This window comes from Nocardia sp. NPDC005745 (genome assembly GCF_040630775.1).
Classification (GTDB): domain Bacteria; phylum Actinomycetota; class Actinomycetes; order Mycobacteriales; family Mycobacteriaceae; genus Nocardia.
The window spans coordinates 283,312-395,545 of the sequence record NZ_JBEXYF010000001.1 but is presented as its reverse complement, the minus strand read 5'-3'; the positions used below and the strand labels follow the sequence as shown (position 1 = coordinate 395,545).

The window sequence follows — 112,234 nt, the reverse complement described above, 5'->3', positions numbered from 1 at the left end:
GCCGGTGTCAGCCGCTTCATCGGTCCGCCTTTCCGAACGAGACGCCTGCAAGGCAACCTACCGTCGCCGACTGTCGAAACGCTTGTTACCACTGGTCACAGTAGGTCTGGCCGTCAGGGGGGAGCGGTTCGGCGCACATCGCCGGGTGCCTGCGAGCACATCGGCTACCGGCGGAGGTCGTCGAGGTGCTCGATGCCGCCGGATGCGGAGCGCGCCCGAGGCCGCGCAGTCGCCCACCGAGTTCCGCGGCCGCCACCGTCCAGCGGCGCGGCGCCGGGACCACCGACCCGGTCCGGTGCCGAGGGCTCGGACGGCGTCGCCCTGAGCGCGGGTAACGCAGGCCCGTGGTGATCGTCGCGCCTGCTCGCCGGAACGTGGGCGGGCGGGCGTGCCGGGCGATTGCCGGTGCCGGAGGGCCACGCCGTAGGCTCGAAACTTGTGCCGAACACGTCAGACGCAACGCAAGACCAGCCCACCGGCGACCCGAACTACCTGGTCGGGCTCGATCTGCACGGACGGCGTGTCGTCGTGGTCGGCGGCGGGTCGGTGGCGCAGCGCAGACTGGGACTGCTGATCGCCTCCGGCGCGGACGTCCACGTGGTGAGTCGCGCGGTGACCCCCGCGGTCGAGGGAATGGCCACCTCCGGGCAGATCACCGTCACGCTGCGCGAATACGCCGACGGCGACCTCGACGGCGCCTGGTACGCGATCGCCTGCACCGACGAGCCCGAGACCAACGCGGCGGTGGTCGACGAGGCGACCCGGCGGCGGATCTTCTGCGTCCGCGCCGACACCGCACGGCTCGGCACCGCGGTCACCCCCGCCACCGCGCGCTACGACGGGTTGACCCTCGGCGTGCTGGCGAGCGGGCAGCACCGTCGGTCGGCCGCCGTGCGCAACGCGTTGCTGGAGGCCCTGCAATCCGGTGTGGTGAGTGATGACTCGACCCCGATCGCGCCCGGTGTCGCTCTGGTGGGCGGAGGGCCGGGCGATCCCGACCTGATCACCGTGCGCGGCCGGCGGTTGCTGGCCAGGGCGGATCTGGTCGTCGCCGACCGGCTCGCGCCGCCGGAACTGCTCGCCGAACTCGGGCCCGAGGTCGAGGTGGTCGACGCCGCCAAGATCCCGTACGGACGGGCGATGGCGCAGGAAGCGATCAACAACGCGCTGATCGAAGGCGCGAAAGCGGGCAAGTTCGTAGTGCGGCTCAAGGGCGGCGACCCGTACGTGTTCGGGCGCGGCTACGAAGAGGTGGAGGCCTGTGTGGCCGCCGGGGTTCCGGTCACGGTGGTGCCGGGTGTCACCAGTCCCATCTCGGTGCCCGCCGCCGCGGGCATCCCGGTCACCCATCGCGGTGTCACCCACGAGTTCGTCGTGGTGAGCGGGCACGTCGCGCCGGATCACCCGGATTCGCTGGTGGACTGGCCCGCGCTGGCGCGGCTGCGCGGCACCTTGGTGCTGATGATGGCGGTGGAGCGGATCGAGCAGTTCGCCACCGCGCTGCTGGAGGGCGGGCGACCGGCGGGCACACCCGCCACCGTCATCCAGGAGGGCACGCTGCGCACCCAGCGCGTGCTGCGCGCCGATCTCGGCACGGTGGCCGCCCGGGTGCGCGCCGAAGGCATCCGCCCACCCGCGATCGTGGTGATCGGCCCGACCGCCGGATTCTCCGCCGACTCGATCGTCCCGCACGCCGACTCCGCGGCCGGATAGCGCGTGCGGCCACCGTGGCGATTCGAATCAACCGAGTCGCTGCCTCGCCACCCGCACACCGACCGCCGCCGACCTGGCGCGTACGTGGGTTGGTGGCCGTCCGCAGGAGCACCGGCGATGGCCCATCACCTCGATCCGATACCGCTGGTGGTGCGCGACGACGCCCACCCGCAGGATCGGCGGGGCCGGTGCTCGTCGCGGGTCCGGCCGGATCGGTGGGCGGGCGAAGCGTGGCCCGGCATCAATTACAGTGACTCACTGTGCTTCGGAACCCCGCTGCGACGATGCAGTATCCAGTGACGCAGCGGGCCTTCGGGCTCGCGATCCTAGTCCTGAGCGGATTGCAGCTCATGGTCGTGCTCGACGGCACGGTGGTGATCTTCGCGCTGCCGCGGCTGCAAGAGGAGATGGGGTTGTCCAGCGCGGGTAGCGCGTGGACGGTGACCTCCTACGGACTCACCTTCGCCGGCCTGATGCTGCTCGGCGGCCGGCTCGGCGATGCTTTCGGCCGCAAGCGCATGCTGGTCGTCGGTGTCGCGGTGTTCACCCTGGCCTCGCTGTTGTGCGGGCTCGCGCAGAATCAGGCGATGCTGCTCGCGGCGCGGGCCATCCAGGGTGCGGGCGCCGCGATCGCGGCGCCGACCGCTTTCGCGCTCGTGGCGACGACCTTCGCACCGGGCAAGGCGCGCAACCAGGCGATCGCGATCCTCGGCTCGATGGTCGGCATCGGCTCCGTCGGCGGGCTCGTGGTCGGCGGCGCGCTGACCCAGCTGTCCTGGCGGTGGATCTTCCTGATCAACGTCCCGATCGGCGCGCTGATCATTCTCGGCGCGGCCTACAAACTGGCCGACACCGAACACCACCGCTCGGCCCTGGACCTCCCGGGCGCGGTGCTGGGCACCATCGCCTGCGCGGCGATCGTGTTCGGCGCGACCGAGGGGCCGGAGATCGGCTGGGGACACCCGGCGATCATCGGTTCGCTGATCGCGGGCGTGGTGCTGCTGATCGTCTTCATCGCGCTGGAACGACGGGTGGACGACCCGCTGCTGCCCTGGTCGCTGTTCGACAGCCGCGACCGCGTTGCCACCTTCCTGCTGATCTTCCTCGCCGGTGGGGTGCTGGGCGCGATGACCTTCTTCGTCGCCCAGTTCATGCAGAACGTCATCGGATACGGTCCGCTCAAGGCGGGTGTGGCGGCCATTCCGTTCACCGTCGGCATCGGCGTCGGCGGCGCGGTGGCTTCCAAGGCGGCGCTGTACATCGCGCCGCGCTGGCTGCTGGCGGGCTCAGCGGTGGTGCTCGGCGTCGGCCTGCTGTTCGGTTCGACCCTCGACGGCGAGGTGATGTACTTCGCGACGCTGCTGCCCCTGCTGGTGGTGATCGGCTTCGGCGTCGGCATCGCCATGGTGCTCTCGCCGCTGTGTGTGCTGGTCGGTGTGCCGCCGGCGAATATCGGCCCGCTGGCCGCGGTCGGGCAGATGTTCATGAACCTCGCCACGCCCGTGGCCATCGGCCTGCTCACCCCGATCGCCGCCTCCCGCACCCTGTCGCTCGGCGGCCGCACCGAGAAGGTGGCCGGGATGACTCCCGCGGAGATCGCCGCGCTGGGCGACGGCTACACCCTGGTGCTGTTCGTCTGCGCCCTGATCGCGTTCGCGGCCGGACTGGTCGCCCTGACATTGCGCTTCACTCCGCAGCAACTGGCCATGGCCCAGCACGCCCAGGAGGAAGCACAGCACGTGTGAGCCGCGCCTAGAAGCGGCCGGCCACCCGCCGGGGTGTCACGCGCACGATGACGCGCGGTCCGTCGTTTACCGAGGCCGGGTTGAAATCCGCGTACTTCTGTCCGGTGTACTTCGCCGAGAGTTCGTCGGGCAGTGTCTTGTCCGGGTCCGGGGTGATCGTCGCGGTGCCGCGGATCTCCGCGTAGACGTACGGGTTGTCCGGCGGGTTGATCAGCAGGGTGATGCGCGGGTCGCGGGCGAGGTTCTTGCCCTGCTGACGGTCGGTCGTGGTGGAGAAGAGCAGATCGTCGCCGTCGCGCTTCAGCCAGATCACGGTCAGGTGCGGTTGCCCGTTGGGGCTGATCGTTGCCGCGGTGGCGAAGACCTTCTCTTCGTCCAGGTACTTCTTGAGGGCATCGGAAAGCTCTGCGGTGGAGGTCACGTTCTGAGCGAACACTCCGGCCCGCCACGGCATTCCCGCCGGTTCCTGCGCCGCGTACTCGATGGGCGCCGCCTACTTGTTCTGCGGGAAACCGAGATTCAGCCCGCCGTGGCTGGGATCGAGCCAGCGGGTGGTGACCGCCTTGGTCCGGGTGAAGAACCGCACGCCGTCGGCGCCGTGCGCGTGCGCGTCACCGAACAGCGAGTTCTTCCAGCCGCCGAAGCTGTAGTACGACATGGGGACCGGGATCGGTACGTTGATGCCGACCATCCCGACCTCGACCTCGTTGTGGAAGCGGCGGGCGGCGCCGCCGTCGTTGGTGAACAGGGCGGTGCCGTTGCCGTAGGGATTGGCGTTGATCAGTGCCAGCGCGTCGTCGTAGCTGCCGACGCGCACCACCGACAGCACGGGTCCGAAGATCTCGTCGGTGTAGACGTTCATGTCGGTGGTGACGTGGTCGAGAATCGTCGGCCCGAGCCAGAAGCCCTCGGCCGCGCCGTCGGCCTCGACGCCCCGCCCGTCGAGAACCACGGTGGCCCCGGCGGATTCGCCCGCGGCGATGTACCCGGCGACTCGGTCGCGGTGCGCCCGGGTGACCAGCGGACCCATGTCGGCGCCCCGGGTGCCGTCGCCGGTCCGGATGGTTCCGGCCCGCTCGGCGATCTTGCCGACCAACTCGTCGGCCGCTCCGCCCACCGCGACCACCACGCTGATCGCCATGCACCGCTCGCCCGCCGAGCCGAACCCGGCGTTCACCGCGGCGTCGGCGGCCAGGTCCAGGTCCGCGTCCGGCAGCACCACCATGTGGTTCTTCGCGCCGCCGAGCGCCTGCACCCGCTTGCCCGCGGCGGTGCCGCGCTGGTAGACGTACCGGGCGATCGGCGTAGATCCGACGAAAGAGACCGCCTTGACGCCCGGGTTGTCGAGCAATTCGTCGACCGCGACCTTGTCGCCCTGCAGCACCGTGAAGACGCCCGCAGGCAGTTCGGCTTCGGCCCACAGCCGCGCCAGCCACAGCGACGCGGACGGATCCTTCTCGCTCGGTTTGAGTACCACCGTGTTGCCCGCGGCGATGGCGAGCGGGAAGAACCACATCGGCACCATCGCCGGGAAGTTGAACGGCGAGATGATCGCGACCGGGCCGAGCGGTTGGCGGACGGAGAAGATGTCGACTTTGGTCGAGGCGTTCTCGGTGTAGCCGCCCTGGAGCAGATGCGGTATGCCGCAGGCGAACTCGACGACTTCCAGCCCACGGCTCACCTCGCCGATCGCGTCGGCGAGCACCTTGCCGTGTTCGGCGGTGATCAGCCGGGCCAGCTCCTCTCTGCGCTCGTTCAGCAGCTCACGGAAGCGGAACAGGATCTGCGTGCGCCGGGTCAGCGAGGTGTCCCGCCACGCGGGGAACGCCTTCGCGGCGGAGTCGATCGCCGCGCGGGTGTCGGCGACACCGGCGAGCGCGACCTGCCCGGTCACCGCGCCGGTCGCCGGGTTGGTCACCGGCGCCGTCGCCTCGCTGGTGCCCGCGAAGGCTTTGCCGTCGAGCCAGTGCGCGATGGTCTGCATGTCTCCTCGATTCGCTCGGTGAGCATCGGCGGTGCCGCGGGTTCCACCGCTTACGGTCGTGACATCGCGAGAACGCCGCCTGACCACCACTGTCCGGCATACACCCTTCCCGGTCTTCGGGCGATCGGTGCGGAATTGAGCACATCGAGCTGCCGATCCGTGATCCGACGGCGGGGGGCTGGCAAGCCGTACACGTTCAGGACACCCACCGCTCGCCGCCGCTACGAGACGGCGACGCGGGGCAACCTCGATGCCGAGCGAGTTCACGGCGCTCACCGCCGGACGGCCGGACGAAGTCAGGTGATGATCAGAAGCTCGGTGGGCGAGGCTATCTCGGCGCGCAGCCCGGCCTTGGCCGCCACTCGAGCGACGCCGCGGACGTCGGCCGGTTCGGCTCTGGTGAGCACCAGGGCGCGGGTGAGCAGGCCCTTGTGGTGCTTGTTGAAATGACTCACCACCGTGCGCGACCCGTCCGGGTGCTCGGTGAGCACGTTGGCGGTGATCGCGCCGGGCACCCGGCCCAGCTGCTGGTAGGTGCCCGAGCGCAGGTCGACGACCAGATCGCCCGCGGCCTCGGTGAGCAGCGCGGTGGCCAGTTCGTCGCGCCAGACGGCCGAGAGGGTCGGCAGTCCGGGCAGTTTGGCGCCGCCGGAGAGCCGGTAGGCGGGGATCGGATCGCAGGCGCGGACCGCGCCGAACAGGGCGGAGCCGATGCCGAGGCGCGCATACGCCTTGGCCCGCTGCGCCTTGGTGAACGAGCGGGCGTCGAGGGCGTCGTAGAGGACGCCGGTGTAGCGCTCCAGCGCGGGGCGGGTCGGGGAGGTGCGCAGCGCGGCGTTGCGGGCGATCTCGCCGTCGGCCCCCTTGCCGAGCCCGAGGACGGTCCGGGAGCGTTCGGGGTCCGCCGCCAGCCGCACCACTTCCTCGATCAGCCGTGCGCGCACCGCCGTGAGCTGCGGCATCGCCAGCGAGTCCAGGGTGAGCGGCGCCCCGGCGCCGCCATCGGACTTGGTTTCGGAAGGAGGCAGCAGCACCAGCACGAACGAATACGGTAATGCGCTGGGAACGGCGTCCGGCCAGCGACTACCCTGTGCTTCCGTGATCACCCGCCTCTCCCGCCTGTTCCTGCGAACCCTCCGCGACGATCCCGCCGACGCCGAGGTGCCGAGCCACAAACTCTTGGTCCGTGCCGGCTACGTGCGCCGCGTCGCCCCGGGTGTCTACTCGTGGCTGCCGCTGGGCCTGCGCGTGCTGCGCAAGGTCGAGGACGTGGTGCGCGCGGAGATGGACGCGATCGGCGGCCAGGAGATCTCGCTACCCGCGCTGCTGCCGCGCGAACCGTACGAGACCACCAACCGGTGGACCGAGTACGGCGACGGCCTGTTCCGGCTGCGCGACCGCAAGGGCGCGGACTACCTGCTCGGCCCCACCCACGAGGAGCTCTTCGCGCTCACCGTGAAGGGCGAGTACAGCTCCTACAAGGACCTGCCGGTCACGCTGTACCAGATCCAGACCAAGTACCGCGACGAGGAGCGTCCCCGGGCGGGCATCCTGCGCGGGCGCGAGTTCGTCATGAAGGACTCCTACTCGTTCGACCTGGACGAGGACGGCCTCAAGGCCAGTTACGACGCGCACCGCCAGGCCTACCAGCGCATCTTCGACCGGCTGCGGGTCAAGTACGTGATCGTGGCCGCCACCTCGGGCGCGATGGGCGGCAGCGCGTCGGAGGAATTCCTGGCCGACAGCCCGGTCGGCGAGGACACCTACGTGCGCTGCCCGGAATCCGGCTACGCGGCCAATGTGGAGGCGGTGGTCACGCCCGCTCCCGAGCCGCTGCCGATCGAAGGGCAGCCGGAGGCCGTTGTGCACGACACCCCGGACACTCCGACCATCGCGACGCTGGTGGACTGGGCCAACAGCGCCGGTATCGCCGAGCGCTACGGTCGTCCGGTCACCGCGGCCGACACCTTGAAGAACGTCATGGTCAAGCTGCGTCACCCGGACGGGAAGACCGAAATCCTCGGCATCGGCATTCCCGGTGACCGCGAGGTCGACGACAAGCGCCTCGGCGCCTCGGTCGAACCGGCCGAGGTCGAGCTGCTCACCGAAGCCGACTTCGCCGAGAATCCGTTCCTGGTCAAGGGCTACATCGGCCCGAAGGCGCTGCAGGCCAACGGCGTTCGCTATCTGGTCGATCCGCGGGTCGGCACCGGCACCAGCTGGATCACCGGCGCCGACGAACCGGGAAAGCACGTCGTCGGCTTGGTCGCGGGCCGCGACTTCACGCCCGACGGCACCATCGAGGCCGCCGAGGTCCGCGACGGCGACCCCTCGCCCGACGGCCGGGGCACGCTGGTGGCGGCCCGCGGCATCGAGATCGGCCACATCTTCCAGCTCGGCAACAAGTACACCGACGCGTTCGAGGTGGACGTGCTCGGCGAGAACGGCAAGCCGGTGCGGCTGACCATGGGCTCCTACGGTGTCGGCGTCTCCCGCATGGTGGCGGTGATCGCCGAGCAGCAGCACGACGACAAGGGGCTGCGCTGGCCCGCCGCGGTCGCGCCCTACGACGTGCACGTCGTCATCGCCAACAAGGACGACGCCGCTCGCGCGGGCGCCGAAGAGGTGGTATCCGGCCTGCACGCTCAGGGCCTGGACGTGCTCTTCGACGACCGCACCGCCTCGCCGGGGGTGAAGTTCAAGGACGCCGAACTGCTCGGCATGCCGCTGGTGCTGGTGATCGGCCGCGGCTGGGCCGAGGGCAAGGTCGAACTGCGCGACCGCTTCACCGGCGAGACCGAGGAACTGCCCGCCGCGTCCGCGGTGGACGCGGTGGTGGCCAAAGTCCGCGGCTGACCTGATTTCGAACGGCCTCCGGCGGATTCCCGGGTTCACACGGTCGTCGCAACACTTTCGATACGTGAGGTTGCGGCGACCGTGGCGTTTCCGGAGGGCGCCGTCCGTTCGCTGTCCATACGGGAGGCGATGGAGAAGGCGCTCGCAGCCCGGCGACCGGGCGGCGGTTACTTACGCGACCGTAACCTGAATTCGCTGGTCACAGATCCGCGGACCATGTCCTGACTGCTATTACCCGCTGGTAAGTTAACCGGCATGACAAACACCGACGCGCGGTTGTTCAACCCCGCCAGCTATGACCCGCAGCAGTTCGACGCGGAGACGCGGCGTCTGTTGCGTGCCACCATCGAGTGGTTCGAGGGCCGGGGTAAACAGCGTCTGCTCGCCGACGACGCGAACGCGGTGTGGACGGCCGACTTCCTCGACTTCGTGAAGAAGGAGAAGCTGTTCGCCACCTTCCTGACCCCGGCGGCCTACGCCGACGGCGACCCGAATCGCCGCTGGGACGCCGCCCGCAACGCGGCGCTGTCGGAGATCTTCGGCTTCTACGGTCTGGCGTACTGGTACGCCGAGCAGGTGACCATTCTCGGCCTCGGCCCGATCTGGCAGAGCGACAACGAAGCGGCCAAGAAGCGCGCCGCCGCCGACCTGCTCGCCGGTGAGGTCATGGCGTTCGGTCTGTCCGAGCAGACCCATGGCGCCGACATCTACAACACCGACCTGGTGCTGACCCCGACCGAACCGGGCAGCGCGGACGCCGAGGCGGGCATCCTGTTCCGCGCCAACGGCGAGAAGTACTACATCGGCAACGGCAACGTGGCCAGCATGGTGTCGGTGTTCTCCCGCCGCGCCGATCTCGAGGGCGCCGACGCGTACGTCTGGTTCGCCGCCGACTCCCGGCACGAGAACTACCGCCTGCTCGGCAACGTCGTGCACCAGCAGATGTACGTCAGCACCTTCCGCTTGGAGAACTACCCGGTGCGCGCCGAGGACATCCTGCACACCGGCCCCGAGGCCTTCTCCGCGGCGCTCAACACCGTGAACGTCGGCAAGTTCAACCTCTGCCACGGCGGGATCGGCATGGTCGAGCACTCGTTCTACGAGGCGATCACGCACGCGGGCAATCGCATCCTCTACGGCAACCCGGTCACCGACTTCCCGCACGTGCGGGCGAACTTCGTCGACGCCTACGCGCGCATCCTCGCGATGAAGCTGTTCAGCGACCGCGCCGTCGACTACTTCCGCAGCGCGAGCCTGGAGGACCGCCGGTACCTGCTGTTCAACCCGATGACGAAGTCCAAGGTGACCTCCGAGGGCGAGACCGTCATGACGTTGCTGCTGGATGTGCTGGCCGCCAAGGGGTTCGAGAAGAACACCTACTTCGCCGAGGTGCAGCGGCTGATCAGCACGCTGCCCCGGCTGGAGGGCACGGTGCACGTGAACGTCGGGCAGATCCTGAAGTTCATGCCCAACTACCTGTTCGACCCGCAGGACTACTCGGAGATCGGAACCCGGCAGGACGCGGCCGACGACGCGTTCTTCTGGCGGCAGGGCCCGGCGCGGGGCGCGGGCAAAGTGCGCTTCGCCGACTGGACGCCGATCTACGACAAGCATGCCGACATCCCGAACGTGGGCCGGTTCTACGAGCAGGCGCAGGCACTGCGCACACTGCTGACCACCGCGGCGCCGGACGCCGGGCAGCAGAAGGACCTGGACTTCATGCTGACCGTCGGCCACCTGTTCTCGCTGGTGGTCTACGGCCAGCTGATCCTGGAGCAAGCCGCGATCACCGGCCTGGATCGCGACCTGATCGACCAGATCTTCGACTTCCAGGTCCGCGATTTCAACGCCTACGCGACAGCCCTGTACGGCAAGCCGTCGGCCAGCCCCGCCCAGCAGGGCTGGGCGGCATCGGCGCTGCGGCCGCCGGTCGCCGACCGCCCGCGCTTCGACCGGGTGTGGGCCGAGGTGGCCTCCTACAACGGCGCCTACGAGATGCGGCCGTAGGCCGCGCGTCGAGCCGGCGGCGGCCGGGTACCGCACCTGGCCGCCGTTCGCCGCGAGAACGCCTGCGGCGCTTCGGATCAGGCCTTGCCGGGGAACGCGACGGTGGGCGGGTCGGCGCCGAGGATCGACTGCCACGTCGCCAGCCGGACGGCGGCTTCGGTGAGCGCGTCGACACCGGCGCGCCGGATCGCCATGGACGCGGCCCGTTCGACCACCGACCGCCAGGCGACGGCGGTGTCGGACTCGACCGTGACGGCCAGTCGCGCGGCCGAGATCGGATCGGTGACCGGGAACGGCGCCGTGTAGGCCGCGTCGGGCGGCGGCACCGTCGCGCCGCCCAACGCGAGGGCGTCCACGGTGGTGTCGCGCCGGGCGCGGTGCGCGGCGGTGTGCTCGGCGACCAGCCTGGCGCGCTCGGGTGAGGCGTAGGCGGCGATCACGCCGTAGGCGTACACCGCGCCGTATTCGGCGTTCAACGCGTCGGTGAGGGCCCGGCGTTCGTCTTCGGTCATCTCAGCAGCACCCCCGCCTGCACCGCGCAGGCCGCGCTGATCGAGGCGAGCAAGCCTGCCCGGTAGCCGTCGAGGGCGCGGGCCAGATCGGCCGCCGATTTCCGCGACTCGGCCAGCCGCGCCCGCAGCGTCTCGACGCTCGGCGGGGTGTTGGGCGGCACCGCGCTGCCCGAAGCCACGGCCGACGGGCCGGATTCGCTCGCACGGGTGCGGTGCACCGGCTTGGTGCCGTCGGCGTAAACGCCGATGACGCGGTCGATTTCGGAGCGCAAGGCGTCGGCGTGCGCGGTGCGCTCGGCCGCGATCGCCGTCAACGCGGCGTGGCGGTCGGGTGCGACGGCGATGGCCGCGGTCGCCGCCGCGGCGTCGGCGCGGGCCGCGACCTCCTGTGCGGCAAGGGGATCCGGTTCATGGATCACGTCGTCGCCGGTGCAGCCCGCCGCGGCGCCGAGGGCGAGCACGCCCACCGTCGCACCGCCCGCGAGACGGATCGCGCTGCGACGATCCAGGGCGTCGGCGCGCGGCTCGTGCCGGTCGGAGGGCATGCCGGTAGTGCGCCCGGCACGCGGCGGGGCGGGAAGGCGGATGGGCACGGCACCATCGTGCCAGACTCACGGGGCGCCGCCGGACGAGCGGTGGTCGTGGCGTGCGTACTCCTCGACCACTGGTCCTTTACACTCTCGTGGCGCGTTACGCTAGACCTTTGGTAGAGAATTTTCCCACCGCGTCACAACTGAACCAGGAGCCGCCCCACATGCCGATGCCGACCGAGGAAAGGGTGAGCCAGCTCTTAGCTGGTCTCGTCGAACGCCGAGGATTCGACCTCGAGGGCGTCGAGATCTCGACGGCGGGCACGCGCGTGGACGCGCAGGCTCGGGTGCAGGTGACCGTGGATCGCGACACCTCCGATCTGGACGCGCTCGCGAGTCTCAGCACGGAGCTGTCGGAGCTGCTGGACGACGCGGGGGAGTTCGGCGAGACGCCCTACCTGCTGGAAGTCACCACCCCCGGCATCGATCGCCCGCTGACCGCCGACCGGCACTGGCGGCGGGCGCGCGGCCGGAAGGTGCGCGTCACGCTGCGCGAAGGCGCGCAGCCGCCGGAGCGGTCGGCGACCTTCGAGGCCAGGGTCGGCGCGCTCACCGGTGACTCGGTGGCGCTGGTGCTCGGCGGCAAACGCGACCCGCACCGCGTGACTGTCCCGCTCGCCGACATCGCCACCGCCGTCGTCCAAGTCGAGTTCTCCCCGCCCGGCGCGCGGGAGCTGGAACTCGCCGGCGGAGTCGTTCCGGGGCGGCCCGCTCCGGGCCAGGAAGACACGGTGGCGGTCGACGACGCCGCGCAGCACCCAGGAACACCGAATGCACTGTCCGAATCCGTAACAGCGTCCGATTCGCCGACCGAAGGGATCGTGGAATGAACATCGAAATCGAAGCCCTGCGCGCGATCGTCGCCGACAAGGGGATCTCGATCGAGACCGTGATCTCCGCGATCGAGTCGGCGCTGCTCACCGCGTACCGCCACACCGAGGGCCACCAGCCCAACGCGCGCATCGACATCAACCAGCGGACCGGCGTGGTCCGGGTGATGGCGCGAGAACTGGACGCCGACGGCAACGTGATCTCCGAATGGGACGACACCCCGGAGGGGTTCGGCCGGATCGCGGCGACCACCGCCAGGCAGGTGGTGCTCCAGCGGCTGCGCGACGCCGAGAACGAGAAGTCCTTCGGCGAGTTCTCCACCCACGAGGGCGACATCGTCGGCGGTGTGGTGCAGCGCGACGCGCGCGCCAACGCCCGCGGCACCGTCGTGGTGCGCATCGGCAGCGAGTTGCACGGCACGGAGGGGCTGATCCCGCCCGCCGAGCAGGTGCCCGGCGAGACCTACGAGCACGGCGACCGGATCAAGTGCTACGTGGTCGGGGTCTCCCGTGGTCAGCGCGGACCGCAGATCACGCTGTCGCGCACCCACCCGAATCTGGTGCGGCGCCTGTTCGCGCTGGAGGTGCCGGAGATCGCCGACGGCTCGGTGGAGATCGTGGCCGTCGCGCGCGAGGCGGGCCACCGCTCCAAGATCGCCGTGCGCACCACGGTGCCCGGCGTCAACGCCAAGGGCGCCTGTATCGGGCCGATGGGGCAACGCGTGCGCAACGTGATGAGCGAACTGGCCGGCGAGAAGATCGACATCATCGACTACGCCGAGGATCCCGCGACCTTCGTGGGCAACGCGCTCTCGCCGTCGAAAGTGGTTTCGGTCACAATTGTCGACGCCGAGGCCAGGGCGGCCCGCGTCGTAGTGCCCGATTTCCAGCTTTCCCTGGCGATCGGCAAGGAGGGGCAGAACGCCCGCCTGGCCGCGCGGCTGACCGGCTGGCGCATCGATATCCGCAGCGACGCCGCCCCTGACATGGGCGGATCCGTGCGAACGGAGGCGCATCGGAGTTGACCGGAGCCCCCTCGCGGAGTGCTCGGGATGACATGTTCGTAACTTCCGCGGGGGAGGGGTTCGGCGTTACGGGCGTGGCAGCGGTAGAGTGGTCCAAGGTTCAGTCCGAGCCCTCGGCTCCAATGCCCGACCGCACCACCGAGCAGCACCCGGCGCCCCAGCGCCGAGCCGCTCCGGTACGGACGTGTATCGGGTGCCGGAAGCGCGAACTGGCCGGCGATCTGTTGCGGATCGTGGCTCGGGACCTCGAGGCCGGCGACGGCTCTCAGGTCATCGAGATCGTTCCCGATCCGCGGCGCAGACTTCCCGGACGGGGTGCCTGGCTGCACCCCCTTTCGGCTTGTCTGCGCGCGGCAGAGCGGCGCCGAGCGATCGGCAGAGCACTACGAGTGTCCGGACATCTGGATATCTCAGCCCTGGAGCATTACCTCGAGAACAGGCACGAGCACTCATGAGCACACCGTGAAGTACCAACGATGAACGTCCATCGGAGATAACCCGAGGTCGTGCGGGCCGCCGTCCCCAGAACGGTGGAGCTGCTCGACCTCTCAGTGAGGAGAGCAGTGGCAGGCAAGGCCCGCGTGCACGAGTTGGCTAAAGAACTCGGTGTCACGAGCAAGGAACTACTCGCAACGCTCAAGGAGCAAGGCGAGTTCGTGAAGTCGGCGTCCTCGACGGTGGAAGCTCCCGTCGCGCGCCGGCTGCGTGAGTCGTTCGCGACCAAATCCGCCCCGTCGAACGGCAACAAGTCGGGTGCGCGTCCCGGCCCGTCCGGCCGTCCGGCCCCCAAGCCCGCGGGCGGTGGCCCGCGTCCCGGTCCCCGTCCGTCCACGCCTACGTCGGCGCCGACCGCGCAGGAGACCGTCGTTCCCGCCGCGCGTACCGGCGAATCCCCGGCCGTGAAGCCGGGCCCCGCCGCGCGTCCGGGGCCTGCGCCGTCGCCCAAGCCCCCCGTCCAGGAATCGGTCGCCCCACAGGCCGCCGCGGCCTCCGGCGCGACCGCGAGTTCCGCCCCCGCCCCGGCCGGTCCACGGCCGACGCCGGGCGGCCCGCGTCCCGGGCAGCAGCAGCGTCCCGGCGCCCCCTCCCAGGGCGGTCAGCGCCAGGGTGGCGCCGCGTCCGGTCCGCGTCCGGGGCCGAAGACCCCGCGCGTCGGTAACAACCCCTACTCGTCGGCTCCCGAGCGTCCCGCGCCGCGTCCGGCCCCCGGTCAGGGTGGCCCGCGTCCGGGTCCGGCTCAGGGCGGTCCGCGTCCGGGTCCGGCTCAGGGTGGCCCGCGTCCGGGTCCGGCTCAGGGTGGCCCGCGTCCGGCCCCCGGTCAGGGTGGTCCGCGTCCGGCCCCCGGTCAGGGTGGTCCGCGTCCCGGCGGCCCGCGTCCGAGCCCCGGCTCGATGCCGCCCCGTCCGAATCCCGGCGCGATGCCGTCGCGTGCGGCTCGTCCGGGTGGCGCCGGAGGCCCCGGCGCCGGTCGTCCCGGTCGCCCCGGTGGCGCCGGTGCGGGTCGTCCCGGCGGTGGCGGCGGCGGTGGCGGCTACCGCGGTGGCGGTGGCGGCGCCCCTGGTGCGGGTGCCGGTGCGCCCGGTGCCGGTGGCGGCGCGGCCGGTGGTTTCCGCGGTCGTCCCGGCGGCGGTGGCGGCGGTCGTCCGGGTGGTCCCGGTGGCCGCGGTGGTGCGGCAGGCGCGTTCGGCCGTCCCGGTGGCGCTCCCCGTCGTGGCCGCAAGTCGAAGCGGCAGAAGCGGCAAGAGTACGACTCGATGCAGGCGCCCGCCGTCGGCGGCGTGCGGCTGCCGCGCGGCAACGGCGAGATCATCCGGCTCGCCCGCGGCGCGTCGCTGTCGGACTTCGCGGAGAAGATCGACGCGAACCCGGCCGCGCTGGTCCAGGCCCTGTTCAACCTCGGTGAGATGGTCACCGCGACCCAGTCGGTGAACGACGAGACCCTCGAGCTGCTCGGCGGCGAGATGAACTACGTCGTCCACGTGGTCAGCCCCGAGGACGAGGACCGCGAGCTGCTGGAGTCGTTCGACCTCACCTACGGCGAGGACGAGGGCGGCGAGGAAGACCTCGAACAGCGTCCGCCGGTGGTGACCGTCATGGGTCACGTCGACCACGGTAAAACCCGACTGCTGGACACCATCCGCAAGGCGAACGTCCGCGAGGGCGAGGCCGGTGGCATCACCCAGCACATCGGCGCCTACCAGGTGCTCACCCATCTGGGCGACGAGGACCGGCTCATCACCTTCATCGACACCCCCGGTCACGAGGCGTTCACCGCCATGCGTGCCCGCGGTGCGAAGGCCACCGACATCGCGATCCTGGTGGTCGCCGCCGACGACGGCGTCATGCCGCAGACGGTGGAGGCGATCAACCACGCGCAGGCGGCCGACGTGCCGATCGTGGTGGCGGTCAACAAGATCGACAAGGAAGGCGCGAACCCGCAGAAGGTTCGTCAGCAGCTCACCGAGTACGGCCTGGTCGCCGAGGAATACGGCGGCGAGACCATGTTCGTCGACATCTCCGCCAGGCAGAACATCAACATCGATGCGCTGCTCGAGGCGGTCCTGCTGACCGCGGACGCGGCGCTGGACCTGCGGGCGAACCCGGACATGGACGCGCAGGGTGTGGCCATCGAGGCGCACCTCGACCGCGGTCGGGGCCCGGTGGCGACCGTGCTGATCCAGCGCGGCACCCTGCGGGTCGGCGACTCGATCGTGGCGGGAGACGCCTACGGCCGCGTGCGCCGGATGGTCGACGAGCACGGCGACGACGTCGAGGCGGCATTGCCGTCGCGGCCCGTCCAGGTGGTCGGCTTCACGTCGGTGCCCGGCGCCGGTGACAACCTGCTCGTGGTCGACGAGGACCGGATCGCCCGGCAGATCGCCGACCGGCGCAATGCGCGCAAGCGCAACGCGCTGGCCGCACGCAGCCGCAAGCGGATCAGCCTGGAAGATCTGGATGCCGCGCTGAAGGAGACCAGCGAGCTGAACCTGATCCTCAAGGGCGACAACTCGGGTACGGTCGAGGCTCTCGAGGAGGCGCTGCTCCAGATCCAGGTGGGCGACGAGGTGCGTCTGCGGGTGATCGACCGCGGCGTCGGTGGCGTCACCGAGACCAACGTCAACCTGGCTTCGGCGTCGAACGCGATCATCATCGGATTCAACGTCCGCGCCGAGGGCAAGGCCACCGAGCTGGCCAACCGCGAGGGTGTCGACATCCGGTACTACTCGGTGATCTACCAGGCCATCGACGAGATCGAGAAGGCCCTCAAGGGCATGCTCAAGCCGATCTACGAAGAGGTCGAGCTGGGCCGGGCCGAGATCAGGGCGATCTTCCGTTCGTCGAAGATCGGCAACATCGCCGGTTGCATGGTCACGTCGGGTTCGGTCAAGCGCAACGCCAAGGCGCGCCTACTCCGCGACAACGTGGTGATCGCCGAGACGACGACGATCTCGTCGCTGCGCCGGGAGAAGGACGACGTCACCGAGGTTCGCGAGGGCTTCGAATGCGGTATGACGGTCACCTACTCCGATATCAAGGAAGGCGACATCATCGAGGCCTACGAGCTGCGCGAGAAGCCGCGCGACTGATAGACCGAGACGAATCCGGACGCCGCGCGACGTGCGCGGCGTCCGGCCGGTCTTCCTGACAGGGGAGGGTGTGGGTGTACCTGGGTGCACTGGAGTTCGACCTGCTGCTCGGCGATGTGCATTCACTGAAACAGAAGCGCTCGGTGATCCGGCCGATTCTGGCCGAATTGCAGCGCTTCGGTGTGAGTGCCGCCGAAGGTGGGGAACACGATCTATACCGTCGCTCGCTACTGGGCGTGGCCATGGTCAGCGCAGGCATGGATCACCTGACCGAGGTGCTGGACAAATGTGAACGGCACGTCGCGTCGCGTCCGGAGTTACAGTTGCTGGCGGTGCGCCGCCGGATCTTCGGGCCCGAAGACTGACCGGCGCAGCGACGGCGCGGAGGACGGAGCTCCGGTGGCGACACCGGTCCGCGCTCCGACCGCCATCGAACAGAGTTGATAGTGAGGAGGAAACGGCCATGGTGGACCAAGCCAGGGCACGCCGACTCGCCAAGCGGATCTCCTCGATCGTCGCGACCGCGATCGAATACGAGGTGAAGGACCCGCGGCTGCGTTTCGTGACCATCACCGACGCCAAGGTCACCGGCGATCTCCGGGAGGCGACGGTGTACTACACCGTGATGGGCGAAACCCTCGACGCCGAGCCCGATTACGAAGGTGCGGCGATCGGCCTGGAGAAGGCCAAGGGTGTCCTGCGCTCCAAGGTGGGCGCGGGAACGGGGGTCAAGTTCACCCCGACGCTGGCATTCGTACTGGACACCGTGCCCGACGCGGCACGGCAGATGGAGGAACTGCTCGCCAGGGCGCGGGCCGCGGACGACGAGGTCGCCAAGGTGGCCGCCACGGCCAGGCCCGCGGGTGACGCCGACCCCTACAAGGTCGAACGCGACACCGACGAGTGACATGCGGTAGTCGATGACGACGATGCGGGAAACGGCCGATCTGGATGTGGCCGTGGCGGCGTTGGACGCCGCGCGCTCGGTGACCATCGTCTGCCATGTGCAGCCCGATGCGGACACCGTAGGTAGTGGTCTCGCGCTGGCGCTGGTGCTGCACCGGCGCGGGATCCCGGTGCAGGTGTCCTTCGCCGAACCGGCGGAGTTACCCGGGTCGATGCGCTCGCTGCCCGGCGTGCGGCACCTGGTGGCGCCCGCCGAGGTGCGTGCCGAGGTGGACCTGCTGATCGCGGTCGACTGCGGCAGCGCGACCCGGTTGGGCGCGCTCGTCGACCGATTGCCCGGCGCCGCAACGACGATGGTGATCGATCACCATCGGTCGAACACCTCCTTCGGGGCGATCAACGTGGTCGATCCCAGCGCCGAGTCCACCACGAGCCTCGTCGCGCGGGTGCTCGACGCGTGGGGCGTGCCGATCGACGCGGATGTCGCGCATTGCCTCTATGCCGGTCTGGTCACCGACACCGGCTCGTTCCGGTGGGTGCGGCCGGGTACCCACGAACTCGCGGAACGGCTGCTGGCCACCGGAATCGACGGCGCGGACATCGCTCGCACCTTGATGGACACCCACCCTTTCGGGTGGCTGCCCATGTTGTCGCGGGTGCTGGGCACGGCGCAGCTCGTTCCGGAGGTCCGCGGCGGTGTGGGGCTGGTGTACGCGTTCGTGCGTCGCGACGACATCGACGACGTGCGGTCGGAGGAAGTCGAGAGCGTGATCGACATCGTGCGCACGACCGCCGAAGCCGGAATCGCCGCGGTATTCAAGCAATCCCGCGTCGCGCCGGACCGGTGGACGGTGTCGCTGCGCTCGCGCGACAGCGGATCGTTCGCGGGCGACGGGGTGGACGTCGCGGAGGTGGCGACAGCGCTGGGCGGCGGCGGCCACCGTTTCGCCGCCGGATACACCGCGTACGGCACGCCCGGCGATCTGGTCGGTGCGCTGCTGGCCGCCCTCGGATGAGGCATGGCCGTCGGTAGCGGCGCCGTGCCGGTGCGCCCGTGCGGTGGCTGTGACGTCGTCGGGGGGTCGCCCCGCCCGTCCGGAAGCGCGGGTCGGGCGAGGTCTGCCGCACGCTGCCGTGGTTGTCCGTGGGGCGTGCCGAGGTGGAGCGCGAGCGGAACGACGGTGGTTCCGGGGAGGTGTTCGTGAACGCGCAGGGTTGCGGCGGCGCGGAGATCGGTGACCCGGCTTCGCTCGTAAATGGGACGGAGCCTGCACGGGTGGACCGTGCCGCCGCTGCCGGACCGAAGCGCATTCTCGGCATCGCGTTGCCTACCCTCGGTGTGCTGGTGGCCGAACCGATCTACCTGCTGTTCGATCTGGCCGTGGTCGGCAGGCTCGGGGCGCTCGCGCTGGCCGGTCTGGCCGTCGGCGGGCTGATTCTGGCGCAGACGAGTTCGCAGCTGACCTTCCTGTCCTACGGCACCACCGCGCGCTCGGCGCGTCGGCACGGCGCGGGCGACCACGGGGGAGCCGTCGCCGAAGGTGTGCAGGCCAGCTGGATCGCGGTCGCCGTCGGCGTCGCGATCCTCGTGCTGGTCCAGGCGTTCGCCGTACCGGTGACCAGCGCCATCGCGGGTGGTGGGGAGATCGCGGGAGAAGCGCTGGGCTGGGTGCGGATCGCCCTGTTCGGCGTGCCGCTGATCCTGCTGTCCATGGCCGGGAACGGGTGGATGCGTGGCGTCCAGGAGACGCGCAGGCCGTTGGTCTTCGTGGTCGCCGGACTCGCGGTGTCGGGCGTGCTCTGCCCCGCGCTGGTGCACGGACTGTTCGGCGCGCCGCACCTGGGCCTGCCCGGCTCCGCCGTGGCGAACGTGGCGGGGCAGATCGTCACTGCCGTCCTGTTCCTCGACGCGCTGATCCGCGAACGGGTTCCGCTCGCCCCACATCGGTCGGTCATGCGGGCCCAACTCGTGCTCGGGCGCGACCTCATCGCCCGCAGCTTCGCCTTCCAGGCGTGCTTCGTCTCGGCGGCGGCGGTCGCCGCGCGTTTCGGCGCCGCGTCGGTAGCGGCCCACCAGTTGGTGCTGCAACTGTGGAACTTCCTGGCGCTGGCACTGGACGCGCTGGCCATCGCCGCGCAGACGCTCACCGGCGCCGCTCTCGGCGCGGGTGACGCCACCGGCGCCCGCGGGATCGCGCGGCGCGTGACCCGCTGGTCGGAGATCTTCAGCCTCGCGCTCGCCGCCTGCTTCGCGGCGGGAGCGGTGGCGATTCCCGCGCTGTTCACCGAAGACGCCGAAGTGCTCGAGCGCACCCACGTGGTGTGGTGGTTCTTCGTCGCGCTCATTCCGGTGGCGGGCATCGTCTTCGCCCTCGACGGCGTGCTGCTCGGTGCGGGCGACGCGGCGTATCTGCGTACCACCACACTCGGTGCGGCAATGCTCGGTTTCCTGCCCGCCATCTGGATGTCGCTGGCCTTCGACTGGGGCGTCGCCGGAATCTGGTCCGGTCTCGGGGCGTTCATGCTGTTGCGGCTGATCGCCGTCGCGTGGCGGGTGCTGTCGGGCCGGTGGGCCTCGGTCGGCGCCGAGATGCCGAGGTGACCGACACCCCTCGGCCGGTGCGCGCGAATCCGGACGGATGTGCCAAGGTAGGTGTGGTGATACCCAAGTTGATGGCGGTGAGCGACATTCATGTCGGGCACCAGGGGAATCGGCCGGTCGTTGAGCAGATCAAGGCGGACTCGCCGGAGGACTGGCTCATCGTGGCCGGCGACGTGGGGGAGAAGACCGAGGACATCCGGTGGGCACTGGAGCTGCTGCGCCGCCGGTTCGCCAAGGTGATCTGGGTGCCGGGCAATCACGAGCTGTGGACGACGGCAAAGGACCCGGTGCAGATGTCCGGGGTGGCACGCTACGACTACTTGGTGTCGATGTGCCGTGACCTCGACGTCCTCACGCCGGAGGACCCCTTTCCGGTATGGCGGGGCGCGGGCGCCGAGGAGCACGGCGGTGCGGTCACGCTGGCGCCGATGTTCCTGCTGTACGACTACTCGTTCCTGCCGGAGGGAGCCACCACCAAGGCGGAGGGTCTGGCGATCGCCCGCGAACGCAACGTGGTGGCGACCGACGAATTCCTGCTCTCGCCGGAGCCGTATCTGACCAGGGACGCGTGGTGCCACGCCCGGGTGCAGGTGACCAAGCGCAAGCTCGACGCGCTCGCCCCCGATACCCCGGTCGTCCTGATCAACCACTTCCCCCTGGTCCGGCAGCCGACGGACGTGCTGTTCTACCCCGAGTTCGCGCTGTGGTGCGGCACCGAGCTGACCGCGGACTGGCACACCCGCTACAACGTGGTCTGCTCGGTCTACGGCCACCTGCACATCCCGCGCACCTCGCACTACGACGGCGTCCGGTTCGAGGAGGTCTCGCTGGGCTACCCGCGCGAATGGCAGCGCCGCGGCCTGCCCGAGCGGTTGCTGCGCCAGATCCTGCCGACCCCGCAGTACCCGCCGGGCACGCTGAACAAGTGGGGCGGGCACTTCCAGGTGACTCCCGAGATGGAAGCCGCCGCCGCGGAGATGCGCAGCAAAGCGCAGCAGCGGCGCGGACTGGCATAGTCGCGCCGCACATGGCGCTGCGATCCCGTCCAGTGGGGCTCGACTACGCTCGTCGGTGATGATCGAGAACATTCTGCCCACGGGTGTGGCCTCGGCCGAACTGCTGGCGTACCCGGAGGATCTGCGGCCGCATCCGGCGGAGGAGCATCTCATCGCCAAGTCGGTGGAGAAGCGGCGCCGTGACTTCATCGGCGCGCGGCACTGCGCCCGGCTGGCGCTCACGCAGCTCGGCGAGCCGCCGGTCGCCATCGGCAAAGGCGAGCGCGGCGCTCCGGTCTTTCCGCGCGGGATCGTCGGCAGCCTGACCCACTGTGACGGCTACCAGGCCGCCGCGCTGGGCCACAAGCTGCGGTTCCGTTCCATCGGCATCGACGCCGAGCCGCACGCCACATTGCCGGACGGCGTACTGGACTCGGTCAGCCTGCCGCCGGAACGGGAGTGGCTGAAGACAACCGATTCCGAATTGCACCTGGACCGGTTGCTGTTCTGCGCCAAAGAGGCCACCTACAAGGCGTGGTTCCCGCTGACTCTGCGCTGGCTCGGCTTCGAGGACGCGCACATCACGTTCGAGATCGAGGAAGGCTCTGCCGATTCCGGGCGCGGCAGCTTCCATACCGAACTGTTGGTGCCGGGGCAGACCACCGACGGAGGCACGCCACTGCTCTCGTTCGAGGGCCGTTGGCTGATCACCGACGGGTACATCCTGACCGCGATCGCGCACGCCTGATGGACGGACTCGGCGGGCTGCTCGTCATCGACAAGGCCGGTGGCTGGACCAGCCACGACGTCGTCGCGAAATGCCGGAAGCTGCTGCGCACCAAGAAGATCGGCCACGCGGGCACCCTCGACCCGATGGCGACCGGCCTGCTCGTGCTCGGTGTGGAGCGCGCGACCAAACTGCTCGGCCTGCTCACCCTGACGACCAAGGCGTACACCGCGACCATCCGGCTCGGGCAGGCGACCAGCACCGACGACGCCGAGGGCGAGGTGCTCACGACCACCTCGTCCGTTCACCTCACCGACGACGACATCGCCGCGCGCACAGCCGACCTCACCGGGAACATCGACCAGGTGCCTGCCACCGTGAGCGCGATCAAGGTGAACGGTGAGCGCGCCTATGCCCGTCACCGCGCGGGCGAAGACGTGCAGCTGGCCGCCCGCCCGATCACGGTGTCGCGGTTCGACGTGCTCGCCCGGCGCGATATCGGCGATTTCGCCGACCTGGACGTGGTGGTCGAATGCTCCTCGGGCACCTATGTGCGGGCGCTGGCCCGTGATCTCGGCGCAGCCCTGGGCGTGGGCGGCCACCTGACCGCGCTGCGCCGAACCAGGGTCGGGCCGTTCACCCTCGAGCACGCCCGCGCCCTGGACGAGCTGGCCGCCGCCGCGGAATCGGGCGCGCCGCCGCTGAGCCTCGACATGGACGCCGCGGTCCGCACCGCCTTCCCGCACCGGGACATCGACGATACGCAAGCCGACGACCTGCGCAACGGCCGCTGGCTCGCCCCGGCCGGGCTTTCCGGCGTCTATGCCGCCATCGACCCGGCAGGCCGCGCCATCGCCCTGCTGCGGGAGTCCGGTAATCGCGCGTCCTCGGTGATGGTCGTCCGTCCGGCCAACCTTTGATCCATGCTGGTGGTGCCGACCTGCTCGACCGGGTCGTGGATGCGCCGACCCCCGGCCGCTTGCTCGACGACGTGCAAATGCCCCCTTGCCGATGCCGCAGGATCACACCCTCGTCCGCTGATCCCGTACCAGCTCGGCTCCTGTCCCTGTCGCAGTTCCGGTAAGCCCTGTCGCGCAGAAGATTCCGTACAGTGTGGGGTGGTCGCCGGCGGCGGCCGTGGTCGGTAGTGGCGGCGAAGGTAGCGGGCATGAGTGATGGACCGGTGGACACGTTCGCGTTGTGGGACCGGGACGGGGACGGACTCGTTTCGGTGCAGGACATCACGGCGGGTATCCGGGCGCTCGGTCTGGAGGTGGACGACGCGGCGGTGGAACGGCTGGTCGCGGCCGCCGACACCGACGGCGACTTCCTGGTCTCGCGCGCCGAATTCGACGCCGCGCTGGCGGGCGGGCGCATCGAGGTGACCGACGCCGACGCCGCGTTCAAGGTCTTCGACGTCAACGGCGACGGCCGCATCTCCGTCGAGGAACTCGAATCGCTCATCCGTCACTGCGGCGCGGGCCGGATCGACGAACCGGCGGACGCCTTGCTGGCCGCTGCCGACACCGATGGCGACGGCTATCTCTCGCTGCCGGAATTCCGCGCGCTGCTGGAATTTCTCTCCCGATAGCGACGTGGGAGCCGCGTGGCCGCGCAGCCGGACGTAGGTCCGTCGAACCGGTCCGCGCCGTCTGAGCGAAGGCGCGGCAGCCGGGTCTAGCCGCCGATCTGGTGGCGCAGGCGCTGCACGGCGTCGTCCATGTGCTCCACGAGCAGGGCCCGGGCGCGCGCGGGGTCGGCGGTGCCGATCGCCTCGCGCAGGTCGACGTGTTCCCGGGCCTGTTCCCGCAGATCCGGGTAGGTGGTCTGCAAGGCGCCCAGGCACATTCGCGTCTCGATCAGCAAGGTGCGGGCCGCGCGCACCAGCCGCGGACTGGCGGCGCTCTCCACCAGCGCCTCGTGGAAGGCCTGGTCGGCCTCGGATACCCCCACGGCGTCACCGCGTTCGGCGCAGGCGACCATCTCCTCGACGCTGGGCCCGAGCGCCTCGTAGGCGATCGGGCGGCGGCCGTCGAGGATCAGATCCAGCGCGCCGCCCTCCAGCGCCGTCCTGGCGCGGTAGATGTCGACGACGTCGTCGAGGCTCAGTTCGATGACGAAGATGCCGCGGTGGCGGATGCTGTGCAGCAGGCCCTCGGACACCAAGCGCTGCATCGCCTCGCGCACCGGCCCGCGTGAGACCGCGAATTGCGCGGCCAGGTCGGCTTCGCCGAGCTGCGAGCCGGGCGCGAGACTGCCGCGCATGATCGCCTCGCGGAGCCGATCGGCGATCATCTCCGCGGTCGACTGCCGATTCACCGGCTCGAAATCAACGACGGACATCGATCTGCCTTTCCGCGAACAACGTGCCGAGGCCGGGAACGACCGGCTCGGCGCCGGCCAGCCGCAGACCCGCCCAGATGGTGACCTGATTGGCTGTGAGCACCGGTTTGCCCAGCGTAGCCTCGAGGTCCGGCAGCACCGCCATGGTGTGCATCGCGGTGTCGGGGATGAGCAGGGCCTGCGCACCGGCGTGGTCGTTGTCCGCGGCCAGCCGCAGCACCTGGGCCGGGGTGAGGGTGCCGACCTCGGCGGCGGTGTCGATGCCCGCGCTGGACATCGAGACGACGTCGATCCCCGCCTGGGCGAGGAATTCCACGAACAGCCGGGCGACTTCGTCGGGATAGCTGGCGGCGATGGCGACGGTGCGCAGTCCGAGCGCGTGCACGACGTCGGCGAACGCGATGCTGGTGCTGGTCGCGGGCACGCCCGCGACTTCGGCCAGCGCGCGCACCTGGTCGCGGGCGCCCTCGGGCCCGTGGACGAAACTGCCGGACGTGCAGGCCCACACGATCGCGTCGGGGCGGTGCCGGGCGAGCAAGGAGGCGCCGAGGCGCAGTTTCTCGGGGCTGCCCAGCTCGAGCAGTTCGGGCACGGCGTGCAGATCGGTGCCGTAGATGTGGGCCACCGGAAGGTGCGCGCCGATCGCCGCCGCCGCGAGCGGGTAGTCGTCCTCGGCGGCGTGGTCGGGGTAGATGAAACCGACGGTGGGTGCGTCCATGCGATGTTCTTCCTTCAGAAAACGTTGAGCAGCCACTTGCCGGGACCCATCATCGGCAGCTTCATCCGGCCGAGACAGGCCCACATGGTGAGCTGGTTGGCGGTGAGCACCGGCTTGCCGAGTGCCTTCTCCAGCGGCTCTATCACGTCGTAGGTCGGCAGGTTGGTACAGCTGATGAAGACGGCCTGGGCCTCGGGATCGTCGGCGCCGACGATGCGTTCGGCGATCGTGCGGTAGCTGACCTTCCAGATGCCGCCGCCGAGCCCGAGGTGGTCGGAGCGCACCACCGAACACCCGGCCTCGGCGAGGAATTCGTGCAGCCGGTGGGTCAGGATCTCGTCGTAGGGGGTGAGCACCGAGATCCGGGTGAGGTCCAGATGGCGGATCGCTTCGAGCAACGCGCCCGAGGTGGTGACCGCGTCCTGCGCCCCGGCCCGGCAGATGGTGTCGCGCAGCGACTTCTCGTAGGCGAGGCCTTTGATGAAACTGCCCGACGTGCACAGGTACGCCACGACTTCGGGTTCCACGTGCAGCACGTTGTGCGTGGCCGCGGTGAGATGCGCCGCGTCGGACACCAATTCGGCCATCTCCAGCGAAACCGGGACCGGCTCGTAGGGGGTGCGCGCCAGATGCAGACTCACATCCAGTGGCGCCCAGCGCCAGAGCTCTCGTTCGAGTGCGAGATCGAACGGTGCGATGATCCCGATGCCTCGTTGGGCAACGGGCCCCTCGAGGTCGGGAAAGCTCAGATCCACTACGGCCCCTCTCGCGCTCAGCCGGGACGACCTCCGAACACGATCGGATTGTTGACAATCATACGATGTGATCTTAGTGTGTCAATGTGGAACAGGGCCCGATTGTCGTCGTCCTGCACAGTGACAGTGTGCCCGACGCCGAGCGAATGGACCGAGTAGCAGGCCGTGCCACCATCAGGTACACCGAGGCGCCCGGATTGGCGGACGCCCTGCGCGGAGCGGAGGTCTTGTTCGTCTACGACTTCCGTACGCGGGCGCTGCCCGGCGCCTGGCATGCCGCCGACCGCTTGCGATGGATGCACATGGGCTCGACCGGCGTCGACCCGGCGATGTTTCCCGAATTGCGGGCGAGTGACGTGGTGGTGACCAACACCCGAGGCGTCTTCGACGCCGCGATCGCCGAATACGTGCTCGGCCAGATCCTCGGTTTCGCCAAGGACCTGTCCGGCTCGCTGCTGCTGCAACAGCGGCACGAGTGGCGGCATCGGGAATCCGAACGAGTCGCGGGGGCGACGGCGCTGATCGTCGGCACCGGCTCGATCGGACGCCATATCGCCCGGTTGCTGCGCGCGGTCGGGATGACCGTGCGCGCGGTGGGCAGGCGCGAGCGCGCTGCGGATCCGGATTTCGGCGAGATCGCCACCGATCTGCACGCCGAACTGGCCGGTGCCGATTACGTCGTCGCGATCGCCCCGCTCACCGAGCAGACCAGGAACATGTTCGACGCCGCCGCCTTCACCGCGATGAAACCGCACGCCAGGTTTGTCAACGTCGGCCGTGGGGAACTCGTTGTGACCGACGATCTCGTTGCCGCGCTGCGCACCGGATCGATCGCCGCGGCGGCGCTCGATGTGGTGGACCCCGAGCCGCTCCCCGCCGATCACCCCCTGTGGGAACTGCCGAACGTCCGGATCACCCCGCACAACTCCGGTGATTTCATCGGATGGCGCACCGAGATCGTCGACGCGTTCACCGAGAACTTCGACAACTGGATCGCCGGACGTCCGCTGGACAACGTGGTCGACAAAAGGCTGGGGTACGTGCCCGGCTGAAGGAGCCCATCCATGAGCTACCCCGACAAGAACCAACCCACCGACCCGACCGCCATGACCGCGGTCGAGCTGGTCTCCGCCTACGCGGCGGGCGCGTTGTCGCCCGTGGAGGCGACCGAGGCGATCCTGCGCGCGATCGCCGACCGTGACGGCGCGCTCAACGCCTTCTGTCTCGTCGACCCCGATCGCGCCCTGGTGCAGGCGAAGGATTCCGAGTCCCGCTGGCAGTCCGGTCACGCCCGCGGCCTGCTCGACGGTGTGCCGATCTCGATCAAAGACGTGTTCCTGACCGAGGGCTGGCCCACCCGGCGCGGGTCGACGTCGATCGATCCGGCCGGACCGTGGCCGGTGGACAGCCCGGTGGCCGCGCGGCTGCGCGAAGACGGCATGGTCTTCCTCGGCAAGACCACCACCCCGGAGATCGCCTGGAAGGCGGTCACCGACAGCCCGCTTGCGGGTGTCACCCGCAATCCGGCCGATCCGTCCACCACGGCGGGCGGCTCCTCCGGCGGTAGCGCCGCGGCCGTCGCCGCGGGCATGGGCCCGGTCTCGGTGGGCACGGACGGCGGCGGCAGCGTGCGCATCCCGGCCGCCTTCTGCGGCATCGTCGGGTTCAAGCCCACCTACGGCCGGATTCCGCTGTTCCCGGCCAGCCCGTTCGGTCCGCTGGCGCACGCGGGCCCGATTACGCGCACGGTCGAGGACGCGGCGCTGCTGATGGACATCCTGTCGCTGCCGGATCCGCGCGACCCCACCGCACTGGCTCCCACGCTCACCGCGTTTCGCGCGGAGATGCAGCGCGACGTGCGGGGATTGCGCGTCGCGTACTCGCCGACGCTCGGCTACGCCGAGGTGGACGCCGAGGTCGCCGCGATCGTGGACGCGGCGGTGGCTCGCCTGGCCGAGGCCGAGCTCACGGTCGGCGCCGCCGACCCGGGCTTCGAGGATCCGCGCGAGGCGTTCGAACTGCTGTGGGCGGCCGGCGCGGCCACCATGCTGTCCGGCTTCCCGGAAGGCACGCGCGACCGGGTGGACCCCGGTTTGCGTGCGGTCTGGGAGCGCGGTGAGACCGTCACCGCCGTCGACTATCTCGCCGCGCGCAACGTGGCAGCCGGAATCGGCATCACGATGGGCGCCTTCCACACCGACTACGACGTCCTGATCACCCCGACGGTGCCGATTCCCGCGTTCGAAGCGGGACACGACGTGCCGCCCGGCAGCGGCCTGCGCGGCTGGCCCGAGTGGACCCCGTTCACCTACCCGTTCAATCTCACCCAGCAGCCCGCGATCAGCATCCCGGCGGGCGCCACGCGCGCGGGCCTGCCGGTCGGGCTACAGATCGTCGGTCCGCGTCACTCGGACGATCTGGTCCTGGCGGTGGCCCGCTACGCCGAATTCGTGCTGGCTTCCTGAACGCGAGTGGCCCCGCGGCATGCCGCGGGGCCACTGTATGTGCGAGTCTCAGGCGCGGGCGAAGGCGAGCGTCTCGCCCTGCACGCCGTGCAACCACAACGTGTTGCACGCCGCGGCGATCTCGGCGAGCCCCTCCTCGATGGTGGCGAAGACGTTCCCCGGCACCCACCCGAGGTCGCCGTTGATCAGCAGATTGTTGCGGCCGTAGAACAGTGCCAGATCGGTGGCGCCACGCTCGTGCTCGGCCGCGGAGCCGGGCTCGTAGCCATAGGCGGGATTGCCGATCTCCCACGGCTCGAAATCGAACAGGCAGACGTCGCCGGGGATCGGCGTGACCGTCGGATTCTCCCGATGCGGGGCCGCGTCGATCCGGGGGAGCAGGGTGTACACCTCGTTGCGGGCGTACTTGGCGTGGAAAGCGTCGCCTTCCTGCGGCAGCGCGTTCCACACCGCCGCGCAGGTGCGCGGCGCCTCCTCGTCCAGCAAACGGGCGCGGCAGGTGACCGCCGCCTTGGTGAGCGTGATCGTGATGTAGCGGGCCATGCGGTTGCTTCCTGATCGGTGCCCGGCGGCCGGGCACAACGGACGGATCGTTCGCGAGCTACAACTCGGCGAGCACCTCGGACCAGATCGCCAGAGCGTCCTCGATCTGGGTATCGGTGACGATCAGCGGCGGGATCATTCGCACCACGTTCATGTGCGCGCCGCAGGTCAGCAGTAGCAGGCCCTTGTCCACCGCGGCGCGCTGGGCGGCCGCGGCGGTCGCCGGATCGGGTTCGCCGGTGGCTGTGGTGAACTCGGCGCCCGCGAGCAGTCCGAGACCACGGACGTCACCGATCGCCTTGACGGCGCTGTCGCGCAGACCGCGCAACAGCTGTGCGCCGCGAGCGGCCGCGTTGTCCACCAGCCCTTCGGATTCGATGACGTCGAGCGTGGCGATCGCCGCCGCGCACGCCACCGCGTTCCCGCCGTAGGTGCCACCCTGCGAACCCGGCCACGCCCGCCCCATCAATTCGCGCGAGGCCGCGATGCCGGACAGCGGGAACCCGCTGGCCAGGCCCTTCGCGATGGTGATCACGTCGGGCCGGACGTCGAAGTGCTGGTGGCCGAAGAACTTCCCGGTGCGCCCGAAGCCGGTCTGGATCTCGTCGAAGATCAACAGGATGCCGTGCCGGTCCGCGCGTTCGCGCAGGCCGCGGAAGAACTCGGTGTTACCGGGGACGTAACCGCCTTCACCGAGCACCGGCTCCACGATGAACGCGGCGGTCTCGGCGGGGGAGGTGAGCGTGGCGAACAGATAGTCGAGTTCGCGCAGCGCGAAGGCGGTCGCTTCCCGCTCGCTCCAGCCGTAGCGGTACGCGGTGGGGAACGGCGCGACGTGGACCCCCGGCATGAGCGGGCTGAACCCGGCCGAGAAACGGGTGCCGGAGGTCGTCATGGTCGCGGCGGCCACGGTGCGGCCGTGGAAACCGCCGTGGAAGACGACGACGTTCGGGCGTCCGGTGGCCTGGCGCGCCAGCCGCAGCGCGGCCTCGATCGCCTCGCTGCCAGAGTTGGCGAAGAACAGCGCGTCCAACCCCTCGGGAAGCACCGCGCCGAGCCGTTCGGTGAGTTCCAGCAGCGGCCGATGCAGCACGGTCGTGTACTGGCCGTGGATCAGCGAGGCCACCTGCGCCTGCGCGGCCGCCACCACCTTCGGGTGGCAGTGACCGGTGCTGGTCACGCCGATACCGGCGGTGAAGTCCAGGTATCGGCGCCCGTCGGTGCCGTAGAGATAGCACCCCGCGCCGTGGTCGACGGTCACCGGAGTGGCCTGTTTCAGGATGGGCGAGAGCTCGGTCATGGTGATTCGCCTCCCGGAGCGGGTGGGGAAAGATTGTCTATTGTCTGATTGTCGACAATATGCATAACATGGCGGCACCGGTCGCAGCAATGGCCGAACGCTGCGCGGTGCCGAAAGGAGCCACCGAACCATGCTCACCGAAAGCACGTTGAGCGCCGCGGAACGCGCCGCGATCGACACCGTGCCGCGCGGCTTGTTCATCGACGGCCGGTGGCGGACGGCGGCCCGGACGCTGCCGGTGTTCGACCCGGCGACCGGTGAACTGCTGTGCGCGGTGGCCGACGCCGATCCGGCCGACGGTCTCGCCGCGCTGGACGCCGCGTGCGCGGCGCAGCGGGAATGGGCGGCCACGCCGCCGCGAGCGCGCAGCGACCTGCTGATGCGCGTGCACCACGCGTTGCTGGCCGAGACCGACAGGCTCGGGTTGATCGCGACACTGGAGATGGGCAAACCGCTGGCCGAGGCGCGCGGCGAGATCGCCTATGCCGCGGAGTTCTTCCGGTGGTTCGCCGAGGAAGCCGTGCGTCTGGACGGCGGGTACATGCCCGCGCCGGCCGGCGGTTCGCGTTTTCTCGTGGCACGGCAGCCGGTCGGCCCCAGCCTGCTCATCACGCCGTGGAACTTCCCCGTGGCCATGGGCGCGCGCAAGATCGCGCCCGCCCTCGCCGCGGGCTGCACCTGCGTGGTGAAACCGGCCGAGCAGACGCCGCTGTCGATGCTGGCGCTTGCCGAGGTGATGGCGGGCTCGGGGCTGCCCGCCGGGGTGGTCAACGTCATCACGACGGCCGATCCCGCCGCGGTGATGACGCCGCTGATCCTCGACGACCGCTCGCGCAAGCTGTCTTTCACCGGCTCGACGGCGGTCGGCAAGCAGTTGCTCGCGCAGTGCGCGCAGACGGTGATGCGCACCTCGATGGAACTCGGCGGCAACGCGCCGCTGCTGGTCTTCGACGACGCCGATCTGGACGAGGCGGTCGAGGGCGCGGTGGCGGCGAAGATGCGCAATATCGGCCAGGCGTGCACCGCCGCCAACCGCATCCTCGTCCAGCGCGGCGTCGCCGAGGTCTTCGCCCGCAGGCTCGCCGCTCGGCTGGCGGACCTGCCGATGGGCCGGGGCACCGAGCCGGACGTGGTGGTCGGTCCGCTGATCGACGCCGAGGCCGTCGCCAAGGTGCAGCGCCTCGTCGATGACGCACGCGCCCGCGGGGCCACGGTGCTCACCGGCGGCTTCGCGCCGGACGGGCCGGGCACCTTCTATCCCGCGACCGTCCTGGTCGACGTGCCCGACGCCGCAGAGCTGTGCCATACCGAGATCTTCGGACCGGTCGCCGCGATCGGTGTCTTCGACACCGAAGACGAGGCGGTGAGCCGGGCCAACGACACCCCGTACGGACTGGTGAGCTACGTCTTCACCGAGAACCTCCGGCGCGGATTGCGGGTGTGCGAGGCGCTGGAAACCGGCATGGTGGGCCTCAACCAGGGCGTGGTGTCGAACCCGGCCGCACCGTTCGGCGGTGTCAAGGAGTCCGGGCTCGGCCGTGAGGGCGGGCTGACCGGGATCGATGAATTCCTGGAGACCAAGTACATCGGAGTGCGACTGTGAAGGAGTTCTCGTGAGCCGGTACCGCATCGCCGCCATCCCGGGTGACGGGATCGGAGTCGACGTCACCGCGGAGGCGGTGCGCGTGCTCGACGCCGTGCTGCCCGGTCTGGAGTGGACCGAATTCGATTGGTCCTGTGAGAACTACCTGCGCACGGGGGCGATGATGCCGCCCGACGGCGCGGCGCGACTCGCGGGCTTCGACGCGATCCTGCTCGGCGCCGTCGGCTTTCCCGGTGTGCCCGACCACGTTTCGCTGTGGGGGCTGCTGATCCCGCTGCGCCGCGCCTTCGGTCAGTACGTCAACCTGCGCCCGGTGCGCCTGCTGCCCGGCACGGAGTCGGCACTGCGCGGCCGGACCGCCGACGATTTGGACATTCTCATCGTGCGGGAGAACTCCGAGGGCGAATACTCCCGGATCGGCGGCATCCACAACGAGGGCCGCCCCGACGAATTCGTGCTCCAGGAATCGGTGTTCACCCGCACCGGATGCGAGCGGATCATCCGCTACGCGTTCGAGCGGGCCGCCGAACGGTCGGGGCGGTTGTGCTCGGCGACCAAGTCCAACGGGATCATCCACTCGATGCCGTACTGGGACAGCGTCTTCGAGCGTGTCTCGACCGAGTATCCCAGAGTGGAGACGCGGCAGACGCACGTCGACGCGCTGGCCGCCGAACTCGTGCTGCACCCGGACCGGCTGGACGTGATCGTGGGCTCGAATCTGTTCGGCGACATCCTCTCCGACCTCGCCGCCGCCGTGACCGGCGGGCTCGGTCTGGCGCCGTCGGGCAATATCAACCCCGAGCGCACCGGCCCCTCGATGTTCGAGGCGGTGCACGGCAGTGCCCCCGACATCGCCGGTCAGGGCATCGCGAACCCGGTCGCGCAGATCCTCGCGGGCGCGATGCTGCTCGACCATCTGGGCGAGTCCGCCGCGGCCGCCGCGGTCGACCGAGCGGTCTGCGACGTGCTCGCAGCCGGGGAGATCCGCACCCCGGACCTCGGCGGCACCGCGACCACCACCGAACTCGGCGATGCCATCGCCACTCGCGCGGCAGAACTGGCCCGCGCCGCCGCCCCGGCCGACCGCGGCTGACCTGATCGCTCGGATAGTTCTCGGACTCCGCCGCCGGCGGCGGGAACGGTCGATGGTGGCGGTGGCCGCCGCTGTGATGACCCGCGCGAACACTCCGATCGCTCGGAGGATGGCCGACGACGCGCGGCAGCCGGAGCCGTGCCGACCTCGACGGGTGCGACCCGCCGACCGAGCGGACCGGCTCAGGCGGTGAGCCAGATGGCCTCGGCGGCGGGGCGCCCGAGGTCCGTCTGCGAGTCGGTGGCGCCGATGCGGATGGCGATGGTGCCCGCGAAGTCGCGGCGTTCGACGACCGTGATCGCGGTGTCCAGCGCGATGCCGACGGAGTCGAAGTAGCGCAGCATGTCGGGGTCGGCGTCGGAGATGCGCGCGACCCGGCCGGTCTCACCCGCGTGGAAGTCGCTGAGCTGGCGCGCGGGCGGGGTCGGCACCGCGCCGTCCACCGAGGGGATCGGATCGCCGTGCGGGTCGCGATCGGGGTATCCGAGCTTGGCGTCGATCCGGGCCATCAGCAGTTCGGAGACGGCGTGCTCGAGCACCTCGGCCTCGTCGTGCACCTCGTCCCAGCCGTAACCGAGCTCGTTCACCAGGAACGTCTCGATGAGCCGGTGCCTGCGCACCATCGCGACGGCGGCGCGGCGGCCCTCGGGGGTGAGGGCGATCGCCCCGTAGCGGGCATGCTCGACCAACCCCTGGTCGGCGAGTTTGCGGACGGCTTCGGACACCGTGGAGGCCGACACGCCGATTCGCTCGGCGAGCAATTTGGTGGTCACCTTCTCCTGCGACCACTCCTGCGCGGTCCAGATGACCTTCAGGTAGTCCTGGGCGACCGACGAGAGCACCGGCGCGATCGTCGCGGTACCGCCGTGCGCGTCGCCCGGCGCCGGGGCGTCGGCCAACTCGCGTCGAGTGGCGATATCTCGTTTACCTGGCACACCCCCGAGCTTAGGCACTGGCGTGCCGATGCACACATCCTCGACCCGCGGCCGGCGCAGCGACAACGAAGCGCTGTTCGCCGTTCACCCGCCGCGAAGTGGGCGGATCGGTGTCCGCGTGTGCGTGGGTCGGACCGATGTCGACAGATCCACCGCGTCGCGATGCGCGGCCACGCCGTCGAATCGGCGACCGGTCAACCGGGCGGTGGCCGGTGCGCCCACCGGCTCGCCGGACAACGCGTAGAACGTCGCCGTGGCGAACCCGGTGAACTCGTCGCCGGTCACGTCGAGCTCGAAGGCGACGATTCCTTTGCGCACCACGGCGGGGTCGGTGCGATCGACGGTGAACTCCAGGAAGGCGCCGGTGACCCGCTCGCCCGCGCTGCGCCAGGTGCCCATGCCGTTGCTGTCGCTCGTGGCGCGATTGCCGTGATCGGGATTCGATTGCAGCATCGTGCCGCCAGGATGGAACTGCATCACGTGGTAGCCGAACGGAGCGCCGTCGGCGCGAACTTCCCAGGTGCCGTGCACCGGATGCCGATCGCTCATGCCGTCTCCCCGCAGACGATCGCGAGCGCGGCGATGCCCCGATCGATATCGTCGCGCGGCACGTTCGCGAAACTCAGCCGCATGGTGTTGCGGTGCTCCGCGACGTCGTCGGCGTAGAAGGCGCTGCCGGGCAGGAACGCCACCCCCTGCCGCAGTGCCCGCGCCAGCAGCGCATCGGCATCGAAATCGGTCGGCCCCTCGATCCACATGAACATCCCGCCCTCCGGCTCGACCCAGCGGAACCCCGGCGGGAAATGCCGCTCGAGCGCGACCGACAACGCGTCCAACTTGGCCGCATAGGCGTCGACGAGGTGGGCGAGGTGGGCGATCCCGGCCGAACTGCCGAGGAATTCGGCGGCAATCGCCTGGCAGTACGTCGAAGTCTGCATATCAATGCCCTGCTTCAACGCCAGCACGGTCCGCAGGAGATCCGGGGGCATGACGGTGATTCCGACGCGGATCGCGGGAGCGAGCGTTTTCGACAGGGAGGTGATGTAGACCGAGTTGTCCGGCGCGAACGACGACAGCGCGGGCTGTGCCACGCCGCGATAGCGCAGGTCGGTGTAGACGTCGTCTTCGACCACCAGCGTGCCGTGGCGGACGACGATCTCGGCGATTTCCGCACGCCGATCGGCGGGCATCGTCCGCCCGGTTGGATTCTGGAAAGTGGGCAGTAGATAGACGAATGCCGCGTCGTGTCGGGACAGGGCTTCCGCGAGCGCTTCCGGCACGAGGCCGAATTCGTCGGAGGGCACCGGCACGACGGCGGCTCCGTGGCTGCGGAATTCCTTCACCGCCGGGCCGTAAGTGGGAGTCTCGACCAGCACCACGTCCCGCGGGTCGAGCAGCGCCAAACACACATTGTGCAATGCGCCGGAGCCGCCGGTCGAGATATGCAGGCGATCGGGCGTGCACCGAATATCGCGATTGTGCAAAAGGTTTCGGGCTTCCTCCAACAGCGGGGCGAATCCCTGGGTCATCCCGTATTGGAGGACGGCGCTGCCGTATCTGCCCACGACCGTCTGCGCCAGCGTGGCGACGAGCTCGCTCGGCAGCAGAGCGGGGTCGGGCGCTCCGACGGCGAAGGACACCACGTCGGGGCGGTTCGCGAGTGCCGCGAAGATGTCGTCGATCGGCCCGCTGGTCACCTCGGCCGCGCCGCGGCTGCGTTTGCGGACGGCCACGTCAGCCGACCGGGTCGAGGCGCCGCAGGCGGGCAACCACTTCGGGTACGTCGGCGTCGTATTCCGGCGTCAGCACCACGTCGTCGTTGAACAGCGGATCGGTCCGCATTTCCACCGCTACCAGATCCTCGGCCTCGTCGAGATTCACCGCCACGTGCACGACGCCTTCGGGGATGTAGATGAACTCGCCCGGACCGTGGAAATGTGGCGTCAGCTCCGGGCCGATCAGGGTGACCGCTCGTCCGCGCAGGCAGACGACGACGATCTCGCTGTGCGCATGATAATGCGCTTTCGACATCGCGCCCGGGGCCATGTTGACCATGCCCGCCGAGATTCCTGTGGCGCCACAGGTTTCGGTGGTGACGCAAGGAATGAGGCGTTGTCGTTGCCTGCCGATTGTTTCGGCCGAATCGGACGGTTTGATCACACGCACGTGCTTGACTGCACTTTTCATGGCTACTCCGGGGCACTCCGTCACCGACGAATTGGACGCTAGACCATTCCCGCTGCTGGCGAGACGAACTCGTCGGCCTGTGGGAAACCGGCGTGTATCGGCGCTTTCGCGATGCCGTACGGATCCTTTCCGGTGACCTGAGATTTCCTCGGCGATGTCGTCGACACCGACGGCGCGGCACCGCGATGCGCCGTCGGGCAGCGGCCGCGGCCACCCCCCGGTTATCCCTCGGGCGGCTACCGCGCGTCTCCTGCCGCGGCGGGGGTTGGCCCGGCCGATCGGCGCCGTTCCCGCCGGGTGGCGTACGACCTGTCCGCGCCCGCGGCGCCAGGCACGGCTCGCGCCTCCGCGTCGGCTCACCGCAGCGGAACCGTTGTGTGAGATCAGCACGCCCGAATACTGTTCGCTACCTGATTTGCGTAGGCTGCGCACTGTGCAGAGATGGCGAAGTCTCGACGAGGTGCCCGCGGACTGGGGGCGCTGTGTCGTCACGATCGGTGTGTTCGACGGTGTGCACCGCGGCCACGCGCAGCTGATCAGCCGGGCCGTGAAGTCCGCCGCCGCGCGCGGCGTGCCCGCCGTGCTGATGACGTTCGATCCGCACCCGATGGAAGTGGTCCGCCCCGGCTCGCACCCCGCGCAGCTGACCACCCTCACCCGCCGCGCCGAACTGGCCGAGGAACTGGGCGTGGACGTGTTCTGCGTCATGCCCTTCACCCATGAGTTCATGAAGCTGACTCCCGCGCGTTATGTGCACGACCTGCTGGTGGAGCGGTTGCACGTGGTCGAGGTGGTGGTCGGTGACAACTTCACCTTCGGCAAGAAGGCCACGGGCACCGTCGAGACCATGCGCGAGCTCGGCAAGCGCTTCGGCTTCGAGGTCGACGGCGTGACGCTGCTCGCCGAACACGCCGTGACCTTCTCCTCGACCTACATCCGCGCGTGCGTCGACGCCGGTGACATGGCGGCCGCGGCCGAGGCGCTGGGACGTCCCCATCGGGTGGAGGGCGTCGTCGTGCACGGTGACGGCCGGGGCAAGCAACTCGGTTTCCCCACCGCGAACGTCGCGCCGCCGATGCACGCCGCGATCCCGGCCGACGGCGTGTACGCCGGATGGTTCACCGTGCTCGGCCCCGGCCCCACCATCGGGACCGTCACCCCGGGCGAGCGGGCCATGGCCGCCATCTCGGTGGGCACCAACCCGACCTTCTCCGGCCGCGCCCGCACCGTCGAGGCGTACGTGCTCGACGGCGAGGCCGATCTCTACGGTCAGCACGTCGCGGTGGATTTCGTCGAGCACATCCGCGGCCAGCGGAAGTTCGACTCGGTGGAGGAGCTCGTCGAGTGCATGGGCCGCGATGTGGACACCGCGCGCAAGATCCTCATCGCCGTCGACGCCGGGTGAGCGTCAGGACTTCATGAAGTCGAGCAGGTCGTCGTTGAGCTGCGCGGCATGCGTGATGTACAGGCCGTGCCCGGCGGTCGGGTACTCCTTGTAGACGCAGTCCGGAACGAGTTCCGCGGTGCGCCTGCTGCTGGCGTCGATCGGGATGGACTGATCCGGCACCCCGTGCACGACCAGAGCGGGTATCGGCAGTTTCCGCAGGGTCTCGCGGTGGTCGGACGGGAAGGTCGACTCCCAGACCGCGATGGTGGCCCACGGCGCGGCGGACAAGCAGCGGCGCGTCTCGTGCTCGATCAGCGCGGGGGAGACGTCGTTGCCGAGGTGGGTGGCGAAGTATCCTTGCGCGCGGTCGGCGAACCATTTGGGCCGGTCGGTGCGCCACTGCGCGACGGAGGCCAGGGCCGCCTCGTCCGGCAGGCCATGGGGGTTGTCCTCGGTCTGCCGCAGGAACGGCAGCGTGGTGGCGAACAGCGCGATGCGCGCGACCCGCGCGGTGCCGTGCCTGGCGAGGTAGCGCGCGACTTCGGCGCCGCCCGCGGAGTGGGCGACCAGGGTGAGCTCGCGCAGGTCCAGGTGTTCGATCAGCTCGGCCACGTCGTCGGCGCGGGTGTCCAGGTCGTATCCGGTCGACGGCCGGTCGGAGCGGCCGTGCCCGCGCCGGTCGAGCAGCACGCAGCGGTAACCCCGCTCGACGAAGAACGGGACCTGGTACTCCCACATCTCCGTGTTCAGCGCCCACCCGGCGATGAACACGATCGGTGCTCCGGTTCCGTAGTCCTCGTAGGCCAGGCGGGTGCCGTCGGTCGTCTCCAGGTAGGGCATCGTCTTCTCCTCGTATTCGGCGGTACGAGAAGAAGATTCGCAGCCGGACCGCGCGGAGTCGATTACCCGGGAGGTAATGCCGATGCTTCCCTGTGCCGCACGGCCGGAACCGGGGACGAGACCCGCGGGCGGCGATTTCGGCGTGCGGCGCCCGGTCCGGTAGGGTGGTCCCTCGGGTTTGCTGCGGTCCGCGGTGGCGCCCATACCCGGGTAACCGGACCTTCGAGCGCGGAACTGAGAAACAGGAGTGGATGCCTCATGGCGCTGACCACCGAGCAGAAGTCGGCGATTCTCGCCGAGTACGGCCTGCACGAGAAGGACACCGGTTCGCCGGAGGCGCAGATCGCGCTGCTGTCCAAGCGGATCGCCGACATCACCGAGCACCTGAAGAAGCACAAGCACGACCACCACACCCGGCACGGTCTGATGGCGCTGATCGGTCGTCGCAAGCGGCTGTCGAAGTACCTGCAGGACAACGACATCAACCGCTACCGTTCGCTGATCGAGCGCCTCGGGCTTCGTCGGTAGTTCTTTCCGGCGCCTTCGGCGCCGAGGTTCGCGGCCGCTCATGGCTCGCGTCCGAGCAACCGCTGCCGGCGACTTCGTCGCGGACGCAGTGATCCCTCGACGCGAGCCGGGCCGCGAACGGCGCGTGAGACCGTGCGGCGGTATGGCTGCCGTGGTCGACTTGCGCGCTTCGATGTGTGGGGGTGAGCTCGGTCCGGGCGCTCGTGAACCGCGGTGGCGGTAACAGGCGGTCCGACATGGAGTGCCCGAGGCGGTCGCTGGTTCAGCCGACGGGGAGACGTACAATCGCTCCGTTGGCTATTTGTGTATAGGAGGGGTGGATCGCCCCCCTGCGCACGACAACATTGCACAGCCGTATGCACCCGCCCGCGTGGCGTCGGTCTTCGGTAGTGGCCTATCGGCAGCGAGTTGACGCCGTCGGGCTTCGATCGATGACCGCCTCCGCGTCGCCGTCTCCAAGGGGATTCGGCCGGGTGCGCGCGTCGCAGCCAGGAGGGTTGCCGCGCGTCCGTACCCGGTACGGCTGACGACAGCCGGATCGCGCCACTGTGCGCTCGAGCCGGCGAAGACGAGAGGTTGAGAGAGAAGAATGACCGAAACAACTGAACGCAAGAGCACCGCCGTCGAGGTCGAACCGGGCGTGTACGAATCCGTCGCGCTGATCGACAACGGCAGCTACGGCACCCGCACCATCCGGTTCGAGACCGGACGCCTCGCCCGGCAGGCCGCGGGCTCGGTCGCCGCCTACCTGGACGACGAGACCATGCTGCTGTCGGCCACCACCGCGGGCAAGCAGCCCAAGGACCAGTTCGACTTCTTCCCGCTGACGGTCGACGTCGAGGAGCGGATGTACGCCGCGGGCCGCATCCCGGGATCGTTCTTCCGCCGTGAGGGCCGTCCCTCCACCGACGCGATCCTGACCTGCCGCCTGATCGACCGGCCGCTGCGCCCGTCGTTCGTCGACGGCCTGCGCAACGAGATCCAGGTCGTGGTCACGGTGCTGAGCCTGGACCCGAAGGATCTCTACGACGTGGTGGCGATCAACGCCGCGTCCGCGTCCACCCAGATCTCGGGCCTGCCGTTCTCCGGCCCGGTCGGCGGCGTGCGCGTCGCGCTGATCCACGACGGGGCCGGGTCCCAATGGGTGGCCTTCCCGACCACCGAGCAGCTCGAGGGCGCCGTGTTCGACATGGTCGTCGCGGGCCGTGTGGTCGACTCCGGCGACGTCGCGATCATGATGGTCGAGGCGGAGGCGACGGACAACGTCATCGCGCTGATCGAGGGCGGTGCGCAGGCGCCGACCGAGGCCGTCGTCGCGGAGGGCCTGGAGGCCGCCAAGCCGTTCATCGCCCGCCTGTGCCGCGCCCAGCAGGACCTGGCCGAGCTGGCCGCCAAGCCCACCGAGGAGTTCCCGCTCTTCCCGCCGTACGGCCAGGACGTGTACGAGGCCGTCGAGGGTACCGCCAAGCGTGAGCTGAGCGAGGCGCTGAGCATCTCCGGCAAGCAGGAGCGCGAGGAGAAGATCGACCAGATCAAGCTCGCCGTGCTCGAGCGGCTCGTCGACGACTTCGCCGGACGCGAGAAGGAATTGGGCGCGGCGTTCCGCTCGGTCACCAAGAAGCTGGTGCGTCAGCGGATCCTGTCCGACGGCTTCCGCATCGACGGCCGCGGCCTGGCCGACATCCGCGCGCTGTCCGCCGAGGTCGCGGTGGTGCCCCGGGCGCACGGCTCGGCCCTGTTCGAGCGTGGCGAGACCCAGATACTCGGCGTCACCACCCTGGACATGGTGAAGATGGCCCAGCAGGTCGACTCGCTCGGCCCGGAGACCAGCAAGCGCTACATGCACCACTACAACTTCCCGCCGTTCTCCACCGGTGAGACCGGCCGCGTCGGTTCGCCCAAGCGCCGCGAGATCGGCCACGGCGCGCTGGCCGAGCGGGCGCTGATCCCGGTGCTGCCCAGCCAGGAGGAGTTCCCGTACGCCATCCGCCAGGTCTCCGAGGCGCTGAGTTCCAACGGCTCCACCTCGATGGGCTCGGTGTGCGCCTCCACCCTGTCGCTGCTGAACGCGGGCGTGCCGCTGAAGGCGCCGGTCGCCGGTATCGCGATGGGCCTGGTCTCGGACACCATCACCAACGATCAGGGTGAGGAAGAGGTCCGCTACGTCGCGCTGACCGACATCCTCGGTGCCGAGGACGCCTTCGGCGACATGGACTTCAAGGTCGCGGGCACCCCCCAGTTCGTCACCGCGCTGCAGCTGGACACCAAGCTGGACGGCATCCCCTCGCAGGTGCTGGCCGGTGCGCTGAGCCAGGCCCACGACGCGCGCGCCGCGATCCTGGACGTGATGGCCGAGGCCATCGCCACCCCGGACGAGATGAGCCCGTACGCGCCGCGCGTCACCGCGATCAAGATCCCGGTCGACAAGATCGGCGAGGTGATCGGCCCCAAGGGCAAGGTGATCAACCAGATCACCGAGGAGACCGGCGCCAACATCTCCATCGAGGACGACGGCACCGTGTTCGTCGGCGCGACCGACGGCCCGTCGGCGCAGGCCGCGATCGACGCGATCAACGCCATCGCCAACCCGCAGCTGCCGAAGGTCGGCGAGCGCTTCCTCGGCACGGTAGTCAAGACCACCGCCTTCGGCGCGTTCGTCTCGCTGCTGCCGGGCCGCGACGGTCTGGTGCACATCTCCAAGCTGGGCAACGGCAAGCGTGTGGCCAAGGTCGAGGACGTGGTGAACGTCGGCGACAAGCTGCGGGTGGAGATCGCCGACATCGACAACCGCGGCAAGATCTCGCTCGTGCCGGTCGAGGACAACACCGAGGAGCCCGGCGACGACGCGGCCGATGCGGGTTCGGCCGGGACCGAGTAGTACTTGTCCCTGTGACGAAGAAGAAGACGACAACCCCTCTGCTCAGCACCGGGCAGGGGGGTTCGTCACTCGAGCTGCGGGCGGACTCGGACAGCGGAGTGCGGCGCACCGTGCTGCCCGGCGGATTGCGCGTGGTCACCGAGCATCTGCCCGGGGTCCGCTCGGCGTCCGTCGGCGTCTGGGTCGGCGTCGGGTCGCGCGACGAAGGCCCCACCGTCGCGGGCGCCGCGCATTTCCTGGAGCACCTGCTGTTCAAGGCGACGCCGACGCGCTCGGCCCTGGACATCGCCGAGGCGATGGACGCGGTGGGCGGCGAACTCAACGCGTTCACCGCGAAGGAGCAGACCTGCTACTACGCGCACGTCCTGGACGAGGACCTGCCCCTGGCTGTCGATCTGGTCTCGGACGTGGTGCTCAACGGTCTGTGCCGGGCGTCGGACGTGGACGTGGAGCGGCAGGTGGTGCTCGAGGAGATCGCCATGCGCGACGACGACCCCGAGGACCTGGTCGGTGACTCCTTCCTGGCCGCGCTGTTCGGTGATCATCCGATCGGGCGCCCGGTGATCGGTTCCGTCGAATCCATCGAGGGGATGCGGGCCGCGCAACTGCGGTCGTTCCACCTGCGGCGTTACCGGCCGGACCGGATGGTGATCGCGGTCGCGGGCAACGTGGAGCACGACCACACCGTGGAATTGGTGCACCGTGCTTTCGAGAACCGGCTCGAGCCCGCGGCGACGCCCGCACCGCGGCGGGAGGGCAGGTTCCGGCCGCACGGCGCTCCGCAACTGCACTGGAGTCATCGCGACAGCGAGCAGGCACATCTGGTGTTCGGCGTGCGCGCCTTCGGGCGGCACGAAGGGGAGCGGCGCTGGCCGTTGTCGGTGCTGAACACCGTCGTCGGTGGCGGGCTGAGTTCGCGTCTGTTCCAACGCATCCGGGAAGAACGCGGGCTGGCCTACTCGGTGTATTCCAGCGTCGACACCTTCGCCGACACCGGCGCGTTCTCGGTCTACATCGGCTGCCAGCCGGAGAACCTGGGCGAGGTGGCGGCATTGGCCCGAGGCGTCCTGGAGGACGTCGCCGCCGACGGCATCAGCGACGCCGAGTGCGCCCGCGCCAAGGGCTCGTTGCGCGGTGGGCTGGTGCTCGGCCTGGAGGACTCCGCCTCGCGCATGAATCGTCTGGGGCGCAGCGAACTCAGCTACGGCAACCACCGCAGCGTGTCGGAGACCCTGGCCCGCATCGACGCCGTCACCACCGAGGAGGTGTCCGCCGTCGCGCGCACGCTGCTGGCGCGGCCCTTCGCCGCGTCGGTCGCCGGGCCGTACAAGCGCACCCGCGAGCTACCGGCCGCCGTCCGGCGGTTGGTGCCGAGCTGATCGTCGCGAGCGAGGGGACCGCGGCTTGGCGGGGAATCCGTTACCGCGATACTGTTTCCGCCGCCCGGCCCTCGGTCCCCGCTGGAGGGCGCTGAACTCGATTGTCCGGGTATGGGATCCGGCGATCTCTGGCAAGGAGTCGAGATGAACCGAACGAATCGTACCCTTCGCGCGCTGGTCACGGTATCGCTGCCCGTCCTCGTGCTGTCCGGGTGCGGCGGAACGGACGCGGAGGCGGGCAAGGCGGGCGAGCCGACCGAGTCCGCACTACGCGCGGAAGCCACGAAGATGACCGACGCGCTGGCGAGTCACGACTACGCCGCCGCGTACCGGTTCCGTTCCGCGCGGTGCAAGCTCACGCTCAACGAGGACGACTACGTGGCGTCCATGGCGCAGCTCTACGACGGCCGGGACCTGAAGTCCGAGCCCGCGCGAATCACCGTCACCACCTCCGGCTCGACCGGCACGGTCAAGGTCGAGCATTCCGACTCCCGCGCGGGTCAGGACGACACGAAGCCGAAGACCTGGACATTCATCGACGGGCAGTGGCGCTTCGACAACTGCTGAGCGCGCACTGCCTCGGCAGGGTCAGTCCCCGCGGGCGCGATTGGCGGCCGCGACGATCGTCGGCACCAGTCCCGGCAGGGCGGCCTCGAGATCGTCGATGCGCAGGCGCTGGCAGGTGTGGCCGTCGATGATCAGGCGCTCGATCACGCCCGCGTCACGCAGGATCTTGAAATGGTGGGTGGCGGTCGATTTGTTGATCACCTCGTAGAGCGCGCCGCAGCGGACCGCCGTTCCGGCGTTGCCGAGCCGGCGCACCATCTCCAGGCGCACCGGGTCCTGCAGCGCGCTGAGCACCGCGGGCAACGCGGCCACCGGGGGCGCCTGCTGGTCCGCGTCTCGCGCATCGGGCATGATCCGGCTCACTCTCAGGTTTGATGATCGTCGTACTGGATGTATCGTCGACTGTGGTTCGATCATCATCAAACTTACCTGATCGGAGTTCCGATGGCAGCGACAATGGCGGTGGCCGTCGATGAGCAGACCGCACAGCCCTGGGCCTACGCCCTGGTCCTCGCGGCCAGTGGCGTAGCGCTGGGGGTTTCGGGCGTTCCGGCGCCGCTCTACGGCATCTATCAGAAGCAGTGGCATCTCTCCCCGCTCACCACGACCATCGTGTTCGCGGTGTACGCGGTAGCCGCCCTGGGCGCGGTGCTGGTGTCCGGGCGGATTTCCGACGTGGTCGGCCGGAAACCGGTGCTGCTCGGCGCTTTCGCCACGATGGTCGCCGGGCTGCTCGTCTTCGTGCTCGCCGACAGCGTGCCGATGCTGCTGCTGGCGCGTGCGCTGCACGGCATCGCGGTCGGCTCGACCGTGGTCGCGGGCGCCGCCGCGCTGCTGGATCTACGTCCGCACCGCGGCGCGCGGTCCGGGCAGCTCAGCGGTGTCGCCTTCAACGTGGGGATGGCGGTGGCGATCCTGGGCTCGGCGCTGCTGGCGCAGTACGCACCGCATCCGCTGCGCACGCCCTACGTCGTGATCACCGTCGTCTGCCTGGCGATCGGCGCCGGAGTGCTCGCGCTGCGCGAACCGCACTCGGCCCGGGTGGCCGGACGCATCCGGATCGCGAGACCCGCCGTGCCGCAAGAGATTCGCGGCGATTTCTGGTTCTCCGCCATCGGCGTGATGGCGGCCTGGTCGGTGCTGGGCGTGCTGCTGTCGCTGTACCCCTCGCTGGCCACGCAGCAGACCGGCATCCACAATCTGGTCTTCGGCGGCGCCGTCGTCGCCTCGACCGCGCTCTCCGGCGCCACGGTGCAGCTGTTCGCGACCGGCGTGCCCGCCCGGTGGGCCGCGATCCTCGGCGACACCGGCATGGCGCTGGCGCTCCTGCTGACGGTGCCCGCGCTGGCCACGCACAACTGGATCGCCGTGCTCGCCGCGGGCGTCGCGCTGGGTGCGACCTTCGGCCTCGGCTTCGGCGGATCGCTGCGTCACCTGTCGGAGGTCGTGCCGCACCACAAGCGCGGCGAGACGATGTCGGCGTACTACTTGCTCGCCTACTCGGCGATGGCCCTGCCCACCATCCTGGCCGGTTGGGCGGCCACCACCTGGGGTCTGAGCGCGGTGTTCCCCTGGTTCGTCGGAGTGGTCGCCCTCGCCTGCCTGCTCGCGGCCGGTCTCGGCCTGCGCCGCCACCGGGCGGAGGTCCAGCGGGCATGAGCGGCGATTGGCTTTTCGCCATGAGTGTCCGCTAATGTTCTGTGTCGCATCACGGGCACCGCGATGCGAATGCGGATGTAGCGCAGCTGGTAGCGCATCACCTTGCCAAGGTGAGGGTCGCGGGTTCGAATCCCGTCATCCGCTCCACGAAGTCTTCCGACCCGCTTCCGGAGTCACCCGGAACGAGCAGGTCATTCATGGTTCCGGTGTCATCATTCGAGCGCATCCGGCTCACTCGTCGTTCCGTATTCCCGCTCAGAGCCGACCGTAGTAGTGCGGTGAGCAACAAGCGCGGTCCGGTATCGCGCCCTGAAAGTTGCCTACCACGACCTCTTGCGCTCATTTTTGGATAGTGCTATAAGAAATCTATCTGATTCAGCACAGGTTATCTCGGTACCACGAGGTAGATGGAGTGAGTTGGAGGTGGCGACCATGTTGATGCGTACCGACCCGTTCCGCGATCTGGAGCGGTTCACGCAACAGGTGCTCGGCACGGCAGCACACCCGGCCGTCATGCCGATCGACGCTTGGCGCGACGGCGAGGAATTCGTGGTCGAGCTCGATCTGCCCGGTATCGATCCCGGCTCCCTGGACCTGGACATGGAACGCAATGTCCTCACCGTGCGCGCACAGCGCCCCGAATTGGACTCGGGCCGGGAGATGATCGCCGCGGAGCGCACCCGAGGAGTGTTCAGTCGTCAGATATTCCTCGGAGAGGGACTCGACACCGAGCGTATCGGCGCCGACTACACCGATGGCGTACTCCGGCTGCGAATCCCGGTCGCCGCACGGGCCAAACCCCGCAAGATCGAGGTCGCCCGCGGTAACGGCCACCAGGTGATCGACGCCTGATCGCCACGGGGCCCAGCACGTTCCGGTAGGAGGTGAAGGGTCGTGACCCTGCTCGACACGTGGGATGACGTCTGCGAGCCAACGCTGCTGGATGCCGAACTCGAGGTGTTGTTCGCCGAGGTGGACGAGATCCTTTGTGAAGCTCTGGCTCCCGCGCGATGTCCGCCGGCGCCGCCGCGCCTGGCTTCTGCCCACGAGGGCGTGACCGGGCTGCGGCGCTCCCCGGAAGTGGCCGCCCTGCGCGGCCGGATCCCCGCGCACCGTCCGCACCCGCGCGAGCGCGGACCTCCGCGGCGGAAGAGGCATCCAGTCGGTGCCGACGGAAAGACGAGCACAGCGAAAGGCAGGTGATGCTGCGGACCCATCGAACCGTCACGTCACTCTCTTCCGACGCGGGCCCGGCACCCGGTGTCCCGGGCCCGCAGCTCCCCTCCCGCGACACGCTTCCCATGACAATCACCACGCATGCCCCTGTTCGATCCCGGCCGCCACGCCGGCATCGCGAGACCGTCGTTCCGGCCACGGCCACCGAATGGCGCCCAGGCACCGTCGCCTGGTTCAACACCGAGAAGGGCTTCGGCTACCTCGAGCCCGATGACCGCACGAGCCCGGTGTTCGTCGACTTCCGCGCCATCGACACCCGCGGATACAAAACCCTCGGTCCGGGGCAAACCGTCGTCTTCACCACCACGATCACCGACCGCGGACCCGAAGCGGCGACGGTGCGTCCCTACCCACGCCCCTGTACGTCCGGGCGGTAGTCCCGCCACCGGGGCCTCGCGTCCGTCGTCTCCCGGATTCGTTCGAGCACAGCCGATGGCAATGCCGGAAGCCCTGCGCTGATCAGCGCAGATCAGGGTGCGATTCGGGCGGTATTTCGGCTTCGCATGTTTCGTCCCGATCGGTCCGGGCATGTCAGCACCTGCGGGCTTCGCCGCCGTGAGGCCCCGATCGGTTACTGCTATTCGACCCAGTCGTCCGCGGCGAACGGAGCCGGCAGTGCAGATCGCCATGGTGTCCGAGCACGCAGGCCCGCTGAGCGGAGCCGGAGCGACAGGGCCGGATGCCGGTCCGCCACCGCCCGCCACGTCCGGAACAGGCGCCGGACGGTGCACGGCGTCGGAAGACGCGTCGGAGCGGGATTGATGGCGGCGGCCGATCCGCTCGTCGTGATCGGCGACGCGCTGCTCGACATCGACGTCGACGGTCGCGCCGACCGGTGCAGTCCGAATTCCGCGGCTCCTGTCGTCGACGTCGTGCACCGGACGTTCCGTCCCGGTGGGGCGGGGCTGGCAGCCCGGCTCGCCGCGACGGGAGAGCGGGAAGTCGTTCTCATCGCCGGCTTCGCCTCCGATGAGGCGGCTGCACGGCTGCGCGGACTGCTGGACGGCCACGTCCGGGTCATCGCGCTGCCCTTGCACGGTTCGACGGTCTGCAAGCAACGGGTGCGAGCGATCGGTCCGTGGGCCGCCCCGAACGGGCAGGCCAGAACCAAGGAGCCCCGGCGGCCGGTCCTGATCACCAGGATCGATTCCGGTACGGGCCGCCTCGGCACCGACCTGCTGCCCGAGGCGGCGCACGCCGCGCTCGCGGCGGCGCATGCCGTCGTGGTCTCGGACTACGGTCGCGGCACCGCGACCCACCCGCAGATCCGCGCGCTGCTGCGCGCCCACGCCGCTCACGTCCCGGTCGTCTGGGATCCCCATCCGCGCGGATCCGTCCCGATCCCGGGTGCGGCTCTGGTCACCCCGAGTCGCGCGGAAGCGCTCGCCCTGCTGTCCGGTCGGCTCGATGATGGACCGGACCTGTGGAAACTCGCCAAAGGGTGGGCCGTGCAGGCGATCGCGGTGACCCTCGGATCGGAGGGCGCCCTGATGTGCCTGCGCGCGTCGGGTAAACGCCTGCGCATCCCGCTTCCGGCCGCGGCCAAGGCGCCCGATGGCAGTGACGCCCGCGGTGCGGGCGACGGTTTCGCCGTCGCCGCGGCAGCTCACTTGGGCGAGGGCAGCGGACCCGAAAGCGCGGTGCGCCGTGCGGTACTTGCGGCGGCCGAGTTCGTCGGCTCCGGTGCCGCCGCGGCGTTCTCGGAATCGGAGCCGGCCACGGTTTCCGGAGTGCCTGCCGCCTGGGGCGATCCGGGGACGTGACACTCGCCCCGCTACTCGTGCGCGGGACCTGCTGGACACCGCGCATCCGGTGCGACGGCTCCGATCGCGCGCGAGGCGAATCGGGAGTCACGCTGTGAGCCGGCGCTGTCATCCGGGCTCGAAAGCTCTGGATGCCAATCGGTTACCGCGGATGACAAATTCCTGCGTCGGCTCGGTTGCCGGGCATTGTTCCGGGCTTACCGCGCCTCAGCCGGACGCGGATGACATACTGGCTCGTGGGTCCCCGGTTGCCGCCACAATGTGCGCGTGCGCCGGCCGTTGAGTCAACAGCGGATTCTCGGCCCGACGTGCCCGCGTCCGTGTGATCCCGTCGAGGGATGGCAGTGGTCCGCGGAGCCGTTGCGGCCGCAAGCCCCTTGTACCTCGGAGAGGCACAGCATTCATGACTCGGCATATGCAGTTCGACACGTCCGACTTGACCACCAACGGCTCGGCACCGCCCGAGCGGCCTGCGGTCGGAAGCTTCCGGTTCTGGTTCGCCACCCGGCGGTGGGAATGGTCGGAGGAGGTGTATCGCATGCACGGCTACCGGCCCGGCGAGATCGAGCCCACCACAGAGCTGTTGCTCGCACACAAACACCCCGACGACCGCACGCACGTGGCCGAGACCATCACACGCGCCATCGATCACGGCGAACCCTTCTCGAGCAGGCATCGGTTCATCGACCTGTCCGGCCAGGAACACACCGTGCTCGTCGTCGCCGACCGGATCCTGGACGACGCGGGCACCGCGGTAGGTACCTCCGGCTTCTACGTCGACCTCTCCGACACTCTCGCCGAGGCCCACGAAGCCATGCTGACCGCGACGCTGCCCGGACTCTACGAGAACCGCGCCGTGATCGAGCAGGCCAAAGGCGTGCTCATGCGCATCTATCAGATCAGCGCCGAGCAAGCGTTCCAGGTCCTGCGCTGGCGTTCGCAGGAAACCAACACCAAGCTGCGGGCGCTCGCCCAGCAGTTGATCAAGGAGCTGCTCCTCGTGCCGCCGCCACCGCCGGACCTGGTCGCCGCCTTCGACCACATCCTGCTCACCGTCCACCACCGCATACCCCGCGACTGATCATCGAGCGACAGGCAGCCGGAACGCCGCGGGGCGTTTCGTTTTTCGGACCGATGCCCCGGCGGACTTCGTCTATCGCACTGACAGCACCGGCGCTCCCTGCCAAGCTCGAATTGCGGTCTTGTGCCGATACCGGCCACCGGAGGTGCGCATGACCTGTCAGAACCGCGTGGAAGTAATCCGAACCGGCGACGGCTTGATCCTCGTCACATACGGTGAACTCGATGCGGCGACGGCCGAGGAATGCTTCACGTCGATGACCGAGATCGTCGAAAAATACTGCGACACAACGCCGAACCCTCTTCCGGTCGTCATCGATCTGTGCGAGGTGCGTTTTCTGTCCTGTGCGGGCGTGCGCGTGGTGCTGGGGCTGGCGGAATGGGGTGCGCGAGCGGGCGTGCCGGTCGGCATGACCGTGCCGTACGAGGCGCCCGTGCGGCGCATCCTGGACCTGCTGGCGGTGCGGCAGAGCGTGCCGGTCATGGCGTGCTCGGCGCCTGCGATGCACGGCGGCGACCAGCCGCGCGTGTGCCGGTCATCCGCGGCAGTCCGAAATACGAACAAGACCGCCCACGAGCGCTTGACGCAACGGTAGGGCGGTACTCGGCGACCGTCGCCTCGTCGGCCATCGCACGAGCGCGTCGACCGCTGGAAAAGGGGAATCGAGGAAGCTCATGTCACTGGCGACCGCGAACCACAGGACCGCCACGCCCCGCCGGGCCCGGCGAGGAACCGACAGCTACGACGGAATCGAACCGTGGCTCGAGAAATTGCACGCGATGGCCGAGAACGACCCCGGACGTCCGCGACTGCGGGAAGAGATCATGCGCCGGTGCTTGCCGCTGGCCGAGCATATCGCCCGTCGCTTCGTCGGTCGTGGAGAGAATTACGACGATCTGTACCAGATCGCCGCCGTGGGGTTGGTGCTCGCGGTCGACCGCTTCGACCCGGGACGGGGACCGTCGTTCCTGTCGTTCGCGGTCCCCACGATCATGGGGGAGGTGCGCCGCCACTTCCGGGACCACAGCTGGGCGGTGCGGGTCCCGCGCCGGATCAAGGAGATCCAGCTCACCATCGGCCCGGCCGTGGAGCGGCTGTCCCAACGTCTGGGACGAATGCCCACCGCGCTCGAGATCGCGGTGGAGCTGAACATCGACCTGACCGAGGTCACGCAAGCCCTGCTGGCGGGTAACGCCTACTCCACGAACTCCATCGATGCCGTCATCGATGACGACGACACCGGCAGCGCCGCGGTTCGGGTCGCGGAGACGTTCGGCGAGGAGGACCCCTCCTACGACCTGACCGACGAAGCGCTCGCGGTCGCCCCGTTGCTGGCCGAACTGCCCGAACGCGAGCGGCGCGTACTGCGCATGCGTTTCTTCGAAGGATGTACGCAAGCCCAGATCGCCGTCGCGCTCGGCGTCTCGCAGATGCACATCTCGCGCGTCTTGTCGCGGACGCTCGCCGAACTCCGAGAGCGCGCTCTGCGCGACTGATCGCGACTGCCCCCGCGCCGCGCGCGGCCGGGATCGCCGCAGGCCAGGGTGCGAGGGATCACACTTGAAGCGTCGTATGGGGGAATCGGCCGTAGGCGTCGCGGTAGGCGGTCGCGAATCGTCCCGGATGGGCGAAGCCCCACTCCGCGGCGATCGAGGTCACGGTGTGGCCGTCCTCGGGTGAGCAGTCGCGCAGTTGTTCGTGTGCCCCGTGTAGCCGAAGGCGCCGCAGGTACACCATGGGCGTGCTGTCGAGATGGCGGCGGAACGCCAGTTGCAGCGCGCGGACGGTGACGTAGGCGGCGGCGGCGATGTCGGCGACGGTGATGTCGTCGCGGATGTGCGATTCGAGGTACGCCAGCGCGCGTCGCACCGTCTCGGGATGGGCGTCGTTGCGGTCGCGCGCGGTCGGATCGGTGTGTGCCGTGCTGGGGAGGGCGTGCAGCACGCTGGCGGCGAGGTACTGCGCGGCAGTGGAGGCGACCAGCGGTTGTTCACTCACCGTGCGGTCGACGGCGAGACCGCGCATGTGCTCGAGCACATTCGACAGGTGCCGCGCGGCGGCCGGGGAGACCGGCCGATGACCGGTCAGCCGGATCGGTTCCAGGTCGCGGTCCGGGGTCGAGGCCGCGACCTGGGTCAGCAGAGCGGGATCGAACATCGTGATGCTGTAACGGGCGTGGTGGACCACCCCGGAATACGGCAGGTCCGGTGGCGTGAGCAGCCCGACGTCGCCCGCCTGGAAGAAGTCGGTGGTGCCGTCGAGGAATTTCTTCGATCATGCCTGTGGCCACCTGGCACAGGCATATCTTGCCCAGCGGCTGGGCGTCGTACTTCATGTCGAAGCTGAACTCGAGCTCGTCCAGGCTGACCGGACCGAGCAGTTTGCGGGTGATGTTCGTCCGGACCGGTACCCCCGTGCTGTTGCCGATCCGCATCTTGGTGTAGTTCAGATTGAGGAAATCCTCGGTAGCACCCAGACTGTCGCTGTGGAAGGTGAGTGATTCCATCGATGCGACGCTCCTGCTCTGTCGAATACGGCATCCCGTCCGGCACGTCGTAGGGGGTCTGTCGAGCCACTTTGCTCGGCGTACGGACTGGTTACAACCGTTTCATTCGGCGGCAGGTCGGCGGCTGCGGTCGATACCACAGGGTGCGAAAGCCGATCCGGACATACCGCGACGGCGTATACCCGCTTCGTCGAGGTTCAATCGTCGGAGCATCTTCCACTCTACGGCGCGACGATCGCCCCGGGGCGAGCCGGCGGCGCATCCGGCGTCCGCCACCGCCCGCACGAGTCCGGGAGTGTTTCGTCCTTGCCCGAGCGGCCACCCTGAGCACGAGGGGCGCGGTTCGCCCCTCCACTGGAAACCGTCCGGAGAGACGAGGGAGGTCCTATGGTTTCGCGGGACATGATCGCGCAATTGCGTCAAGACATCACCACCGCCGAGGACACGGGCGACGAAGCCAACGCCGAGCGTCTGCGTGGCGAACTCGCCGAAGCGATCCGGGAAGCAGGCAAGGACACCGAGACCGATCAGCGGTGACGAATCCGCGCCCGCGCGGGCCTGCGGCGCACCGTGCCGCCGGCCCGCGCGCCGGTCATCCGGCGCTCTCCCGGTTCTCCAGCCCGACGGCCTCGGCCGTTCGTCATTCGCCGGGATCGTCGCGCGGCGGCAGATAGGGTTCGGCGTCTTCCGGATGGCCGTGGGCGATGTTGCGCGCCCGTGCCAGTTCGGCATCCAGCTCCGCGCCCAGCAGGACCGCGATATTCGAGATCCACAGCCACACGAGGAAGACCACGACGCCACCCAGGGAGCCGTAGACGCGGTTGTAGGAACCGAAGTGGCCGACGTAGAACGCGAATCCCCAGGACGCCCCGGCCCACAGCAGGACGGCCAGCGCGCTGCCGGGGGTCAGCCACCGGAATCCCGGCTGCCGCACATTCGGCGCCGCCCAGTACAGCAGGGCGAAGACCAGGCTGATCAGTGCCATCATCACCGGCCACTTGACGATGTCCCAGACGGCGATCGTGGCCTGCGCGAGTCCGAGCCACCCGCCGATCCGGTCGGCGAGCGAGCCGCTGACGACGACGCCCACGGTGCAGACGCCGAGCAGGATCACCACCGCGGCGGTCAGGGCTACCCGCACCGGCACGGTCTTCCAGATCGGGCGTCCTTCCTGGATGTCGTAGATGGCGTTGGTCGCGCGCATGAACGCGCCGATGTAGGCCGACGCGGTCCACAGCGCCGACGCCAACCCGAGCAACGCCAACGGGCCTGCCGGGGCTTGCGCTTCCTGGATCTCGTTCACCGCGTCGACGAGCAGATCTGTTCCGCTACCCGGCCCGATCTCGCGGATGGTGTCGACCAGTGCCCGCGTGTCGTTGCGCCCGAGCATGCCGAGCCCGGCGGTCATGACGATCAGTCCCGGAAACAGCGACAGCACACTGTAATACGTCAGCGCCGCGGCCCAGTCGGTCAGATTGTCCCGCTGGAACTCGCCGACCGACCGCTTGATCACACCCCACCACGACCGTCCCGGCAGATCCGCGGGCCCGCGCAGCCTGCGTCGCGCCACGAACCCCTTCTTCGAGTCTTGCACCACGCCACCACCTCCCGCTGGCGCGCGGATACCCGCCGTACGGGCCGCGAAACCGCCTCCACGCCCGAGGTGTTCGCGGCGCCCGGCTCGCCCCGGGGGAGGCGCGTTGTGCCGCTACGCCGGAAAATCCGTTGTTCCCCGCACGGCGGGACCGTAACGTCGCTTCCGTTTGCCTACCGATCGACCGAAGGAGATTCCATCGTGGAGCCCGTCACCGAACGCGACATCAGGGCGTCGTTCGTCAACTGTTCGAAAGGAGACGCCAAGCGGTTGCCCGTGCCCAGGGACCTGGACGAGCGGCCATGGGCGGATCTGGACTTCCTGGGCTGGAGCGATCCGTCCTTTCCTGGGCGCGGCTACCTGGTCGTCCCACAGGACGAGCGCCTGGTCGGCGTCGCCCTGCGGTATGCGACCGGCGGCACCGGACGCGCGCAGATGTGCTCGATCTGCCTGACCACCCACACCGGCGGCGGGGTCGCGCTGATGACCGCGCACAAAGCGGGTGAGTCCGGGCGCAGGGGTAACTCGGTCGGCACCTACATGTGCACCGATCTCGCCTGCTCGCTGTACGCGCGGAACAAGAAGCGTCCCGCGCTCGGCAGCAGGTACCGCGAGGACCTCACCCCCGAGGAAAAGGTCGAGCGAGTGCGCGACAACCTGAACACGTTCCTCGCGAAGCTCTACGCCTGATCCCTTTGCCCATCCCGGCAGCCGACGCGCTGCCTATCCGAACGGAGGTAGATGCCATGTGCCGACACTCGAGGACCGCATGCTCGAGCCACCCGAACCAGCGCACAGCGCAATGGATCTCGGGATGGCCGTGATTCCTCGCCGGTCGAGTCGGCCCGGATCGGCCGGACCGTCCCGTCCGGCGAGGAGTCGCGGCTTCGGGTACCGAACTCGCTAGTCGGTGGAGTCGTGGTCCGTGGATTCCCACACCGCACGCAGGCTGGGTGCGCCGGGGACCAGATCGGGCAGGTCGGGTACCGCTTCGGCTTCGGCGACGAGCGGGGCGATGATCGCGGCGTGCCGGTCTCGGGCCAGCCGCGCCGCCTGCCTGCCCGCCTCGGTGACCGAACGGCCGAGCTGTTCCGGCGTGCTCCGCAGTGCTGCCGGGGTGAAGCGCACATCGACGAGGACGCCCGCCGCGTCCACGGTCACCTCCACCAGCTTGTCGGCCGACTCGGCCGTGCAGCGCACGGCGGCCAGCCTTTCGCGCACCTCCGACAGGTGGGTGCGCTGCTCGGCGAGCGCGTCCAGAATGTGGTCGACCTGGTTGCGGATTCCGCTGTTGGCGGAGCGCAGCCCGTCGCGTTCCCAACGATCCACCGGCACCGACCTCCTCGGGTTCACCTCTCTCCCGAACCGCAGCTTCGCGATCCGAGCCCTCACCGGGACGACGCGCGGCCGGAAACGAGGCAAGGAATTGTCCGGCACTCCGGTCGCGACCGCAGCACGCACATCCCCGTGCTGGGAATGGTCAGGCGAGCGTGGACTCGGTTTCGTGCACCGTCAGCCAGCGAACGCCACCGGGATCCTCGGTCGTCAGCACGGCGGTCACCCGGCGATGCGTGGTGTCGCCGGCCGCCCGGTGCGTCTCCAGGAACCGCACGACCGCGATGCCGCCGGACCGCAGGAGTTCTTCGACCTCGGACACCTCGATGGTGAGGCCGGGCACGGCGTTGCGCGCGCCACGCAGACCCGCGAGCAACGCGTCGCGGCCCAGCACTTCACCACCGGTGGTCACCATGCTGAACCGCTCGTGCTGCGCCGCCGCGAACCGCTCGAACACCTCGTCCGGCGCCGCCGAGCCGAGCCACACCGCGAGGTCGGCATGCAAGCGTTCGACCACATCCGCCAGATCCACACCCATTCGTGCATCGTAGGCACCCTGCGATCACCGCCTCCGCGAGCCGCATCGCGCTCCGCCGGGCCACCGCAGGTCGACCGGTGCACGGGGCCGTGGGCGAAGCCCGGTCTCGCGCGCCGCGATCGGTGGGCTCGGACCGCCACGAGCGGTAGCGTCGGCGGAATGAAGATTCGTGGAGCGGTCCTGGAGCGGATCGCGGCGCCCGCGCCGTTCGCCGAGTCGGCGCCGATCACCGTGTGTGATCTGGAGCTGCGCGAGCCGGGACCGGGAGAACTGCTGGTCCGGATCGAGGCGGCGGGGCTGTGTCATTCGGACCTGTCGGTGGTGGACGGCAACCGGGTCCGCCCGGTGCCCATGCTGCTCGGCCACGAGGCCGCCGGGAAGGTGGAAGCGGTCGGTCCCGGCGACGGCGATATCACGGTCGGGCAGCGCGTGGTCATGACCTTCCTGCCGCGGTGTGGCGAGTGCGCCGGGTGCGCGACCGACGGCCGCACGCCCTGTGTGCCCGGCAGCATCGCCAACAACGCGGGCGAGCTGCTCAACGGCGGGCGGCGATTGTCCCGCGACGGCGCCGAGGTGCATCACCACCTCGGTGTTTCCGCCTTCGCCACGCACGCGGTGGTGGATCGCAGGTCGGTGGTGCCGGTCGACGACGACGTGCCTGCCGAGGTCGCCGCCGTCCTCGGCTGCGCGGTGCTGACCGGCGGTGGCGCCCTGCTGAATTCGGCGCGACCCGGTACCGGGGACCGGATCATGGTCGTCGGTCTGGGTGGCGTCGGTATGGCGGCAGTGCTGGTCGCGGTGTCGCTCGCCGCGGAAGGGCACGAGGTGATCGCGGTCGACACCGTGCCGGACAAGCTCGCTCTCGCCCGGGAGTTGGGTGCGCACGCGGCCTATACCCCGGCCGAGGTCGCCGAACTCGGCGTGCAGGCCGAGGTGGTGGTGGAGGCGGCGGGCAACGTCCGCGCCTTCGAGACCGCCGTCGCCGCGACCGCGCCCGGCGGCACGACCGTCACCGTCGGGCTGCCCGCCCCGGACGCCCGTGCCGCCATTTCTCCGCTGGCCTTGGTCGCCCAAGGCCGTTCCATCGTCGGCAGCTACCTCGGCTCCGCGGTGCCGTCCCGGGACATTCCCGAGTACGTCCGCATGTGGCGGGCGGGACGCCTGCCGGTGGAGCGGCTCGTCTCGGCGCACGTCGGGCTCGACGAAATCAACCGCGCCATGGACGAACTCGCCGCGGGGCATGCCTTGCGCCAGGTCATCGTCTTCGACTGACCCGGCGCGCCGCCGCACGGCGATCGTTCAGCCGGCGGGCCGGTCCATCGCGTCGACGAATCGTTCGAGCAGACGGGCGAAGTCGGCGCGCTCCGCGGGCGTCCAGTCCGCCATGGCGGCGGCCATGGTCGTGCGTCTGCCCTTTCTGGCTTCGGTCACAGCCCGGTTGCCGGCGGCGGTGAGGCGAAGGACCGAACGCCGTCCGTCGCGCTGATCGGCGACGCGTTCCAGCAGGCCGGCGGAAACCGCCTGCGCCACCAGGCGACTCGCCCTGGGCTGATCGACGCCGAGCGCCGGAGCGAGTGCGCCCACCGTGTCGGCCGAGCCGTCGGCGACGGCGTCCAGCACACGGAACACGGCGACGGGAATCGCGCCGTCGCTCAGCGCACCGCGCGTCTGCCTGCGCCGGATCCGGACCATCGCCGCTTCCACGGCGACGGTGATCGCGTCGTGGTCGTCCATGACTCCACTCTGTCATGCGCGGGATTCATATGTAATATGACATCTAATTGTTTTCACGCATACAGAGGAGTGGTGATGGCCATCCAGCGCGGTATCGGTTACTGGCTCGTGGAGCTCGATCGGTTGATCAACCAGCGCTTCGACGAAGACCTCGCATCGGGCGGGTTGAGTCGCAGACGCTGGCAGAGCCTGCACTCGCTGGCCGACGGACCGCAGCGCGCCGACGACGTCCGCGACGCGCTCGACACCTTCTGGACCGACGATTCCGAATGGCCCACCGAGCTGGCGCAACTCGTGGCCGCCGGACTGGTCTCCGACGACGCGGGTGTCCTGTCGCTGACCGAGCGGGGCCACGCCACGCACGAGGCGGCCTTCGTCCGGATCGGCCGGCGCAGGCGGCAGATGGCGGAGGGCATCACCGACGAGCAATTCGCCGAGGTGCTGCGGTTGTTGCAGAGGATGGCCGTGAATCTCGCGGGTCCGCCGAGCCGGGAGGCCGGTGAACCGCAGGCGGTGCGATGAACGCCGGGCGGCGGAGGGATCGCGCTCGACCGGGCCCATTAGGCTGATGCCGACCGGAAACGGAACGAGGAGGTGCGGTGACCATTCGGGTCGGAGTGCTCGGAGCGCGCGGCAAAGTCGGACAGGCGATCTGCGCGGCGGTGACAGCGGCGCAGGACCTGGAATTGGTCGCCGCCGTCGACAAGGACGATTCGCTCGAGGCGTTCACCGCGGCGGACACGCAGGTGGTCGTCGACTTCACCCATCCGGATGTGGTGATGGGGAATCTGGAGTTCCTGGTGGCCCACGGCATCCACGCGGTGGTCGGCACCACGGGGTTCGACGAGGCCCGGTTGACTCAGGTGCGCGGCTGGCTGGCCGCCCGCCCCGAGGTCGGTGTGCTGATCGCGCCGAACTTCGCCATCGGCGCGGTGCTGTCCATGCGATTCGCCGAGCAGGCCGCCCGCTTCTTCGAATCGGTGGAGGTCATCGAACTGCACCACCCCAACAAGGCGGACGCGCCGTCCGGCACCGCCTACCGCACGGCAGGCCTGATCGCCGCCGCCAGGGACAAGGCCGGCCTCAAGCGCAGTCCCGACGCGACGACGACCGAACTGGAGGGCGCGCGCGGCGCCGACGTGGACGGAGTGCGGGTGCACTCGGTGCGCCTGGCCGGTCTGGTCGCCCACCAGGAGGTGCTGTTCGGCACCCAGGGCGAGACGCTCACCATCCGGCACGACTCCATCGACCGCTCGTCGTTCGTACCCGGCGTGCTGCTCGGCGTAAGGGAGATCGCCGACCGCCCCGGCCTCACCGTCGGACTCGACCCGTTCCTGGACCTGTGAGCGCACGTCGGCACGCGCGGCGGGCGCGCACGGCGCCCGTCGGAGCGCGATCGTGAGCGGCTCGGATCAGGCCGATCGGAAGGGCGGCGGGGAAGTCCTCAAGGTCGTCGCGCTGATCGCGGCCCTCATCCTGGTGCTCGGCTTCTACTTCCTGCTGCTCGGCCGGATCGCGTTCGGCTTGATCGGTTCCGGCGACGTGGCGGCGATCGTGATCGGCGTCGGCGTGCTGATCCTGCCGCTGCTGGGCGTCTGGATCGTCATGGCCACCGTGCGCGCGGCCCTGGCGCATCAGCATCTGGCGCGGCGCATCCACGACGAGGGCCTCGAGCTCGACACTACCGATCTGCCGCGCCTGCCCTCCGGCCGCATCGAACGCGCGGCGGCCGACGAGCTGTTCGCCACGGTCAAGGCGGAGTGGGAGGCCGACCCGGACAACTGGCGCGTCTCCTACCGCCTCGCGCGCGCCTACGACTACGCGGGCGACCGCACCAGGGCCCGCGAGACCATGCGCCGCGCGGTCGCCCTGGAACGGCACGAGCGCGACACCGCCTGACCGCCGCACGGGCCGATACCATCTCAGAGTGGCCCGGTTGCTGATCATCCATCACACGCCGTCCCCGCATATGCAGGCGATGTTCGAGGCCGTCGTCTCCGGGGCCACCGACCCCGAGATCGAAGGCGTGGAGGTCGTGCGCCGCGCCGCGCTGGCCGTCACCGCCTCGGACGTACTCGCCGCCGACGGTTACCTGCTGGGCAGTCCGGCGAACCTCGGTTACATGAGCGGCGCGCTCAAGCACGCGTTCGACACGTTCTACTACCCGTGCCTCGATTCCACGCGCGGTCGTCCGTACGGCCTGTACCTGCACGGCAACGAAGGCACCGAAGGCGCCGAGCGCGGGGTGGTGAGCGTCACGACCGGACTGGGCTGGGAACAGGCCGCCGCCGCGGTGGTGATCTCCGGTCCGCCCGCCAAGGAAGACCTACAGCGGTGCTGGGAGCTCGGGGCCACCCTCGCGGCCGGGCTCATGGCCTGAGCCCCCCCGAATTCTGGTGTCTGACCACGGCGCACCATGGACCGGCATACTGTCTGCGGTTGTTGTCGCGGTGGGGATGTGAACGAGTAGCTCGGGATGGGAGAGCCAGGTGACCTGGGTCGAAGGGAACGAGAACGCCCCGCGCCGAATCGGATTGGTCGAGGATCACGAATCGGTCGCCATCGGTCTCGCCGCGATGCTCGCGCCGGAAACGGATCTCGATCTGGTGCTGACCGCCGGTACTGTGCCGGAACTGCTCGCCGCCGCCGACGGCGCGCCGAAGCTGGACCTGGTGGTGCTGGACCTGCGGCTGGCCGACGGGTCCTCGCCCGAGGACAACGTGCGCGCCCTGCGTAACCGCGGTATCGAGGTGCTGGTCTTCACCGGCGCGGACAACGCCTTCCTGGTGCGCGCCGCCGCGCGCGCGGGGGTGCTGGGCGTGGTGCGCAAATCCGAGGACGTGCCGACCGTCGTCGCCGCCGTGCGCCGCGCGGCCGGCGGCGAGCAGGTGGTGACCACCGATTGGGCTGCCGCCATCGACGGCGATCCGCAACTGTCCCATGTGGGCCTGAGCCCGCGTCAGGAGGAAGTGCTCACCCTGTACGCGTCCGGTGAGAAAGCCTCCCGGGTCGCGCGGTTGACCGGTCTGTCCGAGCAGACGGTCAACGACTATCTCGGCCGCATCCGCCAGAAGTACGCCGACGCCGGTCGTCCCGCGCCGACCAAGACCGACCTGTACAAGCGAGCGGTCGAGGACGGCTGGCTGCCGGTTCCCGAGCGGCATCCGCGCGGATGATCGCGTCCAGCATGCTGGACACCACGTCGCGCTCTCGCTCCCTCCCGCTCGACCGGTTCCGTGTGAACCGCTGGCGTCGCGGAGTCGTCGCGCTGTCCAGGGAGAAGGCCTCCGAGGGCGCCGCCGACCGCATCCTGCGCAGGTTCGGCCTGGCCATCGGCATCGCCGGGGTGATCGCCGCGGTCGTCGAGCTGCCCGAGATCGCCGACCAGAGCCGCTTCGTGCCGGTCCGGTGGACCGTGGTCGAGGTGGTGCTGGCGTTCGGACTGTTCCCGGTGCTCGCGATCGTCTCGGTCGGCATGAGCAGGCGGATGATCCAGCGGGTCGCCGGTGCGGCGGCGGTGAGTTTCCTCGCGGCCATGGCGGTGGTTCCGCTGGCGTATGCCGTGCCGGATGCCGAAGGGGCGGCGTCGGTGTGGTTGTACCGGGTGCTGGCGCTGGGCGTCCTCGCGGCGGTGCTCGCTTGGCGTCCGCCGCTCGCCGTGGCGTACCTGGTGGTGGGCGCGGCGTTCAGCGCGCTGGCGAATCTGGTCGTGCGGGAGACCACTGCGCTCGCGCTGCTCGGCGACTTCGCCAGGGCCGCCGGATTGAGCGCGCTGTTCCTGTGGTGCGTGATCTATGCCAGGGCGGCAGCCGCGCGAGTGGATCGCGAGTCGGCGATCGAGAGCAGCCGGGCGGCGGCGGTCGCGGGCGCGGCGGCCCGCGAGCGCGAACGTGCGCGCTTCGCCGCGCTGATCCACGACGCGGTGCTGTCCACCTTGCTGGACGCCTCGCGAGCGGGAACCGAATCACCGGTACTGCGCCGCCAGGCCGAACGGACCCTGGAACAGCTCGACGAGTGCCGGGTGGCCGGGTACGAACCCGACCGCCTGGACGCGCAATCCGCGATCGGGTTCCTCCGCTCCGCCGTGCACGAGGTGAACCCCGGCATCCGGTTCACCACGCGACGCTGGCCCGGGTTCGACGATCTGCATCTGCCGGTGGACGCCGCGAGCACGATCGCGGCCGCACTCGCCGAGGCCGTGCGCAACAGTCTGCGGCACGCCACCGTCGCCGGGCGCGAAGTGCGCCGGACCGTCACAGTGACGATCAGCGCGGGTGGGATTCGCGTGGTGTTCCGGGACGACGGAGCGGGTTTCGACCTGAGTGAGGTGCCGGTCGATCGGCTCGGCATCTCGGTGAGCATCCTGGGCCGCATGCGTCAGCTGGCCGGCGGCGCGGGCTTCGTGGAATCGGAGCCCGGTGAGGGAACGACCGTGACGCTGGTGTGGGGCGGAAATGGCTGAGCCGGAAACCGAATTCGGGCTGCGGGATCTGCTCGGACTGCGGGACCGCGCGGCCTGGCTGTTCCTGGTCGTTCTCGAAGCGACCATCGTGCTGTACATGATCCGGAACTTCTCCGAATCGCCGGTGGCCGCCGCCGTCGCGGCACTGGTCGTGCTCGCGCTGGCCGGTGTCGTGGTGCTGGTGGCGCCGACCGATCCGCTGCCCTGGCCCGCGACCGCGTTCGTCGCCGCCTCCGGACCGCTGGCCACGACCCTGACCTCGTTCGATGTCGAACACGGCTGGTCGAAGCAGGTCTGGACGGCGTTCGCCGCATCCTATGTGCTCGCCGTGCTGGTGCTGCGCGGCCGCTCGGCCGCGGCCTGGCTCGGCGTCGCGGGCATCGGCGTGGTGATCGCCGTGGTCGGTGTGGTGGCAGGCCTGCGAGTGGGCGTCGTCGTCGGCTCGATCGTGCCGGTCGCCACGGTCGCGGGGGTCTCCCTGTTCGCGGCGATCATGCGGCCCACCCAGCGTTCGCTGCGGCTGCTGCGCGAGGAGGCGGCCATGCGTGCCGCCGCCGAGGCCTCGATGGCCGCGGAGAATTCCGAACGCACCCGTCAGCTGGCTCGGCTGGACGCGGTGGCGCGCCCGATCCTGGAACGCATCGCCGACGGGGAGGAACTCACCGCCGCGGAGCGGGAACAGTGCAGGCTCCTGGAAGCCGAACTGCGCGACGGCCTGCGAGCCCCGCAGCTGGCCACCGATCAGCTCAGCAGCGCCGCCCGCGGAGCCCGCTCCCGCGGCGTCGAGGTGATCCTGCTCGACGACGGCGGTTTCACCGGCGTCCCGCATCGGGTGCGCAGGCAAGTGATCGACGCCGCCACCCGGGAACTGGACGCCGCGAACGACGGTTCGGTCACCGTCCGCATCCTCCCGAGCGGCCGCCGCATCCTGGCCACCGTCCTGGCCACCGCGTCGGACCGGGACCGCCGCACCGAGATCGACACCACCGGCGCGGTGACCGTCTCGACCTGACGGCGCGATCCTGTCGGTGCCCCGTGGCATGGTTGCCAGTCATGCGGAAGATGGGTGCGGCGGCGGCGCGGCGAACGGCGTTGGCGGCGCAGGGCTTCGGGGTGCGCCGGCCCGGGCGGGCGACGCGGCGGACGGTGCTCGGGGTCTTGGACAGGACCCAGTTGCTGCAACTGGATTCGGTGTCGGCGGTGGTGCGGGCGCATTACGCGCCGGTGTTCAGCCGGATCGGGCCCTACGATCGCACCGTGCTGGATCAGGCCGCGTGGAGCAACGGCGCGCGGCGGCCGCGGGCGCTCGTCGAGTACTGGGCGCACGAGGCCGCGCTCATCCCGGTCGAGGACTGGCCGCTGTTGCGCTGGCGGATGCGGCGCTACGAGCACGGGCGTTGGTCCGGCATGCGCAAGGTGGTCGAGCGCAATCCGACCCTGGGCAAGGACATCCTGGACGTGATCACCGCGGTGGGCCCGGCCACCGCGGGTGAGGTGGAGCGCCACCTGGAGTTGGACAAGCCGCGGCCGAAGGGCACGTGGTGGAACCTCAGCGATACGAAGATGATCTGCGAGCAACTGTTCGCGGCGGGCGCGCTGTCGGTAGCGACCAGGGTGGGCTTCGCCAGGCACTACGACCTGACCGAGCGGGTGCTGCCCGCGGAGGTGCTGGCGCGCGACGTCGCCGAACCGGACGCCGTCCGTGAGCTGGTGCTTCGCGCGGCCACCGCGCACGGCATCGGCACGGAAGCGGACCTGCGCGACTATTACCGTCTTCATCGCACCCAGACCGAACCCGCCATCGCCGACCTGGTCGACGCGGGCGAGCTGATCCCGGTGGAGGTACCGGGCTGGGGGAAACCGGCCTATCTGCGGGCGGGCGCCGCGACACCGCGGCGTGTCGAAGGCGCCGCGCTGTTGTGCCCGTTCGACCCGCTGATCTTCTTCCGCGCCCGCACGGAACGGATTTTCGACTTCCACTACCGCATCGAGATCTACACCCCGGAACACAAACGGGTGCACGGCTATTACGTCTTCCCGTTCCTGCTCGACGGTGAACTCGTCGGGCGGGTCGACCTGCGCGCGGAACGCGCGAACGGACGGTTGTGGGTGCCCGCCGCGTTCGCCGAACCCGGATACGACACCGCGGCCACCGCACAGGCCCTCGGTGGCGCGCTGCGCGAACTGGCCGATTGGCTCGAACTGGACGAGGTCGCCATCGGCGACCGCGGCAACCTGGCCGCGTTGCTGTAGCGCGACTGGGTCAGATGTCGCGTTTGGGCCCGTAGCCGCGCATCTGGTCGCGCAAGGCCCCGTGCACAGCGCTGGACAGCCACGAGTTCAGGGACTGACCGCTCTGTGCGGCAGCCTCTTCCGCGCGCGCTTTCATCTGCTCCACCAGCCGCAGCGTGACCCGGCTGATGTCTCCGGTCATCTCCTCGAAGGTGGGGTGCTCGTCGCCCACCGTGCTCTTGCGCACATCGATGGAAGCGTCCGTGCCGTCGATCGACACGTGCACCGTCCGGTCACCCAGCGCGGCGCTGACCTCGGCGGCGAGGTCCGACAGCGCGGCGAGCAGGACCAAGCGGGCCGAGCCTTCCGTAGCCGCGGCCAGGGCCGCCGCCGTGGCCTGCGTCTTCTCGTCGCCGAGCGCCGCGGCCGCGATCAGGTCCTCGCGCAGCCGACTGGTGTACTTGTTCAAATCCATGACATCAGTGTGACGTCATATGTGATGTCGAGCAAGGGCTGGTATGACATCAGCGCGCCGCCGTCGATATGGATTCGCGTCTGTGTTGCGGCCTGATCGCCGACGACGGTGTCGAGGGTGTGTCCCGGACCGGGTAGCCTTTCTGACCATGACGAACGGTGAATCGACGCCAACGGAGCTGCGTGCGTCCGGCACGGTAGGTGTCGCGATGGTGACCCCCTTCAGTGCCGACGGCAAGCTCGACGTCGATGCCGGGGTCGCGCTCGCGGCCCGCCTGATCGACCGTGGTGTCGACCTGCTCGCGATCTCGGGAACCACCGGTGAATCGCCGACCACCACCGAATCGGAGAAAGCGGATCTGCTGCGCGCCGTCGTCGATGCCGTGGGCGAGCGCGCGACCGTGATCGCGGGTGCGGGCACCTACGACACCGCGCACTCGATCGAGCTCGCGCGCAACGCGCAGCGCGCGGGTGCACACGGTTTGCTCGTGGTGACGCCGTACTACTCCCGGCCCTCCCAGGAGGGGCTGATCGCTCATTTCACCGCCGTCGCGGATGCCACCGACCTGCCGGTGACCTTGTACGACATTCCCGGGCGGTCGGTGGTGCCGATCGCAAGTGACACCATCCGCAAGCTGGCCGAGCATCCGCGCATCGTCGCGGTCAAGGACGCCAAGGGCGACCTGAACATGGGCGCCGAACTCATCGCGAGCACCGGCCTGGCCTTCTACTCCGGCGACGACGCGCTCAACCTGCCGTGGCTGTCGGTCGGCGCGGCCGGATTCATCAGCGTCATCGGACATCTCGCGCCCGAACGGTTGCGTGCCCTGCTGGAAGCGTATACGGCGGGCGAGGTCGTGCGCGCCCGCGAGATCAACACCACGTTGCTGCCGTTGCACGCCGCGATGGCCAGGCTGGGCGGCGTCGCGATGAGCAAGGGTGGCCTGCGGCTGCTCGGCGTGGAGGTCGGGGAGCCGCGGTTGCCCCAGCTGATGCCTATCGGTGAGCAATTGGAAGCGCTCGCCGCCGACCTGCGCACGGCGGAGGTGCTCTCGTGAGCGAGTCCCTACCCCGTCGCCGCCGCAGCGCCTCCCGCCCCGCCGGAGCACCCGCCCCGTCCGCGGCACCGGCCGAGCAGCCGGCGCCTGCCGCGTCGCCGGAGACCGCCGCACCGTCTCGGCCCGCGTCGGAGGAGATCACGGCGGACGTCGCGCCGGTCGTCTCCGCCAAGGAGAACGCTGCTCCGGTCATCCCCGTCAAGGAGACCGCGCCCGCGCAGTCGCGCAGGGAGCCCAAGGCGCAGAACGCGGCGCCCCGGCGCCCGGCCCGTGGCCGCGGCCAGTCCGGCACTCGGCGGGCCGAAGCTCCGCAGCCCCAGGTGGCTCCGGTCGCCGCGCACGACCGTCTCGGCGCCCCGCCCGCCCTGCCCGAGAACGGCCTGCGCGTGTTCGCCCTCGGCGGCATCGGCGAAATCGGCCGCAACATGACGGTCTTCGAGTACGGCGGCAAACTGCTGATCGTCGACTGCGGCGTGCTGTTCCCGGAGGACCAGCAGCCGGGTGTCGACCTGATCCTGCCGGACTTCCGCCCCATCGAGGGCAGGATCGACGACGTGGTCGCCGTCGTGCTCACCCACGGTCACGAGGACCACATCGGCGCGGTGCCGTTCCTGCTGCGGCTGCGGCCCGACATCCCGGTCGTCGGCTCGAAGTTCACCCTCGCGCTGGTCGCCGCGAAATGCCGGGAGCATCGCCTGCACCCGAAGCTGGTCGAAGTCACCGAGGGCCAGCACACCACGCACGGCCCGTTCGGCTGCGAGTACTTCGCGGTCAACCACTCCATTCCCGACGCGCTCGCCGTCGCCATCCGCACGCCGGCCGGCGTCGCGCTGCACACCGGTGATATCAAGCTCGACCAACTCCCGCTGGACGGGCGACTCACCGATCTGGCCGGCTTCTCCCGGCTCGGCGACGAGGGCGTCGACCTGTTCCTGGTGGACTCCACCAACGCCGAGGTCCCCGGCTTCGTCACGCCGGAACGCGAGATCGGCGGCGTGCTGGACTCGGTCATCGGCAAGGCCCGCGGCCGGGTCATCGTCGCGTCCTTCGCCAGTCACGTGCACCGCATCCAGCAGGTCGTCGACGTGGCCCAGCAGTACGGGCGGCGGGTGTGCTTCGTCGGGCGCTCGATGGTCCGCAATATGCAGATCGCCCAGGACCTGGGCTATCTCACCGTGCCCGACGGCGTGGTCGTCGACCTCGACGCCGCCGCGACCCTGCCCAGCCACCGCCTGGTGCTGATCTCCACGGGTTCGCAGGGCGAGCCGCTGTCGGCGCTGTCGCGAATGGCGCGCGGCGACCACCGGCAGATCAACATCCGGCCCGACGACCTGGTGGTGCTGGCCTCCTCACTGATCCCCGGCAACGAGAACTCGGTGTTCGCGGTGGTCAACGGCCTGGCTCGGCTCGGAGCCACGGTGGTCACCCAGCAGAACGCCAAGGTGCACGTCTCCGGGCACGCCTCGGCGGGAGAGCTGCTGTACCTGTACAACGCGGTACGTCCGACCAACGCGATGCCGGTGCACGGCGAGTGGCGCCACCTGCGCGCGAACGCGGCGCTGGCGGTCGCGACCGGCGTGCCGGAGGAGCGGGTGGTGCTCGCCGAGGACGGCGTGGTGGTCGACTTGGTCGACGGCATCGCCTCGGTCGTCGGCCGGGTCCCGGTGGGCCACGTATATGTCGACGGGCTGTCGGTGGGCGATGTCGGGGAGTCGACGTTGTCCGACCGGCTGGTGCTCGGTGAGGGCGGTTTCATCGCGATCACCGTGGCCATCGACGAGACCACCGGCAAGGCGGTGAGCACACCGGAGATCAGCGGACGCGGCTTCTCCGACGATCCCACCGCCCTGCTCGGCGCGGCGGAACTGGTGGAGGCCGAATTGCTGCGGCTGGCGGGCGAGGGTGTGACCGATATCCACCGGATCGCCCAGGGTGTGCGCCGCGTGGTAGGCCGCTGGGTGGCCGACACCTATCGTCGTCGGCCGATGATCGTGCCGACCGTCATCGGCGTCTGATCTTCCGGAAATCGAAAAGCGCCGGACAGCTCGGCTGTCCGGCGCTTTTCGCTGGTTCGGGACCGGTTACTCCTGGCAGGCGGCGGATTCGATCTTCGCGCTCTTGACGATGTTGCAGGCGAAGGTGTGGTCGACCTTCCATTGGCCGCCCTCGGACACGAACTGGATGAACGCGTCGTCCACCGGGGTGCCGTCGATGGTGACCTTGGCGTCGGCCTTGAGCTTGTTGTCCTTCGGGTCGCCCACGTTGGTGACCTCGACGGCGACCTTCTGCTTCTTCGCGGCCTCGACGAGGTTGGCGACCAGATAGGGATCCTGCTCGGCGGCCTGGATCCAGCTGATCTTCTCCTCGTTGGGCACATTCGGGTCGAACGCCTTCTGCAGCCGTTCGTTCAATTGCTGCACGGAGGGCTTGGCCAGTGCGGGTGAGGACGGCGTGGTCGGCGCGGAGCCGGCCTCCTTGTCGCCCTTGTCCGAGCCACCCTCCAGTTCACCCGCCGCGTGGCTGGGGTTGGCGCTGGTGCTCGGGGACGAGGAGTCGTCATTGGATGCGCAGGCGGTCAGCGAGCAGGCGACTGCGGTGAGGACGACGGCCACGGTGGTCCGGAAGATGCGGTGCTTCACGATGTTTCCTTCGACTCGAAGTCCGGGCGTCAGCCGTGGTTGGACGTGCAGTTCCAGTGCACGATGTAGGCGTCGGAATCGTTGCGCGCCAAGGCTTGGCCCTGCGCGCTGCGGCGCGACGACGCATACCCCCAACTCCAGGTGCCGGTGTCACCGGAGTACGCCACGGCACCGCAGCCGTTGCGGAACCAGACCACCGACTGGCAGTCCGCTGCGCCGCAGGAGCTCACGGCGCGCTGCTGTGCGGCAGCCGAGTTCGGGTAGTCGTAGGAGTACCCGATCAAACCGGTGGAGGTGGACAGCGCGATCGCGCCGTAGTTGTTGGTGTAGGCGTTCGCGGCGGGCGCGCTGACAGCCAGCGCGGCACCTACCGCCGCGAGCGCGGCCACACCGGTAGCAAACTTCTTCACGAGGATTTGCCCCTTCTTGTCATAAGGCCCACGACCCGATGGGCCGAGTGACAAGGTACAGAGCCGACTCTCATTGCGCTAGCCGGAGGTTTCCCGGCATAGGGAGCCGCGCACACCCTGGTATGGACTCGCGTTTGTCGGCGTAGAGCCGAGTGTCACCCGGGGTCGTTCAGCCCGTAACCCGGGGCATGCGGTTGCCGTCGTCTCCGCGCGCGGTGAAATCCGCTGGAGGGCAACGTCATTGCCGAACGTTGCGGGACGGAGCCGAGGGAGCGGAATGGTCCGAAGTTCCGCGGTCGGCCTCGCGCCGCCGGGGGCGCCCCGTCGTGGACACCCGGGTGGCACCGCGATTGCCGCGGTCGGGGACCGTCGCGCCGCGCGGCGGCGCCGCAGGGTGGTCGGTATGTTCGGGGTGTGACTATGGCACAGCGGGAACGCCGGGGACTCGTCGAAGCGATGGAGGCGGCGGGGCCGGACGCGCGCACGCTCTGCGGCGCGTGGACGGTGCGGGACCTGGCCGCGCACTTGGTGGTTCGCGAACGGCGGCCCGACGCCGCTGGGGGCATCATGGTGAAGCCGCTCGCGGGGTATCTCGACCGCGTGCAGGCGAAGGCGGCGAACAAGCCGTTTCCCGAGCTGCTGGAGCAGGTGCGGACCGGTCCGCCGTGGTGGTCGCCGCTGCGTCCGCTCGACGCGGTGGTCAATCTGTCGGAGATGTTCGTGCATCACGAGGACGTGCGCCGCGCCGAGCCCGGTTGGCAGCCACGCGAACTGCCCGCCGCCGACGAGGACCGGCTGTGGTCCATGCTGCGCAAGACGGCCAGGATGGCCTACCGCAAGGCGCCGGTCACGGTCGAGCTGGCGACGCCGGACGGCAGGCGCACGGTGGTGCGGTCGGCGTCCGAGGAGGTCGTCACGCTGACCGGTAGGCCCTCGGAACTGGTGCTGCACGCCTTCGGGCGGGACGAAGTCCGGCTGGAGACCGCCGGATCCCCGGAGGCCGTCCGGGCGGTGCTCGAGACAGACCGATCGGTCTGATTCGAGCGTTATCGCTTGGTCGCGGAGACCCCGGTGACCGGCGGAAAGCAGCGCGCGGCGCGACGGTACCAGTGTTGCGGATGGTCCGGATGGGGCGATTGCGGCTAGCCTGGGGCCATGGCAGGTAAGTCCCGCAGCACCCCGACGACTCGGGCGCGGGCGGGATCGGCGCGGGGGAGGACCACCACGGCACGGTCTCGCGCGGCGACGCCCCGCGCGGCCACGCCTAGAACGACCGCGGCGCCCCGCAGGCGTAGCTCCGCGGCCCGGCGTCCGGCGCGCCGCCCGTCGAACACCGCTCCGCTCGCGGTGTTCACGCGCGGTATCGGCAGCGGCTGGACCATGCTGGCCCGCGGGCTCGGCGCGACCACGCGCACGCTGAGCCGCGCGGGCGAGATCGAACACGGACATCGGCGCGACGGCGCGGCGCTGGCACTGATCGCACTGAGCGCCGTGATCGCGGCGGCGGTCTGGTTGTCGGCAGGCGGGCCGATCGGCCACTGGGTGGAGGACGTGATCCGCGCGATCGCCGGATCGGCCTCCGCCGCACTGCCGTTCGTCGCCTCCGGGATCGCGGTCGTCCTGATGCGTACCGAACCGCGCCCCGAGATCCGCCCGCGGCTGGTGCTCGGCGGCTCGCTGATCGGCTTGCCGCTCCTCGGGCTGTGGCATATCGCCGCGGGCGCGCCCACCGACGCGCACGGGCGTTCCCGTGCCGCCGGCTTCGTCGGTTTCGTCACCGGCGGGCCCCTGACCAACGGCCTCACCGCCTGGCTCTCGGTCCCGATCCTGTTGCTGGCGATCGTCTTCGGCGCACTGCTGGTGACCGGGACGACGGTGCGCGAGGTGCCGGAGAAGCTGCGGCGATACTTCGGCACCGAGACCGGTGGCGACGACTACGGCGAATTCGACGGCGAATACCGGGATTACGACCCGGCCGACTACGACGCCGACGGCTTCCCGGTGCATCGCACCACCGCCAAGCGGCGCGGTCGCACGCCCGCGGAGAACTACCCGCCCGACGAGTTCGGCGACCCCGACGCGGTCACCGAGGCGCTCGGCGAACCACCGCTGCGCGACGCCAAGCAGATTCCGGTCGAGGAACCCGCGCCGAAACCGAAGCCCAGGAAGCAGCGTCCGGCCGCGGTGGTGCAGGATCAGACGCCACCGCCGCCGCAACCGCAGCAACTGGAGTTCGTCCCCGATCGCGAGGTCGAAGGCGATTACACCCTGCCGCCGTTGTCGTTGCTGACCGACGGGGATCCGCCCAAGAAGCGCAGCGCCGCCAACGAATCGATGATCGAGGCGATCACCGAGGTGCTGGTGCAGTTCAAGATCGACGCCGCCGTCACCGGATTCGTCCGCGGCCCCACGGTCACGCGCTACGAGGTAGAGCTCGGGCCCGGCGTGAAGGTCGAGAAGATCACCGCGCTGGCGCGCAATATCGCCTACGCCGTCGCGACGGAGAACGTCCGGCTGCTCGCGCCGATCCCCGGCAAGTCCGCCGTCGGCATCGAGGTGCCGAACGCCGATCGCGAGCTGGTCCGGCTGGCCGACGTGCTGAAAGCGCCGAGCACCCGCACCGACCATCACCCGCTGGTGATCGGTCTGGGCAAGAACATCGAGGGTGAGTTCGTCTCGGCGAACCTGGCCAAGATGCCGCACCTGCTGGTCGCGGGCTCCACCGGTTCGGGTAAGTCGAGCTTCGTGAACTCGATGCTGGTGTCGCTGTTGCAGCGGGCGACGCCCGACGAGGTCCGCATGATCCTGATCGACCCGAAGATGGTGGAACTGACGCCCTACGAGGGCATCCCGCACCTGATCACGCCGATCATCACCCAGCCGAAGAAGGCCGCGGCCGCGCTGGCCTGGCTGGTGGAGGAGATGGAGCAGCGCTACCAGGACATGCAGGCCAACAAGGTGCGCCACATCGACGACTTCAACAAGAAGGTGAAGTCGGGAGCGATCACCGCGCCGCTGGGTAGCGAGCGGGTGTACCGGCCCTACCCGTACGTCCTGGCCATCGTCGACGAGTTGGCCGATCTGATGATGACCGCTCCGCGCGACGTGGAGGACGCCATCGTCCGCATCACCCAGAAGGCCCGTGCGGCGGGCATTCACCTTGTGCTGGCCACGCAGCGGCCGTCGGTGGACGTGGTGACGGGTCTGATCAAGACCAACGTGCCCTCCCGGCTGGCCTTCGCCACCTCGTCGCTGACCGACTCCCGCGTCATCCTCGACCAGCCGGGTGCGGAGAAGCTGATCGGCATGGGTGACGGCCTGTTCCTGCCGATGGGCGCGGGCAAGCCCACCCGGTTGCAGGGTGCGTTCATCAGCGACGAGGAGATCCACGCCGTCGTCGAGTTCACCAAGAACCAGGCCGAGCCGGAATACCAAGAGGGCGTGACCGCCGCGAAGGCCGGGGAGAAGAAGGACGTCGACCCCGATATCGGCGACGATCTCGACGTCTTCCTGCAGGCGGTGGAACTCGTGGTCACTTCGCAGTTCGGGTCCACCTCCATGCTGCAGCGCAAGCTGCGCGTCGGTTTCGCCAAGGCGGGGCGGCTGATGGACCTCATGGAGACCCGCGGCGTGGTCGGTCCGAGCGAGGGTTCCAAGGCGCGTGATGTGCTCGTGAAACCCGATGAGCTGGAAGGGTTGCTGTGGTCGATCCGCGGCGGCGGGGACGACGGCGATGCGGAGCCGCCGGAGTGATCCGGCTGGTTCCCTCGGCGAGATTCGAACTCGCATCTCCCGGAATCTAGGTCCGGCGCCTCTACCGATTGGGCTACGAGGGATGGGTCGGAATTCCGACAAAGAAAGGGGCCACTCCTCGGCGGTCGGCCGCGGAGTGACCCCTTCGTACGGGTCTGCGAAAGACACGTTCAGGGGCGGCTCCGCGCGCTCATCCGCCACGCGGATGGGGCCGATAGCACGGCGCGGGCATACGACTCACGGGCACCGCTCGGCGACCCCTGCCGCCGCTCCGTCCCGGTCATCGTCTCGCCTTCCTGTGGTCTGATCTTCGCCGCTCAGAAACTAACATCGGATGCCGGTGTCGGGAACCGATTTTGCTTCGCCGACGACCCTACCTGGTCGAGTTCTCCCGGGCCTGAAGGGTATAGCTCGACGGGTGGTCTCTCCGGGTACCGGGTCAGCCGCTCTTCGCCGTCCGGGCCGGTGGAATCAGGCCGGCAACACGGTCGTGGCGCCGAGCCGCGCAAGCGAAAGCGTGTCGGTGCCGATGTGGCAGCAGTCGCACACCGCGCAGTCCGGCGACGTCGCGACGCAGGGCGCAGATCGAACTGCGCCACGGTGCCGAAGGCGGGCGGGTCCGGCCGTGACGCGATGCATCGCCTGGTCGGCAATCCTGTGTGTGCGGGCGCGCGTTCGTCCCGGTCCGCGTGGTTCAGGGTGCGGTTCGTCGGGCACGCTGGAGGGCTGCGGCACGAAACGTCGGCTGAACGCATGTGGAATTATGGGCGGCAATCACCCCGCTACCGAGCCTTACCGGACAAAGCGGGCATTATGGACATCATGATCTTCGCTACCGATCGGCATGCCGCATGCACGTAACCGCACTCGAATGGGCCATCACCGTCGTGGTGATCCTCGGATTGTTCGTCTTCGACTTCTTCGCCCACGTCCGTACCCCGCACGAGCCGTCGTTCCGCGAATCCGGATTCTGGTCCGGGGTCTACATCGGGCTGGCGCTGCTGTTCGGCGGCGTGGTCGCCTGGCGGTGGGGCTCCACCTACGCGGGGGAGTACTACGCGGGCTTCGTCACCGAGAAGGCGCTCTCGGTGGACAACCTGTTCGTGTTCCTGATCATCATGTCCACCTTCGCCGTGCCGCGGATCTACCAGCAGAAGGTTCTGCTGATCGGCATCGTGCTCGCCCTGGCCATGCGCGGTGCGTTCATCGCCGTCGGCGCGGCCGCGATCAGCGCGTTCAGCTGGGTGTTCTACCTGTTCGGGCTGTTCCTCGTCTACACAGCGGTCAAGCTGCTGCGCGAAAGCGGCCACGAGGTCGAGGTCGAGGAGAAACGCGACAGCCGGATCGTCGCGCTGGCCAAGCGCGTGCTGCCGACCACCGACGAATACGACGGCGACAAGCTGGTGACCAGGATCGACGGGCGCCGGGCGGTCACGCCGCTGCTGCTGGCGTTGCTGGCGATCGGGTTCACCGATCTGCTCTTCGCGCTGGACTCGATCCCGGCCATCTACGGCCTGACCGAGCAGCCCTACCTCGTCTTCACCGCGAACGCGTTCGCGCTCATGGGCTTGCGACAGCTGTACTTCCTGATCGGCGGGCTGCTCGACCGGCTGGTCTACCTGTCCTACGGACTGGCCGCGATCCTCGCGTTCATCGGCGTGAAGCTGGTGCTGCACGCCCTGCACGAGAACACGCTGCCGTTCGTCAACGGCGGCGAGCACGTCGCGGTCCCGGAGATCTCCACGCCCGTCTCGCTGGGCGTCATCCTGGGCATCCTGGTGGTCGCGACGGTCGCCAGCCTGCTGCGGACGCGCGTGCGCGCCGACCGTTAGCCGGTCAGGACGCGAAGGCGCCGAAGACCGGGGCCCACTCCACGGCGCGGACGTCGTCGATCAGGTTCTCCCTGGCGAACGGATCCTGGGCGAGCAGGTCCTTCAACTGCCCCGCGTCCTCCGAGCGGAAGATCAGCAGCGCTCCGGACCCGTCCGGGTACGGACCGCTGCTGAGCAGGGCGCCCGACTCGAGCAGGCCGGCCAGCCAGGCCCGGTGCTCGGGACGGTGCGCGTCCCGGCCCGCGATGGTGGATTCGGAGTAGACGTAGTGGACGGCGAAGATCGGCACGGGTATCGCTTTCCTGTAAGGACGGACTCAGAGCGTCAGCAGCATCCGAGTATTGCCGAGAGTGTTCGGCTTCACATAGCTCAGATCGAGGAACTCGGCCACGCCGGTGTCGTAGGAGCGGCACATCTCGGCGTACACCTCGGCGGTGACCGGGGTGCCGTCGATCTCGACGAAGCCGTGCCTGCCGAAGAACTCCACCTCGAAGGTCAGCACGAACAGCCTCTGCAACTCGAGTTCGCGGGCCACCGCGACCAGTCGCTGCACGATGAGCTTGCCCACACCGGAGCCCTTGACGTCGGGGTGTACCGCGACCGTGCGCACCTCCCCGAGGTCGGCCCACAGCACGTGCAGCGCGCCGCAGCCGACGACGCGGCCGTCCAATTCGGCGACCCAGAACTCCTGCACCGCCTCGTAGAGGGTGACCAGGTTCTTCTCCAGCAGGATCCGGCCCGCGTAGACGTCGATCAGGCGCTTGATCTCGGGCACATCGGAGGTTCGCGCGCGTCGGACGACCGGGAGGGAGCTCTGCGCGGCAGAAGCCGCGCCCGGATACGCGTCGCTGGTCGAACCACCTAATGGTCCCCGAGAGGTCATGGGGTGCACAGTAGTCGGCCCGGCTACCGATACTCTGAACGTGTGCCGCGGATCAACTCGTTCAGCTCATCGCGTCGCGCCGGGTGGCGCGCCGTGCTGACGAGGCGGCCGTGACCGAGCCTGTCGCCGGTGAGGCGAAGGCATGAGCGTACAACCCGACGAGACGGACCGCCCCTGGAGCGCGCCCGCCCCGCTCCGTCCCGGCTTCGCACCGGCGCAGGCCGAGACCGGGCCGCCGCTGCTGAACATCGCGAACGTGCTCACCATGCTGCGCATCGCGATCGTGCCGCTGTTCGTCGCGGCGCTGTTCGTCGGGGATGGCCACGAGACCGGCTGGCGAGTCGCCGCCGCGGCGCTGTTCGGCCTCGCCGCGATCACCGACCGGTTCGACGGGCAATTGGCCCGCAAATACGGCCTGGTGACCGATTTCGGCAAACTGGCCGATCCCATCGCGGACAAGGCGCTGATCGGGTCCGCGGTGATCGGGCTGTCCCTGCTCGGTGATCTGGCCTGGTGGATCACCCTGGTGATCTGCGGTCGTGAGATCGGCATCACACTGCTGCGTTTGATCGTGGTGCGGCGCGGCGTGATCCCGGCCGGACGCGGCGGCAAGCTCAAGACGCTGGTCCAGTCCCTGGCGATCGCCATGGTGCTGTTGCCGCTGTCCGGCTGGTCGGCCGGGATCGGCATGCCGCTGATGTACCTGGCGGTCGCGCTGACCGTGGGCACCGGACTGGACTACGTCGGTCAGGCGGCCCGGGTGTGGTTCGCGGGCGGCCCGGGGCGGACGCGCGGCGTATGAGCGATCCGCTGATCGCCGACGTGCCCGCCATCGATCTCGTGCGTGCACTGGTGACCGTGCGGCAAACCGTGGCCACCGCCGAATCCCTGACCGCGGGCCTGCTCGCGGCGACCATCGCCGGGGTGCCCGGCGCCAGCGCGGTGCTGCGGGGCGGTCTGGTGGTGTACGCCACGGACCTCAAGCACAGCCTCGCCGGTGTCGACGCGGAGGTCCTCGAGACCGAAGGACCGGTAGCGGCGAGCACCGCCGAACAGTTGGCCGTCGGCGCCCGCACACGCTGCGGCGCGGACTGGGGGGTCGGCCTGACCGGCGTCGCGGGCCCCGATTCGCAGGACGGGCATCCGGTCGGCACGGTCTTCCTCGGACTGGCCGGTCCCGGGCATACCGAAGTGATGCGGTTGAAACTCCCCGGCGACCGGTGGACGATCAGAATCGGTGCGACGCGCACGGCGGTGTCGGAATTGCTGCGGTGTGTGCGGGAGGCGGGCTCGGGCCCGGCCGACCGCGTCGGGCGGAGCGGCTGAGGTGTCCCGGACGGGAACCAACCGCCCCGGCTCCGACGTTGTGCCAGAAAGAACGGCATGCGTGGGGCCGAGAATCGTGTCGGCCCGGCGACCGGGAGCGAAGGAGAACGAGATGACGCTGCTGCGAGAGGCCATCGGGGACAGTCTGCGGCGTGCGCGTCTCGCCCAGAACCGGACCTTGCGCGAGGTGTCGACCTCGGCGCGGGTCAGCTTGGGCTATCTCTCCGAAGTCGAGCGCGGTCGCAAGGAGGCCTCCAGCGAACTGCTGGCCGCCATCTGCGAAGCGCTGGACGTCCCGCTGTCACGGGTGCTGTGGGATGTGAGCACGCTCATGGCGGGGGTCGACGGGCCGACGGCCGGTGCGCCCGCGGACGACGCGGCGGCCTCGGCCGCCGTCGAGTCGGAGCGGACGGCGGCCGAACCCGCGGCGCAGGACGAATCCGCGCCCGCTCCGGCGACGGCGAGCATGTCGGCGGCCGACGCGGCCGCGCGGCCGCTGCCGCTGGCGGAGGATACGCGGATCGTCATCCCCGCTCCGCGATCGGACATGCTGGTCCTGGTGAAGGGCGTGTGACGCGCTACGAGACGTGGCCACGGCGGCAACGCTGCGGGCCGCCGCGGAAAGCGGATAGATTCTCCCTAGGCGTCGATCGGGCCGGGTTCGCCCGGCCCGGGTGCCGCATGATGGAGGATAGGCACATATCGGGTGCGTGACGGTCGCGCACTGGAGTCGCGCCGGAGCGCGGCATGTCAGATGGAGGCGGGATCAATCGATGGCTAGTCCGTTCGTCAAGGCCTGGAAATACCTGATGGCCCTCTTCGATTCGAAGATCGAGGAGCACGCGGATCCGAAGGTCCAGATTCAGCAGGCTATCGAGGAAGCCCAGCGGCAGCACCAGGCCCTCTCCCAGCAGGCCGCGTCGGTCATCGGCAACCAGCGTCAGCTGGAGATGAAGCTGAACCGGCAACTGGACGAAGTCGAGAAGCTCAACGCCAACGCGCGCCAGGCCGTCCTGCTGGCCGATCAGGCCACCGCGGCGGGCGACACCGAGAAGGCGATCCAGTACACCAACGCCGCCGAGGCGTTCGCGGCGCAGCTGGTCACCGCCGAGCAGTCCGTCGAGGACCTGAAGGTGCTGCACGACCAGTCGCTGCAGGCCGCGGCCCAGGCCAAGAAGGCCGTGGAGCAGAACGCGATGCTGCTGCAGCAGAAGGTCGCCGAGCGCACCAAGCTGCTCAGCCAGCTGGAACAGGCGAAGATGCAGGAGCAGGTCTCCGCCTCGCTGCAGCAGATGGATTCGACGCTGTCGGCGCCCGGCAGCACGCCCAGCCTGGACGCGGTCCGCGAGAAGATCGAGCGCCGCTACGCCAACGCGCTGGGTGCCGCCGAACTCGCGCAGAACTCGGTGCAGGGACGGATGCTCGAGGTGCAGCAGGCCAGCATCCAGATGGCCGGGCACAGCAAGCTGGAACAGATCCGCGCGTCCATGCGCGGCGACCAGCTGCCGGCCGGTGGCGCCCAGCCCGCCATCAATCCGGCGCAGGCGAATACGGCACAACCGCAGATGAACAAGGGGCAGGCCGCGCAGCAGTAACCGCCGCGACCGGGCGTTCGCCAACGCGTGTCGGTGGGGGCTGGTTCACTGGAAGACAAGGCGTGGGGACCCGACCGGCCGGCCGTCGGCCGAGTCGGGTTTCGGTCTGTCCGATGTGTGCAACCGGTGGGAGAGAAGGTATGAGCGGCAGTGTATTTCGCGAGCGGCAGCTCGACGCGCGGCGCCTGCGCGGGTCGGCGATGATCCGGGCACAAGCCGCGCTCGCGCCACAGCCGGGCAGCCTGCCGGACAGTCTTCGTGAAGTCGGCGAGAACGCGCTCGTCGCGGTGCGGCGCTGGGCCGATCCGCGGGAGCGTGAGCTGCGCCGCCGCCGCAGGGCTCGCAGGCGCAGCTTCCAGCTGGGCACGGTGTCCGGCCTCACCACGGCGGGAACCGTTGGCCTCGTTGTCGTTTCCGCGCCGGTGTGGGCCGTGGTCATGGTCGGCGGCGGCGCGGTCGCGCTGGTCACCGGTGCGGCGCTGAGCACTCGCCGCTACCTGCGGCTGCGGGGCGCACCGCTGCCGCAGGCGGCGTTCGTTCCGCGCAAGCAGCCGCCGTTGTGGTCGATCGCGCGCCCGTCGATCGCGCGTCTGGTGCGCGCGGAGAAGGCCTTGCGCGCGATGGGCGCTCAGATCGCTCGCTCGCATCGGCTGCCCACCGACGAACTGGCCGACATGCTCGAGACGGCCGCCTCGGGCGCGGCGGCGCTGCACGCGCTGGCCGCCGACATCACGGCGATGGAACAGGGCCTCGGCGCCATGGGAAGCGCGAATTCGCCCGCGGCGGTGGCACTCACCGAGAACCTGCGGCTGACCGCGGCCAGGCTCGACGCGGGCGTCGCGGAGTACGAGCAGGTCGTCGCCGCGGCGGGCCGGATTCTCGCGGTTCCGGAGAACACCGTGGTGCGCCACCACTTCGACACCATTGTCGCGGATCTGCGCCACGCCTCCGACCGGTTGGACGGGTGGGCCCAGGCCCTCATCGAGGTGGCCGACAAATCGGTGCCCGCGTCGCCGCGGCCACCGATCTGATCGGACCCGTTTCAGTTCTGCCGGTCCCGGCGGCGGAGTTCCTCGGCCCGGGCGCGAAACGCAGCGCCCATCAGTTCTCGGCTCTCGGCCATGAGATCGAGCACCTCCCAGGACGCCTTACGGGCGGCCGATCCGACGATCCCCGCGATCGCCGAACCGTGCCGCCGTGCCGCGGCCGCGAGTTCCTGCGCCAGCTCGTTCGTGTTTTCCATCGAGTCCCGGCCGTCACCTGAGATTCGGTGCATGACTGTGTGCTGATTGGGGTGTCTGCGTCATTCGATCATCCCTTCCCTGTTGTCGCGCAACGCCACTGTGCGTTCGAGATCAGAGTACATCCGTGCACTGAAATGGCGTACTGGCCGGTTTGTGGCAGCGCCGCCGGCGTCCGCGAACGCCTGAGCGGGCGGCCTCGGGCGCAGCGGTCGCCCGGACGCGGCGCCCGCGCGGTCGGTAGGCTGCGGCGATGCGGCTTCTCTCGACTCGCGGGCACGACGGTGGGGTGGTCGGACTGACGAGCAGCCTGGATCGCTGGCTGGTCGGCCGCAGTGCGCGCGTGCGGCCGACTCCGGCGGACCGGGTGCTGAAGGCGTTGAGCACCTCCGCTGACAAGAGTCGCTTGTGGATCGCGCTAGGGGCGGTCCTGTTCGTGGCCGGGGATCGCTCGACCCGGCGCGGCGCGGTGCGCGGGCTGCTCGCGCTGAGCATTGCCAGCGGCGTGGCCAACGGCGTGGCCAAGCCGCTGTTTCCGCGCCGCCGTCCGCCGGATGAGTCCGTCCCGTTCGTGCGCAGGCTGGTCACACCGCCGGTCTCGTCGTCGTTCCCGTCCGGGCATTCGGCTTCCGCGGCCGCCTTCACGACGGGCTTGGCGCTGGAATCTCCCATGGCGGCCGCCGCGGTGGCCCCGGTCGCCGCCGCGGTCGGCTATTCGCGCGTGCACATCGGCGTGCACTGGCCGTCCGACGTGGTCGCGGGCGCGCTGTTCGGCGGAGCGGTCGCGCTGGTCACCCGGCGGTGGTGGGCGGTGCGCGACGACGGGCCCGCCACCCTGGGGCCGGTCGAGCACGTGGATCCGCTGCCGGGCGGCGCCGGGTTGCTGCTGATCGGCAATCCGCACGCGGGATCGGGCGGCGGCGACGCGCTCGCCGCCCTGCGTGACCGGCTGCCCGTCGCCGAGGTGCTCGAGCTCGGCGGCGACGAGGATGTCGAGGCGCGGGCCGGTGAACTGCTGCGGGGCGACGACATCGCCGCGCTCGGCGTCGTCGGCGGAGACGGGACGGTGTCCGCGGTCGCGGAGTTCGCGGTGCGCCACCGGTTGCCGCTGGCGGTGTTCGCGGGCGGCACGCTCAACCACTTCGCCAGGGATGCCGGAGTGGAGGACGCCGAGGTGACCCTCGCCGGGCTGGAATCGGGCGAAGCGGTCCGCGTCGACGTGGCCGAGGTGTGCTTCGATGACGCCGAGCGGCGAGTCTTCGTCAACACCGCCAGTCTCGGCGGTTATCCCGACTTCGTGCGGGTCCGCGAGCGCTGGGAGCGCCGGATCGGTAAATGGCCCGCCGCGGGGATGGCCATGGTGCGTGTGCTGTTCCGGGCCCAGCCGCTGCACGTCACCATCGACGGCGCCCGCGCCGCGCTGTGGATGCTGTTCGTCGGCAACGGCACCTACCACCCCGCCGACCAGATCCCGATGTCGCGCCCTGAGCTGCACGGCGGCACCCTCGACGTCCGCTACCTGCGCGCCGACGTCCCCTTCTCGCGGCTGCGGCTGGTCTTCGCGACGTTCACCGGCACGCTGGAGTATTCGCCCACCTACCGGCACCGCCGAGTCTCCCGCGTGGACGTGCGGCTGGCCGAGCAGCCGGTCTCCTTGGCCACCGACGGAGAGGTGGACCACCGCGGCAAGGACTTCCGGTTCACCAGCGGGCCCTCGGCGCTGATGCTGCTCAAGGGGGCTTCCGATACCGCCCGGCGCGGGCTGCGGTGATCGTCTAGATAGCTGTTTGATTGCTATCCCGCCATATCGGTCGCGCCGAGTCGGCGAATTGCGGCTTGTACTGTTTGATCGTGACACTCGAGGGTAGTTGCCACCCTGTAGCTGATCTCTTCCGGCTTCGTCTGGGGCCGGGAACATGCACTACTGGGCAGGAGCACGTCATGCTTGATGTTTCCTACCGTCGATCGCTGCTCGACCAGGACACGCAGCGGCTGGATGTCAGCCGGTATCTGTCGTGTGAGACCGCCGAGGACCCGGTGCGGCTGTCGCGCAGAGCGCAGCGCGTCGCAGGCCCCGACGTCACCGATCGACCCACAAGCGATTGAACCCTTTTCTCAGCACGTGCGGTGGTCGGCCGCGTTCGGGCTGCCCGTCGCACGGACGAACTGCGGAGGAACCCATGACTGAAATGCTGGAAACGCTCATCGGAAGCTCGGTGTACGGTCCCGAAGGCGAGAAGATCGGCAAGGTCAAGCGGGTCTACGTCGACAACAGCTCCGGGTCACCCACCTGGATCGCGGTGTCCACCGGCCTGTTCAGTGCCGACGCCCTGGTCCCGCTGGCCGGGGCCGAGCACCGCCCCGAGTCGGCCACATTGCAGGTGCGGGTCGGCAAGGACGCGGTGAAGGCCTCGCCCCAGCTCGACCACAACGGGCAGATCAGCCCGCAGGCCGAGCAGGAACTGTTCGATCATTACCAGATCGACCCGGAGCAGGCCGCCTGGGACGTCTACGGCAGGCAGCCGGTGCCGCAGCCGCGGCGAGCCCGCCCCGAGATGACTCGCCCGCCGGAGGAGCGCGCCGGACAACCGGGAGACGCCCCGGCCCGGATGCGGACCTATCCGGGAAGCGAGGAGGAGACGCTGCGGATGCCGCCCGCGGGCGAACGGGCGCGTGTGGGACGCGAGCCGCTGATCGACTCCTACGCCGTCGACACGGCGGATCTCGGTATGCGGGAATCGGATGGCATGGCGCATGACGACTCCGTGACCGGAGACCTCCCGGACGCCGAGCGCCGACGGGGCTGATCGGGCGGGTGGGACCCGGTCGCGCCAACCGCGTGGCCGGGGCCCGTTCCGTTCGCCCGCGCCACATGCCGCGAGAAAACCCCGATCGGTGCGCCACGGGCGAGCGACCAGGGTCCGGGGGAACCCTGATTTCTACCCCCATATCCCGCCTCACCTGGTGATTCACACTCATTCGGATGCCATGCTCGAAGCGTAAACGGACTTCGGAAGGCATCGAAATGTTGTGGAAGATCATCGGTATCGTCGCGGTCGTCTGGATCGCGCTGGCGGTCATCGGCGCGCTGATCAAGGGCCTGTTCCCCATCTTGGTGATCAGCGCCATCGTGTTCGGGCTGTACCTGCTGTACAAGGCGGTGTCGGGCTCGGACAACTCGACGGTGAGCAAGCTGTAGCGGGAGAGGCGGCGGCGCCTTCGACTCCGCGGCGCCGCGAAGCGGGTGTGATCGGCTCGCACGCGGGTGTGGCAGGCTAGGCGGATGCGAGTAGCCGTCGTCGCAGGGCCCGATCCCGGTCACGCGTTCCCCGCTATCGCGTTGTGCCTGCGGTTCTCGGCGGCCGGTGACGAGCCTGTCTTGTTCACCGGTCCGCGCTGGTTCGACGCCGCCCTCGCCGCGGGCATCGGCGTGCGCAGACTCAAGGGCCTGGCGCCGCGGCCGGTGGACGACGACGCCGACGCGGGACAGCGCATCCACGAGCGGGCCGCGCACATCTCCACCGAGATCCTGCCCGAACTGAGCGCCATGCTGCCCGAACTGGTGATCTCCGACGTGCTGACCGCGGGCGGCGGGATGGCCGCGGAGCGGCTCGGCGTCCCGTGGGTGGAACTGTCCCCGCATCCGCTGTATCTGCCGTCGAAGGGTTTGCCGCCCATCGGAAGCGGGCTCGCCCCCGGCGCGGGTCTGCGCGGGCGGATGCGCGACGGTGTACTGCGCGGCATGACCGCGCGTGCCCTCCGGAACGGGCGCCGCCAGCGCGAGCGGGCCCGCGAGAGCGTCGGTCTCCCTGCCGTCGACCCCGGTCCCGCCGCTCGCCTGATCGCCACCCTGCCCGCACTCGAGGTGCCGCGCCCCGACTGGCCGGAATCCACCCACGTGATCGGCCCGCTGCTGTGGGAGCCGACCGACGCGATTCTGGACCTTCCGCCCGGTGACGGACCGCTGGTCATGGTCGCCCCATCGACCGCGCACACCGGCGTGGCGGGCATGGCGGAGACCGTACTCGAGGCTCTGGACGGAACCGGTGTCCGCGTGGCGATCTCGATGCTGGACGCGCCGCCCGCCGACCTGCCGCCGTGGGCCACGGCGGGGCTGGGGCGGCAAGACGAACTGCTGACCCACGCGTCCGTCGTCGTGGGCGGCGGCGGCCACGGCCTGCTCGCCAAGACCCTGTCCGCGGGCGTCCCGATCGTCACCGTTCCCGGCGGCGGCGACCAGTGGGAGCTGGCCAATCGGGCTGCGCGGCAGGGCAGTTCGATCGTCGTCCGGCCGCTGTCGCCCGATGCCGTCCGCGCCGCGGTTCAGGAAATCCTCGCCGACCCCCGCTACACCGCGGCGGCCGGGGAGGCCGCGGCCACGACCGAGTTCCCGGATCCGGTAGACCTGTGCCACCAGGTCCGCCACGCCGTGCACTACTGATCGACTCGGGTGCCGGGTGCCACTGACCTGGCGACGCGCGGAATGGGAGTAAGTTCGGGACGGTGCGGTTGACCGAGTTCCAGGAACTGTTGCACACCGAGTTCGGTGTGGCCCGGGGCGACGCCCTGCTGGCCGACCATGTGATCCCCATGCTGGGCGGGCGCACCGGCGCCGCCGCCATCGAGGCCGGGATCGATCCCCGCGACGTGTGGCGCGCCTTGTGCGCCGAATTCGACGTGCCCAGGGCGCGCTGGTGAGCGCCCCGGGGCGGGTGGAGCGGGACGAGCCGCTGTACCGGTTCGACGAGCGGCAGCGGATGATCCCGCACGACCCGCAGCGCCTGGCCGCCCGGGTGGCGCAGGCCCGCCCCGACGACTTCGCCGGCTACCGGCAGACCGGCATCGAGCTGATGTTGCTCGGCCGCTACGACGAGGCGCTCGATCACCTCGATCGCGCGCTGGAACTGGTGGACACCGAGCGGCGCAGGATCAGTGTCTGGATCAACCTGGGTGACGTCTACCGCTACCGCGGCGACGTCGGCACCGCCGAGACGTTGTACCGCCGCGCCGTGGCGCACGCGCGAGCGGCCGCTCCGGAAGTGCTCTCCTTCGCCGTGCAGCACTTGGGCAAGGCGCTCGCCGAGCGCAATCACCTGACCGAGGCGCGCGCGCTGCTGACCGAGGCGATGCGGCTGCGCGTCGCCGAAGGCGATCCCGAGGAGATCGAAGCCACCCGCGCCGCGCTGGACACGCTGGGCGAGCTGCCGATCCCGTTGCCGCCCACCGTCGCGGCGCTGTTCGGCGAGGCGTCGAGCTGGTCGGACGAACACGAGGGCCTCAGCGGTGGGGTGGTGTCGGTCGACGGCGCCTACTGGCTCAAACGCGGACCGAAGGCGGTCGCCGAGTACGAGCGGCTCACCTGGTTGCGCGAGCACGGGATCGCCGTACCGGAGGTCGCGGCGTTCGAAGACGACGTCCTGGTGCTCACGGACGCGGGCGCGCCCAGCCTGGCGGCGCGAGCGAACTCCGGCAGCGCGCACGCGGCGTCGATCGGCGCCGTGCTGGGCGGGCTACTGCGACGGCTGCACAGCATTCCGGTGACCGAGTGCCCGTTCGACGGCCGCCTCGACGTCGTTCTGGCACAGGCGCGCCGCAACGTCGTCGAAGGGCTCGTGGACGCGGAGGAGTTCGACGAAGACAACCGCGGAACCACCCCGGCGGACGTGCTCACCCGGCTGCTCCGGCAGCGGCCGACGGGGGAGGACCTGGTGGTGGCGCACGGTGATTTCACCCCGCCGAACGTGCTGGAGAACGAGATCCTGCTCGACGTGGGCGCACTCGGCGTGGCCGACCGTTACCGCGATCTGGCACTTGCCGTCCGCGATCTGCGCGCGGACTTCGGCGACGCGGAAGTGACGGCCTTCTTCGCGGCCTACGGGCCGGCCGAGCCGGAGGAGAGCCGCTTGGAGTACTACCGGCTGCTCGACGAATTGTTCTGAAGCTTCATCCTTTGCGCGCATAGTGGCGAGCCGCTTTGGTGCGGTTGCCGCAGGTGGCCATGGAGTGCCAGCGGCGGGTTCCGTTCTTCGAGGTGTCGTAGAAGAACAGCACGCACTCCGGGTGCGCGCACTGACGGATCCGATCGGGCGCGGCGCGCAGCAGTTCCAGCAGGTTGTCGGCGGCCAGCCACGCGGGCAGCCAGGCTTGTTCCGGCACGTCCGCCAGGTCGGCGGGTCCGGTCTCGGTGAGTGCGCGGCGGATGCGGCCGTGCGCCAGCACGTCGTTGAGCCCCGCGGGGGAGGCGTGCACCACCACGTCGTAGATGGCTGTGCGCGCGGCCAGTACGGCGTGCAAGGTGGGCTCGTCGGCGCTCGCGCGATCGGTGAGGCCTGCGGTCGCCAGCCAGGTGCGCAGGCCGGCGACCTCGGTGAGCAGGTCCTGTGGTCCGTGCTCGATCCATCTCGTGTTCAGCAGATCGAGCGCCAGTGGTTCACCGAGGTGGGGGCGTGGATCGGGCATGCCCGAGGGTATCGAGTGCGCGTCGAAGTCCAAGGCGGCCACCTCCCGTCTAACTGATCAAATCATTTTAAGTGGTTGACGCGAGTGGTGTCGGTGAGTATGTTTCTAACTGTCATAACCGTATTTAACGGTTAAACATTCCGAGGAGGAACTCATGACCGCGGTCGCCGCACCTCAGCTAGCCACCGGGCACATCGGCCTGAACGTCTCCGATCTGGATCGTTCGGTGGACTTCTATCGCCGGGCCCTCGGCTTCGAGCAGCTCGCCGCGAGCACCGACGACCAGCGTCGCTGGGCCTTCCTCGGCGCGGACGGCAAGCTGGTCGTCACGCTGTGGGAACAGAGCGATGGTGCCTTCTCCACCGAAACGCCCGGCCTGCATCACCTTTCCTTCCAGGTCGACAGCATCGACCAAGTGCGCGCGGTGGAGCGGGTGCTGCGTGAGCTGTCGGTGGCCTTCGCGCACGACGGGGTGGTGGCGCACGGCGAGGGCGTCGCCTCGGGCGGGATCTTCTTCACCGATCCCGACGGCATTCGCCTGGAGGTCTACGCGCCCAGCGGCGCACAATCCGCGCCCGCGCCCAGCGGCGCCGCTCCGACCTGCGGTTTCTTCTGATCCGGTCGTCCGCCTAGCGAAGGGAGCATCGTGTCTGAGCCGTTTCATCGCGGAGAGGTCGCCGTCCAGCGCCGGATGGGCCAGGCGGACATCGCCGAACGGGTCGGCCGCATGATCCGTCCCGATATCCCCGCGGTCGCCGCGGGGTTCCTGGCCGAACAGCGGATGGTCGTGCTCGCCGCCGCCGACACGGCGGGCAGACTGTGGGCGAGCGAGCTGGTCGGGCAGCCGGGTTTCGTCCGGGCGTTGGACGACCGGACGATAGCGGTCGGCGTCCGGCCCGCGGCCACCGATCCGTTGCACGAAGCGCTGACCCATCGCTGCGGCGTCGGCATGATCGCCCTGCAACCGCAGCGGCGCAGGCGGATGCGGGTCAACGGCAGATCGACGCCGGAGGGCGCGGGCCTGCGCATCGTCACCGACCAGGTGTACTCGAACTGTCCCAAGTACATCTCCCGGCGTGAGGTCGAGAGCTATACGCCCGCTGCCGAGGCGCCGGTGGTGCGTCACGGTGCCGAACTCGATGCCGACCAGCGGGCCGCGATAGCGGCGGCCGACACGTTCTTCGTCGCGACCGCGGACGCCGACGGCAACGCCGACGCCTCGCATCGTGGCGGAAATCCGGGCTTCCTCCGGGTGCTTTCGCCCACGCGGCTGCGCTGGCCGGATTACCGGGGCAATTCGATGTTCATGACGCTCGGCAACATCGAGGTCAACCCCCGGTGCGGGATCCTGATCCCCGATTGGTCCACGGGCGCCACATTGCAACTCACCGGCACCGCCGAGTTGATCTGGGCTCCGGAGACTTTCGCGGCAGGCGCACAATGCTCCCTCGACTTCACCGTCGAGGAGGTGCTCGAGCGGCCCGGGGGAGCGCTGCGATGGGGGCCTGCCGAACTGTCGCCCGTCAACCCCTGAACCTCACGAGAAAGGAGCCGTCCCATGCGACCTCCCCTGCCACCGTTCGACGCGGAATCAGCGAAAGCCAAAGTGCGGGCCGCCGAGAACGCCTGGAACACCCGCGATCCGGAGCGGGTCGCCGCCGCTTACACCGAGGACTCGGTGTGGCGCAATCGTGCGGAGTTCTTCACCGGCCGCGCCGCCATCGTCGAGTTCCTCACCAGGAAGTGGTCCATCGAGAACGGCTACGCGCTGCGCAAGGATCTGTGGGCCTTCGAAGGCAACCGAATCGCGGTGCGCTTCCAGTACGAATGGCACGACGAGTCCGGCCGGTGGTTCCGCAGCTACGGCAACGAGCAGTGGGAGTTCGCGCCGGACGGGCTGATGTCCCGGCGGGAGGCCAGCATCAACGACGTCCGCATCGAGGAATCCGAGCGGCGCATCTTCGGGCCGCGCGATCCGGGCGACGAGACGGTGCTGCCCCAGCACTGAGGAAGTCCTCCGGGCCACGCGGGCACAGGAGACGGCGGCGCCCACGCGCCGCCGCCTCGTCGTCTCGGATCGTGGTCAGGCGGCGACGGCCTGCCGCTGGGCTTCGGATGGCTCGGCGTTCGCGCGCTGCCGGTGGAACAGGGCGAAGGCGACCAGCCCGAATCCGACGCCCACCGCGGCCGCGACGCCGAACGCCGCGTCGAGCCCGGCGACGAAGCGAGACAATGTCATCGGCTGCTCGGCGGTCGCCACACCGCGGAACACGGTGCCGAGTACCGCGACGCCGAGGGCCAAGCCCAGTTGCCGCGCGGTGTTCACCGCCCCCGCGGCCGTGCCGGCCTGCTCCGGGGCGACGGCCGCCATGCCGACCGACACCAGCGCGGGCGCGTTGACGCCGATCCCGAGGCCGATCACCACGAATCCGGGGATCAATGCGAGCCAGGAGGACTCGGGGCCCACGAGCATGAGCAGCCAGGCGCCCAGGCCGACCACCACCAACCCCGCTCCGATGGTCCACTTCGGTGCGACATCGTGCAACAGCCGCCCGAACGCACCCGCGACCACGAACGCGGTGGCCGCCATCGGAAGCATCGCCAGGCCCGCGTGCAGTGGTGACATGTGCAGTTGCTGCTGCAGCCACAGCGAGATCAGGGGACTGCTCGCGAACGCGGCGAACGTCTGCCCGGACGCGCCGAACAGGGTCGCGGCGAAGTCGCGGTTGCGCAGCAGCGCCAGGGGGAACATCGGCGCGGCACCGCGCGCCTCGACGAAACCGAAGACCAGCGCCGCCGCGGCGCCGACGGCGAACGCGATCACCGCGGCCGGGTCGGTCCAGCCGTGCTCGCCACCGCGGATGACGCCGTAGGTGACCGCCGTCGCGGCGGTCGCGAACGACAGCATGCCCCGCACATCCACCATTCGGTCGATCCGCCGCGGGGAGGGTGGGAACACCGTGGCGGTCAGGCCGATCGCCAGCACGGCGATGGGCAGGTTGACGAAGAAGATCCAACGCCACGACAGCGCCTCGGTGAGGACCCCGCCGAGCACCACGCCGATTCCCGCCGCCGCTCCGGACACCGCGCCCCAGACGCCGAAGGCGACGCCGCGGTCGCGGCCGGTGTAGGTGGCGTGCAGCAGCGACAGCGTGGTGGCGAACATGGCCGCGCCGCCGACGCCTTGCAGCGCCCGCGCCGCGACGAGGACCGCCGCGGACCCGGCGACGCCGCAGCCGAGTGACGCGACCGCGAAGACGACCAATCCGGCCAGGTACGCGCGCTTCGCACCGGCCCGGTCGGCGAGCGAGCCCAGCACCAGCAGCAAGGCCGCCAATGCCAAGGCATAGCCGTCCACCACCCACTGCAAGCCGGACAATCCGGTGTCCAGATCGGCGGCGATGTCGGGCAGGGCGACGTTCACGATGGTGACGTCGATCAGCAGCATCAGCGTGCCGAGACACGCGGCGAACAAGGGGAGCCATTTCCTCACGGGAGCCTCCACGGCGGATTCGAATGATTTCGACGCCAAGCGTGCGGTATTCGGAGAGATCCCCCTAGTCACCCGGCTGCGGGCGTTAGATTCTTCCAGTGCTCGACGAAACCTCGACGGAATCCTCCGAATTGGATGTCTTGGACAAACAGATCATGCAGGCGCTGGTGCATGATGCCCGGATCCCGTTCGCCCGGCTCGGCGGCATCCTCGGGGTCTCCGAGCAGACGGTGGCGCGGCGCTATCGCGCGCTGCGTCAGCGCGGCATCCTGCACGTGTCCGGGCAGGTGAACGCGGCGCCGCTCGGCCACGCGCGCTGGGTGCTGCGCCTGAGATCGACACCGGACAAAGCGCTGCGGCTGGCCGAAGCGCTGGCGCGGTTCCCGGACCTGAGCTGGGTGACACTGCTGTCCACCGGTTCCGAGGTGACCTGTGTGGGCAGGCCGCGTTCGATCCAGCGGCGCGACGCGCTGCTGCTGCACATCCTGCCGCGCGCCCCGCAAGTGCTGGAACTGACCGCGCACGAGGTCATCCACCGTTTTCCGCTCGACGAGGAGTGGCCGCGCCATCGGCACCTGCTGACCGCCGCCCAGCTCGACGAGCTCGGCGCCGCCCGGCCCCGGCCCGCGGACGCGGGGCCGGAGACGCCGGTCGATTTGTCCGCGGCCGACGAGGCGATGCTCGCGCTGCTCGGCCGGGACGGGCGCGCTCCGTACGCCCAACTCGCCGCCGAAACCGGGTGGACCGCGCCGCGGGTCGCGCGGCGGATGGCCGAGCTGACGGCGGCGGGCGTGCTGTACTTCGACGTCGATTTCGCGATCGAGCGGATGGGCTACGGGGTGCGCGGCGCGCTGTGGCTGCGCGTGCGTCCCGCCGATCTGGACGCGGTGGGGCACGCGATGGCGACGCATCCGGAGATCGTCTTCGTCGCCGCCACCACCGGACCGTCGAATATGTTCGCCTCGATCATCTGCCGCGACACCGCGGACCTCTACCGGTACGTGACCGGGCGGCTCGGCGCGCTGGACGGGATCACCGGCCTCGAGGTGACGCCGTCGCTGCGCGTACTCAAGCAGGCGCAGACGCTGCTGGACACCGACCGGATCGCGCTGATGCCCTGATCGCACGGCGTTTGCCGAGGACGGCGCGGGCGGTGCGGAGGGCGCCGGGCGCGTCACTTGACTCGAACACCTGTTCGTCTAGTCTGGTCGCCAGAACTTGTCGGTGCCGGGCTCTACTGTAGGCGCCAACCACAGAACGAGACTCACCCGTCGAAAAGGGGATCAGGACATGGCACCACAGGCGTACGACCGGGACAAGGCGCTCGAACTCGCGCTGGCCCAGGTGGAGAAGAGCTTCGGCAAGGGCGCCGTCATGCGCCTGGGCGAGGAGGCGCGCCAGCCCATCTCGGTGATCCCCACCGGCTCCATCGCACTCGACGTGGCGCTGGGCATCGGCGGCCTGCCGCGCGGCCGCGTCGTCGAGATCTACGGTCCGGAATCCTCGGGTAAGACCACCGTGGCGTTGCACGCGGTGGCCAACGCGCAGGCGGCGGGCGGGGTGGCGGCGTTCATCGACGCCGAGCACGCGCTCGATCCGGACTACGCCCGCAAGCTGGGCGTCGACACCGACGCGCTGCTGGTCTCCCAGCCCGACACCGGTGAGCAGGCGCTGGAGATCGCCGACATGCTGGTGCGCTCCGGCGCCATCGACATCATCGTCATCGACTCGGTGGCCGCGTTGGTGCCGCGCGCCGAGATCGAGGGCGAGATGGGCGACAGCCACGTCGGTCTGCAGGCGCGTCTGATGAGCCAGGCGTTGCGCAAGATGACCAGCGCGCTGAACAATTCCGGCACCACCGCGATCTTCATCAACCAGCTGCGCGAGAAGATCGGCGTGATGTTCGGCTCGCCGGAGACCACTACCGGCGGTAAGGCGCTGAAGTTCTACGCGTCGGTCCGCCTGGATGTGCGCCGCATCGAGACGCTCAAGGACGGCAGCGACGCGGTGGGCAACCGCACCCGCGTGAAGGTCGTGAAGAACAAGGTCTCCCCGCCGTTCAAGCAGGCCGAGTTCGACATCCTCTACGGGCACGGCATCTCCAAGGAGGGCTCGCTCATCGACATGGGCGTCGAGCAGGGCTTCATCCGCAAGTCCGGCTCCTGGTACACCTACGAGGGCGATCAGCTCGGTCAGGGCAAGGAGAACGCCCGCAAGTTCCTGCTGGAGAACATCGACGTCCGCGACGAGATCGAGAAGAAGATCAAGGAGAAGCTCGGCATCGGTGCCGACGTGACGGCCGACGCGGCCGCGGAGGTGCCCGCCGATTTCTGAGCCGACGAACCGCCGCCGCTCACCCGGGGCGTCTTCGGCCGACCCCGGGGCCGACGTCGTGCAGGACATGCGGCGCCGGCTGGAAGAACTCCTGTCCGCCTCCGGCTCCCCGAATGGTGGCCGGCCGCGCGGACAGGATTCCGAACTCGTCCGGAGTACCGAAGGTGGTTCGGTTGCGCCGGACACCCTGGGAACTCGGCCGGACGCGTCCGATCCGCAGCGGGCGCGTCCGGCTGGGTCCCGTCGCGGTCACCGCGGCATGCGGGGGCGTGCCGGCTCGTCCTCGACCGACTCCGACCGGCCCGAGGGCCGATCGGCGGATCCGGTGGCGGCCGGATCCGAGGGCGGGACGGCCGAGCAGGCGAAGGAGGCGTGTCTCCGCTTGCTCGCCGTCCGCGCCCGCAGTCGTGCCGAACTGGCCCAGCGTCTCGCCGCCAAGGGGTATTCGCCCGAGGTGAGCGAACGGACGCTCGATCGCCTCACCGAAGTGGGCCTCATCGATGATGCCGCTTTCGCCGAGCAATGGGTGCATTCCCGCCACGCCTTCTCCGGTAAAGGCAAGCAGGCGCTCGCTCAGGAACTGCGGCGCAAGGGCGTCGCGCAGTCGGATGCCGCCGCCGCCCTCGACGCCATCACCACCGACGACGAGGAGGCGCGGGCCGGTGAGCTGGTCCGCCGCAAATTACGCTCCTTGCCGCGAGACCTGGACCGGGACAAGATGATTCGTCGTCTCGTCGGCATGCTCGCTCGGCGCGGATACAGCCAGGCCACGGCCTATCGGGTGGTCAAAGCCGAATTGGCCGATCGAGGGGTCGAAAGCGACCTCGACGAGCCCGTCGACTGAGCTTCCGGCTCATGGCCGCTCGCGGTAGCGGCGCGCCACGCTTCACCAGCTCGGTAAGACAGCGGCTCGGCCTCGGCCGCGCGAAGCCGTATCCCGCTCACAACTGCGTTCCACGCCGGTCGGATACGCGGGATACGGATGGTAGGTGCGGATACCGGCTCGGTGCCGCGCCCGCGGCTAGCGGAATCTGGGGCGGCTGCGGCGTTTTCGATCACTTCGCTGATTGTCGCTGCTCGGACAGCCGATCGGGGCGCGGCCCGCGGCGGTCGAGGTCAGCACCCTTCGTACCGCCGCCGCGGAGGTGCACCGCTGCGTGGGTTTCGGCTGCGGCATCGCCGGTCTACCCCTCTCCGGTGTCGGCGGATGGACCGGCGGCCTCGATACCCGCCTCGGCGGCGCGTTCGTCCTCCGAGGATGCAGCGGTTTCGATCACCCCGACCGCGCCGCGGATCCCACCGGCCGCGTGCCGGATGAAGCCGCCGACCCGTGGGGGGCCGGCGCGGCGCAGTTCGCCAGGGAAGGGGAACGACTCGTCGAACAGTAGGTCGGAGGTACGGCTGGTCATCGATCATCAACTCCCGCAGGTACGAAGCACTGATGACCGTCCCACCGGTCGAATACCGGGGATCGGCGTATGCCTACGAGATTGGCGGGACGCCGCCGAGTGCACGAGTGTTGCGCTCAGCTCGAGCACAACACCCCGGCGCCTCCATCGGTGCCGCCCGATATCGCCGCGCAGTAGCCGGTTCGACTGCGCGGCAACGACTCCGCCGGTCGGCTCAGGGCTTCTTGCCGATGTCGACGCCGGGTGCCGCGTCGGTGATGATCGAGTCCGCGGCGACGACGGCGCCGCCGCCCTTGCCACGTTTGCGCGCCCGCAACCGTCGTTCGAGCCTGGTGGCAACGAGCGTCAACGCGCTGTTGAGGGCGATCATGATGATCGCGATGATGATCAGCGCCGGAATCGTGTTCTGCTCGGCCGCGCCGAGTTGCTGGCCCGAGCGCACCACCTCGACGTAGGTGATCTGGTAGCCCAGCGCCGAGTCCTTCAGCGCGACCACCATCTGCGAGATCAGCGCGGGCAGCATCGCCGTGACCGCCTGCGGCAGCAGGATCAATCGCATCAGCTGGTTCTTGCGCATGCCGAGCGCGACCGCCGCCTCGGTCTGTCCTTTCGGCAGCGAGCGGATGCCCGCTCGCACGATCTCCGCGATGACCGAGCCGTTGTAGATGGTCAAGGCGGTGACCACCGCGGCGAGCGCGAGATCATCGGACTTGAACACGTCGTACTCGGAGTACACGGCGAACAGGAAGATCATCAGAATCAGCACCGGGATGGCACGCGCCACCTCCACGATCGCCCCCGCGACCCAGCGCACGATGCGATGATCCGACAGCCGCAGGACGCCGAAGACCATGCCGAGGATCAACGCGAACACGATGGACAGCAGCGCGGCCACGATCGTGCCGCGCAGACCGGGCAGCAGATAGGTCGACCAGACCTCGGCCTCCAGGAACGGCTTCCACTTCTCCGCGGTGAACTGCCCCTTGTCGGCGAAACCGCGGTAGAGCAGCCAGCCTGCCGCGGCCACCACGGCCAGTACCAGCACCGAGTAGATATTGTTGCGCAGTCTCGCCTTCGGGCCCGGCGCGTCGAACAGGACCGAAGCGCCCGCGCTCATACCCGCGCCTCGCTGACGCTCATCGAGCCACCTCGTACTTCTTGGCCAGCCAGCCGAAGAACAGGCCGGTCGGCAGGGTCAGGATCACGAAGCCGAGCGCGAAGATCGCGCCGATCGCCAGGACCGCGGCTTCGGTCTCGGTCATCTCCGCCATCAGGGTCGCCGCTTCGGCGACACCGATGGCCGAGGCGATGGTGGAGTTCTTGGTCAGCGCGATCAGGACGCTGCCCAGCGGGGCGATGACCGAACGGAATGCCTGCGGCAGCACGACCAGCCGCAGGTTCTGCAGGAAGCCGAGGCCGAGCGAGCGCCCCGCCTCGGACTGACCCATCGGTACGGTGTTGATGCCCGCACGAAGCGACTCGCAGACGAAGGCGGCGGTGTAGATGCTCAAGCCGACGACTGCGAAGCGGAAGTTGTTCCGCGCCAGAGAGTCCGGCCCCTCACCTGCGAGGCGCCAGCCCATCGTCGTGTAGAGACCCAGCGACATGAACACGATGATCAGCGTGAGCGGGGTGTTGCGGAAGATGGTGACGTAGGCCGTGCCGACCCAGCGGGCGACGGGCACGGGAGACACGCGCAAGCCCGCGACGACAGTGCCCAGGATCAGCGCGCCGACCGCGGAGAGCACGGTCAGTTGGATTGTCACCCAGAAAGCTTCGAGGATTTGGTCGTCATACCTCGAGATCAGGTCGAACACGGCGGACGCGTCCCTCCGATCAGGTCTCGATGGTCAGGGAAGTGCGGTGGGTGGCCCGCGCCGGGCCGGGGCCGGGCCACTCGTCCGTACGCGGGGAGGTCAGTACCGATTCACGGTCGGCGGCTGCGGGGCCTGGTAGCCGGACGCGCCGACGGTCGAATCGAAGGCCTTCTTCCAGGAGCCGTCGGCGATCATCGCCTCGATGGCGTCGTTGATCTTGTCCCGCAGTTCCTTGTCGCCCTTCTTCAACCCGATGCCGTAGTTCTCCGTGGTGAACGGCTTGCCGACCACCTTGAACGCGCCGCTGCTCTGCGCGGCGTAACCGGCCAGGATGATGTCGTCGGTGGTCACCGCGTCCCAGGAGCCGGCGCGCAGGCCCTCGAGGCAGAGCGAGTAGGTGTCGTTCGTCTGCAGCTGGGTGTCGGGGAAGTTCTTCTCGATGTTCTGGGCCGGCGTGGAGCCCTTCACCGAGCAGATCTTCTTGCCCTTGAGGTTGTCCGGGCCGTTGATGTCGGCGTTGTCGGCCCGCACCAGCAGCGATTGCCCGGCGATGTAGTACGGGCCGGCGAAGTCGACCTTGTCCTTGCGCTTGTCGTTGATCGAGTAGGTGGCGACGATGTAGTCGACCTGCCCGTTCTCGATCAGCGTCTCACGCTGCGGCGACGGCGCCTCCTTGAACGTGATCTGGTCCGGTTGCACGCCCAGTTTCCCTGCGACGTACTTCGCCACCTCGATATCGAAGCCGCTGTAGGACCCGTCCTTGTTCCGCAGGCCCAGACCAGGCTGATCGAACTTGATGCCGATGGTGAGTTTGCCGTCCTTGGCGTTGTCCAGGGCGGACTTGTCGTCGCCCCCGCCGCACGCGGTGGCTGTCGCGGCGGCGAGTGTCAGGGCGATCGCTCCGACGCCGATGCGCAGAGCGCGATTGATCCTCATCGAGTTCCTTCTCCCTATCCGTGGGTGGCTGGCCGCTGTCCGGCAGATCAGTGGCTCAAAATCTTGCCCAGGAAGTCTTTGGCCCGCTCCGACTTCGGGGCGGTGAAGAACGCCTCCGGCGGCGCGTCCTCCACCACCTGGCCGTCGGCCATGAAAAGCACCCGGTTCCCGGCGCGACGCGCGAAGCCCATCTCATGGGTGACGACCAGCATCGTCATCCCCTCCTTGGCCAGCGACACCATCACCTCGAGCACTTCGTTGACCATCTCCGGGTCCAGCGCGGAGGTCGGCTCGTCGAACAGCATCACCTTCGGGTTCATCGCCAGCGCCCTGGCGATGGCGACGCGTTGCTGCTGCCCGCCGGACAGCTGTGCGGGGTACTTGTCGGCCTGATCGGCGATGCCGACCCGGTCGAGCAGTTGCATCGCGCGGGCGCGGGCGTCGTCCTTCTTCACCTTGCGGACCTTGACCGGCGCGAGCATGACGTTCTCGACGATCGTCTTGTGCGCGAACAGGTTGAACGACTGGAAGACCATGCCTACGTCGGCGCGCAGGGCGGCCAGCGCGCGGCCCTCGGCGGGCAGCGCGACACCATCGATGGCGATGTCCCCGGAGTCGATCGGTTCCAGCCGGTTGATGGTGCGGCACAGCGTCGATTTACCGGAGCCCGACGGGCCCAGAACGATGACGACCTGCCCTTTCGGGACCTCCAGGGTGATGTCCTTGAGTACGTGCAGGTCGCCGAAGTGCTTGTCCACATTGCGCATCAAGATCATCGGCGGCGCGCTGGTGGCGGCGCTGACGTCCCCGGCAGAGGCGTCCCCGGTCGTGCCGGGAGCGGCGGCGTCGTCGGTCATGGTCATGACCTTAGGCAAAAATCGGGGATTTGCCCGGCTTTCCGCGACACACCGTCTCGCCGCGCCGATTCGACATGTGCGCGTAACCTCACGGTCCCTCTTCGGCGTCGGCGGCAGACGCCCGGAGCCTGCGCCGATGCGCGCGAAAACCGCCGGAGGCCGCCCCGTACCCTGGATGGGTGGATTCGATCGGACAGGCACTGTCGGCTCCCCCCGAGGGCACAGCACGCAGTTACGAGGTCCGCACCTTCGGCTGCCAGATGAACGTGCACGATTCCGAACGCTTGTCGGGTTTGCTGGAGGACGCGGGATACGTGAAGGCCGCGCCCGGCGCGACGGCCGACCTCGTCGTCTTCAACACCTGCGCGGTGCGCGAGAACGCCGACAACAAGCTTTACGGCACGCTCGGTCACCTGGCGCCGACCAAGGCGAGCCGTCCCGGCATGCAGATCGCCGTCGGCGGCTGCCTGGCGCAGAAGGATCGCGACGTCGTGGTGCGCAAGGCGCCGTGGGTGGACGTGGTCTTCGGCACCCACAACATCGGTTCGCTGCCGGTGCTGCTGGAGCGGGCCCGGCACAACCGGGAAGCCCAGGTGGAGATCCTGGAGTCGCTGGAGGCGTTCCCGTCCTCGCTGCCCGCCAAGCGCGAATCCGCGTACGCGGGCTGGGTTTCCATCTCGGTCGGCTGCAACAACACCTGCACCTTCTGCATCGTGCCCGCCCTGCGCGGCAAGGAGGTCGACCGCCGCCCCGGTGACGTGCTCGCCGAGGTGCAGGCGCTGGTGGACCAAGGCGTGCTCGAGGTGACGCTGCTCGGCCAGAACGTGAACTCCTACGGTGCGTCGTTCGCCGACCCGAGCGAGCCGCGCGACCGCGGCGCGTTCGCCAAGTTACTGCGCGCGTGCGGGCACATCGACGGCCTGGAGCGGGTCCGCTTCACCTCGCCGCACCCGGCCGAGTTCACCGACGACGTGATCGAGGCCATGGCCGAGACCCCCAACATCTGCCCGCAGCTGCACATGCCGCTGCAGTCCGGCTCGGATCGGGTGCTCAAGGCGATGCGCCGCTCCTACCGCAAGGCCCGCTACCTCGGGATCATCGACAAGGTCCGCGCCGCGATGCCGCACGCCGCGATCACCACCGACATCATCGTGGGCTTCCCCGGCGAGACCGAAGAGGATTTCCAGGAGACCCTCGATGTCGTGCGGCAGGCGCGTTTCACCAGCGCCTACACCTTCCAGTACTCCAAGCGGCCCGGTACACCCGCCGCGGACATGCCCGACCAGGTGCCCAAGGCCGTCGTGCAGGAGCGCTACGACCGCCTCATCGCGCTGCAGGAGGAGATCTCCTTGGCCGCCAACCGGGAACTGATCGGCACCGAGGTGGAGTTGCTCGTGGCCGAGGGCGCGGGCAAGAAGAACGCCGCGACCGCGCGCATGAGCGGCCGCGCCCGCGACGGCAGGCTGGTGCACTTCCGGCCGGGCGGCACCGCCGAGCCGATTCGCCCCGGCGACCTGGTCACGATCGACATCACCGCCGCGGCGCCGCACCACCTCGTCGCCGATGCCGCGATCAAGACGCACCGCCGCACCAGCGCCGGTGACGCGCACGAACGCGGTGTCACGCCGAAGACCGCGCCGATCGGCGTGGGGCTCGGGCTGCCCCGCATCGGCGCGCCCACCCCGGAACCCGCGGCCGCGGGCTGCTCGACCGGCTGCGGCGCATGACCACCGGCCCGGACGACGACGCCACCCGCGATGGCGACGGGGCGGTTCCCCCGTCCGGTGACGACGCGTCCGCGCCGCGGCACCGGCCCGGCGGCCGCGACGCAGACAAACGAAACGAGGACTCAGTGAGCTCGGTCGAGAGCACCGGTGATTTCGAACAGTTCCGCGACGATCTCGACGCCGTCGAGCGCAAGATCGCCGGTGAGATCGATCCCGGCATCCGCGCCATGGTCGTGGCGGGTGCGGTGTTCCTGCTGCTGGCCTCACTGGTCCTGTCGCACGCGGGCGCCGCGCGCGGCTTCGACGTGCTGTTGAACACCGACGCCGCGCGGGCCGAGCACATCGGGCTTCCCTCGCGGGTCTTCGTCTGGTTCCTCGTGGTCTTCGGCATCGGGTTCTCGATGCTGGCGCTGATGACCCGCCGCTGGGTACTGGCCTGGATCGCCGTCGCGGGCAGCGCCGTGGCAAGCGTGTTCGGCGTGCTCTCGATCTGGCACCGCCAGACCCCCGGCGTGGGCAACTACATCGGCGCGGGCCCCGGCATCGGGCTGATCCTGGGCGCGATCGTAACCGTCGTGCTCACCTTCCACTGGGTCCGCGTGGTGTGGAGCCGCACCACGCTGCACCTGGCCGCCGAGGAGCAGCGCCGCAACGCCGCCGCGGCCGCGGAGGAACGCGACCGGCGTCGCCTCATGGGCGACTCCTGACCTGATCGCGCACACGAGCGGCCCTTCCCGATGGGAAGGGCCGCAATCGTCGATCGAGCGAACTCAGCGGTTGCTGACGGCGCCTTCGGCGGCCTCGGCCCACTCCCGCCACTGCTTGGCCTGCTCCAGCGCCTTCTCCGCGTCGCGCGCGTTGCCCGCGGCCTGCGCTTTCGCCGCCTGCTCCTCGAACTGCGCCACGCGCTCGCGGAACTGTGCGGCGCGGGCCATCGCCTCGGGGTCGGTGCGCCGCCACTGCGCGTCCACGGCGTCGCGCACGCGCTTCTCGATCGCCCGCAGCTTGCCTTCCAGTTCCTGCATGCGCTCGCGCGGAACCTTGCCGATGGCGTCCCACTTCTCCTGAAGTTCGCGCAGCGCGCTGCGGGCCACTTCCAGATCGGCGGACGGATCGATAAAGGCGTAGGCGCTCAGCAGTTCCTCTTTGGCGGTCGCGTTCTGTTCGAACTCGGCGTCGCGCTCGGAGACGGCGGCGTTGCGGGCGGCGAAGAAGACATCCTGCGCGCTCTTGAAGCGCCGCCACAGCGCCTCGTCGGCCTCGCGTGGCGCGCGCCCGGCGGCCTTCCACTCGGCGAGCAGATCGCGGAAGACGCCCGCGGTGGCCACCCATTCGGTGGAGCCGGACAGCTCCTCGGCCTGCACGCACAGTTCTTCCTTGCGTGACTTCGCGGCGGCGCGTTCGCGATCCAGTTCGGCGAAGTGCGCGCCGCGGCGGCGGTTGAACGCCTCACGGGCCTTGGAGTAGCGCTTCCACAACGCGTCGTCCACCTTGCGGTCCACGCCCCGGATGGACTTCCACTCGTCGAGGATCTCGCGCAGCCGATCGCCCGCGGCCTTCCACTGGGTGGACTCGGCCGCGATCTTCTCCGCCTCGGCGGCCAGCGCCTCCTTGCGCTCGGTGTGCTCGTGCCGGGCGCGCTCCTTCTCTTCCTTGGCGTGCGCGGCGGCTTCTTCGGAGTGCTCGGCGATGGCCTGCAAGCGCCGGCCCAGCCCCTCGATGTCCCCGATCACCGAGGCGGTCGGCAGCGACTCGGCCAGCGCCACGGCGGCGGCCTTGGTCTTGCGCGCGTCCGCGCCCGCGGCCAGCCGCGCCTCCAGCAGGGCGACCTCGGTGGCCAGGTCGTCGAACCGGCGGCCGAAGTGGGCCAGACCCTCCGTGGCGTCACCGGCCTGCCACGAGCCGACCTGGCGTTCGCCCTCGGGGGTCTTCACCCAGGCGGTGCCGTCCTCGTCGACCCGGCCCCACAGGCTCGGATCGGAGACGGTGGGGACCACGACGGGATGGGGATGCTGCTGGGCGGGGCCCGGGGCGGGTTTGACCGCGTGCGGCTTGGGCGGTGGAATCGAGCGGCCCGGTTTCGGGGCACCGGAAGAACGGGGCATCTTGCCGGGGCCGGCTTTCGCGGTTCCGTTGCTGTCGGTCATGTTTCCTCGTCCCTGCCGCGCGTCACGGCTGCCTGGTTACGCCCTAGCTCATCCCATTCAACCCGGTCCGAGCCCTTGTGACCATCGACCCATGCCTTCCCGAGGAGGAATCCCGGGGATTTCCAACCCCTGATGACCTGGGTTGTAGCCCCTCGAACACTATCAATCCCGGCGGTATTTCCGGCAGAGACACTCGAAGCCGGGCGGTACCGGTGGTCCCGGCAACGACTACGGTTACGACGTGTTCTCCGTCGCCGCTCTCGTTCCGTCGCCACCCGTGCTGGTCCCCGAGCTGTGCGGCGGCGTGGCGGACGCGGTGGAAGCAGGCGATCCGGATCCGCGCGCGGTGCTGCGGTCCGTCGTGCTCGACGCCGTACATGCCTTCGCCGCCGTGACGCAGCGCTGGACGGTGCTCGGCGTCGGCGCAGGTGAGAGCACGTTCGGTCCGGAGACCGCGGGCACGTTCCGCGGATTCGGCGCGGACGTGCGCGTCGGGCTCTCCGGCGCGGCGGTCGCCGCGGCGCAGCGGGCCGATGGAGCGCAGCGCGCCGATGCCGGCCTGCCGTTGGCCGTGCTGATCGGGGGATGGCTACGTGGGCAGGTCGCCTCGAGCGCGACCGCCGAGGCGCGCATCGTCCCCGCGGACGCGGCGGCGGAGCACTGCTACGAGGCCGGGGCGAAACTGCGCGCCGATCTGGACGGCGATGCCGCGCCGCGCGGTGTGCTGGTCGTCGCGGACGGCGCCGCGACACTGTCCACCAAGGCGCCCGGTTACCTCGACGAACGGGCCCGGCCGGTGCAGGACCGGCTGGACCACGCGCTGAGCACGGGGGATCGCGCCGCGCTGCGGGCACTCGATCCCGGCCTGTGCGCCGAACTGAGCCTCTCGGGACGCGCCGCCTACCAGGTGCTGGCCGGGCTGTTCCTGGCCGACCCGCTGGTCGAGACGCGGTACTGCGATGCCCCTTTCGGGGTCGGTTACCACGTGAGCATCTGGCGGCCCGCGCAAGGCGAGGCGCCGTGACCGATTCCGGCATCACTCCGATCGCGGTCGTCGGTCCCACCGCCTCCGGCAAATCCGATCTCGCCCTCGATCTGGCCGAACGGCTCGGCGGCGAGATCGTGAACATCGACGCCATGCAGCTCTACCGCGGCATGGACATCGGCACCGCGAAGCTACCGTTCGCGCAGCGCCGGGGCATTCCGCATCACCAGCTCGACGTGCTCGACGTGACGGATACCGCGTCGGTGGCCGCCTATCAGGCGGCGGCAAGCGCGGACGTCGTCGCGATCATGGAGCGCGGCCGGGTGCCCGTCATCGTGGGCGGTTCGATGATGTACGTCCAGGCGCTGCTGGACGAGTGGGAGTTCCCGGCCACCGATCCGGCCGTCCGGGCGCGCTGGGAGGCGATGCTCGCCGAGCGGGGTGTCGGGGCCGTGCACGCGGCGCTGCGCGAGGCCGATCCGGTGGCCGCGGCCACCATCCTGCCCACCGACGGCCGCCGCATGGTGCGGGCGCTCGAGGTCGTCGAACTCACCGGACGGCCGTTCGCCGCCTCGGCGCCGACCATCGGGCCGCCGCGGTGGGGCACCGTCATCATCGGTGTGGACCGGGAGACCGCGGCCTTGGACGAGCGCATCGAGCGGCGCACCGCGGCGATGTTCGAGGGCGGACTGGTCGACGAGGTGCGCGGCCTCATCGAGCACGGCCTGCGCGAGGGCGTCACGGCGCGGCGCGCCATCGGCTATGCACAAGTCCTGGCCTATCTGGACAACGAATACGACCTGAACCACGCTCAGGAACGCACCCTGATCGGTACCCGGCGCTACGTGCGCAGGCAACGCTCCTGGTTCCGGCGCGATCCTCGGGTGCGGTGGGTGGACGGCGCCGCGCCGGAACCGGCCGCGAGGGCGCTGGCCCTGCTCGAAGAGAAAGAACGGACTCCGCAGTGACCCGACGTGTGAGCACGCGCAACGCCTCCGTCCAGGTGTGGCAGGCGTATCTCAACAACCGCACCAAGCGTCATCGCGACGGTCGTTTCCTCGTGCAGGGGGTGCGTCCGATCACGCAGGCCGTGGCCAACGACTGGCCGCTGGAGACGTTGTTGTACCGCCTCGGCGGCCCGGAGCTGTCCGGCTGGGCGCGCGAAGTGCTGGACACCAGCAGCGTGCCGCAGGTCGGCCTGGTGCCCGAGCTGATGGCCGAACTCGGCGAGAAGTCCGGAGGGATACCGGAACTCGTGGCGGTCGCGGAGTCGCGACTGCCCGAGCTGGAGACCTTCGAGCCGGGTGAGCCCGGGGAGGACGCGCCGGTGGTCGTGGTGTTCGACCGGCCCAACTCGCCGGGCAATCTCGGCACCCTGATCCGCTCGGCCGACGCGTTCGGGGCCTGCGGCGTCATCGTCACCGGGCACGGCGCCGACCAGTACGACCCGCAGGCCGTACGGGCCTCGACCGGTTCGCTGTTCGCCGTGCCGGTGATCCGCGCCGCCGGGCCCCCGCAGGTGCTGGAGTTCCGCAACCGGCAGGTGCGCCGCGGCATTCCGACCCGCATCGTGGGGACCGACGAGCACGCCCCGCACGCCGCCTACGACTACGACTTCACCGACGCGACCATCCTGGTCGTCGGCAACGAGACCAGCGGGATGAGCGCCGCCTGGCAAGCGGCCTGCGACGACATGGTGTACATCCCGATGGGCGGCACGGCCAGCTCGCTGGGGGCGCCCTCGGCGGCCGCGGTGGCGCTCTACGAAATTTCCCGGCAGCGCCGGACGTTTGCCAAGTGACGACGAGATAGGGAGACATCGCCCGTGCCGGATATCGAGTTCACCAAGGGCCATGGCACCCAGAACGATTTCGTGGTGCTGCCGGACCAGGAGGCCGACCTGGCGCTGACGGCCGCGCGGGTCGGCGCGCTCTGCGATCGCCGCCGCGGCCTCGGCGCGGACGGCGTGCTGCGGGTCGCGCGCGCCGGTGCGCTGCTGGCCGCCGGGGTACTCACGGAGATCCCGGAAGGCATCGGCGCCGACGACTGGTTCATGGACTACCGCAACGCCGACGGTTCGATCGCCGAGATGTGCGGCAACGGCGTGCGCGTGTTCGCGCACTACCTGAACGTGTCGGGACTGGAGACCCGCGACAGTTTCGTCGTCGGCAGCCGCGCAGGCGCGCGCCCGGTGACGGTGCATGCCGGGAACTCGGTCATCGGCGACGTCACCGTCGGGATGGGGCCGGTGCGCGAACTCGGCGCGTCCACCGCGACCCTCGCGGGCTGGGCGCTGCCCGGCATCGGCATCGACGTCGGTAATCCGCATCTGGCCTGTGTCGATCCGGGGATGTCGGCGGACGCGCTCGGGAAGCTCGACCTGACCGTGGCGCCCGGCTTCGATCCGGACCTCTTCCCGCACGGGGTCAACGTCGAGATCGTCACCGCGCTGGACGCCGATGGTTCGGTCGACATGCGGGTCTACGAGCGCGGTGTGGGCGAAACCCGTTCCTGCGGAACGGGAACCGTCGCCGCGGCCGCAGCGGCGCTGGCCGCCGACGGCTTCCGGATCGCCGCGGACACCGGCCGGGTGACGGTCCGGGTGCCCGGCGGTGAGCTGACCGTCGGGCTGGAGCGCGGCTCGGCGTGGCTGCGCGGGCCGTCGGTTCTGGTGGCCGCGGGCCGCCTCGCCGGATCGTGGTGGGACGGGCTGTGAGCGCCGCCCTTCGATAACCGCGTGCGTGCTGCGGTGATGTCGTGGCAGCATGGATGGTGTATGAGGAAATCAGAGACGTATGAATTCACTCCGGCGGACGCGAACGATCGCGCTGCCGAGGCGCCCGACGACGCCGTGACCGGCGACGACGCGGTGACCGGCGACGTGGTCGCCGAACACGCCGCGCGGATGCAGCGGTCCGGCTGGTCGGCCGATCCCACCGTGGGCGAGCTGCAACTGGAAGACCGCAGCTCGCTGCGGCGTGTGGCGGGCCTGTCCACCGAGCTGGCCGACATCACCGAGGTCGAGTACCGGCAGCTGCGCCTGGAGCGCGTCGTGCTGGTCGGTGTCTGGACCGCGGGTACCGCCGCGCAGGCCGAGGCGAGCATGGCCGAGCTGGCGGCGCTCGCCGAGACCGCGGGCTCCGAGGTGCTCGAAGCGCTGATCCAGCGCCGCGACCGGCCGGATCCGGCCACCTACATCGGCTCCGGCAAGGCCGAGGAGTTGCGTTCGGTCGTACTGGAGACCGGCGCGGACACCGTCATCTGCGACGGCGAACTCACTCCGGCGCAGCTGACCGCCCTGGAGAAGGTGGTCAAGGTCAAGGTGGTCGACCGGACCGCGTTGATCCTGGACATCTTCGCCCAGCACGCCACCTCCCGAGAGGGCAAGGCGCAGGTCTCGCTGGCACAGATGGAGTACATGCTGCCCAGGCTGCGCGGTTGGGGCGAGTCGATGTCCCGTCAGGCCGGTGGCCGCGCGGGCAGCAACGGCGGCGTGGGTCTGCGTGGTCCCGGTGAGACCAAGATCGAAACCGACCGTCGTCGCATCCGCGAGCGCATGGCCAAGCTGCGCCGGGAGATCCGGGAGATGAAGACCGCGCGCGACACCATGCGGGCGCGCCGCAACTCCAGCGGCATCCCGTCCGTCGCGATCGTCGGCTACACCAACGCAGGCAAGTCGAGCCTGATGAACAAGCTCACCGGCGCGGGCCTGCTGGTCCAGGACGCGCTGTTCGCCACCCTCGACCCGACCACCCGCCGGGCGGAGTTGGACGACGGGCGCGAGGTCGTCTTCACCGACACCGTCGGCTTCGTGCGGCATCTGCCCACGCAACTGGTCGAGGCGTTCCGTTCCACCTTGGAGGAGGTGACCGGTGCCGATCTGCTGCTGCACGTGGTGGACGGTTCCGACGCACTGCCCGCCGAGCAGATCAAGGCCGTCCGCGAGGTGATCACGGACGTGATCAAGGAATCCGGCACGCCCGCCCCGCCGGAATTGCTGGTGGTGAACAAGACCGACGCGATGGGGCCGACCGAGCTCACCAACCTGCGCGCGCTGCTGCCGGACGCGTCGTTCGTGTCCGCGCACACCGGGCGTGGCATCGACGCGCTGCGCGAGCGGCTCGCCGAAATGCTCGGCGGGCTGGACGTGGAGATCAGCGTGCTGCTGCCGTACACGCGCGGCGACCTGCTCGCCCGCATCCACGCCGACGGCCGGATCTTCGACTCCCACCATGAGGAGGGCGGAACCCGCGTTCACGCGCGCGTCCCGCACGCCCTGGCGGCCGCCCTGTCGGAGTACGCGCACGCGGGCACGGGGGAGTCCGGCGAGTAAGCCACTCCGTGCGAGGACTCGGCCCAGCGGCGGCGGTGGGCGCCGCCGCTGGTCGCCCGTGCCTCGTCACGTGTGCACAGTCAGCCCGGGGCGCTCCGGCCGCGGTTGTGCGGCTGCCATATGGCTTCCGTGCGGTGAGTGAGCCTCGGTATGGGCGTCTCGGCGGGCGATGACTTGCCAGTTCGCGACGGGCTTGCCGGGACGGATGAATGAGCTGGTCGCTCGACCAAATGAGCGTGTCGCGATATGACGCGCACATCCGGTGCGACGCAGTCGATTTCGTTGCGCTATCGTCATCGAATCGACACCAGGAGGGTTCATGTCGGACGCCCGCTCCGATTCCCGCACCCGGCGCTCCGGCGTCGCGAGCAGCACCGATCCGGCGCTCACCGACGGTGCGCCGCTCTCGGTCGCGCTGACCGACACCGATCTGCGGGTGATCGACACCCTGCTCGCGCCGCTGCGCGCGTGGACCAGCCCGCGTTTCTACGGCCTGGAGAACATCCCGGCCGACGGCCCCGTGCTGCTGGTCGGTAACCACAACCTGCTAGGCGGCATCGACGCGCCGATGCTGCTGCCCGAGGTGCTGCGCCGCCGCGGCCGCCTGATCCGCGGTCTCGCCGAGAACGTGCTGATCAATGTGCCCGGTATACGTCACCTGCTGCATCACTACGGCGCGGTGCGCGGGACTCGGTCCAACTGCCTGGCCCTGCTGCGGCGCGGTGAGGCCGTGATGGTGTTCCCCGGCGGCGGCAGGGAGGCGGTGCGCCGCAAGAACGAGAAATACCTGCTGAAGTGGGAGGGGCGCAGCGGCTTCGCGCGCATGGCCATCGAAGCGGGCGCGCCCATCGTCCCGGTCGCGATGATCGGCGTCGACGACGCCTACGACATCGTGGTGGACGGCGACCATCCGATCCTGCGCCCGCTGCGCTGGACCGTGGAAGCGCTCGGCCTCAGCCGCGACCTCACCCCGCCGCTCATCCGCGGAGTCGGTCCCACCGTGATCCCGCGGCCGGAGCGCTTCTATTTCTCCGCGGGCGCGCCCATCGACCCGGCGCCCTGGCGCGACGCGGGCGACAAGCACGCCGCGGCGGTCGAATTCCGCGACGTGGTGCGCAAGGCGCTGGAGGAGGAGATGAACTTCCTCTTCGCCGAACGGGCCCGGGACCGAGGCCGCACCCTGGTGGGTCGTGTGCGGGGTTGGCTGAACCTCTGACGGTTCGCTGCCCGGTCCATCCCAGCTCTCGATCCGGTGACTACCGATCCGACCGAGCGGGGGCATAGGGTCGCTCCGGTGTAGTCGCCGCCGAGCCGGGGAAGCCGACGTCGGATGCACTCCGAATCCGGTCGGTACGACCGGTTCGCCGCGCTGATGCCATGAGTCCAGCGAACTCGATCGGCAGGTCGGCCCGTCGGGATTGACGCAGCCGCATGCGATGGTGCCGGAGTGGGATTGGTCCGCGCCTTCGTGATGCACCAGTTGTCGCGGGGCCGGGTGGCACAGAAGGCGTCGGTGACGGCGGGATGGCCGTGGTGATCCGGTTGCGCATCAGAGCGCCCGCTCACGCAGGTCTTCCGTATGGGTGGGCCGGCTCGAGTGTTCGCCGCCGACCGGCGCGGGCTCTGGCGCTAGCGGCGGAAAAAGCCGGTAGCGGACAGTCTTGAGCTGTCGGGTACCGGCCACCACGCCGCGATCGGCCGACCTCGCCGAAGAATCGGGGCGGAATCCAGCGATGCCCGGCGTTGTCGTCCCCCGCCGCTCCCGAGTCTCCGATCGTTTGCGGGGAATCTCGCCTGCTGATCCGGACCCGTGCCGCCGCTCCTGGTGAGACCATGGTTCTGGCCCCAGAAGTGAACAGAGATTCTCCTTCCGGGTACGGTATGGGCAACGACTGGTCGGTGTGGACCGGCCGGTGTGGTCACTAGGAGGTTGGCGTGGAACGCACACTGTTCGAGCCCGAACACGAACTGTTCCGGGAGTCGTTCCGCAAGTTTCTCGATCAGCACGTCGCGCCGAATCACGCGAAGTGGGAGGAGCAGGGCATCGTCGACCGGGCGGTCTGGCTCGAGGCGGGCAAGCAGGGCTTCCTCGGCATGGCCATGCCGGAGCAGTACGGCGGCGGCGGGGTGAAGGATTTCCGCTACAACGCCATCGTCTCGGAGGAGTCGGTGCGCGGCCAGTACTCCGGTCTCGGCTTCTCGCTGCACAACGATGTGATCGCGCCTTACCTGCTCGAGCTGGCCGACGAGGAGCAGAAGCAGCGCTGGTTGCCCGGTTTCTGCGCGGGCGAGATCATCACCGCGATCGCGATGACCGAACCGGGCACCGGTTCGGATCTGCAGGGCATCAAGACCCGCGCGGTGCGCGACGGGGACGACTGGATCCTCAACGGCGCCAAGACCTTCATCACCAACGGCATCAACTCCGACATCGTGATCGTGGTGGCGCAGACCGACCCGGAGAAGGGCGCGATGGGCTTCAGCCTGTTCGTGGTCGAGCGCGGAATGCCCGGCTTCGAGCGCGGCCGCAACCTGGACAAGCTCGGCCTCAAGGCCCAGGACACCGCCGAGCTGAGCTTCACCGACGTGCGCGTGCCCGGCAAGAACCTGCTCGGCACCGAGGGGATGGGCTTCGTCCACCTCATGCAGAACCTGCCGCAGGAGCGGCTGTCGATCGCCGTCATGGCGGCGGCGGCCATGGAGTCCTGCCTGGACATGACCGTCCAGTACGTCCGCGACCGCAAGGCGTTCGGCAAGCCGATCGGCGCGCTGCAGAACACCCGCTTCGTGCTCGCCGAACTGGTTACCAAGACCACCGCCGTGCGCCTGATGGTGGACAAGTTCATCGAACTGCTCAACGAGGGCAAGCTGACCGCCGAGGACGCGGCGATGGCCAAGTGGTGGAGCACCGAGGAGCAGCTCGACCTGATCAACCGCTGCCTGCAACTGCACGGCGGATACGGCTACATGAAGGAATACCCGATCGCGAAGGCCTACATGGACGCTCGTATCCAGACCATCTACGGTGGCACGACCGAGATCATGAAGGAGATCATCGGGCGGAGCCTGAAACTCTCCTGACAGCGCGCGGGTCACGCTCGGGCCGCCGTCCGCCGTCGGTCCGGGCATTGCCTGGGGCACAATCGCCTCCCGAGGTGCCTGCGGACTCGACGTCCGTCCATCACCCGAAGTGGAGGAGATGCGATGCCGAGTCTGGCCAACCAGGTCGTGCGCGGATATTTGAAGGCGACGCGCGCCAACCGGGTATTCGTCGACGTCGGCGCGGCGCAGGAGCGCGTTCGCGATCTGAGCCTGCGGCCCCGGCGCTACGGTCCGCCGCGCCGGCTGCGCGCGGATGTGGCGATCACGGTGGACCGTCGCGGCGGCTGGCCGGTCTACACGCTGACTCCGCGCGGGCAGCGGCCCCGGGGGAATGTCGTGTACGCGCACGGTGGCGGCTGGGTGCACGAGATCGCACCGCAGCATTGGGCACTGTGCGCGGCCGTCGCCGCGGAAACCGGTGCGGCCGTGACTGTCGCGATCTACCCGCTGATTCCGTTCGGGACGGCCGCGCAAGTCGTCCAAGGCTTCGTCGACCTGGTGCTCGCCAACCGGGGAACCTACGGGAACGTCTGTTTGGCAGGGGATTCCGCCGGTGGACAGATCGCTCTGTCGGCCGCGGTGGTGTTGCGGGACGCGCATCGCGTGCGGCTGCCGGGCGCCGTGCTGATCGCACCCGCCCTCGATCTCTCGCTGAGCAATCCGGAGATACCGGTCGTGCAGCCCCGCGACCCGTGGCTGGGCGTCGCGGGGACTCGGGTGCTCATCGAGCACTGGCGGGGCGACCTCGAGATAGCCGACCCGAGGGTCAGTCCGCTCGCCGCCGACCTGCGCGGGCTCGGTCCGCTGACGGTCTTCTGCGGCACCGACGACATCCTGCACCCGGACACGCGCCTGCTGGTGGACGCGGCACGTCGCGCCGGAGTCACGGTGGACTATCACGCCGGGCAGGGGCTGCCGCATGTCTATCCACTGACGCCGACCCCCGAAGGACGGGCCGCCCGCAAGATCGTCATCGAACGTTTGCGCAGCGCACTTGGGGGTTGAGCGAATCCGAGTCGATACCGCCGCTGACAGGGGCGCGGTAGTCAGACGCGAGTGGGCAGGGTTACGACGAAGCAGGCGCCGCCGGCCGTGCCGTCGATGACCCGGATGGTGCCCCCGTGGCGCTCGACGACATCGCGGACGATGGCCAGGCCCAGACCCGCGCCGCCTTCGTCGCGGCTGCGCGCGTCGTCCAAACGGACGAACCGCTGGAAGATGCGCTCGCGATCGGCGGGCGGCACACCCGGGCCGTCGTCGCCGACCGACAATGTCACCCGCCCGGCGGCGCTGCGCTGCACGGCTACCCGCACGATGCTCGCGGCATGCCGCTGGGCGTTGTCGACGAGGTTGCCCAGGACGCGCGCGAGCTGGGTACGGCTGCCGGTGACCGCGACGGCGTCCTCCGGTGTCGCGATCTCCACGGCCACCCGGTCGCCCGCACGGTGCTCCAGTTCGTCGCGAACCAGCACAGTCAGGTCCACGCGATCCGCACGCGGTTGCTCGCCCGCGTCGAGCCGGGCCAAGAGCAACAGGTCGGCCGCGAGGTGTTCCAGCCGGATGGTGTCGCCGATCAGGCCGTCCAGTTCCAACAGGTCGGGGTGGGCCTGGGCTACCTCGAGCTGGGTGCGCAGGCTGGCAATGGGGCTGCGCAATTCGTGGGCGGCGTCGGCGATGAACCGGCGCTGGCGCTCCCCGGATTCCTCCAGGGCGGCGAGCGTCGCGTTGGTGGTGGTCGCCAGCCTGCCGATCTCGTCGCGGGAGCCCGGTTCGGGCACGCGCCGGGACAGATCGCCGTCCATGATCTCGGCGAGCTGCCTGCGGATCGCCTCCACCGGGCGCAGGGCGCGCCTGGTGACCAGCCAGGTCACCAGGGCGACCAGGGCGAGCAGCGGCGGCAGGCCGATCAGCATCGCTCGCCGCGCGTCCGCCACCGCGCTGTCGGCGGTCTCCAGCGAGGAGCCCGCGTAGACGGTGGCGGGCTGCCCGCCAGGGGCGGTCACCGCGAGGGCGGCGACCCGGAACGGGTGCGGGCCGTCCTCGGTGTCCACCGTCAGCCGTACGTCGCCGAATTCCGCGTCGGCCGTCGTGGGGTCCGTGCTCGGGGAGGGGCTTTCGTCGTCGTCCGATTCCCCCTCGTCCTCGTCATCGTCATCTGCGTCGTCCTCGTCGTCTCGGTCCTCGGAGGCCTTCGCGAGGGGCCCGAAGTCGGCCATCGGAGGTTTCCCCGCGAGTTCGTCAGCGGCCGCGAGGACTCGGCGGTCGATCGAAACGATCTGCACCGGTCGATCTTCGGCGTCCGGAAGCGACAATCGCGCGAGGTCGGCGCCCGAGGCGAGCTGGGTCGCCACGTCACGCGCGGTGGTCTCCGCCTGCAATTCGGCGCTGTGCACCAGGTTGTGTCGCAGCACAGCCAGCACCGTGAGCCCGGCGGCCGTCAGCGCCACCGCGACGACCGCCGTCGCCGCGACCGTGGTGCGCGTGCGGACCGATCGCCACCACGCACGCCTGCTCCGCTCAGGCACGGTCGGCTGCCAGCCGGTATCCGGCGCCGCGGACGGTAGTGATCGTCCGGCGCCCGAACGGCGCGTCGATCTTGCGGCGCAACGTGCTGATGTAGACCTCGACGATGTTCGGATCGCCGTCGTAGGCGAAGTCCCAGACGTGGTGCAGGATATCGGCTTTCGACACCACCTCCCCCGCGCGGACGGCCAGGTGCTCGAGCACGGCGAACTCCTTGGCGGTGAGCGTCACGTCCTGCGAGCCGCGGCGGCAGGTCCGGGTGCCCGGGTCCACGATCAGGTCGCCGACGCGCAGCACCCGTGCGCCGCCGCGGGTTCGGCGGCGCAACAGGGCGCGGATGCGGGCCAGCAGCACGAGGTAGGAGAACGGCTTGCTGAGGTAGTCGTCGGCTCCGGTGTCCAGCCCCTCGGCCTCGTCGTATTCGCCGTCTTTCGCGGTCAGCATGAGCACCGGTGTCTCGTGGCCCCCGGCGCGCAGCGCGGCGCAGACCCGGTAACCGTTCATACCGGGCAGCATGATGTCGAGGATGATCAGGTCGTAGTCGGTGGTGGTCGCCAGGTGCAACCCCTCGGCGCCGTCGTGCACCACATCCACGGCAAATCCCTCGGCCGACAAGCCTTTTGCCAGTGTGAGAGCCAGACGTTTCTCGTCCTCCACGATCAGCAGACGCATCCACCAAGAGTGGCAGACCGATCCTGAAACCGTCTTCAGGTGGCTTCAGCTCGCCTTCAGTTCCGTGCGCCACCGTAGTCGCATTCGAATCAGCACTCCCGCAGGAGGTTTCGCATGACAACCGTTTTCCGCCGTGCCTACGCCGGTCTTCGCTGGCTCCTCGTCGGCACGGCCGTCGCGGCCGTCGTCGTCGGTCTCAGCGCGGCCCTGGCCGCTGTCGCCACCGGCGGGCCGGACGATCACACCGTCGCCTTCCGCTCGTCCGCGGGGGACTGGTCGCTGGTGGCCGACACCGGGATCAGCAGGCAGCAGGCGATCGACAAGGCGGTGCGGGCCGTGCCCGGCGGGCGGGTCCGGTCCACCGAACTCGACTTCGATCGCGGCACCCCGGTCTGGGAGGTCGAGCTCACCACGCCCGCGGGCGTGCGGTACGACGTGACGATCGATGCGCACAGCGGCGCGGTCCACAGCTCCGTCGACCACGACTGA

General features: G+C 69.8%; 116 protein-coding genes and 2 tRNA genes. 81 read left to right on the top strand and 37 right to left on the bottom strand.

The genetic code is table 11. The features are described 5' to 3' along the window. Positions 1-438 precede the first annotated feature (438 nt). Both cobA and ABZ420_RS01980 read left to right on the top strand, forming a co-directional pair. Positions 439-1,713: a uroporphyrinogen-III C-methyltransferase gene (gene cobA, locus ABZ420_RS01985; RefSeq protein WP_051175388.1), complete on the top strand. Its 1,275-nt coding sequence runs from the start codon at positions 439-441 to the stop codon at positions 1,711-1,713. A gap of 284 nt (positions 1,714-1,997) precedes the next feature. Further along, complete coding sequence (locus ABZ420_RS01980) at positions 1,998-3,458, top strand: MFS transporter (protein WP_357116140.1); 1,461 nt, start codon at positions 1,998-2,000, stop codon at positions 3,456-3,458. A 7-nt stretch (positions 3,459-3,465) separates the two neighbouring features. Here the strand turns inward: ABZ420_RS01980 and ABZ420_RS01975 are convergent, their stop codons facing one another. The 3 genes from ABZ420_RS01975 to yaaA form a co-directional block, all read right to left on the bottom strand. Continuing rightward, positions 3,466-3,879, bottom strand: a complete 414-nt coding sequence (locus tag ABZ420_RS01975) for a PPOX class F420-dependent oxidoreductase (RefSeq protein ID WP_357116138.1) — start codon at positions 3,877-3,879, stop codon at positions 3,466-3,468. A 72-nt stretch (positions 3,880-3,951) separates the two neighbouring features. Further along, entirely contained in the window at positions 3,952-5,442 is a 1,491-nt protein-coding gene (locus ABZ420_RS01970) for a CoA-acylating methylmalonate-semialdehyde dehydrogenase (RefSeq protein WP_357116136.1), read from the bottom strand. 296 nt (positions 5,443-5,738) lie between these two features. Then, complete coding sequence (gene yaaA / locus ABZ420_RS01965; protein ID WP_357116459.1) at positions 5,739-6,482, bottom strand: peroxide stress protein YaaA; 744 nt, start codon at positions 6,480-6,482, stop codon at positions 5,739-5,741. Positions 6,483-6,540: 58 nt separating this feature from the next. Between yaaA and ABZ420_RS01960 the strand changes: the two genes are divergently transcribed. Together ABZ420_RS01960 and ABZ420_RS01955 are read left to right on the top strand one after the other, a co-directional pair. Then, positions 6,541-8,298, top strand: a complete 1,758-nt coding sequence (locus ABZ420_RS01960; protein ID WP_357116134.1) for a proline--tRNA ligase — start codon at positions 6,541-6,543, stop codon at positions 8,296-8,298. A gap of 255 nt (positions 8,299-8,553) precedes the next feature. Then, on the top strand, positions 8,554-10,305 hold the full coding sequence (locus tag ABZ420_RS01955) for an acyl-CoA dehydrogenase family protein (RefSeq protein WP_357116132.1): 1,752 nt from the start codon (positions 8,554-8,556) through the stop codon (positions 10,303-10,305). A 77-nt stretch (positions 10,306-10,382) separates the two neighbouring features. Here the strand turns inward: ABZ420_RS01955 and ABZ420_RS01950 are convergent, their stop codons facing one another. Further along, positions 10,383-10,817, bottom strand: coding sequence for a ferritin-like domain-containing protein (locus tag ABZ420_RS01950; protein WP_357116130.1), 435 nt, complete (start codon positions 10,815-10,817; stop codon positions 10,383-10,385). After that, on the bottom strand, positions 10,814-11,410 hold the full coding sequence (locus ABZ420_RS01945) for a hypothetical protein (protein ID WP_357116128.1): 597 nt from the start codon (positions 11,408-11,410) through the stop codon (positions 10,814-10,816). The genes ABZ420_RS01950 and ABZ420_RS01945 overlap by 4 nt, the downstream gene beginning before the upstream one ends. 161 nt (positions 11,411-11,571) lie before the next feature. On the opposite strand from ABZ420_RS01945, the gene rimP reads away from it, so the two are divergent. The 12 genes from rimP to ABZ420_RS01885 all read left to right on the top strand — a co-directional run bounded on the left by rimP (position 11,572) and on the right by ABZ420_RS01885 (position 23,670). After that, positions 11,572-12,237, top strand: a complete 666-nt coding sequence (gene rimP, locus ABZ420_RS01940) for a ribosome maturation factor RimP (protein ID WP_357116126.1) — start codon at positions 11,572-11,574, stop codon at positions 12,235-12,237. Beyond that, a complete protein-coding gene (nusA, locus tag ABZ420_RS01935; protein WP_357116124.1) occupies positions 12,234-13,262 on the top strand; it encodes a transcription termination factor NusA in 1,029 nt (342 codons plus the stop codon). Before rimP ends, nusA begins: the two co-directional genes overlap by 4 nt. 122 nt (positions 13,263-13,384) lie before the next feature. After that, positions 13,385-13,717 (top strand): YlxR family protein, encoded by a 333-nt coding sequence (locus ABZ420_RS01930; RefSeq protein WP_357116122.1) that lies wholly within the window; start codon positions 13,385-13,387, stop codon positions 13,715-13,717. A 108-nt stretch (positions 13,718-13,825) separates the two neighbouring features. After that, entirely contained in the window at positions 13,826-16,849 is a 3,024-nt protein-coding gene (infB, locus tag ABZ420_RS01925) for a translation initiation factor IF-2 (RefSeq protein WP_357116120.1), read from the top strand. 74 nt (positions 16,850-16,923) lie between these two features. Further along, on the top strand, positions 16,924-17,214 hold the full coding sequence (locus tag ABZ420_RS01920; protein WP_040868135.1) for a DUF503 domain-containing protein: 291 nt from the start codon (positions 16,924-16,926) through the stop codon (positions 17,212-17,214). Positions 17,215-17,312: 98 nt separating this feature from the next. Continuing rightward, positions 17,313-17,756 carry a 30S ribosome-binding factor RbfA gene (gene rbfA / locus ABZ420_RS01915; protein WP_040868103.1) on the top strand — a complete coding sequence of 148 codons (444 nt, stop codon included), beginning with the start codon at positions 17,313-17,315 and terminating at the stop codon, positions 17,754-17,756. A gap of 13 nt (positions 17,757-17,769) precedes the next feature. Continuing rightward, the gene (locus tag ABZ420_RS01910; protein WP_357116118.1) at positions 17,770-18,771 is read left to right on the top strand and encodes a bifunctional oligoribonuclease/PAP phosphatase NrnA; all 1,002 of its coding nucleotides are present in this window, start codon (positions 17,770-17,772) and stop codon (positions 18,769-18,771) included. A gap of 260 nt (positions 18,772-19,031) precedes the next feature. Continuing rightward, positions 19,032-20,357 (top strand): MATE family efflux transporter, encoded by a 1,326-nt coding sequence (locus tag ABZ420_RS01905; protein WP_357116457.1) that lies wholly within the window; start codon positions 19,032-19,034, stop codon positions 20,355-20,357. A 56-nt stretch (positions 20,358-20,413) separates the two neighbouring features. Next, the gene (locus ABZ420_RS01900; RefSeq protein WP_157114307.1) at positions 20,414-21,373 is read left to right on the top strand and encodes a metallophosphoesterase; all 960 of its coding nucleotides are present in this window, start codon (positions 20,414-20,416) and stop codon (positions 21,371-21,373) included. A 58-nt stretch (positions 21,374-21,431) separates the two neighbouring features. Next, positions 21,432-22,100 (top strand): 4'-phosphopantetheinyl transferase Npt, encoded by a 669-nt coding sequence (gene npt, locus ABZ420_RS01895; protein WP_357116116.1) that lies wholly within the window; start codon positions 21,432-21,434, stop codon positions 22,098-22,100. Beyond that, on the top strand, positions 22,100-22,999 hold the full coding sequence (gene truB, locus ABZ420_RS01890) for a tRNA pseudouridine(55) synthase TruB (RefSeq protein WP_357116114.1): 900 nt from the start codon (positions 22,100-22,102) through the stop codon (positions 22,997-22,999). Before npt ends, truB begins: the two co-directional genes overlap by 1 nt. Before the next feature lie 248 nt (positions 23,000-23,247). Further along, positions 23,248-23,670: an EF-hand domain-containing protein gene (locus ABZ420_RS01885; RefSeq protein WP_357116112.1), complete on the top strand. Its 423-nt coding sequence runs from the start codon at positions 23,248-23,250 to the stop codon at positions 23,668-23,670. A gap of 86 nt (positions 23,671-23,756) precedes the next feature. Here ABZ420_RS01885 and ABZ420_RS01880 read toward each other — a convergent pair whose 3' ends face one another. From ABZ420_RS01880 to ABZ420_RS01870, 3 genes are read right to left on the bottom strand one after another with little or no spacing between them, the layout of a single operon-like run. Beyond that, entirely contained in the window at positions 23,757-24,422 is a 666-nt protein-coding gene (locus tag ABZ420_RS01880) for a GntR family transcriptional regulator (protein WP_357116110.1), read from the bottom strand. Continuing rightward, positions 24,409-25,140, bottom strand: coding sequence for a maleate cis-trans isomerase (locus tag ABZ420_RS01875; RefSeq protein ID WP_357116108.1), 732 nt, complete (start codon positions 25,138-25,140; stop codon positions 24,409-24,411). The genes ABZ420_RS01880 and ABZ420_RS01875 overlap by 14 nt, the downstream gene beginning before the upstream one ends. Before the next feature lie 14 nt (positions 25,141-25,154). Further along, positions 25,155-25,895 (bottom strand): Asp/Glu/hydantoin racemase, encoded by a 741-nt coding sequence (locus ABZ420_RS01870; RefSeq protein WP_357116106.1) that lies wholly within the window; start codon positions 25,893-25,895, stop codon positions 25,155-25,157. A gap of 86 nt (positions 25,896-25,981) precedes the next feature. Between ABZ420_RS01870 and ABZ420_RS01865 the strand changes: the two genes are divergently transcribed. Then, complete coding sequence (locus ABZ420_RS01865) at positions 25,982-26,947, top strand: D-2-hydroxyacid dehydrogenase (RefSeq protein ID WP_357116104.1); 966 nt, start codon at positions 25,982-25,984, stop codon at positions 26,945-26,947. A 12-nt stretch (positions 26,948-26,959) separates the two neighbouring features. Next, on the top strand, positions 26,960-28,360 hold the full coding sequence (locus ABZ420_RS01860) for an amidase (protein WP_357116102.1): 1,401 nt from the start codon (positions 26,960-26,962) through the stop codon (positions 28,358-28,360). A 48-nt stretch (positions 28,361-28,408) separates the two neighbouring features. On the opposite strand, the gene ABZ420_RS01855 is transcribed toward ABZ420_RS01860, so the two are convergent. Then, complete coding sequence (locus ABZ420_RS01855; protein ID WP_357116100.1) at positions 28,409-28,903, bottom strand: DUF3830 family protein; 495 nt, start codon at positions 28,901-28,903, stop codon at positions 28,409-28,411. 58 nt (positions 28,904-28,961) lie between these two features. Next, the gene (locus tag ABZ420_RS01850) at positions 28,962-30,203 is read right to left on the bottom strand and encodes an aminotransferase class III-fold pyridoxal phosphate-dependent enzyme (RefSeq protein ID WP_357116098.1); all 1,242 of its coding nucleotides are present in this window, start codon (positions 30,201-30,203) and stop codon (positions 28,962-28,964) included. A gap of 130 nt (positions 30,204-30,333) precedes the next feature. Between ABZ420_RS01850 and ABZ420_RS01845 the strand changes: the two genes are divergently transcribed. Continuing rightward, complete coding sequence (locus ABZ420_RS01845) at positions 30,334-31,806, top strand: NAD-dependent succinate-semialdehyde dehydrogenase (RefSeq protein WP_357116096.1); 1,473 nt, start codon at positions 30,334-30,336, stop codon at positions 31,804-31,806. Beyond that, positions 31,766-32,899, top strand: coding sequence for a tartrate dehydrogenase (locus ABZ420_RS01840; protein ID WP_357116094.1), 1,134 nt, complete (start codon positions 31,766-31,768; stop codon positions 32,897-32,899). The genes ABZ420_RS01845 and ABZ420_RS01840 overlap by 41 nt, the downstream gene beginning before the upstream one ends. Before the next feature lie 182 nt (positions 32,900-33,081). On the opposite strand, the gene ABZ420_RS01835 is transcribed toward ABZ420_RS01840, so the two are convergent. From ABZ420_RS01835 to ABZ420_RS01820, 4 genes are all read right to left on the bottom strand, one after another. Next, positions 33,082-33,750 carry a metal-dependent transcriptional regulator gene (locus ABZ420_RS01835; RefSeq protein ID WP_174315409.1) on the bottom strand — a complete coding sequence of 223 codons (669 nt, stop codon included), beginning with the start codon at positions 33,748-33,750 and terminating at the stop codon, positions 33,082-33,084. Positions 33,751-33,918: 168 nt separating this feature from the next. Then, the gene (locus ABZ420_RS01830; protein WP_357116092.1) at positions 33,919-34,383 is read right to left on the bottom strand and encodes a hypothetical protein; all 465 of its coding nucleotides are present in this window, start codon (positions 34,381-34,383) and stop codon (positions 33,919-33,921) included. Then, positions 34,380-35,567, bottom strand: coding sequence for a PLP-dependent aminotransferase family protein (locus ABZ420_RS01825; protein WP_357116090.1), 1,188 nt, complete (start codon positions 35,565-35,567; stop codon positions 34,380-34,382). Before ABZ420_RS01825 ends, ABZ420_RS01830 begins: the two co-directional genes overlap by 4 nt. A 1-nt stretch (position 35,568) precedes the next feature. Then, positions 35,569-36,021, bottom strand: a complete 453-nt coding sequence (locus tag ABZ420_RS01820) for a cupin domain-containing protein (RefSeq protein ID WP_063910474.1) — start codon at positions 36,019-36,021, stop codon at positions 35,569-35,571. A 433-nt stretch (positions 36,022-36,454) separates the two neighbouring features. Between ABZ420_RS01820 and ABZ420_RS01815 the strand changes: the two genes are divergently transcribed. Further along, positions 36,455-37,426, top strand: coding sequence for a bifunctional riboflavin kinase/FAD synthetase (locus ABZ420_RS01815; RefSeq protein WP_357116088.1), 972 nt, complete (start codon positions 36,455-36,457; stop codon positions 37,424-37,426). Between the two features lie 3 nt (positions 37,427-37,429). Here ABZ420_RS01815 and ABZ420_RS01810 read toward each other — a convergent pair whose 3' ends face one another. After that, the gene (locus ABZ420_RS01810; protein WP_357033978.1) at positions 37,430-38,248 is read right to left on the bottom strand and encodes an alpha/beta hydrolase; all 819 of its coding nucleotides are present in this window, start codon (positions 38,246-38,248) and stop codon (positions 37,430-37,432) included. A 258-nt stretch (positions 38,249-38,506) separates the two neighbouring features. Between ABZ420_RS01810 and rpsO the strand changes: the two genes are divergently transcribed. The 4 genes from rpsO to ABZ420_RS01790 all read left to right on the top strand — a co-directional run bounded on the left by rpsO (position 38,507) and on the right by ABZ420_RS01790 (position 43,600). Then, complete coding sequence (gene rpsO / locus ABZ420_RS01805) at positions 38,507-38,776, top strand: 30S ribosomal protein S15 (protein ID WP_039799352.1); 270 nt, start codon at positions 38,507-38,509, stop codon at positions 38,774-38,776. A gap of 589 nt (positions 38,777-39,365) precedes the next feature. Then, positions 39,366-41,654, top strand: coding sequence for a polyribonucleotide nucleotidyltransferase (locus ABZ420_RS01800; RefSeq protein WP_357116086.1), 2,289 nt, complete (start codon positions 39,366-39,368; stop codon positions 41,652-41,654). A 38-nt stretch (positions 41,655-41,692) separates the two neighbouring features. Continuing rightward, complete coding sequence (locus ABZ420_RS01795) at positions 41,693-43,033, top strand: pitrilysin family protein (RefSeq protein WP_357116455.1); 1,341 nt, start codon at positions 41,693-41,695, stop codon at positions 43,031-43,033. A gap of 144 nt (positions 43,034-43,177) precedes the next feature. After that, on the top strand, positions 43,178-43,600 hold the full coding sequence (locus tag ABZ420_RS01790; RefSeq protein ID WP_357116084.1) for a hypothetical protein: 423 nt from the start codon (positions 43,178-43,180) through the stop codon (positions 43,598-43,600). A gap of 21 nt (positions 43,601-43,621) precedes the next feature. On the opposite strand, the gene ABZ420_RS01785 is transcribed toward ABZ420_RS01790, so the two are convergent. Next, positions 43,622-43,951: a helix-turn-helix domain-containing protein gene (locus ABZ420_RS01785; protein ID WP_040868114.1), complete on the bottom strand. Its 330-nt coding sequence runs from the start codon at positions 43,949-43,951 to the stop codon at positions 43,622-43,624. Positions 43,952-44,044: 93 nt separating this feature from the next. Here ABZ420_RS01785 and ABZ420_RS01780 point away from each other — a divergent pair, with 93 nt between their 5' ends. From ABZ420_RS01780 to ABZ420_RS01740, 9 genes are all read left to right on the top strand, one after another. Further along, the gene (locus ABZ420_RS01780) at positions 44,045-45,259 is read left to right on the top strand and encodes an MFS transporter (protein WP_357116081.1); all 1,215 of its coding nucleotides are present in this window, start codon (positions 44,045-44,047) and stop codon (positions 45,257-45,259) included. A 71-nt stretch (positions 45,260-45,330) separates the two neighbouring features. After that, a tRNA-Gly gene (locus tag ABZ420_RS01775) sits at positions 45,331-45,406 on the top strand. Positions 45,407-45,676: 270 nt separating this feature from the next. Beyond that, positions 45,677-46,111 (top strand): Hsp20 family protein, encoded by a 435-nt coding sequence (locus ABZ420_RS01770; protein ID WP_357116079.1) that lies wholly within the window; start codon positions 45,677-45,679, stop codon positions 46,109-46,111. A gap of 42 nt (positions 46,112-46,153) precedes the next feature. Continuing rightward, positions 46,154-46,462 carry a hypothetical protein gene (locus ABZ420_RS01765; protein ID WP_357116077.1) on the top strand — a complete coding sequence of 103 codons (309 nt, stop codon included), beginning with the start codon at positions 46,154-46,156 and terminating at the stop codon, positions 46,460-46,462. A 98-nt stretch (positions 46,463-46,560) separates the two neighbouring features. Next, complete coding sequence (locus ABZ420_RS01760) at positions 46,561-46,872, top strand: cold shock domain-containing protein (RefSeq protein WP_357116075.1); 312 nt, start codon at positions 46,561-46,563, stop codon at positions 46,870-46,872. A 384-nt stretch (positions 46,873-47,256) separates the two neighbouring features. Next, positions 47,257-48,258: a PfkB family carbohydrate kinase gene (locus ABZ420_RS01755; RefSeq protein ID WP_357116073.1), complete on the top strand. Its 1,002-nt coding sequence runs from the start codon at positions 47,257-47,259 to the stop codon at positions 48,256-48,258. A gap of 415 nt (positions 48,259-48,673) precedes the next feature. Continuing rightward, positions 48,674-49,339 (top strand): PAS and ANTAR domain-containing protein, encoded by a 666-nt coding sequence (locus ABZ420_RS01750; protein ID WP_357116071.1) that lies wholly within the window; start codon positions 48,674-48,676, stop codon positions 49,337-49,339. Positions 49,340-49,490: 151 nt separating this feature from the next. Next, positions 49,491-49,934, top strand: a complete 444-nt coding sequence (locus tag ABZ420_RS01745) for an STAS domain-containing protein (protein WP_357116069.1) — start codon at positions 49,491-49,493, stop codon at positions 49,932-49,934. Between the two features lie 79 nt (positions 49,935-50,013). Next, on the top strand, positions 50,014-50,835 hold the full coding sequence (locus ABZ420_RS01740) for an RNA polymerase sigma factor SigF (RefSeq protein ID WP_357116067.1): 822 nt from the start codon (positions 50,014-50,016) through the stop codon (positions 50,833-50,835). A 58-nt stretch (positions 50,836-50,893) separates the two neighbouring features. On the opposite strand, the gene ABZ420_RS01735 is transcribed toward ABZ420_RS01740, so the two are convergent. Beyond that, a complete protein-coding gene (locus ABZ420_RS01735; RefSeq protein WP_357116065.1) occupies positions 50,894-51,496 on the bottom strand; it encodes a helix-turn-helix transcriptional regulator in 603 nt (200 codons plus the stop codon). A gap of 55 nt (positions 51,497-51,551) precedes the next feature. Between ABZ420_RS01735 and ABZ420_RS01730 the strand changes: the two genes are divergently transcribed. Further along, complete coding sequence (locus ABZ420_RS01730; protein ID WP_357116063.1) at positions 51,552-51,839, top strand: hypothetical protein; 288 nt, start codon at positions 51,552-51,554, stop codon at positions 51,837-51,839. Between the two features lie 393 nt (positions 51,840-52,232). Then, a complete protein-coding gene (locus tag ABZ420_RS01725; RefSeq protein WP_357116061.1) occupies positions 52,233-52,382 on the top strand; it encodes a hypothetical protein in 150 nt (49 codons plus the stop codon). A 103-nt stretch (positions 52,383-52,485) separates the two neighbouring features. Here ABZ420_RS01725 and ABZ420_RS01720 read toward each other — a convergent pair whose 3' ends face one another. Next, positions 52,486-53,442 carry a YihY/virulence factor BrkB family protein gene (locus ABZ420_RS01720; RefSeq protein ID WP_357116059.1) on the bottom strand — a complete coding sequence of 319 codons (957 nt, stop codon included), beginning with the start codon at positions 53,440-53,442 and terminating at the stop codon, positions 52,486-52,488. A gap of 198 nt (positions 53,443-53,640) precedes the next feature. Between ABZ420_RS01720 and ABZ420_RS01715 the strand changes: the two genes are divergently transcribed. Further along, positions 53,641-54,129 (top strand): FBP domain-containing protein, encoded by a 489-nt coding sequence (locus ABZ420_RS01715; RefSeq protein ID WP_357116057.1) that lies wholly within the window; start codon positions 53,641-53,643, stop codon positions 54,127-54,129. Positions 54,130-54,342: 213 nt separating this feature from the next. On the opposite strand, the gene ABZ420_RS01710 is transcribed toward ABZ420_RS01715, so the two are convergent. Further along, a complete protein-coding gene (locus ABZ420_RS01710) occupies positions 54,343-54,774 on the bottom strand; it encodes a YbaB/EbfC family nucleoid-associated protein (RefSeq protein ID WP_357116055.1) in 432 nt (143 codons plus the stop codon). 145 nt (positions 54,775-54,919) lie between these two features. Beyond that, positions 54,920-55,312: a DUF4440 domain-containing protein gene (locus ABZ420_RS01705; RefSeq protein ID WP_357116053.1), complete on the bottom strand. Its 393-nt coding sequence runs from the start codon at positions 55,310-55,312 to the stop codon at positions 54,920-54,922. 159 nt (positions 55,313-55,471) lie between these two features. Between ABZ420_RS01705 and ABZ420_RS01700 the strand changes: the two genes are divergently transcribed. Next, complete coding sequence (locus ABZ420_RS01700; protein WP_357116051.1) at positions 55,472-56,584, top strand: alcohol dehydrogenase catalytic domain-containing protein; 1,113 nt, start codon at positions 55,472-55,474, stop codon at positions 56,582-56,584. Between the two features lie 27 nt (positions 56,585-56,611). Here ABZ420_RS01700 and ABZ420_RS01695 read toward each other — a convergent pair whose 3' ends face one another. Further along, on the bottom strand, positions 56,612-57,046 hold the full coding sequence (locus ABZ420_RS01695) for a MarR family winged helix-turn-helix transcriptional regulator (protein ID WP_357116049.1): 435 nt from the start codon (positions 57,044-57,046) through the stop codon (positions 56,612-56,614). Positions 57,047-57,121: 75 nt separating this feature from the next. On the opposite strand from ABZ420_RS01695, the gene ABZ420_RS01690 reads away from it, so the two are divergent. From ABZ420_RS01690 to ABZ420_RS01655, 8 genes are all read left to right on the top strand, one after another. Further along, complete coding sequence (locus ABZ420_RS01690; protein WP_357116047.1) at positions 57,122-57,568, top strand: hypothetical protein; 447 nt, start codon at positions 57,122-57,124, stop codon at positions 57,566-57,568. A 77-nt stretch (positions 57,569-57,645) separates the two neighbouring features. Then, a complete protein-coding gene (dapB, locus tag ABZ420_RS01685) occupies positions 57,646-58,392 on the top strand; it encodes a 4-hydroxy-tetrahydrodipicolinate reductase (protein WP_357116045.1) in 747 nt (248 codons plus the stop codon). A gap of 52 nt (positions 58,393-58,444) precedes the next feature. Then, entirely contained in the window at positions 58,445-58,945 is a 501-nt protein-coding gene (locus ABZ420_RS01680) for a hypothetical protein (protein WP_357116044.1), read from the top strand. 28 nt (positions 58,946-58,973) lie between these two features. Further along, positions 58,974-59,426: a flavodoxin family protein gene (locus ABZ420_RS01675; RefSeq protein WP_357116042.1), complete on the top strand. Its 453-nt coding sequence runs from the start codon at positions 58,974-58,976 to the stop codon at positions 59,424-59,426. A 109-nt stretch (positions 59,427-59,535) separates the two neighbouring features. After that, positions 59,536-60,222 carry a response regulator transcription factor gene (locus ABZ420_RS01670; protein WP_357116040.1) on the top strand — a complete coding sequence of 229 codons (687 nt, stop codon included), beginning with the start codon at positions 59,536-59,538 and terminating at the stop codon, positions 60,220-60,222. Positions 60,223-60,233: 11 nt separating this feature from the next. Beyond that, complete coding sequence (locus ABZ420_RS01665) at positions 60,234-61,508, top strand: ATP-binding protein (RefSeq protein WP_357116038.1); 1,275 nt, start codon at positions 60,234-60,236, stop codon at positions 61,506-61,508. Continuing rightward, positions 61,501-62,520: a hypothetical protein gene (locus ABZ420_RS01660; RefSeq protein ID WP_357116036.1), complete on the top strand. Its 1,020-nt coding sequence runs from the start codon at positions 61,501-61,503 to the stop codon at positions 62,518-62,520. The genes ABZ420_RS01665 and ABZ420_RS01660 overlap by 8 nt, the downstream gene beginning before the upstream one ends. A 41-nt stretch (positions 62,521-62,561) precedes the next feature. Beyond that, complete coding sequence (locus ABZ420_RS01655) at positions 62,562-63,761, top strand: crosslink repair DNA glycosylase YcaQ family protein (RefSeq protein WP_357116034.1); 1,200 nt, start codon at positions 62,562-62,564, stop codon at positions 63,759-63,761. 10 nt (positions 63,762-63,771) lie between these two features. On the opposite strand, the gene ABZ420_RS01650 is transcribed toward ABZ420_RS01655, so the two are convergent. After that, positions 63,772-64,215, bottom strand: coding sequence for a hypothetical protein (locus ABZ420_RS01650; RefSeq protein ID WP_063053393.1), 444 nt, complete (start codon positions 64,213-64,215; stop codon positions 63,772-63,774). Between the two features lie 148 nt (positions 64,216-64,363). Here ABZ420_RS01650 and dapA point away from each other — a divergent pair, with 148 nt between their 5' ends. Both dapA and ABZ420_RS01640 read left to right on the top strand, forming a co-directional pair. Further along, complete coding sequence (dapA, locus tag ABZ420_RS01645) at positions 64,364-65,272, top strand: 4-hydroxy-tetrahydrodipicolinate synthase (RefSeq protein WP_357116032.1); 909 nt, start codon at positions 64,364-64,366, stop codon at positions 65,270-65,272. Further along, positions 65,269-67,287, top strand: a complete 2,019-nt coding sequence (locus ABZ420_RS01640; RefSeq protein WP_357116030.1) for an RNase J family beta-CASP ribonuclease — start codon at positions 65,269-65,271, stop codon at positions 67,285-67,287. Before dapA ends, ABZ420_RS01640 begins: the two co-directional genes overlap by 4 nt. Positions 67,288-67,353: 66 nt before the next feature. Here the strand turns inward: ABZ420_RS01640 and ABZ420_RS01635 are convergent, their stop codons facing one another. Next, a complete protein-coding gene (locus tag ABZ420_RS01635; RefSeq protein WP_357116028.1) occupies positions 67,354-67,911 on the bottom strand; it encodes a hypothetical protein in 558 nt (185 codons plus the stop codon). A 29-nt stretch (positions 67,912-67,940) separates the two neighbouring features. Continuing rightward, the gene (locus ABZ420_RS01630) at positions 67,941-68,321 is read right to left on the bottom strand and encodes a DUF4189 domain-containing protein (RefSeq protein ID WP_245549015.1); all 381 of its coding nucleotides are present in this window, start codon (positions 68,319-68,321) and stop codon (positions 67,941-67,943) included. A 414-nt stretch (positions 68,322-68,735) separates the two neighbouring features. On the opposite strand from ABZ420_RS01630, the gene ABZ420_RS01625 reads away from it, so the two are divergent. Together ABZ420_RS01625 and ABZ420_RS01620 are read left to right on the top strand one after the other, a co-directional pair. After that, entirely contained in the window at positions 68,736-69,359 is a 624-nt protein-coding gene (locus ABZ420_RS01625) for a TIGR03085 family metal-binding protein (RefSeq protein ID WP_357116026.1), read from the top strand. Between the two features lie 117 nt (positions 69,360-69,476). Beyond that, positions 69,477-72,074: a DNA translocase FtsK 4TM domain-containing protein gene (locus ABZ420_RS01620; protein WP_357116024.1), complete on the top strand. Its 2,598-nt coding sequence runs from the start codon at positions 69,477-69,479 to the stop codon at positions 72,072-72,074. A 6-nt stretch (positions 72,075-72,080) separates the two neighbouring features. Here the strand turns inward: ABZ420_RS01620 and ABZ420_RS01615 are convergent. Further along, a tRNA-Leu gene (locus ABZ420_RS01615) sits at positions 72,081-72,157 on the bottom strand. Between the two features lie 768 nt (positions 72,158-72,925). Between ABZ420_RS01615 and ABZ420_RS01610 the strand changes: the two genes are divergently transcribed. Further along, positions 72,926-73,906, top strand: a complete 981-nt coding sequence (locus ABZ420_RS01610; protein WP_357116022.1) for a TerC family protein — start codon at positions 72,926-72,928, stop codon at positions 73,904-73,906. A 4-nt stretch (positions 73,907-73,910) separates the two neighbouring features. On the opposite strand, the gene ABZ420_RS01605 is transcribed toward ABZ420_RS01610, so the two are convergent. Continuing rightward, on the bottom strand, positions 73,911-74,195 hold the full coding sequence (locus tag ABZ420_RS01605; RefSeq protein ID WP_357116020.1) for a YciI family protein: 285 nt from the start codon (positions 74,193-74,195) through the stop codon (positions 73,911-73,913). 27 nt (positions 74,196-74,222) lie between these two features. Further along, positions 74,223-74,789 carry an amino-acid N-acetyltransferase gene (locus ABZ420_RS01600; RefSeq protein ID WP_040867957.1) on the bottom strand — a complete coding sequence of 189 codons (567 nt, stop codon included), beginning with the start codon at positions 74,787-74,789 and terminating at the stop codon, positions 74,223-74,225. A gap of 142 nt (positions 74,790-74,931) precedes the next feature. On the opposite strand from ABZ420_RS01600, the gene pgsA reads away from it, so the two are divergent. The 5 genes from pgsA (at position 74,932) to ABZ420_RS01575 (ending at position 78,741) form a co-directional block, all read left to right on the top strand. Continuing rightward, the gene (gene pgsA, locus ABZ420_RS01595; RefSeq protein WP_357116018.1) at positions 74,932-75,591 is read left to right on the top strand and encodes a CDP-diacylglycerol--glycerol-3-phosphate 3-phosphatidyltransferase; all 660 of its coding nucleotides are present in this window, start codon (positions 74,932-74,934) and stop codon (positions 75,589-75,591) included. Then, positions 75,588-76,115 (top strand): nicotinamide-nucleotide amidohydrolase family protein, encoded by a 528-nt coding sequence (locus tag ABZ420_RS01590; RefSeq protein ID WP_357116016.1) that lies wholly within the window; start codon positions 75,588-75,590, stop codon positions 76,113-76,115. Before pgsA ends, ABZ420_RS01590 begins: the two co-directional genes overlap by 4 nt. Positions 76,116-76,227: 112 nt before the next feature. Further along, positions 76,228-76,689 carry a helix-turn-helix transcriptional regulator gene (locus ABZ420_RS01585; protein ID WP_357116014.1) on the top strand — a complete coding sequence of 154 codons (462 nt, stop codon included), beginning with the start codon at positions 76,228-76,230 and terminating at the stop codon, positions 76,687-76,689. A gap of 199 nt (positions 76,690-76,888) precedes the next feature. Then, positions 76,889-77,710: a phage shock protein PspA gene (pspA, locus tag ABZ420_RS01580; protein WP_357116012.1), complete on the top strand. Its 822-nt coding sequence runs from the start codon at positions 76,889-76,891 to the stop codon at positions 77,708-77,710. Between the two features lie 140 nt (positions 77,711-77,850). Continuing rightward, positions 77,851-78,741 (top strand): hypothetical protein, encoded by an 891-nt coding sequence (locus ABZ420_RS01575; protein ID WP_357116010.1) that lies wholly within the window; start codon positions 77,851-77,853, stop codon positions 78,739-78,741. 11 nt (positions 78,742-78,752) lie between these two features. On the opposite strand, the gene ABZ420_RS01570 is transcribed toward ABZ420_RS01575, so the two are convergent. Further along, complete coding sequence (locus ABZ420_RS01570) at positions 78,753-78,953, bottom strand: hypothetical protein (protein ID WP_062974059.1); 201 nt, start codon at positions 78,951-78,953, stop codon at positions 78,753-78,755. Between the two features lie 251 nt (positions 78,954-79,204). On the opposite strand from ABZ420_RS01570, the gene ABZ420_RS01565 reads away from it, so the two are divergent. From ABZ420_RS01565 to ABZ420_RS01535, 7 genes are all read left to right on the top strand, one after another. After that, positions 79,205-80,722, top strand: a complete 1,518-nt coding sequence (locus ABZ420_RS01565; protein WP_357116008.1) for a phosphatase PAP2 family protein — start codon at positions 79,205-79,207, stop codon at positions 80,720-80,722. A gap of 170 nt (positions 80,723-80,892) precedes the next feature. After that, positions 80,893-81,057, top strand: a complete 165-nt coding sequence (locus ABZ420_RS01560; protein WP_357034056.1) for a hypothetical protein — start codon at positions 80,893-80,895, stop codon at positions 81,055-81,057. Positions 81,058-81,131: 74 nt separating this feature from the next. Then, positions 81,132-81,758 (top strand): PRC-barrel domain-containing protein, encoded by a 627-nt coding sequence (locus ABZ420_RS01555; RefSeq protein WP_357116006.1) that lies wholly within the window; start codon positions 81,132-81,134, stop codon positions 81,756-81,758. A gap of 218 nt (positions 81,759-81,976) precedes the next feature. Further along, positions 81,977-82,150 carry a hypothetical protein gene (locus tag ABZ420_RS01550; protein WP_039799283.1) on the top strand — a complete coding sequence of 58 codons (174 nt, stop codon included), beginning with the start codon at positions 81,977-81,979 and terminating at the stop codon, positions 82,148-82,150. Between the two features lie 84 nt (positions 82,151-82,234). Further along, positions 82,235-83,392, top strand: coding sequence for a nucleotide disphospho-sugar-binding domain-containing protein (locus ABZ420_RS01545; RefSeq protein WP_357116004.1), 1,158 nt, complete (start codon positions 82,235-82,237; stop codon positions 83,390-83,392). Positions 83,393-83,454: 62 nt separating this feature from the next. Then, positions 83,455-83,649, top strand: a complete 195-nt coding sequence (locus ABZ420_RS01540) for a DUF3046 domain-containing protein (protein WP_357116002.1) — start codon at positions 83,455-83,457, stop codon at positions 83,647-83,649. Further along, positions 83,646-84,890 carry a phosphotransferase gene (locus ABZ420_RS01535; RefSeq protein WP_357116000.1) on the top strand — a complete coding sequence of 415 codons (1,245 nt, stop codon included), beginning with the start codon at positions 83,646-83,648 and terminating at the stop codon, positions 84,888-84,890. Before ABZ420_RS01540 ends, ABZ420_RS01535 begins: the two co-directional genes overlap by 4 nt. A gap of 4 nt (positions 84,891-84,894) precedes the next feature. Here the strand turns inward: ABZ420_RS01535 and ABZ420_RS01530 are convergent, their stop codons facing one another. Further along, positions 84,895-85,410, bottom strand: coding sequence for a CGNR zinc finger domain-containing protein (locus tag ABZ420_RS01530; protein ID WP_357115998.1), 516 nt, complete (start codon positions 85,408-85,410; stop codon positions 84,895-84,897). A 154-nt stretch (positions 85,411-85,564) separates the two neighbouring features. On the opposite strand from ABZ420_RS01530, the gene ABZ420_RS01525 reads away from it, so the two are divergent. The 3 genes from ABZ420_RS01525 to ABZ420_RS01515 all read left to right on the top strand — a co-directional run bounded on the left by ABZ420_RS01525 (position 85,565) and on the right by ABZ420_RS01515 (position 87,418). Continuing rightward, on the top strand, positions 85,565-86,026 hold the full coding sequence (locus ABZ420_RS01525) for a VOC family protein (protein WP_357115996.1): 462 nt from the start codon (positions 85,565-85,567) through the stop codon (positions 86,024-86,026). A 75-nt stretch (positions 86,027-86,101) separates the two neighbouring features. Next, on the top strand, positions 86,102-86,944 hold the full coding sequence (locus ABZ420_RS01520; RefSeq protein WP_357116453.1) for a pyridoxamine 5'-phosphate oxidase family protein: 843 nt from the start codon (positions 86,102-86,104) through the stop codon (positions 86,942-86,944). A gap of 24 nt (positions 86,945-86,968) precedes the next feature. Then, a complete protein-coding gene (locus ABZ420_RS01515; protein ID WP_357034068.1) occupies positions 86,969-87,418 on the top strand; it encodes a nuclear transport factor 2 family protein in 450 nt (149 codons plus the stop codon). A gap of 75 nt (positions 87,419-87,493) precedes the next feature. On the opposite strand, the gene ABZ420_RS01510 is transcribed toward ABZ420_RS01515, so the two are convergent. Further along, positions 87,494-88,903 carry an MFS transporter gene (locus ABZ420_RS01510; RefSeq protein WP_357115994.1) on the bottom strand — a complete coding sequence of 470 codons (1,410 nt, stop codon included), beginning with the start codon at positions 88,901-88,903 and terminating at the stop codon, positions 87,494-87,496. A gap of 98 nt (positions 88,904-89,001) precedes the next feature. Between ABZ420_RS01510 and ABZ420_RS01505 the strand changes: the two genes are divergently transcribed. The 4 genes from ABZ420_RS01505 (at position 89,002) to ABZ420_RS01490 (ending at position 92,625) form a co-directional block, all read left to right on the top strand. Further along, positions 89,002-90,024 (top strand): Lrp/AsnC family transcriptional regulator, encoded by a 1,023-nt coding sequence (locus tag ABZ420_RS01505; protein WP_357115992.1) that lies wholly within the window; start codon positions 89,002-89,004, stop codon positions 90,022-90,024. Positions 90,025-90,193: 169 nt separating this feature from the next. Further along, positions 90,194-91,237 carry a recombinase RecA gene (recA, locus tag ABZ420_RS01500; protein WP_040867937.1) on the top strand — a complete coding sequence of 348 codons (1,044 nt, stop codon included), beginning with the start codon at positions 90,194-90,196 and terminating at the stop codon, positions 91,235-91,237. A gap of 259 nt (positions 91,238-91,496) precedes the next feature. Next, positions 91,497-92,081, top strand: a complete 585-nt coding sequence (gene recX, locus ABZ420_RS01495; RefSeq protein WP_357115990.1) for a recombination regulator RecX — start codon at positions 91,497-91,499, stop codon at positions 92,079-92,081. A 223-nt stretch (positions 92,082-92,304) separates the two neighbouring features. After that, positions 92,305-92,625: a hypothetical protein gene (locus ABZ420_RS01490; RefSeq protein WP_357115988.1), complete on the top strand. Its 321-nt coding sequence runs from the start codon at positions 92,305-92,307 to the stop codon at positions 92,623-92,625. Between the two features lie 235 nt (positions 92,626-92,860). Here the strand turns inward: ABZ420_RS01490 and ABZ420_RS01485 are convergent, their stop codons facing one another. The 4 genes from ABZ420_RS01485 to ABZ420_RS01470 all read right to left on the bottom strand — a co-directional run bounded on the left by ABZ420_RS01485 (position 92,861) and on the right by ABZ420_RS01470 (position 96,175). After that, positions 92,861-93,763, bottom strand: a complete 903-nt coding sequence (locus ABZ420_RS01485) for an amino acid ABC transporter permease (protein WP_357115986.1) — start codon at positions 93,761-93,763, stop codon at positions 92,861-92,863. A gap of 19 nt (positions 93,764-93,782) precedes the next feature. Beyond that, entirely contained in the window at positions 93,783-94,463 is a 681-nt protein-coding gene (locus ABZ420_RS01480) for an amino acid ABC transporter permease (RefSeq protein WP_357034079.1), read from the bottom strand. A 99-nt stretch (positions 94,464-94,562) separates the two neighbouring features. Beyond that, positions 94,563-95,399 (bottom strand): glutamate ABC transporter substrate-binding protein, encoded by an 837-nt coding sequence (locus ABZ420_RS01475; RefSeq protein ID WP_357115984.1) that lies wholly within the window; start codon positions 95,397-95,399, stop codon positions 94,563-94,565. A 47-nt stretch (positions 95,400-95,446) separates the two neighbouring features. Further along, positions 95,447-96,175, bottom strand: a complete 729-nt coding sequence (locus tag ABZ420_RS01470; RefSeq protein WP_357116451.1) for an amino acid ABC transporter ATP-binding protein — start codon at positions 96,173-96,175, stop codon at positions 95,447-95,449. A 260-nt stretch (positions 96,176-96,435) separates the two neighbouring features. On the opposite strand from ABZ420_RS01470, the gene miaB reads away from it, so the two are divergent. Next, entirely contained in the window at positions 96,436-97,983 is a 1,548-nt protein-coding gene (gene miaB / locus ABZ420_RS01465) for a tRNA (N6-isopentenyl adenosine(37)-C2)-methylthiotransferase MiaB (RefSeq protein WP_357115982.1), read from the top strand. Then, a complete protein-coding gene (locus ABZ420_RS01460) occupies positions 97,980-98,690 on the top strand; it encodes a hypothetical protein (RefSeq protein WP_357115980.1) in 711 nt (236 codons plus the stop codon). Before miaB ends, ABZ420_RS01460 begins: the two co-directional genes overlap by 4 nt. A 63-nt stretch (positions 98,691-98,753) precedes the next feature. Here the strand turns inward: ABZ420_RS01460 and ABZ420_RS01455 are convergent, their stop codons facing one another. Next, positions 98,754-100,130, bottom strand: a complete 1,377-nt coding sequence (locus tag ABZ420_RS01455; protein WP_357115978.1) for a DUF349 domain-containing protein — start codon at positions 100,128-100,130, stop codon at positions 98,754-98,756. Positions 100,131-100,371: 241 nt separating this feature from the next. Here ABZ420_RS01455 and ABZ420_RS01450 point away from each other — a divergent pair, with 241 nt between their 5' ends. The 8 genes from ABZ420_RS01450 to ABZ420_RS01415 all read left to right on the top strand — a co-directional run bounded on the left by ABZ420_RS01450 (position 100,372) and on the right by ABZ420_RS01415 (position 109,555). Beyond that, positions 100,372-101,154, top strand: a complete 783-nt coding sequence (locus tag ABZ420_RS01450) for a hypothetical protein (RefSeq protein WP_357115976.1) — start codon at positions 100,372-100,374, stop codon at positions 101,152-101,154. Continuing rightward, positions 101,151-102,083 (top strand): tRNA (adenosine(37)-N6)-dimethylallyltransferase MiaA, encoded by a 933-nt coding sequence (gene miaA / locus ABZ420_RS01445; protein WP_357115974.1) that lies wholly within the window; start codon positions 101,151-101,153, stop codon positions 102,081-102,083. Before ABZ420_RS01450 ends, miaA begins: the two co-directional genes overlap by 4 nt. Beyond that, on the top strand, positions 102,080-102,916 hold the full coding sequence (locus ABZ420_RS01440) for a TrmH family RNA methyltransferase (protein ID WP_357115972.1): 837 nt from the start codon (positions 102,080-102,082) through the stop codon (positions 102,914-102,916). Before miaA ends, ABZ420_RS01440 begins: the two co-directional genes overlap by 4 nt. A gap of 33 nt (positions 102,917-102,949) precedes the next feature. Then, positions 102,950-103,831, top strand: coding sequence for a diaminopimelate epimerase (dapF, locus tag ABZ420_RS01435; RefSeq protein WP_357116449.1), 882 nt, complete (start codon positions 102,950-102,952; stop codon positions 103,829-103,831). Positions 103,832-104,020: 189 nt separating this feature from the next. Continuing rightward, the gene (hflX, locus tag ABZ420_RS01430; protein ID WP_357116448.1) at positions 104,021-105,448 is read left to right on the top strand and encodes a GTPase HflX; all 1,428 of its coding nucleotides are present in this window, start codon (positions 104,021-104,023) and stop codon (positions 105,446-105,448) included. 319 nt (positions 105,449-105,767) lie between these two features. Beyond that, the gene (locus tag ABZ420_RS01425; protein ID WP_357115970.1) at positions 105,768-106,664 is read left to right on the top strand and encodes a lysophospholipid acyltransferase family protein; all 897 of its coding nucleotides are present in this window, start codon (positions 105,768-105,770) and stop codon (positions 106,662-106,664) included. A gap of 719 nt (positions 106,665-107,383) precedes the next feature. Further along, on the top strand, positions 107,384-108,529 hold the full coding sequence (locus ABZ420_RS01420; RefSeq protein ID WP_357115968.1) for an acyl-CoA dehydrogenase family protein: 1,146 nt from the start codon (positions 107,384-107,386) through the stop codon (positions 108,527-108,529). A gap of 123 nt (positions 108,530-108,652) precedes the next feature. Further along, positions 108,653-109,555: an alpha/beta hydrolase gene (locus ABZ420_RS01415; protein ID WP_357115966.1), complete on the top strand. Its 903-nt coding sequence runs from the start codon at positions 108,653-108,655 to the stop codon at positions 109,553-109,555. Positions 109,556-109,596: 41 nt separating this feature from the next. On the opposite strand, the gene ABZ420_RS01410 is transcribed toward ABZ420_RS01415, so the two are convergent. Both ABZ420_RS01410 and ABZ420_RS01405 read right to left on the bottom strand, forming a co-directional pair. Beyond that, positions 109,597-111,075 (bottom strand): HAMP domain-containing sensor histidine kinase, encoded by a 1,479-nt coding sequence (locus ABZ420_RS01410; RefSeq protein WP_357115964.1) that lies wholly within the window; start codon positions 111,073-111,075, stop codon positions 109,597-109,599. Continuing rightward, positions 111,068-111,745: a response regulator transcription factor gene (locus ABZ420_RS01405; RefSeq protein ID WP_040867915.1), complete on the bottom strand. Its 678-nt coding sequence runs from the start codon at positions 111,743-111,745 to the stop codon at positions 111,068-111,070. Before ABZ420_RS01405 ends, ABZ420_RS01410 begins: the two co-directional genes overlap by 8 nt. A 114-nt stretch (positions 111,746-111,859) precedes the next feature. On the opposite strand from ABZ420_RS01405, the gene ABZ420_RS01400 reads away from it, so the two are divergent. Beyond that, the gene (locus tag ABZ420_RS01400; RefSeq protein WP_357115962.1) at positions 111,860-112,234 is read left to right on the top strand and encodes a PepSY domain-containing protein; all 375 of its coding nucleotides are present in this window, start codon (positions 111,860-111,862) and stop codon (positions 112,232-112,234) included.

Coding starts and splice junctions, on each gene's coding strand:
- ABZ420_RS01955 (WP_357116132.1), top strand. CDS start 8,554: ATGACAAACACCGACGCGCGGTTGTTCAACCCCGCCAGCTATGACCCG.
- nusA (WP_357116124.1), top strand. CDS start 12,234: ATGAACATCGAAATCGAAGCCCTGCGCGCGATCGTCGCCGACAAGGGG.
- ABZ420_RS01970 (WP_357116136.1), bottom strand. CDS start 5,442: ATGCAGACCATCGCGCACTGGCTCGACGGCAAAGCCTTCGCGGGCACC.
- ABZ420_RS01660 (WP_357116036.1), top strand. CDS start 61,501: ATGGCTGAGCCGGAAACCGAATTCGGGCTGCGGGATCTGCTCGGACTG.
- ABZ420_RS01690 (WP_357116047.1), top strand. CDS start 57,122: ATGGCCATCCAGCGCGGTATCGGTTACTGGCTCGTGGAGCTCGATCGG.
- ABZ420_RS01550 (WP_039799283.1), top strand. CDS start 81,977: ATGTTGTGGAAGATCATCGGTATCGTCGCGGTCGTCTGGATCGCGCTG.
- ABZ420_RS01565 (WP_357116008.1), top strand. CDS start 79,205: ATGCGGCTTCTCTCGACTCGCGGGCACGACGGTGGGGTGGTCGGACTG.
- ABZ420_RS01590 (WP_357116016.1), top strand. CDS start 75,588: ATGAGCGATCCGCTGATCGCCGACGTGCCCGCCATCGATCTCGTGCGT.
- ABZ420_RS01880 (WP_357116110.1), bottom strand. CDS start 24,422: ATGTCCGTCGTTGATTTCGAGCCGGTGAATCGGCAGTCGACCGCGGAG.
- ABZ420_RS01485 (WP_357115986.1), bottom strand. CDS start 93,763: ATGAGCGCGGGCGCTTCGGTCCTGTTCGACGCGCCGGGCCCGAAGGCG.
- ABZ420_RS01520 (WP_357116453.1), top strand. CDS start 86,102: ATGGGCCAGGCGGACATCGCCGAACGGGTCGGCCGCATGATCCGTCCC.
- ABZ420_RS01570 (WP_062974059.1), bottom strand. CDS start 78,953: ATGGAAAACACGAACGAGCTGGCGCAGGAACTCGCGGCCGCGGCACGG.
- ABZ420_RS01760 (WP_357116075.1), top strand. CDS start 46,561: ATGACAATCACCACGCATGCCCCTGTTCGATCCCGGCCGCCACGCCGG.
- ABZ420_RS01845 (WP_357116096.1), top strand. CDS start 30,334: ATGCTCACCGAAAGCACGTTGAGCGCCGCGGAACGCGCCGCGATCGAC.
- ABZ420_RS01855 (WP_357116100.1), bottom strand. CDS start 28,903: ATGGCCCGCTACATCACGATCACGCTCACCAAGGCGGCGGTCACCTGC.
- truB (WP_357116114.1), top strand. CDS start 22,100: ATGGACGGACTCGGCGGGCTGCTCGTCATCGACAAGGCCGGTGGCTGG.
- ABZ420_RS01750 (WP_357116071.1), top strand. CDS start 48,674: ATGCAGTTCGACACGTCCGACTTGACCACCAACGGCTCGGCACCGCCC.
- ABZ420_RS01875 (WP_357116108.1), bottom strand. CDS start 25,140: ATGGACGCACCCACCGTCGGTTTCATCTACCCCGACCACGCCGCCGAG.
- ABZ420_RS01665 (WP_357116038.1), top strand. CDS start 60,234: ATGCTGGACACCACGTCGCGCTCTCGCTCCCTCCCGCTCGACCGGTTC.
- ABZ420_RS01610 (WP_357116022.1), top strand. CDS start 72,926: ATGCACGTAACCGCACTCGAATGGGCCATCACCGTCGTGGTGATCCTC.
- ABZ420_RS01400 (WP_357115962.1), top strand. CDS start 111,860: ATGACAACCGTTTTCCGCCGTGCCTACGCCGGTCTTCGCTGGCTCCTC.
- ABZ420_RS01930 (WP_357116122.1), top strand. CDS start 13,385: ATGCCCGACCGCACCACCGAGCAGCACCCGGCGCCCCAGCGCCGAGCC.
- rpsO (WP_039799352.1), top strand. CDS start 38,507: ATGGCGCTGACCACCGAGCAGAAGTCGGCGATTCTCGCCGAGTACGGC.
- rimP (WP_357116126.1), top strand. CDS start 11,572: ATGCCGATGCCGACCGAGGAAAGGGTGAGCCAGCTCTTAGCTGGTCTC.
- ABZ420_RS01555 (WP_357116006.1), top strand. CDS start 81,132: ATGACTGAAATGCTGGAAACGCTCATCGGAAGCTCGGTGTACGGTCCC.
- ABZ420_RS01850 (WP_357116098.1), bottom strand. CDS start 30,203: ATGACCGAGCTCTCGCCCATCCTGAAACAGGCCACTCCGGTGACCGTC.
- ABZ420_RS01790 (WP_357116084.1), top strand. CDS start 43,178: ATGAACCGAACGAATCGTACCCTTCGCGCGCTGGTCACGGTATCGCTG.
- ABZ420_RS01475 (WP_357115984.1), bottom strand. CDS start 95,399: ATGAGGATCAATCGCGCTCTGCGCATCGGCGTCGGAGCGATCGCCCTG.
- dapA (WP_357116032.1), top strand. CDS start 64,364: ATGACGAACGGTGAATCGACGCCAACGGAGCTGCGTGCGTCCGGCACG.
- hflX (WP_357116448.1), top strand. CDS start 104,021: ATGCAGCGGTCCGGCTGGTCGGCCGATCCCACCGTGGGCGAGCTGCAA.
- ABZ420_RS01735 (WP_357116065.1), bottom strand. CDS start 51,496: ATGTTCGATCCCGCTCTGCTGACCCAGGTCGCGGCCTCGACCCCGGAC.
- ABZ420_RS01530 (WP_357115998.1), bottom strand. CDS start 85,410: ATGCCCGATCCACGCCCCCACCTCGGTGAACCACTGGCGCTCGATCTG.
- ABZ420_RS01405 (WP_040867915.1), bottom strand. CDS start 111,745: ATGCGTCTGCTGATCGTGGAGGACGAGAAACGTCTGGCTCTCACACTG.
- ABZ420_RS01830 (WP_357116092.1), bottom strand. CDS start 34,383: ATGAGCGATCGGCATCCGGTGCACGGCACCTGGGAAGTTCGCGCCGAC.
- ABZ420_RS01705 (WP_357116053.1), bottom strand. CDS start 55,312: ATGGGTGTGGATCTGGCGGATGTGGTCGAACGCTTGCATGCCGACCTC.
- ABZ420_RS01785 (WP_040868114.1), bottom strand. CDS start 43,951: ATGCCCGATGCGCGAGACGCGGACCAGCAGGCGCCCCCGGTGGCCGCG.
- ABZ420_RS01575 (WP_357116010.1), top strand. CDS start 77,851: ATGAGCGGCAGTGTATTTCGCGAGCGGCAGCTCGACGCGCGGCGCCTG.
- pgsA (WP_357116018.1), top strand. CDS start 74,932: ATGAGCGTACAACCCGACGAGACGGACCGCCCCTGGAGCGCGCCCGCC.
- ABZ420_RS01585 (WP_357116014.1), top strand. CDS start 76,228: ATGACGCTGCTGCGAGAGGCCATCGGGGACAGTCTGCGGCGTGCGCGT.
- ABZ420_RS01740 (WP_357116067.1), top strand. CDS start 50,014: ATGTCACTGGCGACCGCGAACCACAGGACCGCCACGCCCCGCCGGGCC.
- ABZ420_RS01800 (WP_357116086.1), top strand. CDS start 39,366: ATGACCGAAACAACTGAACGCAAGAGCACCGCCGTCGAGGTCGAACCG.
- ABZ420_RS01650 (WP_063053393.1), bottom strand. CDS start 64,215: ATGGATTTGAACAAGTACACCAGTCGGCTGCGCGAGGACCTGATCGCG.
- recX (WP_357115990.1), top strand. CDS start 91,497: ATGCGGGGGCGTGCCGGCTCGTCCTCGACCGACTCCGACCGGCCCGAG.
- ABZ420_RS01695 (WP_357116049.1), bottom strand. CDS start 57,046: ATGGACGACCACGACGCGATCACCGTCGCCGTGGAAGCGGCGATGGTC.
- ABZ420_RS01810 (WP_357033978.1), bottom strand. CDS start 38,248: ATGCCCTACCTGGAGACGACCGACGGCACCCGCCTGGCCTACGAGGAC.
- ABZ420_RS01700 (WP_357116051.1), top strand. CDS start 55,472: ATGAAGATTCGTGGAGCGGTCCTGGAGCGGATCGCGGCGCCCGCGCCG.
- recA (WP_040867937.1), top strand. CDS start 90,194: ATGGCACCACAGGCGTACGACCGGGACAAGGCGCTCGAACTCGCGCTG.
- pspA (WP_357116012.1), top strand. CDS start 76,889: ATGGCTAGTCCGTTCGTCAAGGCCTGGAAATACCTGATGGCCCTCTTC.
- ABZ420_RS01455 (WP_357115978.1), bottom strand. CDS start 100,130: ATGACCGACAGCAACGGAACCGCGAAAGCCGGCCCCGGCAAGATGCCC.
- ABZ420_RS01725 (WP_357116061.1), top strand. CDS start 52,233: ATGGTTTCGCGGGACATGATCGCGCAATTGCGTCAAGACATCACCACC.
- ABZ420_RS01745 (WP_357116069.1), top strand. CDS start 49,491: ATGACCTGTCAGAACCGCGTGGAAGTAATCCGAACCGGCGACGGCTTG.
- ABZ420_RS01980 (WP_357116140.1), top strand. CDS start 1,998: ATGCAGTATCCAGTGACGCAGCGGGCCTTCGGGCTCGCGATCCTAGTC.
- ABZ420_RS01545 (WP_357116004.1), top strand. CDS start 82,235: ATGCGAGTAGCCGTCGTCGCAGGGCCCGATCCCGGTCACGCGTTCCCC.
- rbfA (WP_040868103.1), top strand. CDS start 17,313: ATGGTGGACCAAGCCAGGGCACGCCGACTCGCCAAGCGGATCTCCTCG.
- ABZ420_RS01655 (WP_357116034.1), top strand. CDS start 62,562: ATGCGGAAGATGGGTGCGGCGGCGGCGCGGCGAACGGCGTTGGCGGCG.
- ABZ420_RS01560 (WP_357034056.1), top strand. CDS start 80,893: ATGCTTGATGTTTCCTACCGTCGATCGCTGCTCGACCAGGACACGCAG.
- ABZ420_RS01525 (WP_357115996.1), top strand. CDS start 85,565: ATGACCGCGGTCGCCGCACCTCAGCTAGCCACCGGGCACATCGGCCTG.
- ABZ420_RS01910 (WP_357116118.1), top strand. CDS start 17,770: ATGACGACGATGCGGGAAACGGCCGATCTGGATGTGGCCGTGGCGGCG.
- ABZ420_RS01620 (WP_357116024.1), top strand. CDS start 69,477: ATGGCAGGTAAGTCCCGCAGCACCCCGACGACTCGGGCGCGGGCGGGA.
- ABZ420_RS01425 (WP_357115970.1), top strand. CDS start 105,768: ATGTCGGACGCCCGCTCCGATTCCCGCACCCGGCGCTCCGGCGTCGCG.
- ABZ420_RS01755 (WP_357116073.1), top strand. CDS start 47,257: ATGGCGGCGGCCGATCCGCTCGTCGTGATCGGCGACGCGCTGCTCGAC.
- ABZ420_RS01415 (WP_357115966.1), top strand. CDS start 108,653: ATGCCGAGTCTGGCCAACCAGGTCGTGCGCGGATATTTGAAGGCGACG.
- ABZ420_RS01460 (WP_357115980.1), top strand. CDS start 97,980: ATGACCACCGGCCCGGACGACGACGCCACCCGCGATGGCGACGGGGCG.
- ABZ420_RS01820 (WP_063910474.1), bottom strand. CDS start 36,021: ATGAAAAGTGCAGTCAAGCACGTGCGTGTGATCAAACCGTCCGATTCG.
- ABZ420_RS01950 (WP_357116130.1), bottom strand. CDS start 10,817: ATGACCGAAGACGAACGCCGGGCCCTCACCGACGCGTTGAACGCCGAA.
- ABZ420_RS01780 (WP_357116081.1), top strand. CDS start 44,045: ATGGCAGCGACAATGGCGGTGGCCGTCGATGAGCAGACCGCACAGCCC.
- ABZ420_RS01515 (WP_357034068.1), top strand. CDS start 86,969: ATGCGACCTCCCCTGCCACCGTTCGACGCGGAATCAGCGAAAGCCAAA.
- ABZ420_RS01840 (WP_357116094.1), top strand. CDS start 31,766: ATGAATTCCTGGAGACCAAGTACATCGGAGTGCGACTGTGAAGGAGTT.
- ABZ420_RS01885 (WP_357116112.1), top strand. CDS start 23,248: ATGAGTGATGGACCGGTGGACACGTTCGCGTTGTGGGACCGGGACGGG.
- npt (WP_357116116.1), top strand. CDS start 21,432: ATGATCGAGAACATTCTGCCCACGGGTGTGGCCTCGGCCGAACTGCTG.
- ABZ420_RS01860 (WP_357116102.1), top strand. CDS start 26,960: ATGAGCTACCCCGACAAGAACCAACCCACCGACCCGACCGCCATGACC.
- ABZ420_RS01600 (WP_040867957.1), bottom strand. CDS start 74,789: ATGACCTCTCGGGGACCATTAGGTGGTTCGACCAGCGACGCGTATCCG.
- ABZ420_RS01470 (WP_357116451.1), bottom strand. CDS start 96,175: ATGATCTTGATGCGCAATGTGGACAAGCACTTCGGCGACCTGCACGTA.